The following is a 115,343-nucleotide window of genomic DNA, read 5'->3' on the forward strand; positions in this document are numbered from 1 at the left end:
CCAAAAAATCAGGTAACAATAATTTTAATAGCTCGTCGGGAATATGCATCCTCAAAGTTAATCTCTTATTTGTTCCTCCACAACTTTTAGCACTGATCCGAATAAACCCGTAAACCCTAATGACAATCCCCTATAATAATCCGCTGTAAAAATGAAACAGAGAATTAGTGAAATAATAGTGAGCATAGCCCATACAATTCTAAATACAGTATAGGACTTTTCATCATTTTTTGTTTTCCTATATTCTGCTGCAACTGTTTTCTGAGCATCTTTTTTAAACTTTTGGTTTATTTCTTCTGCATATCTGATTCTGTTCATTACAAGGTATGTACCATAGCAGGTATTCAATACTAATAATAAGAAAATTGGGATCATCATTCCACGCAAAAGTGTATTTTCACTCCTGAGTACCAAAATAAATAACAGAACGAGTAATACTGAAAATGAAAGCATCCATTTTCCCTGCTCAGCATCTCCGTTTGCCCAGGATTGCAGTTGAATAAAATCCATGATTTAGGTTTTAGAATATTGTACTTCTGTGGTTGTTTCACCAAATTTTTGTTTGAAAGAATAGTAGAAATGTGACAGGTTTTCGAAACCGAGGTCTAAGTAAAAATCTATAGGCTTTTTCTGTTTATATTTGATTAAATAATAAGCTTCTTCCAAGCGTTTTTCCTTCAGCCATTGTTGTGGAGGGCGGTTAAAAACTTTGGCAAAATCACGTTTAAACCCTGAAATACTACGTCCCGTTAGCTTGGCAAATGATCCTACACTAATATTGAACATAAAATTATTATTCATAAATTTCTCGAGGTCAACAAGATGTGGTTTTGCAAAATCGAACAAAACATATTTAAGGTCAGGATTACTATCCAGCAAAAGTTCAATCGCTTCCCTGATCTTTAATTCTGCCAGTCTAGGTGTTGCCTCTTTGGTTTTGTTGATATAGGGAGCCAACGAAATAAAATAGCTGTGTAAGAACTCATTGGGTTCAAAAAAAAACTTCTGCTTTCCCTCATAACATTCTTTAATCTTAATTTTATTCTCAAAAGCATAATGCTGGAGTGTCTTACTATCTAATGTAATAGCAATAAACTTATAGTTCCCAGATTTTGAAGGATATTTAATCGTTCGGATCAGCTGGTTTCGCTTTACCAGTATTACCGTATTTTCCTTAATAATTGTAGTATCATTATCGTAAAAAGCATGAGTCTCGCCAGCCAGTTGAAATCCTAAAAAATGATCAGGATAATATTCTTCAGTTCCTCTTTGCATTTCAAACATACAAGAGTACACCAGCTTATCAAATATTATTTCGTACACAGGTTCCATCATTTGAATTGTAAAAAATTAAATACTTCATTTATCAACTCCTGCAGCAGCAATTTCTTTGTCCTGCTCTGCTGTTCCGCCTGAGCAACCAACAGCACCTATAATATTACCGTCCTTATTCTTTAAAACTACCCCTCCTGGAATGGTAAGGAGTCCTCCATTGGAATTAATCATCCCATAGGCGTGCATCTCAGCACCAGAGATAATAGCCCCCATGACCTCGCTATCAACGCCAAACATAGCTGCAGTTCTGGCTTTTTTTAGAGCAAAGTCGATAACTCCATATAAACTATCCAATCTTGCGAAAGCAACCAGGTGTCCACCTGTATCTATAACTGCTATACTAACTGCTATTCCTAAATGTTTAGCTTTTTCTATAGAGGCATTCAAAATTTGAGTTGCCTCATTATATGTAATGTTCATTTTATATATTTTTAAAGTTTAAATGAAAGAAGCATGAACAAGAATATGTTCATGCTTTCCTAAAATCAATTAGCTTTTTGCAGTCCAGGCTTCTGCCTGCAGCTGCTTAACAAAATCCTCAGTTTCCTTAGGATGTACATTTCTGAAATTGGAATTATCGTCCAAAGCTACATTTACAATGCAGTCAGCCATTGATTGTGGATCTAGCTGTTGCTTTAAAGATTCAGCAGCTCCGTCAAATGCAGATGATGGGGTAAAGTTAGTTTCGGGGTTATACCATCTGAAGATCGAATCTACGCCACGATCATTAAAACCTGTACCGAAAACCCCAGGGTTGCAGGTTGCAATTTTGATATTAAAATCTGCCAGTTCTGTTCTCAGCCCCTCAGCAATAGCACCCATAGCATGTTTTGATGAGCAATAAGCTGCAACATATGGAACCGTCCATAATTCTCCCATAGAAGTTGTAAATACAATCTTTGCAGCCTTCTTCTGCCCTACCCATTTCTTAATGAACCCCTGAGCAAGCTCCAGCCCCCCAAAAACATTCACATCAAACATAGAACGGATAAGTTCCAAAGGCTGTTCAGCAATTGGTCCTCCTTCCATAATTCCTGCATTACTGATCAGAATATCAACATCGTACTTATCTACAATGTAATTGATATCACGCGAATTGGAGACATCCAACTTATCAGCGATCAATTCAACACCCAGTTCCTTTGCTTCACGAATCAGATCACTCATCTGGGGATATACCTGTGCCGTGGCAATTACTTTATACCCTTTTCGGGCTAGATCAAATGCAGCGATTTTTCCAAAACCACTTGCAGCTCCTGTAATTAAAATTGTTTTGCTCATTTAATGTTTGTTTAAATTCTATAACAAAGTTGCTTAAATTACGCAAAGCCAATATTGCCTCACAGCTCTATTTTATATTGCTCAAAAGTTCAATATTATTTTATGGAGGTATTTACTATTTAAAAAGTATAAAGTTGGGTTAAAAGATATTATTGCTCCACAATGGTAAGTGAGTTATAGGCCCCACTATCTGAAATATCGAATTGGCTGATTGTACCATCAAATGCTACGGTAATCCATGTAAATGGTCTTAATTTATCTCCTTTATTCAAATAAACACTTACCGTGCACGCTGATCCCACTGGTACTGCATTTGGAGCAGCTCCGGTATCGGAAGCATACCCATTATTTGTTTTGACTCTTTGAGTGATGGTCCCTGCCGGATTTCTGACCTCCCAAATTGCTTCTGTCTGATTATTCCCTCCTGTATTGACCTGGCTCGATTGTAATGCAAAAGTAAAAGTGGCAAAGTATATTCCAGTTCGAGGAGCGATAAACTCACCGGTAGATGGACTAAAGTTACTGGTGGGAACACCAGAGTCAGAATCTAATTTTTCTGTCCAATTGGTTAAATATGATGATCTCCTTTGCACAATACCGGATTTAGGTCCAATCTCTGCAGGTGTACCACTCTCAAACACATACGTATCCTGAGTAGTTTTACTGGCCATTACAATAATTCGTGGTTTACCTTTTGGAAAAAAACTAACCCAATTCGTTCCATCTGAAAACTCTAAATATCCTTTCACTCCAATAGCTGGACTTCCAACATATCTCAATGCACCAGCACCAGCCTGCACAGCCGTTTTGTTGGTATTTCCCACTGCTACAGCACCATTATTTCCACTACGCAAATCTATGGCAACTTTTGGACTGGCAACCAATACACCAAGTTTACCGGTATTGTCAACAATAACCTTCCCTGCATCGGTTTTAATTTCAACAGGATTGGTGGGATTTTCTATACCCATCCCTATTTGTGCATTGCTATGCCCTGCCCAGAAAAGCAGCAGTGCCGATACTCTGATTAAATTCTTTATATTATTTTGTTGCATCATTATTTGTTTTTATAGTTCGCTAATACTTAGGTTATTTAGCTTCCCATCGTTTAAGGTATTTCTTCCGGAACTTATATTATGCTTTACACTGAATTTAATGGTATTACCAGTTTTAAGATTAAAAATTGCATTACAGTTTCCACTTATATAATTACTTACAGCTCCGGCCTGAAATGCAGGATAAGAATTGACCGTTTTGAATATTTGAATATTTTCCACATTCCGATTACTTTCTATTGCTGTTTCTATGTAAGTGTTTTTTGGAATGTTACCACTAGCTAAAGTAATATTGAAAGACACCAGATAGAACCCATCACGAGGGGCTGTAAAAGTACCCGTAGAAGGATCAAAATCGCCATTCGGAGTGGTTCCCAGATCTACTGTCTCGCTCCAGCCGGATATATAGGTTGTACTATTACCTCCTATACTTTGGGCAGAACTTTTATTGGCATTAACAAGTGCTTTGGTTGGCGGGGCAAGAGGTAGGGCAATCCATTGTTCACCATCAGAATATTCCAAAAAACCACCTGTATTATAGCGTATAGCCCCTGCACCAGCTTCTGCGGGTGTTTGTGTGCCGGTTCCGAGACCAATAAGCCCCTTATTGTCTGTTGAACGGAGATCCACTTTGGTTATGGGATTTAAAACACCAATGCCCAGATTACCATTGGCATCTACAACCACATCATTGGAAATCTTTGCAGCATCAGGAGTTGTTCCGTTGTCTTTTGCCGCATCTATTTGTAAAGGCTGTGAAGGACTAGAGGTAAAAAAACCTACCTGTGCAGCTGTCTTAGACGAGTAAAAAAATAGAATACAGGCAAATACCTGACATATAATATTGATTTTATTCTTCATAGTAATCTATCTTTTAATGTTCTATAATGGTTAAGTTATTGAATCCGTCATCCGGATTAGTTGGATCAGAAGGATTTGTGGTCACTCGCAACCCTATGGATCCACTTGAGATCAGATTGTGCCAGAGTCTTGTTACAACCTTTGTTCCGGCAGTTAATGTAAGTGTAACTGTACTTGAGCCTCCCGCCTGTGTAGATCGGGTAGAATTGGCGTCATCCGAAGTCCCTGTCATGGATTGTCCGAAGGTTTTGTAAACACTCGCCAGCACTGTGTTGGTTGTCGTATTATAAAATTGGGATTCTACTCTGGTCCCGTCATTAATTACAGCTCCATTGAAATTAAAGGTTAGCAAAAAGGTATAGGTTCCATTACGGGGAGCTGTGAAAACACCCGATGTTCCATCAAAACTGCTGCTCATATCACGTACCACATTCCAATTACTGATATTGGTAGCTGTATTTTGTGTTATTGACTGGCTGCTCACTTTACGGGCAACAATCACCACTTTTTGAGGGGCTATATATGCTTTGTGCCATACAGAACCGTCTGATACTTCAATTTTTGCTCCTACAGGAACATTCGCTATATCATATCTTACGGCTCCGGCTCCGGCATCAGCTGCAGTCATGGTAGTAGTATTTAAGCCTAGAGAATTTTCCGCTCCCTGAGACCTCATATCAAGTTTTACCAGAGGAGTTAAAACGCCGACTCCTATAAAACCTGTTGTTTTGCTTACTACAACATCATTGGATATCTGTACTGCAGATAATGTTTCACTGGTTGAATTGTCTTTAGCTCCATCTACATGTAAAGCTCCTTGAGGATTAGATGTACCTATCCCAATTTGTGCATACACAAGATCAGTACATGGATAAATTATTCCTAAGACAAACACTAGAAAGCGTATTTTCTTTTTCATTTGTATGTTTTTTATGAATTGAATTTTTTAGAAATGCAGATGGCTAACTGAAGTAATCCAGGAGTTTTTTACCCCAGCACTTTACTTTTCCATTTGGTTATAGTATTCCTGCTTAACTTAAAATGTTTGGCAAGTTGAGAATTATTTAATTGATATTTTTTCTGGTAATCCAATATATGAGATATTGCTGAGACATCATAAGAACGGTGTCTTTGATTGAATTGGGTATTATCACTGGAATTAGTATTAAAAAGAACTTTGTTGATCTGTATAACGTCCAGTACTGATAAATTTTCTTTAGATAAAAAAATTCTACACATCTCTTCTTTTTCAGGATACTGTATATTGATAATATCACTGTATATTTTTTTATAATCAGGAGTGTTTTTCATAATTTTTTTCACATAATTCCGCCGTCAAAAATACTGTATTTACAAGATATAAAGCGACTTATGGTTATAGATATAATTCGATAAACTGGATATATGCTCTGTACAAAAGCTATTTAGTGATATTTTTTGTCTGTTGATATTTGTTTTGCCATTTATACAGTGTAGATTTGGGAATTCTGTACTCTTCTATAATTTGTACTTTTGTTTTACTCCCATTTTCTATCTGTTCCAGAATAAAATCTACCAATTCACGGGTATAAATGTTTTTTCTGTATCGGGGAAGCCTGCTTTTTGTATTTTCATTGCGGGTATAATCAGCATTGGCTGGTGGGGCATAAAGGATTAAATATTGAGAATAGAGTCGAAAGAAATCATACTCCAGCAATATGCTAAACTTCAAGATTATTTCAGTATTTAAATTCTTCTGCAAAAGCATTGAATTCAATTCAGCTTCGGTACATTTTAAAAAAATTACAGATTCTAAATACCTCCATTTTACATTCTTCGATACGTACATTTATCAAAGAGCCAATATGTATATTTTTTAGATCAACATTCATAGATTAGGCTCATTTTACGGTTATTTTTTTTCATCACTTGTATTTTTTATTATGTTTTTATCAATCGTTTGAACTTAATTTTATTCGGAATTTTATTCAATAAAAAGCCTGTATTCGATTCATAAACCACTTTTTCTTTGCATAAAATTTGTTTTTAGTTTACTATCAAAGTCATCTTTTTACTTAAGATGAACATTCCTAAAATTGGAATCATCCCCTACTATTGCATAGAATCAATAATTATTGATGGTATATTTTTATTGATGTTATGAAGAATATAATGCGTGTTTGAATGCAGACATTCCTCCCATGATTACAATTGTTTTGTTGACAAATTTGCTTCAAATACACAAAACCAATATTGCCGTAAGGTTTTATTTTATATTACTGAAAGGTTCATGGGCAATTAAATAACTTTATCTATTAATCCAATAACATTTCTATGCATCTCTTCTTTATTTAGAATCAAGCATAAATAGATTTTGGTTTTGTTTATATTTTCTTTTTCGTACTTTGGTATTGTTTTACTTATCCAGAAAATAATCAATGGAAACCATAGAGGAATTTTATCATCATAAATTTAATACATATCCAGAAAATATATACGAAACGATAGGTCAGTTCAATGCATTCCGTATTGAAGAACGAATGAAAAATAATGAAGAGCTTCCTCCACATATTCGTAGAAATTTCTTTAAAATTATGCTTTTTTCAGGGGAGAACATATTCAAATATGGCCATCAAACAATCAAAGTAAGTGGTAACACGCTATTATTTTTTCACCCGGATATCCCTTATTCCTACTTGCCTTTATCTTCTGACACAAAAGGGTATTTTTGTATTTTCAGAAATGAATTTTTCCAGAGCACTCATAAATTACAACTGGATCAGCTCCCTCTTTTTAATACTTCTCTCCCTCCTGTTTTTACATTATCTAACATTCAATACGAGGAGGCAAAATATATTTTCATTAAAATATTTAAGGAAGCACAGGGTGATTATATTTACAAATATGATCTGATCCGTAATTATGTCAGTGAATTGTATTATCTGGCTATGAAATGGACACTTCCCGGAAATACTATTTCCCAATTCGGAAATGCCGGAAAACGAATTACTACTATTTTCTCCGAACTATTGGAACAACAGTTTCCCATTCAGTATAAAACAGATACTTTAGCGCTGCGCCATCCTAAAAATTATGCAGAAAAATTGTCTGTTCATGTTAATTACCTGAATCGATGTATTAAAAAAACAACAGGCAAAACGACCGGAGAACATATTTTTGAAAGAATAGCTACAGAAGCAAAAATTCTACTCCGAGATACAGACTGGACCATTTCGGAAATAAGCGAAGTGCTTGGTTTTGATGATCCTGCTCATTTTAATAAATTCTTCAAAAAACAAACCGGAACCAATCCTACGTCATTTCGATTGGTTTGATTTTTACAAATATCAGTATTATTTCTACCATCATCTCATCATTTGTACATTCTAATTTTGCATTGATAAAAATAGTACAAAAATGGAAAATTCTAAGATATGGTATATCACCGGTGCGTCAAAGGGTATGGGTCAGGCATTGACGGAGCAACTGCTACTTCAGGGGCAAAAAGTTGCCGCTACATCTAGGCAGGCTTCAGCGTTCTCAGAAATCATCAGAAAAAATGAAAATTTTCTTCCGTTGCAGGTAGATCTTACGGATGAAAAATCAATTGCAGATTCACTCCAACAAACACAAAACAAATTTGGAAGGATTGATGTCATTGTAAATAACGCTGGATATGGAATTGGCGGAGCATTGGAAGAACTGTCTGAGCAGGAGATTCAGGACAACTTCAATGTCAATTTCTTTGCTGTTACTAAAGTTATTCAGCAAGCTCTTCCTTATTTACGAAATCAGTGTTCGGGGCATATTATCAATATTTCATCAATAGCAGGGTTTGCACCAGGAACCGGATGGAGTATTTATGCCGCTTCTAAATTTGCAGTAAATGGCTTATCGGAAGCTCTTGCCAATGATTTAAAGCCTCTGGGTATCCATGTCACATCTGTTTTACCAGGTTGGTTTCGCACGAGTTTTGCTCATCCTGAGTCTATTGAGTTTTGCAGCAAGCAGATTGATGATTATCAATTCATAAGAGAAGCTCATCAAAAATTTAGTGCATTAGATGGCAAACAGCAAGGTAATCCTGATAAGATTGCTGATGCTTTCATCACCCTAACAAATATACCAAATGCCCCTGTACATCTTTTCTTAGGAAGTGATGCTTATCAAAGAGCCAATGATAAAATCGCCCAACTATCAGAGGAAATAGAGCAATGGAAAAATCTCTCGGAATCAACGGATTTTTAGTCTGTTTTATGTTTTAGCCTGAAAAAGCTCACCATAGAAATGATGAGCTTTTCGTTTATGGATTGCAGTTTATTTTAATTCTTCTGAAGATCTTTCTTTTTTACCAGCATAAAGTTATCGTTTGCTTCATTTTTTTCAATGTTATACCCCTCAGTTAATTCGAGAACCCAGCCGTCGCCTGATATCTTTTCACCCTCTATCCTGACAGGATTAGATATTGAAATCTTATCCCAGTTTGGGCTCATTAATGCACCATTTTCAACAGTCAGAATCCCCCATTTATCTGTAACTCTGATAGTAGGATATACGGTTCCTTTATCTTCAATAGGAATTATATTTTTTGGATCGAAAGAAACGTTCATCTTTTCGAATTTTATTTCAAAATGAGGACTTTCTATCAATTTGGATTTATATTCAGCAATAAGCTTTTTCTTTTTTTCTTCCCTCTTTGTCTCTTCTTCGGTAATTATTCTTCCGTTGTAATGATCGGATATTTTTGTCACCGTATTATTTGAACGATCCGGAATAGTAATATTGAATGCCTTAATAAAATAATCTGTCAAATCCGTTTTTCCCGTCATCTTTTTATTCCAGTTTTTATCTTTATTATAGAGTAAGTATCCATAAACAGGCACTGTGTAGTAAGCAAATGATCGCACAAATGTTGCATTCTTAAAAAAATCATTAATTCCATCAACTAAAAAAGCTTCGGACTGTGTTTTATTTCTTCCACCTATGATTACTCCTGTAAATTCTGCCATTCCTTCATTGAGTTCCAAGAGATTTTCACTGACGTTAGAACCATTATAAAGGTTATGTCTGTATTTCCTGAAAGTAAGTGCATTCGTAAGATGTCCCTGTAATTCTTTTTCTGAAACAGATTTCAAGGCTTTTTTCAAGGCTTCAAGTTCTAACCGGAGATAAACTCTACCTTCTTTCTGATCCAGGTGATTGTTTTCAGCATTGCTTAATTCAAAACCCAATGATGGCTGTATACGATGAAAAGACTCATGGGCAAGCAAACCAACTCTGTTATATTTATTTTGAGGGAGAGGAAGCATAATCATTGCCCATCGTTTTCCATTCCAGTCTACTGCAGTATTCGCAATATTAATTTTATCTGGTAAAACTCCCGTATAAACATTTCCAGCTGCTTTTAAAATACCATTTTCATCAGCCTCATTGGCAAAAATTGCTCTTGTCTTTGGGTTAATTAAAAGTATTGGGCCATAGAGATCTTTATTCCAAAGTTCTATATTCTTTTTAGACTCGGTTTTAAGTTCATTATAAAAGTTTGAAATACTATCTAAAGAAATCATATTTTTTTGCCCCGTTAGATATTGTCCCAATAGAGAAAACAGTATGATGAAAGTAAAAGTCTGCTTCATGGTTAAGTTTTTCAGTTTCACAGACTACCACCTATTACAGTTATTGTAAGTGTCTGTACCACAAATATAATAAATTACAATTCTTATTTTAATCTGATGATTTTAAGAATATAAAAAAGCCTTAGAAATCAATCTAAGGCTCTTCATTATTTTTAAACATCTTTTTTCATTTTCACTTGGATTTTAGATGCTTCCATTTTCTTCTTTTTTGATTGCTCCCGTTTCGTCTTTCTGTATTCCCAGGGAGCAATAGCATGAACATCCTGCCAAAGACCCATCTTTTTCTGTTGAGCCTTTTCCTGTAGTCTCCCTAAAGAATCATCTTTAGAATAAGAGAAGTACCACCACCCCATTCCTGCTTTTATCAACTCTTTTGAAAGGTATTTATCCTGATCGTAATATACCTTGGCAATAGAGCGCCCATAACGGTCTGTACTGGTTTCAGTAAACTTAATTGTTTTCCCAAACACCTGGCTGGATGTGAATTGCTTGGCATTTTTCCCGAAAGCCTGTCCATTTTCCGGACAATCAACATCTGCCAATCTGAGTTTTTTTTGTTTATTCCCTTTTAAAAGGACGGTAATGGTATCTCCATCTGAGATTTTAATTACTTTTCCGCTTGTCTGTGAAAACAGGATTGCAGGGAAAAGCAAGCTCATCAACATTAATCGTTTCATGCGGCAAATATAGGGATTAAGGAGAAATAAAATAAAGGAAGCTGGAGGATGGAAGCAATGAAGTTCAAAGCACATACCAGTGAAAACTACTCTCTTATTTCAATTTTGAATTGAGCTTTTTCTAATAAATAAACAAGTGTTTCAAAATAATATTTACTTGTATTTTGAATGATAATATCAGTATTATCAAAAATTATTGCTGTATTGATCTCATTGTTTTTAACTATATCAATTAAAAAATCACCTAAAGAATCTAAATTACTCCCGAAATAACCTCTCTTACCAATTAATTGCTCTCCTAAATAATAATACAAATCTTCATCACTTTCAATTAATCTACCGTCAATGTATACTTCATTGATATTTTTAACTTCAAAAATATTATGGTTCCAAAGATAACAAGCTGTAAGATAAGCTCCTTTTATTTCTAAATTTTTAATCTTAATCCAATCAATCTCAATACTATTATTCCAATTATAGAAAATATCAACAATAAATTGATTATAACTATCGCTTAAAGCACTTTTATGATTTGACATAATAACTTCCAAAAATATCTCTTCAATATTATCACGTTCTTCAAGTAAATAAATATAATCTGTAGTGAATGTTATTTCGTACAAACAAAAGGTAATGTTATTTCTACTTTCAACATAAATACTTAATTTCCCATCATCTTCAATTTGGTCTAAAATGTCTTGTCTATAAGCTTTATCAATCTTTAAAAGTAATTTATCTTGAATTATATTTTCATTCCTTTTTAAATTGATATAATTGATTCCACAATATTTACTATTTAGCTCTATTGTCATTTATTTTTTATTTATTTCGTAAACTTTCTTAAATACCTATCTGTGGTTCATCAATATCAATCAATTCATAGAAGAGATGTTTTTTTAAAAACCGGATGTCCACAATTGATTATTTAAAGTAAATCGACCCAATATAAAATCATCAGGATAATTTTCAAATCCTCGTTTCTGTTTTAACTCGTCAATAATTTCATCAGCTTTGTCTTCATCTAAAAATACACCAATAACTCTCTCATCATCTAAAAAAGTATGAATAGTATAAATATGACTAACCTGAAAAACATATTGTAAGTTCAACTCTTTTATTGATTTGCTGCCCTTACTAATCACATCTTCTTTCGTTAAATAATCCCGCCCAATTTCTCCCACAACACTATTGAATCCATTTTGCCAATGAATCGTATTTAATTGATATTTCCGGACAATAACTCCCTCAGGATAAGTGCTAAATCCAGGTAAAGTCAACGCATTTTCTTTTGCTTTTTCAAGCAATCCTATATCATCAAAATACCCTAGAAATTTAGAAGCCGTGTGAGTTTCATCTGTCTAAATATGCTCCAGTGCATATACAAAGTAATTCATAGTGTTATTTTGCGAACAAGATACCATTTAAAAACATAATGGTTTAAACAAAACATGGGACAACTTCATAAATATCTAAGCCAATACAAAAGCAAGATTTTTATATTCTTTCCTAAAAGCTTTATCAAGATATTCCCACTCTCTGGAATTGATTGATCGTTTAAGATTTTGATAATTTTTAAGTCTGATAATTGTATCTGCTTCAACCCTATTGACGATTGTCCCCAATCGATCTTCAAAAGTATAGGAATCATGCCCGAGATAGCCTTTAGATCCTAATAATACGTCTCCCATTAAATTAAATAAGTCTATATCTGATTTTACCAGATCCAAATCCACTTCATAAAACGTATTATTAAGCTTGTCAGTTCCCGAATTCCAGATTCTGCAAGAAGAACAATATGCATCTTTTTTATCCTGATCTAAGCTTAAAAAATCTATTTCCTGATTTTTTGACCAGGCTGAAAGAATATCTATAACATGTTGGTTGTAATCATTTCCATCATACCGCATAATAGGTATTCCTCTAGCTGTAATATGATTTTCCGTTGCAGTTGCATCCTCTATTCTAAAATGAAAATCATATAAAAGCTCCTCATTTCCATATTGATCAGTGACTTCAATAGAAAAGTAAACAATATCCATATAAAAATCGTCCCAATCTATATCTTTGCTTACATACGAAATATCATTTAAAACAAATATCTTTTCAAAACTATGATTAAAAGATTCCATTTTAATCTGTAAAGCTTTACAGATCATCAAATCATTATATTTCACACTTACAGTCATCATATCACTTATTATCAATATTTTAATTTTGAAATACAACTTTTAATCTGTTCTTTATAAACTTCTATATCAACTCCCTGAATGGATGGAAAATTATGCGATTTGGCATCAAAATAATAGGCTACTTTTTCCAGAAATTCATCTTCATTTTCTTCTAAGTACCGGGTAGCCTCTTCTATCGATTCCTGGTTTATATAGTCTTCCGGACCTTTAACATAAAAGCCTTCATTGACTTCATCATTTTGAAGTGCTTTTTCAAGAGCGGGAAGATATATTTTATAAAAATCATGGGATCTCATATTTTTAATTTTTAAAGATGGGGATGACAAAATTCGGTCATGAGCTATGGAAAAAATAAAAAAATAAAAAAAAGTCCAGTTATTCTAAATCCATGGTTATTAATCAAGTAAAGTTAACAAAAAAGTTTCTCCAAAATTTAATTAAAAATTATCCTTTAATTTATTTTTTTATTTCAAAAAGTATTGTACCTTTGCAACCGCAAAAACGAAGTAAAATTCGTTATTGATGACCTTTCATCGGGGCGTAGCGTAGTCCGGTCATCGCGCCTGGTTTGGGACCAGGAGGTCGCAGGTTCGAATCCTGCCGCCCCGACTTTTTTCAAGATTTTAAGGGTGCGTAGCTCAGCTGGATAGAGCATCTGCCTTCTAAGCAGACGGTCAAAGGTTCGAATCCTTTCGCGCTCACTTCATGGTCATCAGGACTTTTAAAGTTCTGATGACTTTTTTTTTGCCCCTCTAATCCCCTCTTACTGAGCTTGATAAGATTTAGAAATGCATTTGAAATTGGTGTTCGAAAGTTCCTGCCGTCAAACTCCAATTTATTGTAGTAAATTGAACCGGCAATCTTCCTTTTATCTTCTACAGCCGCTTCTCTGTATCGGTGGGCTATATTTGAGATCCCTTCTAATGCCAAAGCTAATTTACCCGGAATGTCATGATCCTTACCTGCTTTTGTGAGCCCTCTTAAAGTTTCTTCCAGCTCATCAATTTTAGTCTTACACTCAGTTTTCACAGCAGCATAATCATCCTCATCAAGTTTCTCTGTTAAAAAGAGATCCCGTGCTTTGCTAAGCTTTTTGTTGTGAGCCTCAATTTCATCAACTAAATACTTTTTTTCTTCATCCACATTAGCACAGTACTTCTTATAATTTTTTAAAAGAAGTACTTTTAGCACATTCCTGTACTCAGGCAAAATTTCATACTCACGAAGTTCATCAATAAACTTGTCATTTATCTCCTCAGAGTTATGCCTAAATCCACATTTAGAGTTGCAATGGTAATAACTGTAATGTTTTTTTCTTCCCTTGGAGCGGCTTGCAGTGAGTGTATTCCCACAACGTGGACAAATGAGAATTCCTCTTAATGGAAAATGATCGGTCCGTAATACCCTATTCTCTCCAATATCAGGTTTGGCTTTCCAACTTTTCCCCTCTAGCACGCGTTGCACTCTCTCAAATAATTCATCGGTTATCAATGCCACGTGCCTGCCCTTTACATAGTGCGCTGCTTCATTTTCGAATTCGGAGATATAAACCTTACCTGTATAAACAGGATTACGCAAAGCAACCATAAAAGCGTTTCTGGTTAGGTCTTTCCCCTCTCTTTTATTCATTAGAACTCGAATATGCTCTGATGGCAGTTCTCCTTTTGCAATCTCCTCGAACGCCCAGATGATATTTTCAGCTTCGGGGTGTTTTACCCCAATATATTTTGTACCATCCTCGGTACACCTATTCACATAACCATATGGCGGAATGCCCATAATACGTCCCTCTTTTCTGGCACGCCGCATACCGTAAAAAACATTTAATGCTCTTCTATCGTTTTCCACTTCTGGAGTAGACAAATAAATTGCCAGTACGATTTTATTTTCGGGTATTTTAAGTTCAAGAGGCTGTTCAATTGCTTGCGGCTCAACATTCAGCCCTTCGAGAATACTTATCATACTATAAGCATCACCTGCATTGCGACTAAATCTATCCCATTTTGTAAATAACACCAAGCGAGGTTCCCTATCCTTTGTCCGTCTCTTTTTAAGGTTTTTTAAATATTTAGACCATTCAGGGCGTTCGAAATTTTTTGCCGAATGATCTTCAAAAATGATGTTGTCAACAACAATTCCATACTTTGCGCAATATATTTTTAGTCTTTCGGCTTGGTCTCTCTGGGAATATCCCTTATCTGCCTGCTCGTCTGTCGATACACGGATATATAAATCAGCAATTTTACTGTTTAAGGTTTTTTTCATGTACAAACAGTTTTAAGGTTATAAACTACTGAGCCAACATGAATCATTACTTCTGTAAATAATAATTCGTTAAGGCGCTCTATAACGCCATGTTTTTGCAAATAAATTTGCTGAAAACTAACAGGGGTCTTCTCTTCATAAAGAGGATCTCTGACAAACATATCAGCTGTCCTCATGGTGACACCTTTTTTCATTGGAAAAATTTTTATGAATAATTTTATGTGGTTAACAAGCTGCAACAATTAACTGAATGTTAATAGATTACCAGCAAAAACAATATAACAAAGTTACAAAAAAAAGGTTATTCCGGCGAGAAGTATTCTTTGATTGTGATCCGGGTTAGGGCATATAAAATCTCTAGCATTTCCCTCGCCTCCTTTTCGCTAACTTCTTTTCCTGTCAAACGAATCGTCTCCAGGAAATCCTCAATAGGAATTTCATCCAGCTCTATAAAAGTGGATAATTTCAACATTTCAGAATTGATCGTTTTTAGCTTTTTTGAAGATGTTAACTTTGCCATATAACAACAATTGCCTCATCTCGCACAAAGTTGCGTAGATGGAGCTCTAAGGTAGCATATGGTGCGGATCTACGTTGGAAGAAGGTACGGAGGTGTAACGAAAGTCCTAAAGTTTCCTATAATAAGGTAATTTTAAACTGAAATCATCAATCCACAGATCTGGAAATTTATATACCACAACTAACTACGATCACTCGTTTTCTCCTGCAAAATCATTTATTTCCATTGCTAAACAATCAAAGTTATTGTCAATCATAATAGTTAATGTTACAGGCATTTGAACTACCTGCCATGCTCTTAACACATGATCATTCCAATCGAAATCTAAGATACGGAAATCTTTATTATTTGAACTGTAATAGTCGTGCTTATCAATAAAGACTTCAATACCCAAATGCATATCTGCTTTAACATCTAATATATATTCCGTACCTGCAAGCTTTTTAACCGATAAATTCTCATAATCATAGAAAACTTCTGTAATTTCTTCAATAGTTGGCGCATCCTCAAAGTTTGAAGTATCAAAAGTCCAATTTCCCAACTGGGCGCCGATTAGGATCTCCTCCAAAAATTCGTCAATTTTAGTTCCCATTTTTAACTCCCAAAATTCCTTATCTCTAAGCCTCGCCTCAACTTGGCTAGCATGCTCCAAGTAAATTTTGGTAAATACTTCATTAAAAACGTGAAGATTCTCGTACACACCAATTGAATCTGCTGGTAAACTTTCGTTTTCCAATTCATAAGCTAAATCATCATGAAGTTTAATATTGTCAAACAGAAAGTCTTTATGGTTAGCAGTAATGAATCCAACTTCTGGAGATAAAACAATGTCTGCGTTTTCCTTTGGAACTAAGGACTTGACATTTTCCCATATAAGGCAATCACGGTATCCCTTTTCGTTGGCATTAAATGGCTTTTTAGTTTGCATAGCTTTACGGGCCAGAAATCTATGAGAAGTTTCTGGATAGTCCAGTATAACAATATTGTTTTCCTCAATTATTCTCCTTAACCGCGCTTCATAAGCTTCACATGTTGCCAGCACTATTTCTTTAGTTAAAGGACTTGCGATTTTTGTTTTTCCAAGTTTATTAAATTTATCGATTTCCGAACTTACATCGCTACCTGCTTTTTCCAATCGCTGTTTGTACTTATTCAATACTTCATCAATTACCAAATCTGGTATAAACAATTCAATTTCTCCATTTTTGGAGCTCGACAATAAAATAATGAAGCTTGGACTAGCCATTGCGTAATCAGCAATTATTATGTTAGCGTCTAAAATTACCTTCAATTTTCTTTGTTTTAAGATTTCATAAAGCTAAAGTAAAGCATTTATTCCATATCAATAAGATGAATTCTATGAATCGCACAATCTTTTTATTCTGAACAAAAGAACTGGAATGCTCTTATAAAATGGGGAAACCCGACAATTACTGCCAATCTCTCATGTTAATATTTTTATTGCTTAATCCAAATTTATCAAATTTATATCTGATAAATCTTGAATACTTGTCTTCATGGGTAGACAATACAATCTGTTGGTCAGCGAAATTGTATTTTAATAATTCAACAAGTGAATGTGCATTGATCTCATCTAAGGTTTGTAACGGATCATCAATAAAAATCATTCCCAATTGTGATTGATTAAATACTTTGTTTAAGACCAGCATAAGAGAGATTACGGTTGCCGAGAGTTGTCCTGAACTTAGTGTGAAAGCCACCTCCTGATCTTTATAACATGGCGTGATATATAGCTGCTTATCTTTCTTTTCCATTTCAAAATCTATATTTAACCCAGAACCAAGACTGTGATTCTGCAGAATCTTACCTGTATAAATATGAAATGGAATTTTTATCTTTTCTACGATGCTATTTGTATATTTATTGATTTGAGCGTCCATATTTTGCGACAATTTATTCAGTCTTGACCACGCAACATCCAACTTCTCTATTTTATTTTTTCTAACGGTAATATTATGGCTTATAGCATTATAAAAACGCCATTGCACATAATTTCGTTTATCCGCAATACTTTCCTCAGACATCTCATCCAATTCTTTAAAGCTACCATCTAGGTAATATGAAAAATCATTTCTTATTGCAACTTGATCCAATGTCTCGTCAATAATTGGCCTGCTGTTATTGATCAATTGAAGAAGAGTCTCTTTAGACAATACAATATTTTCAATAGTTCTGTGATTAATTATACCTAAAATCTGCTCTTTAACTTGATTTTCAAACAAGCCAACAAAAGTTTCGAATTCATCCCGTTTTCCAACATAATCTAGAAGCTGTGCAAAAAAATCATCATCAACAAGGCCATTTTTTTCCTGTGCTAATCTTTGGACCTCTGCGATTAGATATAGTGTTACCTTACTTAATATCGATTCGTTAAAATCTTTCTTTGTACCCTCAAATCTGGCATTATTTTCTAAATAACCGGCGAATATTTTTGATTCAGTCTCCTCTATATGTTTTATCAATTCCAAGGAAGTTTGCCAGTCGAAACCGCAGGTAGGGCATTCGCTGTCTTTAATAGGAATCACTTCTCTATACTGAATATTTATTTGCAGGAGCTGTTCGCGCTTTTCCTTCAGATCGGATAGAATTCTATTGTCAGTACTAAGATTTTCTTCCATTGATAGAATAGTTTTTAGTGAGCTACTATAACTTGGAAAATATTCGCTTAAACCAATCTTACTAGAAAGAAAAGCGGTTACCGTCTCTACACTTAGATTTTTAAAATCAAACTTCTCTATAAAAGCTAGTATGGCTGTATTACTTTTAATAATTTTATCAATTTCTATCCTTCTTTCATGCTCCTCTTTCAATAGATTGAAATTTTTCACTGACCAGTAATAACGCAAAAATATATCACTGGCATTGGTATTAATGAAAGAGTTAATACTATGATTTACAAGAACTTTCTTAACTTCTTCTCGGTTAATAATAAGGTACTCTAGTTTATTTAACTCCAAAAGATATTGTTGTTGAACGTCTGGGTCGGTATTTTTGATGTCTTCCCGATCCCACTCTAACTCTTTATTTTGTAGTAGCCTGCTATAAAAAACATTTGACACGGTATTGGTAACTGCTGATAAGTTATTTTTTTCCAACAGGATGATTTCGTCTGCATATACCTTAGTTTTCTTCCTTATCTGATCTTTTGAATCATTGACTTTTGCTAAAAGTAAACGCTCCTCTTCCCCACCTAATAAAGACTCCAATGTACTATATCTGTTCTTTGGATCTTTCTTCAAAAAATATGTGTTCTCATCTTGCTCCACGTAATTCAGCAAGTTGAACAATGATTCAACATTATCAAATTGAAGCAGCTCCTCAACTTCTTGTATCCCCGAATCTCTTTGATTATCATTAATATATAATTTTGAAAGAGTAAAAATTTTTCCAAAATTATTGTCTGCAGAGGAGCTGCTGCTCGCCGCTGGAAATATGCGCTTTATTTTTATATGGTTTCCATCATCATCACTTAAGACAGCTGAAATGATTATTTCTTGTTCATTGTATTTGTGGATTGGGCTATCCCTGAATTTATACCTTTTATCTACAAAGGAAGTTTTTGATTTTCTAGGGTTACCGGCAAATAGAATTTCAATAGCTTCAAAACAGGTTGTTTTTCCATAACCGTTGGGACCATCATAGACTACTAGATGCTTCCCATCAAAGTTAAAATCGGCCTCTGTAATACACTTAAAATTCTTAATGTAAAGATTGGATATTTTAAATTTATTCATCGTTGTCTATTTGAAATTGTGCTACAAAAGATTCGATATCCATGTTTACCTCATAATTATCGGAAACGATCGCCAGTAGACTTTTGTCCTGATCTGATAATCCTTCTTCGAACAAGTTTGAAATTGTTGTCAGTCCAAAACTTCCGCTTTGATAATTTAGGAATGGAAGTTTGATAAAAAGATTCATAAGAAGCTGATACCAGCTTTCCTGCTTATCATTGATAAAAGTACTATTCTCCAATGCCATATTATTTAATCTCTCTGGCAAGTTATCATAAACTGTTCGAGCAGTTTCAGAAGTTAACTTCTCAAAATCAGAATTTAGGTAAGGCAAAATATATTTTTTTGCGATCTTGTAATTCTCCTCAATTTTGTGGATATTCTTTAATATGTTTTCATCTTCGAGCGTATTCAGTTCTACTACAATAATACTTGATAGATTAAAATCTATGATGCTTCCGAACGTTTTTACTTGCTCGTACTCTTTAACAGTGTCTAAATACGCATTAATTCCATAATCCAAATTATGTATATCTTGCTCTACATCAAGGTGATGCAATAGCGCAGCATACGCACCACATATTAAAATATAGAAATCATCTCTGTTCTCAAAATAAAATAAAGTAGGATTTAATTTATTGTCCGTTATTTCTAATGTTCGCAGCCCACTTGCGATTGCTATTTGTTTGATTAGATCTTTCATGATTTTAGGTCATTTATAGTCTCAGAAAGTTTTTTTAATCCGTAATTCTTGATGGGATTTGTAATATCGATTGTAGAATCTGAAAAGTTATCGGGAACATCAGTTATATTCCTAATAAGATCCTTTACTTTACTTTGATCATAGGTTATTTGTTCCGTAATAATATAGTCAACATCACTTAGGTTGTTCTCCTGTATGTTTTTAAAATAGCCCTGAAGTTGAATTTTATCAAAACTTGTCGGTGGATCACTGATATTGGAGCTTATCAGTGATAATTGGTATTTCTCATCATTATGATCAAACACAAGATCTTTATAACTGGGCGGGAAATCAATACCTTCAATAGCTTTTGTAATTATACTATGTATAATGCCAGCATCCATATATAATGCGAAATCCTCTCGCAAATTACGATCGCTAATAGCTTTATGAGCATTAATTCGCTCTTTAATTAGTTTTTTTACCCTATCAAATCCTAAAAGGTCTAAACTTTCACAGCACTCTTGTAACTTATCATGCCACAGAGCCTCATTCGGGTTAGCAAGATCATAAATTGCGACAGGTTCCGATAGTGTTTTTAAAAATGCCTTTACAATGGTAATCCAAAAAAGATCACTATTGAACGCAATATCTGATTTTTCAATCCACTTCTTGATTTCGCTAAGCGGAATGGACTTCACCTGCTTTGTACGATGACGTTCCTTTATGAGATTAACAATATTATGGAGACAGAAATTCCTTTTTAAAGCAATATCTTCATGAGAAACAGTATCTGCTGGAAAAAGTTTGTTTATTTCTGCGTCAATCTTATCTGAGATATTCTCTAACTTATAAACTCCGTGAATTACGGAAAATTTATCAAATTCAATAGCTTGATAACGTTTATTGAAAGAAGAATGGTCTTGCGTGTAATCAGTAATTTCCTTGTCTGTAATTAAAGAGCAATGTATCGGTCTTTTCCTTTTACTTAAGCTGTAGTATTCAATCTTTCCCTGCCCTTTAGTACCTTTTAGTACGGTTTTCGAATAGTGGTACTTATTTAATAGCTCCGCGATAACATCTTTATATTTACCTAATTTATCAGCACCTTTACTTAGGTATGCCTTAACTTGAAAAACCTCTAACACATCGGTTTTGATGGAAAAATCTTCATCTTGCTCTAATCTTAAACAGTAATGTTCAGGAATGTCTGCCCCGCAAGTATTGATTATTTCAATTGCTTTGCATAAAGCAACTTCTCCTTGAAAAATATATCCTGACCAACTTGGTGTAGCATCCGTACTCATTGTTCCAATTTAAAAGAATTTTATTTATTTGCTAAACATTTCTATGACCATAACCACCATATCTAAGGAAGTTAGCAAAAAAAAAATTCTGAAGAAGTACCTGAATTATTTAATAGAGCTAACCTGCATTTCAGGTTTCATTTATCTCATGGCTATTGCAATCTACGTTTTTTTAAAAAAGGTTACAACTAAATTTTTTCGTCATTCAAACTTAGTTCAACAAAGCGACAAAACATGTCGCTTCCTTTATTTTATTCTTACTAGCATTTACACTAAATATATTACATAGCTTAAATTTACAAAGGTCAGTTGATATTTCTTTACGGGTTCCCGTATGCACAGTTCGTTGATTCAGCAGTTTAAATTCCCATAAAAATTACGATCAACTGTATAAGTATGGTTAACCGGATCTCTTTCGCACTTTCCAATATACGTCTCTTCCTCATGGTCATATAGGTAGACCTTGCCTGTACAGCCCCTTTTGACGCAACTAACCGACCTTTTATAAAAAGTAAAATTCCACATCGAATTTCGATGGATCGATCTATGTATTGCTTCATTAAAGATTATCTCCCCTCCTACCGGCAATTTTCCACTACAGATTAAGTACAAAATTTTGTGGGGGAATTTCGTTTTCTTTATCCCTTTTCCAAATAAAATAAGATATAGGACTAAAAAGACAAAAAGTCCCATCATTGCTATTCCCCAAACCTGTTCATTGAAATGCAAAAAGTAAAAGAGCACTCCAACGACAACGCAGATAATTATCAGCAGAGTGTACCAATGAATAGAATCTTTTATCGCTTCCCGAAAGGTGAAAGATTCGCTTTCGTCTTCATTTTCCGCAAAATAGATCGAATTATCTCGCGAAATATCTACATCCCTATTTAGTATTTTTTCAATCTGCTTCTTAGGGAAATCAAAAATTTCTCTTGCAATTGTATAATGTGTTAAAACCTCCACGGAAATAGTAGGATAAATACCTCTTAGTCTGTTAACAACCTCAGCATAGGCTGTAGGCAAGGCCCTATTAGTAACATAGGTAAATTTTCTAACATCGTGGTTTTTAGTGACGCAGTTAAAAAAATCAAAAGTTATCTTTCTTTTAAAATCACTTCGTGAAGAAATTGCAAAATAATGCTTGGAGTCATAAATATAACCATCTTTACCACCATCACCTTTTCTTCCATTTTCAGTTGTCCGCTCAAATCGTGATCCGTATTTGGCATCCAAATATCTCTCCATATACTCTTGAAATTGCGCGCCTCCTTTTCCTTCCAAAAGGAGTTCCATAAGATCTAATTGCATAATATTATTTTTTTAGAATATATGGGTTCTAGTATAATTTTCAAAATCAGAAAATGAATATTAAAAAGTGCAAATCAATGCAACTCCACATCAGTGCTTTCTCCGCAGAAAAAATTGAGAGCAATCATAAAAAGATAAGGTGTAATTACTTAAATGCTTGTAGTAACTTGCCAATATGGATAGATAAAAATTAATTTTTATTATAAAATCAGTAAATTTATATAACAACTAAGTGTAGTATAATGCGATGGGTAATTTGTTTGAAAACAATAAGTTTGAGATCCAAGTCGGAGGTCTGAAAATTGCTGTAATTGAACATACAGTAAAGGAGCAGCAGGTTTATCATCTTGTTTTTGACGATAATAGAGCGCCATTAGTAATTACCTCAGCGAAAACATGGAATGGCGAAGTATGGACAAGTATCCCACAAGGAAGACAAACAGAAGCGGAACTTTTCGGTAAGGAAATTAGTAAACATTTAAAAAATAAATAGTATGTGTTATTATAATAGACAACGTGTATCAAGAGACGAATTTATTCGACTCATGGATCTAGAAAAAGCTGTTATGAACTACGATTTTCTAGATCAAGAAATTCACGAGGGATTTAATTATGGAAACATTGCGGTTTTGCGTCCCACGGAAGACAAATGCAACTTTGACATCGTCCAGATGGAATGGGGTTTTATTCCTTCGTATGTAAAAAATAGAGAAAATGTAAAAAAGATGCGCTTTGGTTACAAGGATGATAAGGGTAAATGGCATCAACCTTATACAACTTTAAATGCAAAAAGTGAAGAACTTTTACTGACAGATGAAACTACAGGTCGAGAAAAAATGTTTCGGAAAGCAGCATTGGAAAGAAGATGCTTAATTTTATCAAGTGAATTTTACGAGTGGAGGCACCTTTACCGTCTTAACAAGAAAACCAATCAACCCCTCAAAACAGCAGATAAATATCCATACCATATCGGGCTTAAGGGAAAAGAATACTTTTTTATTGCAGCTATCTGGCAAAATTGGACTGACAAGGACACAGGAGAAACAGTGGATACGGTAGCTTTGGTAACCACAGAAGCGAATCCTCTAATGAGACAGATTCATAATTCTAAAAATCGTATGCCTACTATGCTGCCAGATGAACTTGCGTGGGAATGGACGATGCAGGATCTCAGTGAGGAACGAATTACGGAGCTTGCAACTTATCAGATCAGCGCCTCTGATATGGAAGCTTATACAATAGAAAAAGAATTTAAAACAACTGGAACTCCTACTAAAGCATTTGTTTATGCAGAAGTACCAGAACTTACCTATGAAGTTTAATATGCCTTAAAATTCCAATGCTATTTACCTGTTGTTAAACTGCTCTTTTAAAAAGTTCTTTCCCAATAGCAAGACGCACTTACTTTGCCACATTTTCGGCAACAACTTCAAATAGACCTGGGTAACTCTTTACAATGCCTTTTGCATCAACTTGAATAATCGAAGAAAAATCTGAATCACAGTTTTCGTACAGATATTGATCTTTGGATATACGTGAATACCGCTGCTTAACTGCTTTTAGGTCATTCGCTAAAATGTCAATATAAAGCACATCAATAACATGTTGTTCACCAATAGCCATATGCAGATTATTAATAGGAAGGCTATTTGTCAAGGGAGTTACAGAAATATCTATATAGTGCAAACCACGAAATTCAGATCTGAGCTGGTCGTTAATCAACCACTCTTCCCCCTGTTCTTTTCCAAGAACTACAGCTGTGACGCCATCAATTTCGGATGTTATCTCAAACTCCTGTACACACCACTCCGCATTTATTTTTAAGACATAACTCACGTTGTAAATCTTGCCCTGATGATTTCCAACGATGATTGACTCAACAGCAAGCATGTCCGCCTGTTTCTCAATCTTGCAATGTTCCCACGATTTATAAAACAAACCGCGCCATACTATTAAATTCATGCTCAAACTGTTAAATTAAACTTATTTTCCTATATGCTTTGCGAACTTTTCAAGCCGGCACAATTACCAAGGATTATGGGATCGAAAACATTTTCTCGCAATCGTCGCCATCGCTTGTTTAGTGCCAGGCAGAGAGGCCGAACGGTAAAACCACCCGGCCTCATGAGTAGATCAACATGTGTAATATAGCAAAGAACAAGAGTAAATTAAAAAAGTTTTCTTGATAGGGATAATCACATTTTGCTACTATTTATTCAAATATTTCCCACGTTGCGCCGCAACACCGGCGCAATACTATAATACAATGACCAAAATAATAGTAGCGATGCCATATGTTATTGTTATCTTTGTTTCTCTTAAAATAGCACTTCTTCCTACGTGGGGGTGAGCAAAAAAAGCCTATAATATTGATCCTAATATGGAATTACATCTGGTAGGCAATCCTACTTCACAAATTATTTAACTATCTATAAGCCTCTTACTGCCGTACAAACAAATATACTCATGCAAAAAAAAATATTAATTACAGGTGGTTCCGGTAAAATCGGCAGTCACTTTATTCAAGCTTTTTTCGATCAATATCAATTGCGCATTTTTGATCTTCATCCGCCCAGAATTCAAAATGAGTCGGTCGAATTTTTTCAGGGAAATCTTACTGATAAAGAATACCTCATTGAGGTTTGTAAGGATGTAGACATTGTTATTCACCTCGGTGGAATAGCCAATCCAGATGCACCTTTTAACGATTTACTGGATGCCAATATTATCGGCACAAAAAATGTTATAGATGCAGCTATTTTGGGGGGCTGTACAAAAATCATTTATGCAAGCAGCGCACAAACAATAGAAGGCTACCCAAAAGATGTTCAAATCAATAGTGACATGGCTGTAAAGCCCGGTAACCTTTATGGTGTTTCCAAATGTTTTGGTGAAGCACTTCTCTCCTACTATTGCTATAGCAGCGATTTAAGTGCAATCTGCCTTCGAATTGCTGCGTACGAATTCCCCGGGGACTTTACAGAAATGAATGCACGGGACATGAGCGCATATCTACATCCTGATGATCTCAATCAACTGCTGCATCTTTGCATTGAATCAAAAGACATAAAATTTGAAATTGTAAATGCTATTTCAAACAATACATATAAGAGACTTGATATACAGAAGACTATAAAACTTTTAAATTATGATCCAAAGCATAACTCTTTTGACCTTTTCAAACTCAAAAAATAATTAGCCCAATTATCGAAAAATATTACGGATGCATTCTGGTCGTTCAGATCGTAAAAATCTAGTCAATTAATAACAAAAATGGATACCAATGGTATCCATTTTGCGTCTTAAGATATTTCAATCATCCTTGGTGGTTTCTGCTTTGCATCTTCCCGCTTAGGAATGGTTAACATAAGCAGACCATTTTCATATCTCGCATTGATATTGTCCTGGTCCACTACATCCTTCGGCAGCTCGAAGCTTCGTTGGAAGGACTGATAACTGAATTCCCTTCGTGTAAAGTTATCTTCTTTTGTTTCATTGCTGTCTTCTTTCATGGATGAAATGGTGAGCAAGTTACCGTCCAGCTTGATCTGAAAATCATCCTTGTTCATTCCGGGTGCAGCGACCTGCACTTCGTAAGCATCACCGTTTTCTTTTATGTTCACCGAAGGTACCGTTGTGCTGGTTGATGAGTAGTTGTTATTACCCCAGTTAAAAAGTTCACGGCCAAATAAATCATCAAAGATGCTTGAAAAGCCTAAATTATTGTTTCCGTTTCTTCGCATTAGAGTATTCATAATAATCTTCTTTAAAAAAAGTTTAACAATCAATTATAACACTTCAGCTGGCCAGCTGTGCTTAAAAATCTACAAAAAAAATACCAATGGACATAATGTGAAATTTTTTCAGGATTTCTGCCAAAATTGCAGGACTGCTCTTAAAGGCAGGACACGAAACTTCGTAATGCAAAAACTATAACCATATAAAGATTTTAGACCTCTTGGAAAGCAACTCCGGCATATCTTTGCTGATAGATCAGGCTGTTGAAAGATGAACCTATTTTGACCTGTCTTAAAACCTCGTTTTGAAATTCCACTTCCTCTTCCAATAACTTATTCCAATACGCAGGTCGCTCCGAAAAATTCTCACAATAGTCTAACGTGTCAATTATTCCAACAAATAGTTTAACGAGATTTGTGGAGAACTTCATATCAGAAGTGGCACCAGCAAATGCATCCAAAATAAATAGTGCAATTGGTTTCGGCTCTTCGTAACTGTCAGCATAGACGTCTACATTAGCAATACTCTTTTCAATAGCTTGCCGGTAGTTTTGTACGTTTCCGTTTTTGATATCAGCAATTAATTGCTTTTTCTTTATTCTCATCTGAATATACTGGTATAGAACAGCCTCAAAGTTTGGCAACTGGAAGTAAAATCCTAAAATGGCGATTGTTAGACTTTTCCTTTGCTCAGCGGATGAACTGAGTAGTCCATCAATTAACCGATTGGTGTGCTGGTCAATCTGTTTTACTATATCCATAATCCCTTGTTCCTATCTAATCTATTCAAATATATTTTACTAAAGTAAACTATTCTTTCAAATTTACCTATCCTAAGGGTCACTCTTATTGTGCTATTTTTTGTTTCAGTTATTACTTTATAATAAGAGCGGTGTACCAAGAATTCTATTCAAATATAAAGCGCAGTAGTACAGAGATATCGGCGTCCCAAATAACGGTTCTTTGTATCCCTATAAAAAACACCCGAAGCCTAAGAGCATCGGGTGTTGTAGCCATAACATCATTTTCAGTACTTTTGAGCTATTTGAAAAAAAAGGACACTATTAATTTCGATTTTACAACCATTATTCTATCCGTAAACGCTCTTCTTCCAAATCTAATTTAAGAAGATAAAGCCTGGTAACTTCTTCGTCAATCAGCGGATTTTCCCTATTTTCTTTTCTGAGCCATTCACGCTGTTTTTCCATTGTGGCAAAATAGATCTCCTTTCCTTCTGGAGAAAGTGTAAAGATGGATTCTTCATCTTCTCCCTCTTCTCTCTCCCATCGGATTATCATATTTTTGATGTACAGATTTTCATCGTGCCCGCCTTTGAAATTTTTCCTTAAATAGGACAAGGCTACATCTTTCATTCCTTTTTGCAAGACGATGCTGGCTTCTTTTTCTGACATATGATAAGGCGTCTCTACCGGTATTTTTAACCATTTGATCAACGCCGGAAGCGTAAGGCCCTGAACTATTAAGGTTGCCAAAATGACCACGAAGGTGATAAAAAGGACGAGATCCCGATGTGGAAATGGTTGCCCGTTTTCGAGCGCTACAGGAATGGACAATGCTGCGGCCAATGAAACCACGCCACGCATCCCCGTCCAGCCGAAAAGGATCGGGGATTTTCGTTCTGGATTAGGGTCTGCAACGTTAATAAAGTTTCGAACAATTAAAAGGGTTAAGACTATGAGGTAAGAAGCTATAAAACGAACAACGATTAAGATGGCTGTAACGATCAATCCGTATCCGATTGCCTCTGAAATTTTCACCCCCTCATTTTTCAATCCAGCTGTAATTTCCGGTAAGTCAAGCCCGATAATCAGAAATACGATACCATTTATCAGGAAAGTGAAGCTTTCCCAGACATTAAATCCTTTTAAGCGTGATTCCGGTGTTTTCAGCCATTGGTGCCTCCTTACCGATAAAAATAGACCTCCGCTCACCACCGATAATACACCTGAGGAATGGACTTCCTCCGCTGCAATATACATCATGTAAGGCGCTGCCAGACTTAAGATGACATCCATGTTGACATCTGTAGGGAAAATTTTATGAACCTTCAAAAAGATAAAACCTAAAACCAATCCGATACCAACACCACCAAATACCATCCAGCCAAAGCTTATTGCTGCATCCTGCCATATAAACTGTCCGGTGGCTACGGCTACTAATGCAAAACGAAAGATAATCAAGGATGAGGCATCATTTAAAAGGCTTTCACCTTCCAGCACTGTAGTATAGTTTTTGGGTATCTTCACATACTTAAGGATGGCTCCTGCACTAACCGCATCCGGTGGCGAAACAATACCGCCCAATACAAATCCTAAGGCCAATGAAAAGCCGGGAATATAGGAATTGGCTACAAAGGCGACAATAATTGCAGTAAGAAAAACAACGATGAAAGCAAAGCTTGCAGTGACACCTCGCATTTTCCACAACTCTTTCCAGGATATCTGGAAAGCACCTTCATATAAAAGTGGTGGAAGAAAAATAATAAAAATCAGTTCGGGTTCAATTTTAATCGGAGGTATTCCTGGTATAAGGCTGATCAGAAGTCCCGCAACAACCAACAGGATCGGGTATGCAATCTTCATCATCTTTGCAAGCATAATGGCAAAAATAATGACCATAACTAGCCCTAAATAAAATACAAAGCTCTCTATCATAAACGTATTTATTACATTAAAATATTATTCTGTGCAGCTAATGGTTGTGGTAGATCTTTGTCATCCAGCATATCTTTTAGATCAATTTCAAGCATACGGCTGATCTGCGTGATGGGTACATCATTCGGATTCCCCTCGAATGGGTTTACAGAACTCTCACCGATGGTATCCAATATGTGAAATGCCCACGCAATCAGTGCTGTAAATGGGATATTAAACCAAATGGTGCAGCCCTCCAGAAAGGTACCTTTTCCTAAACCCTCATATTCCTTGAGCAACCCAAATGGAAGAAGCAAAATAAATATGTACATCAGAAAGGTCATGACTGTTTCGAAGTTTCTGGGATATGGAAAGTTCTTTATTCTTTCTGCTTTGCCCTGATCGTCTACTAAACGGCTAATGCCATTTTGAAGTTCCAGCCACTCAATATGGCTCAAAAGACCTTCTTTTTTAAGCTTTCCAAGACTTTCTGATTGCAATGCAATTAATTGTGTTGACTTATTTTTCTTTGACAAAATGTACTTAAGTTCCTCGTCATTCAAATATTGCTTCAGTTCTTCTTCAACATTACCTTCCCATTCAGGGATAATAAAATTTCCCTCAGAAAAATCCTGGTTGCTCCTATTTTTGGTGTTCTCCCAGGGACGGAATTCACGCAGCTGAAAACGCAAAGTAGTGAGCCAGGCAAAGTGCCGATAAAACATCAGTTTCACCATCCTGTCTTCCTTTCCGCCAAGGGTATCGCGTAAGGTAAAAGCAAAGCTTCGGCTATCGTTGATGATCGCCCCGTAAATCTGGCGGGCTTCCCATAACCGCCCATAACTCGCATTATTCTTGAAGCCGACACTAAACGCCAATGCCGTACCCAATAAGGCCACTGGTTGCCAGGGCAGCGAAAGGAAGTGCCATCCCAATGCATAGAGTACTGTCGGCACTGCCGCAATGAAAAACATCCACAATGTTTTGCGCAATGTCCATTTAAAAAAAACTAAAGCGGTGTATCTTCTACCTGTATACATAGTTTATTATATTATTTATCCCGGAAACGGCACTGCAATTTAAATTCTGTTTGCAGTATCATTCATTTATTCGATTACGACAATAGCGACAAGAAACTTTTTCTGCTCTTATCTTCAAGATTTATCACATCAAAGCGCTTGGTGGATGAGAAAGAACCTACATCCGAATCGCTGTTGATCATCACACCGCCCATTAACAGCACATATTTACAGTTATAAGTTGTAGCTTTCACCAGTTCCTGGATTCTTGCGTCAATCGCTTCATAAATAACTTCTGTCGCTTCATGTATTGGCTTTTCTGCATCTAATATTCTATGTTTCTGCTTTAAAAGTATCTGTTCAATCGTATTCATCTGATAGTCAAGATCAGTTACGTTTCCTTCTACAAGGGTTCCTTCAGACAACTTTTTTAAGGCTCCTTTCGCAGCACCACAACATCCGGAGGTATTGTGCTGACCGTAACGGAGAATTTCTCCTATTTTGCTTTCTTTGGAAATTCCGATATGCGGCCCATAATAAATAAGTACCGCTCCATCATCGGGAACATGGCTGGCAAAAGCGCCCATGCCTGTGAGCCCGGTAAAAGGAAATCCATCCAAGCCACCCATTTTAAAAGGGCCTAAAAATTCTTGTGTGGCCCGAGCCGGATACTGGATGCTATTGACATCGTCGCTACAGATACTGTCGGCCAGCATGACCTTTGATGGAGGCATATTCAGTTCATCCTCGATAAAATCTATTGTTTTGTTGAGAACATCTATTGTTGTCAGGGCATTTGGGTAGAATTGTCTTATCAATTCCAATTTTTCTTTTTTTAACATCATATTTTTTTGCTAATTGGTTTATTTTGGCGTTTAGATGAAGAAAACATATTTAATTAGAGCTACGAAGGTTGCAAGCTCCATTAAGCATGGTACTATCAAGGATTTGTCGCCCAAACAGTGGCATCAGTAATAAACCCTACATCATGCATGGTCAGCATGGATAGGGCAACGTGTGCAATTTCGGATGCTGACAGTTTTTTACCGTTTTTATCTGAACCATATCCTGACTTTTCGCCGAAATCTGTAACAACCTCGCTCGGGTTGATCTGCATCACTCGCACGTTATGCTTTCTAAGTTCTGCTCTCCAACACTCGGTCATTCCTTTTAACGCAAATTTACTGGCTACATACGCCGAACCATTGGCAAAGCCATATTGACTTGCCGTCGAACCAATATTGATAATGTTTCCTTTATCCTGGCGGGTGAAAATCTTAGCAGCCTCCCTTCCTACCAAAAATGCTCCTTTTACGTTGATGTCCCAGACCCTGGTAAAATCTTCTATCGTAGTAGAAACCAATTCGCTGAAATAACCAATTCCTGCGTTGTTGATTAACACATCCAATCCGTTCCATTTTTCCTCTATAAACTTGAAAAGATTTTCGACATCTTTTTCCTTCGAAACGTCTGCTATAAATCCTAAAATATCTAGCTCTTTAGCAGCCTCTATGACTGTTTTCTCCGTGCGGCCGCATATAAGGACCTCTGCTCCCAATTCCTTAAACAGCCTGGCCATTTCATAGCCCATTCCAGTGGCTCCACCGGTTATTAAAATTCTTGCATTTTTAATTTCCATATGATTTTTTTTTAAAAAACAGATAATTGCCTGTATCAAATCGATAATTTCATTATTCCTCAATTTGTCTTACTTCTGTGGTCGTTACACCATATTTCTTTTTGAATGCATCGTAAAAATGGGAACGGTTTTCAAAGCCCAGGTCCAAGTAAAAATCAGTCGGTTTCTGTTTTAGATATTTAATTAAATAATATGCTTCTTCCAATCTCCGCTGTAAAAGCCATTGTTTAGGTGAAGCGTTGAATATTTTTGAGAAATCCCGCTTAAAACCGGACAAACTTCTTCCGGTAAGCGTGGCAAATGATTCCAGGGGAACATTGAACATAAAATTTTGCTTCATATACTCCTCCAGATCAATTTTGTGCGGGGCCGAAAAGTCAAACAGAATCTCTTTAAAGTCCGTATTACATTGCAATAACAATTCGATTGCTTCTCTTATTTTTAAATCCGCGAGTCTTGGCGTCGCTTCTTTTTTCTTGTTAACATACGGCGCGAGCGAACTGAAATAACTTTTGAGAAAATCATCAGCCTCAAAAAATAACCGCTGGCCGCCAGCATACTTACCCGCTACTTCAATTTTATTTTCAAGTGCGTATTTCTGTAAGACCTCCTGGTCCAAGGTAATGGAAACAAATTTATACTGTCCATCCTTGGCAGGATACTTTGTCCATCGGATCAGCTGGTTCCTTTTGATCAGAACAATTGAATTTTCAGGAATGACAACAGTTCCTCCGGGATAAACAGCATGTGTTTCTCCAGATAGTTGAAGCCCTAAAAGATGTTCCGGCATAAATTCCTCTGAACCCCTATGTTTGCTGAACTGACAGGAATAAACCAATCTGTCAAATATTGTCTCTTTTGTACCCTCCATATTTCTACTTATTTATTCATGAAAACTAATCATTCCTCTACTTTTTGCGGGCTATTTAAATTCTTGTCAAGCAAACCCGTTTTACTTACCGCGTACCAATTAATATAATTGTAAATGTGAGGAATTTAACTTACAAATATTACTGGAGAAGTTTTGATCATACGAGGAATGAAGTTTCAATTTATCAATAAATATTCAAATGTTAATGAGTGCTAAATTCTCGGCCCAAATAAATACCCTTGAAGATCAGCCTAATATGGCAAACGGCATCGATCTACCACCTGCTTGAATAAACCGTATTCTGTTGAAGTCACTTAAAATTAGCCCACATTTTCAGCGATGCGTTTTAGCTTCTCAAGCTTACCTGCGTATGGGGGATAATTCAATGAATCATCTACTAGCTTGTTTCTATTGGCGATCATGATAGGTTTGAAATGCGTAAAAGCCTTAAAACTTGCATGGCCAACATAATTACCCATTCCACTGTTTCCCACACCTCCAAATGGTAGATATCTTGACGCTGCATGTATCATACAATCATTGATCGTAACTCCCCCAGCGCTGGTATGTGCAAGCACGAGGTCTTGACGCTTCTTATCATTACTGAATAGATACAATGCCAGTGGTTTTTCCTTTGTTTTCTGGAGCGCCACTAATTCGTCAATAGATTCGAAGGTTAGAACAGGCATAATAGGCCCGAAAATTTCTTCCTGCATAATAGGAGTTTCTTCTGTCACTTGGTCCAAAATGGTTGGTGAAATGTACCGGGTAGAAGCATCTGACTGTCCACCAAAAATCAGTGTTCCACTGGTGTTCATCAATCCGAGCAGCCTTTCGTAGTTTCTCTGATTGATGATAAAACCATAATCTTCGCTTTGCGAAGCATCTTCACCATAAAATTCTACCATGTATTTTTTGCTCAGTTCGATAAACTTGTCTTTGATGCTGGAATGAACATATACATGATCAACCGTAACACAGATTTGCCCTGTATTGAACAACTTTGTCCTAACCACACTCTTAGCAGCATGTTCCAGATCGGCTGTTTCGTCTATAATAGCTGGACTTTTCCCGCCTAATTCCAATATGGTTGGCGTTAAATTCTTTGAAGCTGCTGCTTGAATAATTTTACCGACCCTTGGGCTTCCTGTAAAAAATATAAGGTCGAACCGTTCCTCCAATACACGGTTAACCAGCTCCACATCTCCCAAAATACATTTGACATAATCTGGAGAAAATGTAGTTTCCACAATTTCATTAATTACTTCGCCGCAGGCCGGAGAATCGGAAGAAGGTTTAACTACAGCTGTATTTCCGGCTGCAATAGCTCCAAGCAATGGGCCGAAAATTTGCCAGTTTGCAAAATTCCAGGCGCTTAAAATAAAAACTGTTCCCAATGGTTCAGGTTTGATGATACTGTCATTTCCTGTAAAGACCGCCGGTGTATTGACATGCTCATCTTTTGCCCAGTCTTTCAGGTTCTTAATAGTGTTATTGAGTTCATCTAACACCCAGTTCAACTCGATCAAATAGGTTTCCATATCATTTCGGCCCATATCTTTCTTTACGGCTTCGAGGATCTTTGGTTCGTATTTTATAAAACTATCCCTCAGCTTTTCAAGTTGCTCTAATCTAAAATCTATTTCCAGTGTTTTTCCAGATAAGAAAAAGGCCCTCTGGTTATCCAATAAGTTCTTTATTTGTGCTTGATCCATTTTTATTGTTTTTAGTTTTTGGATGAATACTCATTTCTTCTACAAAGATCTTCTTTAATAAGGCAGTCGGTGTTCGTGAAACGACCAAATTCATGTTGGCTAATAGCTCAGATTTAGTCTGGGATATTATGTTACAAAGTAAAAACTACCAATGTTGTTAAGTCAATATCAGAAAACAGTAAAGACGGTATTGGCACATCACAAAAAATTTGACCCTGTTTAAAGAGTAATACGGTTAAGAACAAGAATTGTCCCGAGAAAAAAAACAAAATAGTAATGAACAACAAAAAAGAAACATTTTGCAATAAAATCGTATATACATTCCAAGTTGCATAAAGCCAGCCGACATCGTTACTTACAAAGTATCTATATGTCATTGCTGTCTTTTCACCGTTTCAATACTATCATACCCTAGAAAAATCTATAGGTTGCCTTAAGCGTGCGGTCTTGAAAATAATAAATCCTATCTGCTTCATTGGACTTTCGCTGTATGGAAGTCAGAAAGCCTTTGTTATCATAGCTCATGACCAGTTCGCTTACTTTTTCCCCGCTCCAGATATCTTCCATCAGTACCAGGTTCCTGTTCTTGTCATAAGTATACTTCTCGGTTTTGGCTTCAGAGCTCGAAGGTGCATGCCTGAGCTGTAGCAATAGGCCATCCTTGTACTGGTATAGCTCATCTGGGAATTTGTTTGCATCACAGCCATTATGTAAAAACAGCACTGCCGGAAATCCATCCAACGTGTAATAGGTCTTCTTTTGATAACAGGTATCTGAATTGCCGCTTTTTTTTCGAAAATTGAAATATTCTGTACGCTCCTCGGCCTCATACTTATTTTCGGTATAATAACGATATTGCCAGGACGAATATTCATTTTCAGCTGTCATCCTTTTCCAGAGGCTCGCCTCGGGCAAAGCTCCCTTTAGAATCAACTTGTCTACTCCGGGAATTGGCTCCCCCTGCCAGTCGCTATTCTGCAACCTGTTTGGCATTTTGGAATTTAATGTAAAGATCTGGATGCTGTCAACCCTGTTTTTCTGGTCGTATCGATAGCTGCTGACTTGCACAATCCCGTCCCGGTAATCTATTCTTGCTTTTTTATCAATTAATCCCTCTGCTCTGTAGTAATATCTTGTATAAAATGCAGTGTCGGTTTCTTTGCGGTCATAACGTATGCTTGTCATGCTCTCGATAGATCCATCAGGCGTAAAACTGTAGCTATATTTCACCCCGATAGTATCGCCAGTTTGAAGAAGAATATTTTTTATGCGATGGCTTTTGATAAAAGTGGGGTTAAATGGAAAAACCGTTTTTGTGAAATAATCATCGTCTTCAAATGGTGCCACATTGAAAAAGGAACTTACTTGCGCCCGGCAGAAAAGCATGGCCCCGCAAACCATCATCAGCGTCAAAATGGAATTGAATGTTACTTTTTGGTGCGTCATACTTTTGTTATTGTGAAGTGTTCAACCTGATAATTGGTTTGACAATAATAGTAAAAATTGCTGTTACCTGATAATAATCTATTTTGAAAGAGCTATTACTTCTAGCCCACAGTAAAACACCCGATGATTGGGGGTCATCGGGTGTTTAGCCATATTATTAACCTATTTTATGAAAAGTATGCTCGACCGAGCAAAAAACATTGATACCTAAAATTAAATACTTTTTTTAAAATGTCAAATGATCGGATATTTGTATGTAAAAAAGATTAGTAAAAAGCAAAAATAAGCAAAACGGTTAAAACCGTTGCTATGCAGGGTTTTATAAAACAGTAGTCTTAGTTCGGAACTCGGTGTCTGATAGGTTTTGGTCATGAAAATACAAAGTTAGGTTACTAATTCATTACCGATTTATAAAGTAACCTTTCGGTATAACTGATTATATTTCAGTGTTTTGCCCTATTTTTCATATTCCCTTGTAACTCAATACAATTTAATTTTAAACATTAAACATTTGAGTTATGGAGCAGACAAAAAAATCTACGTTCAAATTACTTTTCTACCTGAAAAAGAACGAGCCGAAAAAGAATGGTAATGCTCCTATTATGGCACGCATTACCATTGATGGGACACCTAAGACTTTGGGAACTAAGTTAGAAATCAACCTCAATAATTGGGATTTAAAGTACGGAAGAGTTGAAGGCAAGAGTGCAAAAGCACTAGGTATTAATCAAAAATTGGATAATATACGGGCACGTATCGATACCCTTTATGAAGATATGCTGAAACACGAGGGTTTTGTAACGGCACAAAAGCTGAAGCTTGCATTTCTCGGTGTTGGTGTCATGGAAGATTCCTTGCTGAAAGTATTTAAAAAGAACAATGATGATTTTGGGAAAATGGTAGTACAAGGAGAACGCTCCGAAAGTACCTACTACAAGTACAAAATTGTCTATAACCACGTTGCTGAATTTATCAAAAGCAGGTATCATCGTGATGACATGGCGTTCAGGGAATTGACGTGTGATTTTATCAGAGAGTTTGATTTCTTCCTTAGAATAGACAAAAAGTGCACACACAATACTGTTTGGGTATATACTATGCCACTCTATCGTGTTGCGGAAATAGCTGTCAAAAACGGTCTTATCAGGAAAAATCCTTTTGAAGATTATGAAATATCGATGAAGGAAAATGACCGTAGCTATTTACTTAAGGAAAACGTTGAATCCCTGTTATTACACAATCCTTCAAAACAAAATTATGAAATTGTTAAGGATCTTTTTGTATTCAGCTGTTTTACAGGACTATCTTATATAGATATTAAACAACTTAAAAGTACTAACATACAATCCTTTTTTGATGGTCACGATTGGATTATAAGCCGAAGACAAAAATCCGATGTTGCCTCTAATGTTAGGCTTATGGAAATACCCAAACGTATTATTGAAAAATATAAAGGTACTACCCGAAATGATTTTATTTTTCCTGTTCCTACAAACAAAATTTGTAACAGCCATATAGATAAACTAATTCAAGAATTAGAGATTGTTACAGAACAAAAAGTAACCTTTCACACAGCAAGGCACACATTTGGAACAATGTTTTTAACAGAGGGTGTACCACTTGAAAGCCTCAGCAAAATGATGGGACATAAAAATATTTCTACCACTCAAATCTATGCCAAGATTACCAGTCAGAAAATCAGCAAGGATATGGATCTGGTATCGCATAAATTTGCAGGAATGGAAGCCGCATTTTCTGAAATGGAGATACCGTAGCACCGTTTCAGATGGTAATGATGGGAGCCGCTACCAAAGGAACGGAAATGATTGCCGGAGCCATGACACATGCGGCATTCAATCTTGGAAATGCCCTAGGAGCTTTTTTGGGTGGCTTTCCTATAGATGCAGGATATGATTTTAATTACTCATCCTTGGTAGGCGTATTGATGACTTTAATTGGAGTGGCACTAAATGTTTGGTACATAAAAAGACATAAAAGAAAAGAGAAAGTAAAAGCAATCGGATTTAACAACTAAACAAATAATATTCAAAAGATAAATCAATTATGAAAGCAATAGTGTTGAACAGTTTTGGAGAAGCGGATAAGGCATTTAAAACAATAGAATTGCCTACACCGAAAATCAATGATGAGGAAGTCCTTATAAAAGTGAAAGCCACATCCATAAATCCCATTGACTATAAAATAAGAGGCGGACATTTACCGCATTTGGCTCCTTCCTTTCCGGCAATTCTCCATGGGGACGTATCGGGAATAGTGGAAAAAACAGGGGCCAACGTTACGGCGTTTCAGGTTGGGGATTATGTTTACGGCTGCATCGGCGGAGTAATCGGCATTGACGGGGCTTTGGCTGAATATACAAAAGCTGATTACAGATTGCTGTCCAAAATTCCAAAAAACCTGGACTTTGCAGCAGCGGCAGCTATCCCTTTGGTAGGTATTACAGCCTATGAAGCCATTTTTCAGAGAGCTAACATACAGCCTGGTCAAAAAGTCCTGATTTATGGAGGTGTAGGCGGAGTAGGACATTTGGGCCTTCAATTTGCCAAAGCGTTGAAAGCGGAAGTTTATGCTACTGTTTCCAACGAACAGGAAGCAGCAATTGCTAAGGAATTAGGAGCGAATTATACGATTGATTACAAGAAAGAAACCGTTGAGGATTTTGTAAATAAACACACAGATGGCAAAGGGTTTGATGTTGTCTTTGACACCATTGGAAATCAGCATTTGAAGAACAGCTTTGAAGCTGCCAAAAGAAAAGGAACAATAGTAACAACCGTATCACTGGATACCATTGATATATCACTTATTCACGAAAAGGCGCTGACATTCCATACGGTATATATGATTATCCCTATTCTTTATAACGATGAAGCAGGAAAACGGGAACACGGACAAATCTTAAGGCACATTACTGAACTGGTGGAGCAGGGAGAAGTTAAGCCATTGATTTATGGTGTTAAATTCACATTTGAGCAGATTGCCGAAGCCCACCAACGTGCTGAAAATGGAGGTTTAATTGGTAAGATTGTTATGATAAATAGTTCGGATAATAATTAATGTAGATGTTCTACATGAAAAAAACTTTTGAAATAAGAATGAAAAGGTATATCGCTGAAACTCTCGGTACTTTTTGTTTGATATTTTCCGGAACAGGAGCCATCATCATTAATCAACACACAGGAGGCACTTTAGGTCATATAGGCATCTGTATTGTTTTCGGCTTAATTGTTACGGCTATGATTTATACGTTTGGCTCCGTATCAGGAACTCATATCAATCCCGCAGTTACAATCTGTTTCTGGGTAGCAGGGCTGTTTCCTGCCAAAGAAATATTGCCATACATCATCAGTCAGGTTATCGGTGCTTTTACAGCTTCAGCTTTGTTGATGTTGATGTTTCCTGAAAATGAGGGATTGGGAGGAACCTATCCCTCTGGTTCTAATGGACAATCATTTGTATTGGAAGTCGTGTTGATGTTCATGCTGATGCTCACGATTTTATTCACAACACAAGGTTCCAAGGAAGTACAACAGTTGGCGGGGTGGGCTATCGGTGGAGTAGTTTTGTTGGGGGCGTTGTTTGCCGGACAGATTTCTGGTGCGTCTATGAATCCGGTGCGGAGCCTTTCTCCAGCATTTTTTTCAGGCAATATGTCATCACTTTGGGTTTATTTAACGGCTCCGACAATAGGAGCTTTGTTAGCTACATTTACCTGGAGAGCGATGAAAGAAGTGAAATGAATTGAGAAATACCGAGCAAGCTGTTCCGCAACTTATAAAATAAAGCATACTGGTTAATTCCCTGAACAAACGACATTTCTAAAAAATAGTTCGAAAATACTTGGCTATTCTTCCATTCAACACACCGGATGATGTCTAAGTCATACGGATTTAGGTTTTCCTGTTAGTAGCCCAAACGCCAATACTTCAAAATAATTGAAATGGAAAATTTTTACAATGAAACACTATATAAGCTGGAAGCAGAAACTAAGGAATTGGAAATTGAAGCGGATTACTCCATAGAACGGATTGAAGCCGTAATAGAAATCATTCTAAAACGTCTATCTGAAATTAAAGAACATGTTTTAAAAAAAGGGTTTAAGAATATTAGTGAGGAAATTCATTTTTTTAAATATCAGAAACCATCCATTGTTTCCAAGCTCATCTACTATAATGCTATTTATAAAATTGAGGCAAAAAAACCTTATGGCGCAAAACCTATTAAGAAATATCTGAATGATGAACTGAGAAAGCTCAAAAAGTATTTTGACAACAACCTTGAATTTTATAAATACTACCGAACCAATAATTCTTTTATTGACGAAAAACTCTTTGTAAGGAGCAAATACGATATTAAGCTAAGCTTAGACACGTTTTATTTTGAGGCAGATCATAGTTTTTCCACTTCGCACGATTACAAAGTAGCAAAGATTATGGCGAACGACCTGATACAAGTCTATCTTGAAGACCAGCTTCACAACACGGTATACCGAAATAAATCAACAGAGCAGCCAAAACTAAATTGGACAGGGAGCAAAACAGCATTAATAGAATTGATTTACGCCCTACATTCGCAAGGTGTGCTTGACAATGGAAATGCAGATATTAAAATTATTGCAAAAACAATTGAACGTGCTTTTAATGTTGATTTAGGCGACTTTTATCACACATTTATGGAAATTAAATCCCGAAAAATAAACCGTACCAAATTCCTTGACAGCCTTAGAGAAAGGCTGCTTAAAAAAATGGATGAAGAGGACGAAATTTAGTAGTCTTCTATCTTAACAGCTATTTATTGCTAGACATTAGGCAGAAATTGAAGCGTATGAAAAACGACCTTGGTTTACAACATTTGTTCAAAAAGAATAGTCGTTTATATCAAAAGGAGTGTAATATTTTGGCAATCAATTGCAAGTATTTTAGATTAACAACTATCAACTTGATTTATCCAATAAATATTGAGACAGACTTTCTGACAAGACACTTCCGCTTCAATCCTTTAAATTCTAACTATTATAAAACATCGATATCTTTTTAAACATGTTCAACTGATCTAGTAAAATTTATTTTGTACATTTACCTATCTATAGATAGATAGGTTTAAATTGATACTCTTTATTCTGATAACAGTTTAAATCCTATATATAGAGTTACAGTATTAATGATAAAATAACCGTATCAATATGAATACTAAAGAATTAATTGTAGGCACGGCCAACAAGCAACTTATTGAACGGGGTTATAATGCTTTTAGCTACAAAGCCATTTCGGAGGAAATCGGGATCAAGACCTCTTCTATACATTATTATTTTCCTACAAAGACGGATCTGGGGATATCGATCGTCCAGAGCCACTCAAAAGCCCTGGCGGATACAATTGAGAAAACCAAAGACAAAAATGCCCTTGAGAAGCTCAATAAACTTTTTCTCTATTATAAAAGGCTGGTGCAGGACGACAAGGTTTGTATCGTCAGCGCCTTAACTTCCGATATCAATACGTTAGAAGAACCATTGAGAATAGAGCTTATAAAATTTTCCAATGAAGTTATAGCCTGGACGGCTTCTATTCTGGAAGAGGGACATTCGCAAAATACTATTAAGGTAATGACCGATGTTCCTTTAAAGGCAAAGATGATCATTGCAAATCTAATGGCATTGATACAAATAACCAGAATCGAAAAAAGTAAAGAGTCGTTCGATCAGATGACAGGCTTGATACTGGCAGAGCTTACTATCAATTAAAAAGTCCAAGATGAAAAAGAAAATCATAGCATATGGATCTCGTGTTTTTCCGGAGACAATGGCATTTTACGCTTATAAGATCCTCACCAATCCACAGCTAAAAAAAATACGGTTGCATGAATCGCATGTACTGGATAAAGCCGAGAAGCAACATATCAGGTTTGGGAGATTCGACATACAGTTATACAAATGGGGCAATCCGGCAAATGAGCTTATTTTGTTAGTCCACGGATGGGAAGGGCATTCAGGAAATTTCGCAGATATTATTACAAGGTTGGTGCATGAGGGGTATTATGTTCTGGCTTTTGACGGGCCATCTCACGGCTATAGTACAAAAGGACAGACCAATCTGCTGGAGTTCAGTGACCTGATTATCCAAATTATAGAAACATATAGCCCAAAAAAAATCATCAGCCATTCATTCGGGGCCGTAGTAACAACGTATGCACTGAGCAGAAGACAGCATTTAGACATCGACAAATATGTGATGATCACTACTCCCGACTCTTTTCTGGAAAGGATAAAATACATTTCATTTCAAGTAGGCATCGCTGAAAAGGCACAAAAGGCATTGATCCGCAAACTGGAACGTGAGTTAAAAACAAAAATTCAAACAATTGCAGTGAGTGAGTTTGTCAAAAATATATCTATAAAAAATGTCCTGATCCTGCATGACAGGAACGACAAGATAATCCCTCTTAAGCAAGCAGAATTAGTGAATGAAAACTGCAAGAGTTCACAACTGGAAATAATTGAAAACACAGGCCACTATAAGATTTTAACAGAAGTCTTTGTAATGGACAAGATCGTCAAATTCCTAAAAACGTCCGATAATGATCAGTAAAGAAAATTTTGAAACAGTTTGTGAAGATGGAGTAAAGCTGAATGGCATCCTAATCATTCCTGAAACACCTAAAGCTGTAATACAATTTAACTGTGGTACGGGAACAAAAAAAGAGGTGTATCTGGCATTTCTCAACTATCTGGCAGAAAGTGGTTATTTGTGCTGTTTGTGGGATTACAGGGGAAGTGGAAATTCGTCAACGGAAAATTTGGGCGAATGTGACTTTACCTTTTCCGATTACGGCACAAAGGATATGCCTGCAATCAAAAAGTATCTAAACGAAAAATTTCCCGATCTTCCATTTCTAATTGTCGCCCATAGTGCCGGAGGACAGCAGGTTGGCTTTATGGACGATCTCGATGACATTAAGGGAGTGATCAATTTTGCGGTATCTTCAGGCTACTATCCCAATATGCCCTTTAAATATCGAATCAAGGCATATCTGTATTTTTATATTTTTACCCCACTCAGTGTGCTGATTGCAGGTTATGTAAAAGCAAAGCAGTTTGGGCTTATGGAAAACCTTCCTAAAAAAGTAGTTTATGAATGGCGGGACTGGCTGGAAAAAGAAAACTACTTCTTCGACAAAAATTTTTATGGAAAGACAGTTCCCATCGGACATTTCAAAAACTTCAAATTTCCAATCCATACCTATTGGACGACTGATGATACAATCTCCAATGAAAAAAATACAAAGCTATTCTGGAATAATATCCGAAGCGAAAAGGAGATTTCATATACAAGGCTTACACCCAAGGAATTTGGACTAAAAAAGATTGATCATTTCGGCTTCTTTAGAAAAATAATGAAAGACAAGCTTTGGTATGATGTAGTAACCCGATTGAACAAGCTGATCAAATAGTGCCACTTCATAAATCTACCTACAACAAAAGTAGATTTAGATACATTCATCTGTTGACCTTTTTTGAATTTTGCAATATCAAATTAGTATAAAGATGAACATATTGCAGATTACCTCCAGTATAAAAGAAAAAAACTCGCACAGCACGCGATTGGCAGGTTTGATTATCGACAAATTAAAGGGAAACACAAAAGCAACTGTGATTACCAGAAATCTTCGTGAAACTGCATTACCACATTTCTCTGAAATTCACTTAAAAGCATTTGCAAACCATCAGGAAACCGATACGGTAGAAAAGGAAAAAATAATTCAATTATCCGATGAACTCATTCAGGAAATTCTGGATGCAAATGTAATTGTTATCGGTATTTCGATGTACAACCTTACCATTCCAACGATGCTCAAATCATGGATCGATTTTATTGCACGCATTGGAAAAACATTCCGCTACAGTCCCGAAGGCTCAGTAGGCCTTATCGAAAATAAGAAAGTATATCTCGCTATTGCTACAGGCGATATCTATACTGTAGAAAATCAGCTTCACAATGATTTTACCGGGAACCTTATGCGGGCCCAGCTTGCATTTTTTGGAATTACAGATGTGGAAGAGTTCCGTGTAGAAGGATTAGCTATTCCAGGTATAAAAGAAACAGTTTTTGACAGGGTTGTTGAAAGTCTTGAAGAGAAATTTCGTTTGCCGGAAAATGTGTAAACCTATTGTCTGTATAAGAAGCATACCAACAAAATCTTCCAAAAAACCCATTTTAAAAACGATGAGTATCAAAATAAAAAACTTCACCCTCCAAATTGCTTTGTTGGCAATAAGCTGTCTGGGGCTAGCCTTTAGTATGGCTCCAAAAAATGACATTACGAACAAAAATGATAAAACAATGAGCCTTAAAGAACTTCACAACGCTTTTGTAAAAGATGAGAGCACAGCATTAAAAAAATATGGGGAAAAGATAGTGGAAATTCAAGGATATGTGACCTATGTCGGTCCGGATATCTATGGACTTCCTTCCATCGAACTCTCTGATAAAAAAGCAGGAAAAACCCTTGCACTCTGTGTACTTCCTACGCTCGACTATTTAAAACTGCGAAAATATTCGAAAGGAGAAGAACTGCTTATACAGGGAAAGGTACGTGCTTTTTGGGAAAAAGGAAGTCAGGTGGTGATCAAGGAAAGTAAAGTGCTGGAGAAAAAATAGATTGCTTTCAGGACATTAGACTATGAGATTTTTTTATTGCTTCAAAAATTAGAATAACCTCAGATTGAGATACAACAAAAGTAGATTGAGATACATTATTTTCTTATGGATTGCAGAAATTTACTATAGTATCCCTATCTGAAGGGATACCATTTACCGGGAGGTCATCTCTCATTACTTGAAACATATCTGCTCGGGGTTTATCAATCAGTAAAACATACATAAATTCAATATTATGAAAGCACTCGTATATCATGGAGACCACAATATTTCATTGGAAGAAAAGCCGAAACCCACTATTATTAAATCAACAGATGCTATTGTAAAAATTCTGAAAACGACTATTTGTGGTACTGATCTGGGGATTTACAAAGGGAAAAACCTATACATGAAAGAAGGAATAATCCTTGGGCACGAAGGGGTTGGTATCATTGAAGAAATTGGTGAAGGCGTTTCTCAGTTTAAAGTTGGAGATAAGGTAATCATATCGTGCATTACTTCCTGCGGATCCTGTGAGTATTGCAAGAAACAGCTGTATTCCCACTGTAAGGATGGGGGTTGGATTTTGGGACATATGATCGACGGAGTACAGGCAGAGTATGCCAGAATTCCGTATGCAGACAATAGCCTTTATAAAATCCCTGCTTCAATAGATGATGAAATAGCCGTGATGCTTAGTGATATTCTTCCAACAGGCCATGAAATTGGCGTGCAATATGGAAATGTCAAACCGGGAGATGCTATTGCTATTGTGGGTGCAGGTCCTGTAGGGATGTCTGTTTTGCTAACTTCTCAGTTTTATTCTCCAGCAACCATTATCATGATAGATCTCGATGAAAACAGGCTGGAACTTGCCAAACAGATTGGTGCAACGCATACCATCAATTCCGCTACTCAGAATGTTTTAGAAGAAATAAAAAAAATTGTAGGGGATGAAGGTGTAGATGTAGCTATAGAGGCTGTGGGTATTCCACAGACTTGGGATATTTGCCAGCAAATCGTGAAACCCGGAGGCAATATCGCAAATGTGGGCGTGCATGGAAAGAAAGTTGATTTTCAAATCCAGGATCTCTGGATTAAAAACCTTACCATCACAACTGGACTGGTGAACACAAATACGACATCTATGCTCATCAAGACTGTCTCGACCAATAAACTTCCCCTTAATAAGTTAATCACCCATCGTTTTGGGTTAAACGAAATTGAGAGAGCTTATGAAGTATTTCTTAATGCCTCTACAGAGAATGCCATGAAAGTCATCGTGGAGGTTTAATCTTATCTAATACAAGAAAACAAAGCAGATTATGCACATGCGCGATCTGCTTTTTCTATACGTGAACAATCCATATAAATGGATACAACAAAAGTTGATTGGGCTACACCTGTTACTTGATAATGAGGGAACTTTGCAACTACAAATTGCACAACGACTTAATTAATAACAATTAAAAAAAATAAAAATGGCAAGTAAGATTTTAAAAATATTATGCATCCTATGTGGTATAATGATGATCAATTCTGGTCTCAACATTTTCTTTCATTATATGCCCATGCCCCAGATGTCAAAAGAATTGATGTCAGTATTTGGTTCATTGATGAATGTTAAATGGATTATGCCTTTGGTTGCTATAACGGAAATTGTAGGCGGGCTTCTTCTTATTCTACCTAAAACAAGGGCGTTGGGAGCAATTCTATTGTTGCCGGTAATGCTCGGCATCACTGTACACCACTTGGCTTATGATGTGTCCGGAGGGATAATTGGATACATCCTTTTTTCAATAATTATCTGGACAATAGTAGAAAACAAGCATAAATATGCGCCAATGGTAAGCCAGGATAATTAAAAATCCGACCGCATATTTAGATTATCTATTCGAAAATTAGTAATCAAAATATTAACTGATAAAATAAACGGTAACAGAATATATCAATAGCTGAAGGTGTAAAATCACCTTCCGGATATTCCGGCACTTTGTACAATAAACAATGAAAAAATGAAAATAATTATAACTGGTTCATTGGGACCGATAAGCAAGCCACTTGCAACAAAATTAATTGCCGATGGCCACCATGTGACTGTAATCAGCAGTAACAGAGATAAGCAAAATGAAATAGAAACTTTGGGTGCAAAATCTGCTATCGGAAGCATAGATGATGTTGGTTTTTTGACCGAAACTTTTAGAGGAGTTGATGTAGCATACCTTATGGAGCCTACAGTCAATATGTTTGACCCAACAGTTGATATGCTTAAACACTACGAGAAAATCTGTGAGAAATATGCACAAGCTGTTTTACATTCAGATTTAAAGAGAATTGTTCATTTAAGCAGTATCGGGGGACATTCCAGCACAGGAAACGGCATGTTGGCCTTCCACTATTATGCAGAACAGGTACTGAAAAAACTACCACAGGAGGTGGCAATCACTACATTACGGCCGGTTTCGTTTTACTCAAACATTATGGCATTCATCCCAACGATCAAAGCTCAAAAAGCTATAATTACCAGCTACCACGCAATTGAACCTGAGCCTTGGGCTTCACCTTTGGATATTGCTGATGCGGCGGCGGAAGAATTAGTGTCAGTATCTGGCGGGCGAAAAGTAAGATACATCGTAAGTGATGAAGTAAGCAGTGAAAAGCTGATAAAAATGCTCGGCGAGGCAATTGGAGAGGAAATCCAATGGATTACTGTTCCGCATGAAGCTTTGGAAGAATCCTATAAAGGATTTGGCATGAGCCCGCAAGCGGCGAATGGCTTTGCAAGATTGAACGAAGCCAAGAATAGCGGAATTTTGTATGAAGACCTTGTAAAACATAAACAGGAAATTACTTTTGGTAAAGTAAAAATTGAAGACTTTGCAAAGGATTTTGCAAAAGCATATCAAAACTCTTAAAACAATAAAATATGGAATATTTGAATATACCGGAAAACAGCATTACCAAAACGGGGATTTCCCAATTGGGATTAGGTACAATGCGCATGCCTGCTAACAAAGATGAAGGAATCAGAGCTATACATACGGCACTGGATGCCGGTATCAACTTTATCAATACAGGCGATTTCTATGATGCGGGGCTAAGTGAAATACTTGTTGGAGAAGCCTTACAAGGCCGTAAAAGAGATGATGCTTTTGTTTCGGTAAAATTTGGCGGGATGCTGAAAGCAGACGGCGGAATGTACGGAATAGATTCACGTCCGGAATTAATCGAAACCTACCTTACTTATTCGCTTAAAAGATTAGGTTTGGATTACATTGATCTTTATCAGCCTTGTCGCATCAATCCGCACGTTCCTGTTGAAGATACCATCGGAGCGATTTCCAGGTTGGTGGAAAAAGGATTTGTGCGTACCATAGGAATTTCAGAAGTGGATGCAACTACGTTGAGAAGCGCAAATGCAACGCATCCGATCAGTCTGGTAGAAGTTACCTATTCTTTAATGGGTAGAAAAATTGAGGATGAGCTTCTGCCAACGGCAAGAGAATTAGGGATCGGTGTCGTAGGTTTTGGCGTTTTATTATCCGGAATGATTGGTGGTTCAAATCCAAACTCAAAATTAGATCACATCAAGCATATGGTTTCGGGTAGCACATTGGAGAATTTTAACCAAAATCTTTCCCTATCAGATGCGCTGGAAGAAATTGCGAAAGAAAAAGGGGCTACATTATCGCAACTTGCTATCGCCTGGGTAATGTCACAAGGAAAAGATATTATGGCGCTTGTTGGTTCCAGAACACCAGAACAGGTACAGAATGCCTTGAAAGCAGTTGATCTTACCTTAATTAAGGAAGATTTGGAGCGTATTGAAAAAATAATCCCTAAAGAAAATGCAAAAAGCGATTATATGCCAGCAATGAATTTAGCCGAAAACGGTTTGTTTAAGTGGTAACACATATTCTGAAAGAAGTTTGTATCATATTTTTCAAATAATAAAAAACAATGGATTTAAACGCAATAATTACAAAGACAACTGTGTCTGCTACCGAAAACTGGTATGACTATCCGGAAAATCCGGAAGATAAGATCAGTGGAGAACCGCAGGTAAAGATCAACCTTATCAGAGCTGTTGGTGCAAAAACACCCGTGCATAAGGCAATGCTCCTGAGTATAGAGCCTTCTACTTTTAAGTACAGGTTTGAGGGTGATGAGTCCTGGTATGTTATAAAAGGCTCCGTAACCATTCTATTGGAGGATGGACAGCAGGTAGAAATGAAAGCTGGTGATGTTATCTCCATAAAGGGAGGACGTAACTCTACTTGGACTGTACACGAGAAATTTGAAAAATTCGTTGTTGTTACAGACAGTACAAAGTAATATACAGATAGATCTTCCGATAAGTAAAATAGTCCAGCTTTCAATAAAAGTTGGACTATTTTGTTAAACAGATAATTTTCAGTATTTTAAATATCATGTCTAGCTCATATTCGACTACAATAAAAGTTGATTGGGCTACTCTCAAAGCTTAGTTTATTTCTAAATTTGTACTATAAATTAATGATTAGGTTATGGAAATAAAGCACCCAATACGGTTGAAAACAATATCTGAATTTCATAAATTCTGGGGTCTGCCAAAACCGGAAAACCCATTACTTAGTGTAATAGACTACAGACATATCAACCATTCTCTTTCAAAGCCCGAACAGCCGGTGATATTGGATTTTTACTCTATCACCGTCAAACGTGATCTAGGCGTGAAGATAATTTATGGACAGCAGTCTTTTGATTTTGACGAAGGCATCATGTTTTTTATGGCCCCAAATCAGGTTTTCAGAATTGAAAAAGAAGAGAGAAATGTTACCGATCATTCGGGCTGGATACTTCTTGTGCATCCGGATTTCCTATGGAATACCTCTCTTGCAAAAGGCATCAAGAAATATGATTTTTTTCAATATGCTATGCACGAAGCTTTATTTCTTTCGGAAAAGGAAGAAGATATCGTAGCAAATGTTATCAAAAATGTTCAGCAGGAATACCATTCCAATATTGATGGATTTAGCCAGAACATTATCATTTCCCAATTGGAGACGCTTTTGAATTATTCGGAAAGATTTTACCAACGGCAATTTATTACCCGCAAAATCAGCAACCACAAAATTTTGGAAAAACTCGAAGATGTATTGACAATTTATTTCAATAATGGCTATCTCGCTGAAAAAGGACTGCCATCCGTGAAATTCGTTGCCGAGCAGGTAAATGTATCTCCAAGTTACCTCAGCGGTTTGTTGAAGCATCTTACGGGGAAAAGCACACAACAGCACATTCAGGAGAAGGTCATCGAGAAGGCAAAAGAAAGATTGTCCACCACTGAACTATCGGTTGCCGAAATCGCCTATGAACTTGGGTTCGAACATCCCCAGTCGTTCAATAAGCTTTTTAAGATAAAGACCAAATTATCTCCATTGGAATTCAGGGCATCCTTTAACTAGGAAATCAATTAAAATTTTAACATAGCTAAACTGCTGTATACACAGCGGACAGGAAACCTATTGCTTATAGGTAGATAAAAATATACATACATGAATATTGCAAAAAACACAATAATTACCAATCTCATTTTCATGGTTCTTATATCGGTCAGTATCCGTTCATACGGACAAAATGCTGAAGTCCCTTCGTTTCATAATCCCCCCATCAACGTAGAGCCAATGGTGGGAAGCAGGGGACTCTCCTTTCAGATGATCATTGACAAAAAAATAAAAAGTCTGCCACAAGTTGGTTTTTTCAGCGTAACAGATTTAAACACAGATTGGGGTGAAAGAAACCTGAATGATGTTATGACACAGGCGAACCTGACATTGGACCTGGTTAAAGGGCTAAGATTGAATGCCGGTTTCCACTATACACCGGTAACGGGTATACGTCCATCAGCTGGACTGATCTATTCTTTCGTAAATGACAAGTGGCTGATTATAGCATCACCAAGGATAGACCTGCAACAAAACCCCAATATTGAAGGAATAGTTCTCACAGAATTTAAACCAAAAATCAATGAAAACTGGAGCATTTACACCCGTGTTCAGGGATTGTACTCGCATATGACGGAAATATCTGATCACGGGCGGAGCTATATAAGAGCTCGGGCAGGTTTAAGCTACAAGGAAATTGCCTTTGGCGTTGGAGCCAACATAGAATATTATGGACCATTAAAACATAATGAGAACAACATAGGAGTCTTCACAAAAATAATGCTCTTCTAATAAATAAATTAACAACAATCTTAAAACAAAAAAAATGAAAACAGACAATTTAAAAACAAATCAATTAACTGAAGAAGGTTTCAACTGGTTGAAAAATGCATATCAGGTAATTGATGGACTGCAGGAAGCACCTAACAGAGTTTTGTATGCAGAAGATAGCGAGGTGGTATTTGGTAACCGTCCGGCAGTTGTGGGCAGAGAAAATGTCATCAATATGTTCAAGCATTTCTGGTCTACGATAAATACTTATGAGCACTCATTGTTAGCTGTCTATGGTAACGATGATTCTTTCGCTGTTGAAAGTGTCGTGACTTACACCCGTATCGATAGCAAAATTGTACATATCCCAGCTGTTACAATCATTGAAAAGAATTTAGACAAGGAAATCAAATCGATGAGAATTTACTTGGATATATCTCCTCTTCATCAAGATTAATTTTATTGAAAGAAAATTATGAGCAATCAAACATGGGAAGCCGATAAGGCACATTCCGAAGCCGGATTTACAATTTCACATTTAGGCATTGCGGAGATGAGCGGATTCTTCAAGGATTTTGAAATCAAGATCGAAACAAAAACAGAAGATTTTAGTGATGCGACTATTGAAGCTACAATTTTGACAGATTCTTTGGATACCCGAATACACGATAGGGACCATCATTTAAAAGGAGCAGATTTTTTCAATGTCGAGCAATTTCCTAAAGCAACCATAATAAGTAAGAAAATCATCAATATTGGTCACGGTAATTATTCGCTTGAAGCTGATGTGACGATTAAAAATATCACCAAAACGATATCGATGGATCTTTTTTACCACGGTAAAGCTGAAAATCCTATGTCTCAAAAGACAACGGCAGGATTTAGTCTTTCAGGAAGCGTTAACCGTAAAGATTTTAGCATTGGACCAGAAATACCTAATTTACTGCTAAGTGAAATGGTGGCGATTCAATTCAATGGCGAATTTATAGTATAATAAATAAGTTATCTGACATTATTTATACCACGGCAATGATTTGCTATTTAAACAATAAGCAAGTTATAAAGACTTGCTTATTGTTAAGTATGATAGGATCAATTAAAATTGAGTATTACCACTCAATTTTAAATATTGATACGAAACAAAAGCATTATCATGAGAAAACTATACAATGAAATAATAGAAAAGCTTGATAGTAAGATACAAGACTGCACAGTTGAGCATAATGGCTCAATTTTATTTTTTGAGGTAATAATTGAATTAATCTTAAAAGAGCTATCAGAAGTAAAAGATATAGTATTAAAAAAAGGTTTTAACAATTTAGAAGAGGAAATTCACTTTTTTAAAAAGTTGAAGCCTTTACTTCTTTCTAAACTTATATATTACAATGCTATTTACAAAATAGAAGCAAAGAAGCCTTATGGAGGGGATAAAATTGTAAAGAAATATCTTAAAACAGAGTTATCTAAGCTCAAAAAATATTTTGACAACAATCTTGAATTCTATAAGTATTACAGAACTAACAGTACTTATCTTGACCATAAATATTTTGTCCGGGGGAAATATGACATTAAGTTGAGTTTAGACACCTACTATTTTGAGTCGGATCATAATTTTACTACATCTCATGATTACAAAGTAGCCAAGATTTTAGCTAACGACTTACTTCAATTATACCTAGAGGAACAGCTATTTAAAACCCCTCAAATAAAAAAGTCAATCAACAACTCATTTTTAAAATGGACAGGTAGCAAAACGGCTATGATAGAGTTGATTTACGCCTTATACTCACACGGATTAATTGATAACGGAAATGCAGACATCAAGCATATTGCAAAGACATTTGAAAACTCTTTTGATATTGATTTAGGCGACTTTTACCATACATTTATGGAACTTAAAGCCCGAAAAGTAAACCGAACTAAATTCCTGGATAGTTTGCGTGATGCTTTGATTAGAAAGATGGATGAGGAGGATGAAATGTAAGATAAAATGAGAAATTTAAAGCAATTATATTCAGATAAATTGATTATTGTATATCCTTAAAGCGATATAGAGCTCATAAAGAATGACCCGAACTTACAGCATCTAGTACAACAAGGGTAACCCCTGCTTAAAAGCAAACTACTGGAACTCATCTACCAACATTTTTTCTATGAGTTCTATTTCTTTCATAAACAAGGACTGTTTTCGTTTACCAAAATATAGTGTATTTTCAACGGGTATATAGCCGTCCCAAATTTTCAGGATATTATGATTGTCCATAGCTTCCTTACACAAGAAATCAGGTAAAACAGATAAAGGGAACGGTTGTAACAACCTTGTCACTGGACATGATTGATGTACCGTCAATTCATGAAAAGGCATTGGCATTTCATACGGTGTATATGATTATTCCCATTCTTTACAATGATGAAGCGGGAAAGTAGGAACACGGTCAAATCTTAAAACACATTACCGAACTGGTGGAACAGGGAAAAGTAAGACCGTTGATTGATGAGTATAAATTCTCATTTGAACAGATTGCCAAAGCCCACCAATATGCAGAATCAGGGAATCCTATGGGAAAAGTTGTATTAACGCAACAATAGTAAAGCAGAATTGATTATTAACATCAATTCTGCTTTATATTACAAATCTAATATACAATCTGGAAGCGGAGTTAAGGAATTGGAGATTGAATATATTTATCTTTTCTTTTGATAAAAAACATAATAGATTGGGTTACTCAATTTTAAACCTTAAAACATAGTACGGTGGCTTGCTGTCATCCTTCCCATTATTCCACCAAGGTTTGTTTTGTAATTGGTTTGATGTGAAGTACAGATAACCCTTTGGGTGTATTGCAATACCATCTGGCCACGAAATTAAAAAATCGTCTTGTACTAAAATGGAATAACCTTTTGGCGTAGAAATACCGATGGCATTGTTTTCTACATCGGTTACATAAATCTGTCCCTTGTTGTCTATTTTAAATCCATCCGATTTTGGCTTTGTTGCATAAAATTCTATTTGTTGGGATAATTGGCTGTCATTCAAATTTTCTTCGGCTAAACTTTCCGTAGAAATTCGATAAATTTTTTCGCCACCCAAAGCTCCAAAATACACCCATTTCATTTCCGCATCAATGGCAATGGGATTGAGTGGATAACGTGGATTTACAATTTTCCCATCGGGATAAGAATGGCTCAATGGACGTCCATTTATCAATAGGTCTTCATCAGTAGGTTGAAAAGATTGGTCATTTTCCAAAACCCTGCGACTATACCCTGTTTTCAAATCTATGATCACAAAAGCAGGAACAGAAGGGTAAATCAATCCGCCCAAACTCATATCTGCAATGATGGCGGTCTGATGCTTTTCGTCTATTACAAAATCCTGCAAAAAAGATGATGGATGCAAAACGGGATCTGGCAAAGTAAAAACCTTATGCAGTTGTTTTGTATTGATATTCCAGCCAATTAGTTTAGGTGCTTGTTTTGGATTGCTGTTGTTATCGCCAATATCCAATACCCACAAAATTTCTTTTGAAACCTGTATACCGATAGTTCTGCTAATCCCTCTTATGGAATATTGTTGCGGTTTTGTAATCCAAACACTATCCGGAAAGTTTTGCAGATTTCCGTTAGATAAAATTTCTTTTACAACAAACTTTGAAACAGTTGGGTCACTCATTGTAATAAAAACTCTGCCTTTTTCGGACACGGCAATATTGCCTGGACGTTCGGTTGCAAACGATGCTACAATTTCTATTTTGTTTTGAGTTTGTGCAAAAACTGAATTACTTATGAATAGTAAAACGATTATTAGAAAACCAAGCTGTGTATTATTTTTCAAAATCATTTATTTTTATTTGGGCAGCTATTTCCGTCCTCCGTTCCCGCTTTTTTGCTTGTCGTTCCTCCTCGCAAAAAGAGCTCCACTCAGGTCGGGCTGCGAATAACATTGGGCAATAAATAACAAATTATTTTTTCAATAATTTTAAAATCGCTTCGCCAACAGCGTGTGCCGATTGTGGATTTTGCCCCGTAACTACTCGTTGGTCAACCGTTACGTGTTCTTGCCAAAGCCCCGATTTTTCAAAGATTGCACCATGTTCTATCAGTTTTGTTTCTAACATAAAAGGAACTACGCTTTCTAATTTTACGGCCGTTTCTTCTTCGTTGGTAAATGCGTTAATTTTTTTACCATCTACCAAATATTTACCATTGTTCAATTTTATATTTACTAAGCCAGCCGGGCCGTGGCAAACCGCACTTACAATGCCATTGTTTTCATAAATTTCTTGGGCGATTTTTGCAAGGTCTTTGTTGTCTGCCAAATCCCACATTGCACCGTGTCCGCCTGCATAAAAAATGGCAGCGTATTCCTTTGGTTTTACTTCGTTTGGTTTCATTGTGTTTTCAATTTTGGTGCGGTATTTTTTGTCTTCCCAAAACTTTTTGTTTACCGTATCTTCCAAATTAAAACCATCCACTGGCGCTTTTCCACCTTGCGGACTTACAAAATCTATTTCGTAACCTGCGTTGTGCAACACTTCCCAAGGGTGAGCCACTTCTTATAAATAATAGCCGGTTTCGTCCTATTTAATGCGGAGAAAAATGCATGCCTAAATGCATCTCCTTTTCCGTTTTTCAAATCATTTGGAAAATACTGTGCCGCCTTAACTTCGGCATCCTTTGCATTCATTAAATAAGATAATCGATCGTGCATCGGCATTTTATCATATATAGCAATTTCCTCAGGGGTCATACGGCCTTTGTAACTAGCTTCCAATTTTGCTAGCAGTTCAGCTTCTGCAGTTGTAAGTGCATTTATATCCTTAGGAATTCCACCACCTCCAGTTCCACCGCCAGTGGGAAGAGGATCATCAGTACATACCGGTGGTGTCGATGTTGGTCTTTGCCAAACAACATTCACCTCGCCCTCAACATATCCAGTTACGGTACCACCATCTTCTTCTGGCTGACATAAAGGATCATTTCCCGGCAGTCCCTCTGCTTTCAATTTAACATTACGGTTTTGGCCTGACCAAGTATTACCTGCATTAAAGGTAGCAAAGTAACCTTGTCCCCCCAGATACCTTGCGACCATATAATTTTTGTCAAAGTAACCCTCTGAAATAATTCTTCCTGTAAAACCTCCTGGAAGATCTTTTCCATATTCCGGCAGAAAAATGACCTTCACAAATTCCCATTCTCCCGTAGGTCTTTTTGTTGCCTTAACGATCAGATTTTCTGACAAATTTATGGGGATTGAATCATTGGTGTAAATTCTTACATCATCCAATAACTTTACCTTCATAATTGCAGTATCTGCCGTTCTGTACACGATGTTGTCCCATAATATCTTCGTTCTGAAATTTTCATTAAAACTTTTTTCTTCTGATGTATAGCCGCTCTTGCTAAACTGTTTGTCAAAAGCCGCCTTTAGGGACAGTTTTGTACTTTCACCTTCGCCAAAAGTATTGACTTGGTCTTTTTTACAGCTCTGGAACCCACACATGAGGATAAACAAAGCCACAAGGCAATAGTTTTTTTTCATCGTCTTTAAATAGTTTTTCTTTATTGAATTATTTACATCTATATATATGACGGTTGAAAAATCAAATTGTCCCTTGATTATTGAAATATTTTCACGAGATAAGGAAAATTATAATTGCGCACCGTTTTTAAAGGATAAAAACGAAACTAAGGTTTTGTTTTTTAGCGATGAACAGTTCCCTGAAATAACGCAGCCTATCTGTCCATGCCTATTAGATATGAACTATGCCCCAAGATATTATTACAAGAATTCAATTGTTCCGTCATTGCTTCTGTGATCGAAAGAACCTATGTTTTACTTTAAAAAAATACCACTAAAAGATAATCATTTGACAGATCAAGTATAGAACTGCAACCCTTACATCATCTGATGTGGCAGGCAGTTCTTCACGATGGGCATGCCCAATCTGTTCGCCTATCTAGCCCCGCCTGAACAGCTACGTCGTGCTATTCACTGTATCTTTTGCCTACAAAAGGATGCCGTTTCTATTACTCACGCAGATATCTCTTAAAGTTCCTTTTTTCTAAACTGCCAAATTCTTTTCCCCACAACCGGCAAAGCACATTTACTGCCTTGTCTAAAGCCTTGCTGTAAAAGAGCTTTCTGTACCCTCAGTATAGAAAATTCAAAGCTGTCCCCTGCTTTCTCCTTCGCTAAACCACCTTTCAATTCCCTATGATAATAGATCTTCTTAGCCGTTGCTGTTTTTTGATCTATAAAATTTGGGAAATCACTTTTTGTCAAAAGAACAGTCGAAAAAGACATTCAAAGGTACATAGGGCATCCCGCCCACTTGCCGCAAAAGTGTTCGGCATAAACACATCCCCCCGCTAAACCCATCATTTATTCCGCTTCCTTTTGCCTACAGCAATTGCCCGATGTCCTGATTGACTTTCTTTTTTTTCCTGTTTTTTCTTTTGAAAAAAATGATTCGGGGCCGAGCCTCGGCAGGACTGAAAGACGGACAAACGCAACAGGATTGTACAACAACTAAAACAAAAAATTATGAACATCACAGGAAGGCTGACAGCAGATGCAAAAGTCAGTACAACACCAAAAGGTAAAGAGGTCGTGAACTTCTCCATCGCTGTCAATGACAGCTTCAAAAAGGACGGACAGCGGGTAGAACATACCGCATATTTTGACTGCGCCTACTGGCGCACAGCAAAAGCAGTAACGTGGCTTCAAAAGGGGCTACTAGTCGAACTAACCGGACAGATCAGCGTAAGGGCGTGGAAATCAAAAGACGGTACAGCGAAGGCAGGTCTGAATTTCCATACTGTCACCATCAAGCCATTGGCGAGAAGCGCAAAGAATGATGATTCTGTGCAGGACAGTACTGAAAGCAACAACGAAAGTACTGCCACAGGGAAGGACGATGACGACCTCCCCTTCTAATCAATGCAATTGACAAAAATTCACATTCATTTTAACCCACTAAAAATAGAAATCATGGGACATAATCTTAATTTCAACAACAGGACGGGCAAATATTCATTTTTCAGTGTAAAGGAAAAAGCATGGCACGGACTAGGACAGATTGTTCAGGACTACCCCACAAGTGCAGGAGCGATCAAACACGCAGGGCTCGATTACGAGGTCGAAAAAAGCCCTCTTTTTACAAAAGGTTCAGGCATCGTGCAGATTTCAGACGGCATTGTGATACAGGACACAGAAATTGAAGTGCCCAACTATTTCGCCAATATCCGTACAGATAACAATACCGTACTGGGCGTTGTGGGCAAGGACTACCATATCGTACAGAATAAAGATGCTTTTACATTTTTCGATTCCATTGTAGGTGGTGGAAGTGGCATCCTGTACGAAACAGCAGGTGCGCTCGGTCAAGGTGAACGTATTTTTATTACTGCAAAGCTCCCGAACTATATCCGTATCGGCAACTCGGATGATGTGATCGAAAAATATATCTTCCTGACTACCTCGCATGACGGAAGCGGAAGCATTACCGCTGCCTTTACCCCTATCCGCATTGTTTGCCAAAATACGCTCAATGCATCACTCCGAAATATGAGCAATGTAGTTAGAATTAAGCACACAGCAGGAGCTAAACAACGCCTGAACGATGCACATAAAGTTATGGGACTGGCAAACACCATGACCATGCAACTGGACGGCATTTTCAACAATTGGACGAAGATCAGAGTAAAAGACAGCGAAATCCGTAAACTCATACAGCTTGCCCTTTGCCCAAATAAGGAAACTTTTGACCTGTTGAAAAAAGGTGCGGATGATGAACTGTCAACCATGTTCAAAAACACTGTTGACGATGCATTCGCATACGCCATGATCAACGATACCCAACAGATGGAGACAACAAAAGGGACATTGTTCGGGGCATACAATGCTGTTACTGGCTATTTTCAAAACGTGCGTAACTACAAGGATTCAGAAGCCAAATTACAGAGTATTGTTCTGGGCGGTACTGCACAGGCAAAAGCGCAGAAAGCATTCGACCTATGCACCTCCTTTGAGAAAATCGGTGCAGATGTATTTGAATTGAAGTAATCCATTAACCAAAGGTGGCAGCCTGTACAGGACTGCCACCCTTTAAACACAAAACCATGAAAGCACTCCACGAAATGAACAATACCCAAAGAGCCTACGAAATCGCTAGACTGTTTCCGCAGGATCTTAAAGCACTGACCCTATTCATAAAGTCTGAAATAGCACATTTCAAGGAAAAAGAGGAAGCAACACGCCAAGCATGGCCGGAGCAATGTAGCGCAACAGCAGATTATTGGTTTGATCTGATCCAAAGTGCCGAGGACATTATCGCAAAATTCAGCGTAACACTGTTCCGTAATCCAAGGGTCTTTGCCGACCAGTTTTTCTATGCGCACAATGCCGTATTTTCAATACACTGCTTTGTCAGATATGCAAGTTCGGGTAAAGCCCCATACCTCCTGAGAACTGCCATAGCGCTCTATTTCGGAGAAGAAGAAATTGTCACAATAGATTTTAACACTGACAAATTGTAAACGAAAAAATAATTCAAGATGAAACCATTAGATAAAATGTCAAACCTCGATAGAGCCTACCTGCTCGCACAGCTATTTCCTGATGATCTCAAGCAATTAACTGAATTCATCAAAACGGAAGTAGAGCGATTTACCGAAAAGAAAGAATGCGTCTATTCACAATGGACAGAGGGACTGATAACCGCAGAATTTTGGTACAGATTGGTAGATAACTGTAAACGTACATTTGCCAACAATGGTACAAGACTGTACAGAAATCCACGGACGTTCAGGGATCAGTTATTTGACAGTTATGATGCCCTGTTTAGCATAAACGCCCTGATTCATTTTACAGAGGAGACCGCATGCAGTAAAAAGCTGAAATATGCAATTTACTCTCTGTTTGGAGATAGTAGGCTTGTCATGATCGACTTAAATTCTGAGTCATGAAACAAACAGCAAAAATAACAGACTTTCTGTTTCTAAAGGTCTACAGTGAGGTTGGACGGTACAATTTTGAAATTGCCATCATCAACCTGTCTGCCGACTGGATTGCCAAGACCAAAGAAACAATGGAACTGGTAGAAATGCTAGGGATAAACCCCATTGCGGGGTATATCGCACGAAAAGAACATACCGTCCAATTTCTGATTCATAAAACCACTAGCGCTCCATTTTATGAAAAGTGGTTCGGTGAAAACGAACTGACTTTTGTCGAAGCTGATCCACAGGAAATCGAACAATTATGCGATGAAAAAGGCTGTACAAAAAGCGATGTATTACTCGTCCATTCCAATGGAATGGCTCGCTATCAAGCGTTTGAGGATATGCATTTCAGGACATCCGAGTTCGACCTGAAACTGATTCAGGAAATATTAACCTTTCAAAATTAATTATTATGACACGTTCAAATCTTCATATCACTTTAAGCAACGGCGAAGAAATAGTTTGCGTTGCCGACAGCTCGAGCGCACCAGAACAAGGCTATATCGTAGAGGAAATTTTTTCGCAATTACTAGCACTCAGCAATAGCAAAAGGGAGCTTTCATTAATCAAAAAGCACTGCACAATGGACGAAAGACGGGCAAATGCATCGTATAGATACTACATCAACCTTATCACTAAAACAGTTACAATGTTCGAGGAAAATTTTAACTACCGTACAGAGCGATTTAGAAAAGGTAAAGATTTAACTGCACGCTATACAAGCTACTTAGAAATACTTAATGTACAGGATCATGAAAAATAACATTGATACAGAATATCAGGCTTTGTGCATCATTTCAGAAATGATAAAAAAATTCGGTTTACTTCATGTTCTGAACATTTCAGAAAAGGACACGATCACCCTGCAAACCGTAAGGGACGATCTCGAAAAAATCATTCAGGCTAATGGCTACCGAATGAATTATGACAAAAATATAAAGAACACCATCATTAAATTATAAGCAATGGACATTCTAGCAAAATACAAGTTTGCAGATTGGTTGTATAACCGATTTGTAGAACACTACAGAAAATCAGAAATCGCAGAAGCTTTTATGTATCTCGATGTTTTGACACAGTACAAAAATTTCACACTGGAAATACGAAAACTTTCAGACCAACGCAGACATATCAAAGAACTGCATTCAAAAATTACAAAAGCACTAAAGGCAGGAACTGCACAGAAGCTTTTACTTGCAGGTGATGAGGGAATAGCTGAATTTAACAGGGAAATGAAGGAATTTGAAGACCACTTAAGAAAAATCGGTCTTTCGGAAGAATATATAACTGAACGTGTTATCGATAAAAAAATGAATTATGGAACCAACTAATTTTTTCACACAACTTGCACAACTGGACATCAACGGACAGATTGTGCTTACAATAGCTAAAGGGGCAGAAAATAACCTGATTGTTTCGACATTGGTTCGTCCCCTATCTCCTGTTGATGCAAATAAAAATCTCATCATTCCCTATAATCTGTCAGCAACAGCGGAGGATCTTGATAACTGCTATTTCGAGCGAATAACAACACCACTCACAAAAGCAGGGGAAATTATTGACAATATGGATGAATACATGAAATCACTGGAAAATATCACTGCCAAATCTCAAAGGGAGAAAGCCAAAACGGGAAAGCCACAGGGTGGAACGGACAAACGGGTTCAAAAATATGAAGAGGCAATGAAAAAGGCGGGTGATCTCGAAAAACAGGGAAAATATAGCGATGCATGGTCAGCACTTCCCAAAGCATCCGAATACCCTGAACATGCTGAATTCATCAAAAATAGACAGTCCTATTATGAACAGCAGATCTGGCCTGATTTGTTCGGAAATAATAACGCACACAGCAACAATGAAGCTGATGAACAGGACGAAAATTCAGATGTAGAAAATGTTTAACTAAAATTTGATAACAATGGTACTAGCAACACAACTAAAAAGGGTTTTTATACTCGTTGATAAGGGAAATGAAATCCCACTTTCTGACCCTGAACCAAAATGGGCAGAGCAGGATGTTTTATTCTTCTATTCCAATATGTACCCCATTCTGACCACTGCAAAAATTTCTGCTCCTGTTATTCAGGATGACGAAGTGGTTTACAGGTTTGAAACAGTGATAGGGACAAAAGGCTAACTAAAAATTTTAATACAATGAGTCATGCAAAAACAATATGCCGACACGGTAAAACTACCGAGAAAAGAACAACAACGTCAGCTACATCGAGCGTTGGGGGAATACGACCACTGGCTAAAACGCAGAAAGGATGCAGGCGAGATCCGCAAGGACAAACGTCAGTCACTCCCCCCTGCCATGTTGCCAATGCCTTTTTAAGAATGAAGTTCTTATCAAGATTGCAGGAAACAGAAGTCGTACAAGGCTGTGACAAAACTAAATTAGAAAGGGAATTTTATGATTCCCTTTCCATAGTCACCGAGAAATATGGTATTACTGTACAGGACAGCAAAGCAATGCCTTTCCCCTATAATATTTCTGCTGCGCTAGCTGATCTAAGAGCGAAGCTAAAAAAGACCATCTTAGATTGGAAGGAAATCAGATTGATTCATCATCGCAATAGGACATTCTTCGCCCATGAAGATCGCTTCAATACTGGTATGACCTTATACTATATACCAGTGATTCCGCTTCATACCATATTGGAAGAAAATCAAAGCTCACAAACTGGCATACTATTATTGTCTATTTATTCCTATCTCTATAAGGTTTTAGGTATTCCTTACTACAGAAACGATGATTGCTACCTCAATTCGACCTATGAATCGTACGAGGAAATGATATCGGAAGACGAAGACCAAGACGAGGATATCTCCGCTGAACTTAAAAATGCAAAAACAGTTGGCGATATAATGAAAACTAAAATCTTTGATGCTGAGAATCTCACTGCTTTTGAAACTCGGTTAAAAACCTTTAAAGCAAAAAGCGACTTCGATAAAAAGACACTAAAGATTGCGAAAGAGGTTTACAAGATTTATACAAAATACCCGACAGAACGCCTTGATCGTAAATATTACCCTTTACGGTTCAGGGAAGAGGAAGCACAAGACAGTTATTATGTAACAATGGATAATTATGTCTCTTTCTGTGCATCCATCAAGGGAAATCTGTTTGAATGCATGTGTCAGTTCATTAATGAAGATTTACAGGAATATGGCGACATAGACGAACCTACACGTTTTTTGCCATTTGATGAACAGGTGATAAAGGGAAACAATTTTGATTTTGAGAAACAGGTCTTTGATAGTCTTGATGATCTCATAGCTCTATGGCAAAATTCTAACTTCTAAAAAAACATCATGAAAGATATTACAAGCAATTTCGCGACCTACTATTATCCAAAATCTGCACTGATATTTTATAAGGCTGATGGGGATTCAAGTAAATCTTATGTTGAGCATTACGACATAAATAAAGAGGGGAATCCGATTAATGCGCATCCCCTAACGGTCAGAGAAGCAAAAAGACTGGCTGAATCACTTCATACTGATGATGAAAAGGACAGATTATTAAAATCGGACGGAATCTTGGATAGCACAATTCTGTCCTTTGATGCCAAACTTGGTAAGATCATTTGGTTCACAAAAGCGCAATACCGTCAGCTCCATTTCAGTAAAGGACTAGGGATACCATCGGGCAATGCTCATACACCCGCCCTACTCTGGATGGCTGACAGGGAATCACTGTCAATTTTTGCATTAGCATCAAGCAGAAGACCAACACCCAATACAGAGCTTTATCATGCGCCTTTCTTTAATGTTTACCAAAAGGGGAACGTTTGTATGGGTTCAGTCGATATCGAAGTGAGTGAAACATCTTCCATTAAGGAACTGACAAAATTATGGGAAGCCTATTTTTTCAACAGTTACTTTTCACACTTAATGTCTGAACACAACCCAATCAACGGCAACTGCGTCATGCTGTGGGAAAGTCTGGTCAATACAAATAAATTGTTCCCTAATGAGATTCTTCTTAAAAACAGTCAAAAACTTAAAGATATATTGCTATGAAAACGGTAAAAACAAATGTTCATTTTCTTCATAATGAATTATTACGTCCAACAAACTCGATCCTTGTCAATGTCATTGGCGCAGGTGGAACTGGCTCTAAATTGATGACTTCCTTAATGGAGATTAATCATAGCCTACTAGAGCTCGGACACAGTGGATTGGACGTACATCTGTGGGACGATGATCTCATAACACCTGCTAACATTGGTCGCCAACGCTTTGCAGAATCTGAAAAAGGTCTGTACAAATCCGTAGCGATTATCAACCGTATTAATCGTTGGGCAGGCTTTAACTGGAAAGCAGAAAGTCAAAAATTTGAACGTGACAAGCTGGGTAATATTCCTGAAAATGCAGGGGCGTCAATTTACATATCCTGTACAGATAACGTCAGTTCAAGATTTGAAATAGCACATATCATACGTACACTAAAAAAACAATATTCTTATCATAGGGACGCCCCAAAGTATTGGCTGGATTTTGGGAACAGCAAATTTTCAGGGCAGGTGCTGTTATCAACAATTGGAAAAATAGAACAGCCAAGATCGAAAATATTTACAACAGTAGCTGAACTTCCTTTTGTTACCGATGAATTTACTGACTTGCTCAAAGAATCCGAAAAAACAGATGATACACCGAGTTGCTCGCTTGCGGAATCACTCGAAAAACAAGATCTTTTCATCAATGCAACATTAGCGCAAATGGGCGCTTCCCTCCTATGGAACCTTTTAAAGTCCGGTATGACTGAACATCGGGGGCTGTTCCTAAATCTTGAAAATTTTAGAACTCAACCTATATCTGTCGGCAGTTAAAATCTGCCGGCGGCCAAAAGCTTACGGCTTTTGGCGCTAAATCGGCTACAACGGCTGTCCCCATGCAGCTATTCCCTGCTTCGACAGCCGTTGCGGGTTGTTTGTGGGATACACAGTATCCCAAGAAGCTTCGCAGATAGATTTTTTTGACCCTTAATTTTTTTTAAAAGTATCTTCACAGCAAATTTTTACATCAACAAAATAGAAGAATTTCAATGATGTATTATTCTTCTTACCAAAAATCAATCTTCATCCAACAAAGAAAAGTTCCTTCCTGGCCTTTTCCGATCCCGCTCATAGTCTTCCCATTCTTCCTGAGAATATTTTTTCCCATCCACGATCTTGTATACATTGCCTTGAAAACTGTCAAAATCTGTATTGACCTCGTAGGTAATTTCCTCAAATAGATCTTGCTCGCCTTTTATGTTCAAATTGAAACTGATTCGTTTCACAACATCAGCTACGGTATCTTTAATAACCGTAATTTTTGAATCTATTGAGAAATCTCGGGATACATGGTAATCTTTGGCCTTAGCCCTAAATCCCTGATCCATGAGCAAGGCATCCAGATTTTTCTCATTCAATGTTACCCAGCCTTCAAGGTGTATCTCCTTTTCGTCACTCGCTTTACACTCAAACACTGTTTCCAATGGAAGGTCCAACGGCATTGCCAAATAATCTAGCCCCTTATACTGCTCGCCGACACGACAACGACCATCTGAGTCTATGAAAAAGGGCAAATAAACACCATTGGAAAAGGTATCATACTCCATACCTAAAGGTGTATTGAAGTACAATTTTTCGACCAGTAGCAACAAGACTCTATTAGATGGATTTCGGTGTTTATCCCGAAAACGGTTCCATTTAGGTTTAAAAATATTTTTATTTGTGATCGCTGCAACACCCAAACGCCGACCATACTTCCAGACAACAGGACTAAACAGCAACGGATCGTTCGTGTTGCTACTTTGATACTTTATATTGGTAAACTTAAAGCTCGGTTCTTCAGTATTCACTTCATCTTTCTCCAAAATGAACACGCCGCTTGAATCTATATTAAAAAGTGATTTCCCTTTGTAAGAACTCCTTTTTTGAAATGAAAACCTATATTCAACAGGACGCAATAGTTCAGACATGATATTATCAATGGATGGCAACCACCCAATTTATTATAGTTTATACTGTATAGTTATCTGGGTTGGCGCTTTCCAAATATCCTTGCTCAGCATCCTTTTTCATGGATGCAACAATACCTTCGGGAACCATATAAAAAGTAAGCATTTTTTCCTCTATCTCCTTCATTTTTTCATTGTCATTTAAAGCATAATATAACTTGAACAATATCTCATCTTCAGAAAGGAACTGATACGGGTCTTTAACGTAATTACTTCTAAATGCAACATATTCATTGACTTTCTCAGCGGCTTGTTCGTACTTGTTAGTCCGTATCAGCGCTGAATAAAGTCTGTTGTATGCAAATGATAGCCACTGAGCAAATATTTTTCTTTGATCTTCTGCTGTATATTCATTTCGATTCGTATCAAAATTAGCAAGGAGGTATTCTGCTTCCTTTATAACATCTTCATATCGTTCCAGCTTATAATATAATAAGACAAGTCTCAGATACCCCATCTTAAATGGCGTCTCTTTTGAAATAGATTCCTTATAATATTTTTCAGCCAGTTCATTGTCACCCTTCTTTTCGGCGATAAGACCTTTCAGCTCAAAAGCTTCTGGATAATCATGATCGATTTCTAAAGCCTTCGCACAAAATTCCTCCGCCACATCAATTGAATCGGCATCAAAATATGCACTGGCTAAAAGGGCAAGGTATTTCTTCTCCTTTGGAAACTCATTATTTAAAATATGTAAATTGGCGATAGCTTTCTCTGTTTCGCCAAACATCTTTTGATTGCTTATTTTCTGCAATAATTTCTCTACTTCCTGTTCATTCATTATTCTAAATTTATAATTGTAAACAATACTAACCTCTAAAAGTATTACCCGGCGGCAGTTTGCCATGCGTAGCCATATAGGTATCAATCAACGACACTTCTTCGGCATTGGCCGTGGCATAGTTCACATTTTGCAAATACCACTCAAAAGGTAATAATTTCCCAGAAGATAGACTGTTTAAGATATATTCATCTTTATCTCCATGATATAATTGGAAAATTACTAAATATCGTGCATATACAGATTTAAAAGATGTTAATCCATATTTCCAGATTGCACCACTCAACATAAATTGATTCACAAATCCCGCTCCAAAGGTGTAATTTCGCATAAGACCGGGAGTTCCGACATGGAGATCATAAACATTGTAAATATCTTTTTCTCTTCTTCTTGTCCTTGGTTTGGTCTGCGGTACTGTAAGCGGTGGCGCAATCGGCACTGTAATAGGCGCTTCAATTGGTATATCTGCAGGAGGAAGAACAGGTTTGGGCAGCTCTTCATCCACTGTTGGTGGTGGTGCGGTAACGGGAGGTGCAGTCACAAATTCCCAAACTACCTTGGCAGCATCAGCAATGGCATTGCCTACCGTTGAGAAAAAGTCACATATATCATCCCAGAAATACCATATTGCAGCAATAGCAACAACAGCCAAAATTATCCATCCAATAGGATTCCACGACATCGAAGTTCCCGCAGTGGTTGCACTCGCAAAAATTCCAGAGGCACCACCCGCAATTGCTAGTTCCATAATTACTATTTTTTAAATTTATAACTGTCCTGAATTCTTACAGCTGATAACACCGCCATATGGACAGATACATTTTGACACATCGGATAATGGTTTTTTATCCAAAACCTTGATCTTTGGTACTGTCTTGATCCACGTGAGCGGAACACCTGATAGTTCAAGGTTCAGCCTGCAAATTCCTTTCAGGCCACATAGTCCAAAATTGGGAATATTCAGTCCCGCAATATTGTCCTTGTCGGTTGCAAACTTCCCATCACGGAGCTTGATTTTTGGATTAGACGTTACTATCAATGTCGAACTCAACAGTCCTTTGTCGCAATCCAGTATAGCTTGATCTTTAATGTATTCCATGTCATGTAAGCTTTACCTCTATTCCACCTTTTACATTTATATGCTGATCATTACTAATTGTAATGTCCCCTCCTTTGGAAGTTATGTCGATAGTTCCTGCACCGCCACCCTTCTCAGACGGGGTGGCATTCATCGCAAGTTTATTGCTGCCGGTTACTGATATATCTTTGCCGGAAAGTGTAATGGTACCATCGTCTTTCATGGTAAATGAGCTGTTGCCAATTGTGATGGTCAGGCTCTTTTTTCCTTTAAAGCTTATATTTCCTTGTTCATCCATATCGAAAACAGAGGTTGCAGGACTATTTTCCTTAGCCCCTACATTAATCGAGCTTTTAGTTCCGGCGTTGATAACATGATTTAAATTTGCATCTGTAGTTGCATTTCCAGTTCCGTCAAAATGCATTTTTGCCCCACCTTTGTCTTTCAGGTTCATGGAACCTGCACCATTGTCATATTTTAATTCCGCTCCACTGCGCCCACTAAAGGACATCACATTATTGCCTGATCCGCCACCAGCGCCGATCCCCCCATGAAACAATCCACCCATTACAAAGGGACGGTCAGGATGCTGATATACAAAATTGACCATAACTTGATCTCCTACTTCGGGAACCGACATAAAGCCTCTGTTTGTTTTCACATCATCACTGCTCCCAGCATCTGGTGACATTACCCGGATAAACTCGGACCTATCTTTACCCTGTTGCCAGTCAAATTGAACCTGAACTCTTCCCTGATTTAATGGATCGGTATTTGAAACTACCTTTCCAAACTGCGGTTCAGCTTTTGGGACAACAAATTCAGGTCGCGGAATGTAACCCGAATCGGCTGCAATAGCCTCAAACCGCCCGTTATAATATCCTCTTGCGTCAACTTCATGAACCACTTCCGTCAATAAAAGTCTGGTGAAATAGGAGGTCTCATTACTATCTGTTGTTCGCATCTCCAAATCAGCAGTACATCCCGGGTATAAAAAAGGAACTGTCGAAATACCGGTGGTCACAAATACCTCGGCAGCTTTGCTTCCCGCAGTACCTTTCTCTGAAGCTTCAATATCCAAAAATGAATTTGCCTTTATTGGAGCAATTCGTAGTGATGGGGTTTTAAATGTATGTTCCGAAATTTCATAAGCTCTCCGGGCAATATCCGATGTATGCTTAATAGCCGCATTTCCACCTGTTAATCTCTCATTCTTTCGACTATTGTAACCGTAGAACGACGGCTTAACATGCTGTGCCTTCATCCGGATCTTTACATCGCTTAAATTCCTGCCGTAAACCAGTTTCACGGGATTTTCTGAGGGTGGCAGTTTTCCAAAATGCAACACTTCACCATCATAGTAGAATTGTTCGCCGTAAGCTTCGGCGATTCGGGCTAAATAATTATAATGGGTTTCTTCATATTGCGAGCTATAAGCCACATTACCGTAGGTGGAATCTACTCTGAAATCAAACTTGCTTGAATCAAGACCTTCACTTATTACCTGTGAAGCTATGCTATTCAGACTTATGTCCTGTGAACCTCCAAAACTTTGTATATGTGGAGCAGCATCCAACAGAACTGTTGGACTTGAACCGATAAGAACAATATTTCCGAGGTTTCCGTTTTCCTGGCTAAATCCAACTTCCGTCACTACCCCTACAAAATTTCTTTCAGGGCTTTCCTCTACGTCCTTATATTTGAATACGACAGTAATCCTTTTACCAAGAAAGTTTTGCGCCTTTTCTAAATTATGGTTTTCAACCTCCCCCAAAGTATCGTGTGCAAGGATCAGCTCAAAAGTGTGATGTTTGACGGCGCTTTGTACAAGCTTAAAATGCTTAAAAAAACGAATTGGTTTACCCTCAATAACTATTTCAAGCTTAACCAGTCTATTAATTCCGTTGACTTCATTTTCTGAAATCCCCGCAACGTTAAATATTTTCGAGGTTGGCTGGTTATTCCATAACCGATCTTCGGTGACGGATTTATTATTGGAAACAACAGGTTTATCAAACATATTGCCTGTTGTATTAGCTGCCTGAAAAGAAGATTCGATTGAAGTAGCTTTTTCTATCCTCTTCCTATCATGGCTTGTAGAATCTAAATGATCCATATCTTTTTGAAACATGCATAATTATTTTTTCATTTATGTTATTGCTTGGATATTCACCAATAAATGGTGATACTAATTTATCAGGAGAACAGTCAATGGTAGCCAATATATGCTTAAGCCAAAAAAGTTGGTGACTGCTTCTGGGTGTGGTCGGTCAAATTTCTGTGGAATTGAAATTTTTCTTTCATATGCAGAAGAGCACAGCTTTGGTGTTTTTCATAGTGTTTTTTTTCATGAAATAGGTGATTTTAGTTTTGCAATATAACTCCTTAGAAATTCACAGCAAAATGAATTAGGTATTATTTTAAAAATTGTAGTAATTCTACTAATCAGTATTTTATCCAATTATTTTCCAGAAAACAAATATCAGACCCACAAGAAGAGTGTCCCTATAAATTGAAAATTGGTAGCTGATGAAAGACTGCTGTCTAAGTTCTTAAATAACGGTCTCTATGGTGAGATTCTGCTCCTTACTGGTATCTTTTAATCGTCTCTTGATGAAATCAGCAGGGCCAATTCCATTGATTTCTTTGAAAAGTTTAGAAAAGTGATTTCGTGAAGCCATACCGCATTCATCAGCAAGCGTTTCAATCTTATATTTCCGGTATTCCGGATCATTGTAGAGTTTGTCCGTTATATATCTGATCCGTAGCACGATGAGGTATTTCGTAAAATTCATTCCTTTATATTCGTTTACGATCTGAGATAAATAGTAATGATTTGTATCAAATTTATCCGCCAACTTATGTTGCGTCAGGCCATGCTCTTTAAATCCCTCCTTATGCTCAAAATCTTCTAGTTTATGCAAAATTTCTTCCACAACCTTTGGGTCTATTTCAAGTTTACTATCGTCCTGCTTTTCTTGTACCGATATAACCACATTTGCAGTATCCCGGGCGATGATCTTTTGCTCCAAAATGGCGTATTTGCGGCGGATTCTTTTTGCCCGCCTCTTATAATATAACATTGTCGCAGCAAAACTGACAGCAACAGTGCCCAATCCCCATTTGGCAAGATTGTCCTCAGCGGATTTATTTTCAAGCCGCTTCTTATCTTCATTTAATAAACGTGTGTCATATTCTTTGCTCATCTTTCGTAACAAATAGTTGAAATCCCGGTATAGAACATTGTCGACCTTTAAAAGCTGATTTGTATAGTACAATTGTTTCTCTACATCATTCGACGCTTTGTACTGGTCAATTAGAAGCTCATAGGTATCCCGTACTTCGGGAACAATAAAACCATGTTTCTGAAAAATAGAATCTACTTTTTCAAAATTTCTCACAGCATGCGTTTTACCCCCAAGACCCAGGTACGATTTCCCTATAAACGAATAGTTTACAGTCAACCACGAAAAATCATTAATCTTGGAAAGTGCTACGGAGGATGCTGAAAGAGATGCAAGCGCTGCTGAAAATTCTTTTTTACGGAACTCAGAAATTCCTTTTTCTTTCAAAAAATAACCAGATTCCTGCCGATGCTCCCGGTTAGCACCGATTTCGGTAAGTCCAACGCTGACAATTGAATCGGCCAGTGCATATTTCCCCATGTTCCGATAACAGATAGCCATCTGGTGGAGACTATTAAAGTATCCTCTTCGTGCATCATATAGAATGTTCGGATGTTGATTTTTGTTAAGTTCTGATGCAAAATAGTTACGTGTCTTTATAAAAAGTACTAATGCCTCATCGTAGTACCCGATATAGCTTTTTACAACGCCGATAAGATAATTCAACCGGTTCTTATAATATGGATCTGTATCCTTATCCGCATACTGAACTGCGACAAGGAACTCATTCAGTGCCAATTGGTATTTTTTAAAGTGAAAATAATAGACAACGCCCTTTTCAAGATAGGCTGAACTTACTAATGCATCTTTGCGTGATAATTTGGCGGCTATTATGGTACTATCTGCAAACTTGAGTTTTACGTTACGATCACTGGAGAATTCAACGCCGTCCGCGTAACCCTGATATAACTTACCATAATCTTTATCTTTTTTTGCCTCAGCAATATATTGACGTATGAACGGAAGTGCCCTGACATCATTCTCCGAAAACACTTCATAGTTTCTCCTGATATAGTAATATTTACTGTACCCTTCTTTCTGGGCACAGAGCAATTCACAGTGTAATAAGCATAAAAGGATTATGATATGAAAAGTGGAGAATTTCATAGGTCAAGTTTATATAAAATTACTAAAATTCGCCAAATCATGAATTATGTAGAACGGAAAACTCCAACATACCACAAAAACAATCTAAAATATTGATTTACAATGCAGTAACAATGCTCAAATTGAACAATTTGCGCATTCAAATTGTTCAATGAGTGCACTAAACAGTTTTTCCGTGCGCTAATGCCCTCTACCTTCGTTCTCGAATTCGAAATAACCGGCCGGGATAATTCTTAAAATTTTTTATAAAATGAAGATCATTATCTCAACAATATTAATCATCACAGGAACTGCACTTTTGCACTCCTGTAGAGAATCCGAAATAGAACCGTTAGAACTAGGAAAACTGAATACTGTAAACTCAAAAACAGAAATGTCGAAAGTTAGCGATACAATTCAGGTAGGAGTTTTTGCCACTGACCCTGATCCTGAACTTGATGAATCGATAAAAGACCCACCGATCAGACATGGTGGCCAATGGCGGACTTCGAAATAATATTCGAGTAGACCCTCCTTTTCAATGTAAAACCAAAATACACAATGCCATGCGAACGAAAAACTTGATAGCCGAAATTATTATATTCTTACTAATACTCTTGTGGGCTTATACATTTGCAAGTAAGGTTCTTGATTTTGATACTTTTAATAGGCAGATCAAAGGTGCTTATCTCCTATCATCTCTTGGATCACCTTTGCCTTACATTTTACAGCTGCTGCATTTGTCACTTGTGGTACTGTTGCTAAAGAAGTCCTGGAGAAAGATAGGACTTATTACCTCACTATCAGTCCTCGTGATATACACAGGTTATCTCATTTACATTTTAAAGTTTGCACCAAGCATACCATGTTCATGTATCTCGCTGTATAGGGGGTTGCTTTGGGATGATCAACTGTTGATTAATCTCGCAGTACTGGTACTAAATATCATTGGTCTGATCATGTTTTCGTTTAAAAGGCCACCACACAGTAGTCATATTCAGACCACACACTAAATTTAAAACTAATAACTAAACAGGGGAAGCCGAAAACCTGAAACCCAGAGTAGGCAAAAAACTAAAGTTTAGCTTTTTGATTTATAAAAGCACCAAAACATCATGAAATCACTTAGAATTACCTTAGGAGTTGCAGCAATTGCACTAGGTACGTTTACTGCTTTTTCATTTGCTCCGGCAAAAGTTGACTCAAAAGTAACAACAGGTATTCGTTACGTAAACCCAAATGGATCAATGGGAGATGCTTATGACCCTTCCAATCATCCATGTGAAGGTGAAGGAGATCTTTGTGCTCAGGAATACACTCTTGAAACACAACAGCCAACTGAAGAGAACAAAATTTTTGGCGTTAGAAGACCATAGGAAATGAGAATTGTAATATTAAAAAGGTATCCTTACGGGATACCTTTCTAAATTTATGCTGCTGAACCATATATGAGAAAGTATAGGTATTTCTTAGGCACTTTTTTAATGGATCAATTTATTAAATTACTATAAAAGCTTATTAAGATAAGCTGTAAAACCTTCAAAATCAGTCGCCGGATTTGGTGGCACTCCTATAATATTGCCATTCTTATCCAAAACAATTAGTCTCGGATAAAATGTAACCTTTGCAAATTTTATGATATCGTGATTCATTCGCTGCTCTTCAGTATATAGCTGTAAAGAATTTTTACTTGAGAATATTCCTATTCCCTTTTTCCAAGGTTCATTTTTATCAATACCAATAGAGATAAACTGGATATCTTTGCCTTTAAAATACTCTTCAGCTTTTTCGATGGATGGAGCTATCCCTTTGCATGCAAAGCAGCCGTTAAACCAAAAATCGAGTAAAATAATTTTACCTTTAAAATCTGCCAATTGATGTCTTCGTCCTGTTGTATCAGGAAGGTTGAAATTGTAGAAAGCATCACCCCTTTTAAGGTTTTTTTGAACATCTTCAAAAGTATCCAAAACCTCTTGGAAGTGCGGATTATTCTTATTTACATGTTTAACATAAAAATTAAGCACATCCTGTGAAACAGGAGAATCCCATTTTGCACGAAAAAAGTCTCTAGTAAAATAAGAAAGAAGGAAATCACGTACATATGGTTCCTCATCAAATTCGTTTACAATAAGCTTATTATAATCCAATGGCTTAGTAAAACGAACAATATGCGATTCTCCCTGAATTTTATCACGATTAGATAATAGCATATAACTGGGTAGTATAAATCTTCCACCATAATAATTAATCACTTCCTTATTCAGAAAAGGTTCGATCCTGTTTTTTCTTTTGATATATTTTTCAAAGAGGATGGCAACAGAGTCAGAATAATATTTGACAGAATGCGCTAATACCTGATCTAAGGTCCCGTCAACTAATTGCGCCTTTATTAACTTCATATCCCGAGGATCTTTAAGTTTATTCAAGCTGCACATCGAATCAATAATATTTAAGTATATATCCGCGTTTTTATACTTCTCAGTTATACTTGTTCTATCCCAGAATAAAAGATGTATACCTGTTGCCAGGAGCTTGTGATTAATGGCTTTTAACAAATTGAGCTTATCTGATCCCTTTCCATCAATATTCATATTATCAAGACCAAGTTTCTTTACATCCGGTATGGTAAATGTAAGATTATCACCGGGATTTACCAGAACCCCGAAACTGCCGGGGATAAAAATAATTCTGTTATTAATGTAAACAGTGGCTTTCCCTGTCCTCTTTAGATCAAAATCGAATTTAAATTTGCCGTTGTTTGTCTCAATATGAAATTCCTGCATTTTTGTTTCAGCAAATTGTCCATCAAAAATGAGCAAGTCAATGTTAATTATTGTATCTTTTGCATTTTCAATTAATCCGCTAATTCTGGTTTTTGTTTGAGCAAAGGAGTTTTGCGTTGTAATGATATACATTACAATCAGTACTAATATTTTTTTCATGATTTTCTGTCTTTTTAAAAGTTAGTTCTGTTCTATACCACTGTAATTAATGATATACTGAGGGATGGGAAAGATATAACGTCGATCTTTCGGTGGTAAAGTGTATGTCTTGTCTCCCACAGTACGCATTAAGGTTTTGGCGTAACGGGGGTCTTTATTTAAACGTTTAAGATCTTGAAAGCGTAGTCCTCTCTTTAAAAGCTCCTTTCTGCGTTCCTTCAAAATGATGTCAAGCGCCTCTACTTTGGTACTTGCTGTTAACGGTATGAATGTATTTGTTTTAAATCTTGTAGCAAGAAGTTTATTGAGAATCTCCATTGCTTGATCTTTATCCCCAATTCTGGCTTCACACTCCGCTGCTATTAGCAAGACTTCATCTATAGCCGTACCTGCTAGATTATTTGAAACCAAATGACCACGCCAGATAACTTTATCATCCTGAATTTGGAAGTAAAGTGTCTTTCTTAGATCATTTTCAGCATACTGATTATATAATTGATCTGGTATGGACGCAGAAGTACTTGATGTGCCGTAAGGATTTGATAACTTCGTCTCTATATGAATCTCCTTACTTTTTAGAAACAGTGGCCTCGAATCTTCTGGATTGAAGTTATTGTAGTCATCTAATGTTGATTTAACAGCTAATGAATTTCGTGTTGATTCAAGTGCCTTTTGATAATTATCCATATATAGATATGTCCTAGCTAGTAATGCGAATGCGCCAGCATTTGTAATATGAAGGCCAGAAATTGCATTTTTGGGCAATAAAATTGCTGCTGCGCTAAGGTCTGCGATAATTTGCTGGTAAGTCTGCTTTAAATTACTTCTGAAAATTGGTTCATTAATATCTTCGTCTAATTTTAAAGGAATTCCCAAGTCCTTATCAGCAGTATTGGCATCATAATATTTACAGAAAGTCATGGTAAGATTAAAAAAAGCACGTGATCTGTGATATAAGGCAGTACCTTTTATCCTGTCATACTGTCCTGTATTACTTTCGGTCCTTGTGATTTTGCTCAGACCTTTTAATGTGACATTGCAATTCTGGATCTGTTTGTAGGCATAGTCCCATTCTTCCCCATAGTCCCCTCCACCTAATTTTGGGAATTCATCTACTGTCCAAGTTAACAGCTTTCGGTTAAAATCAGAAAAAAGAGAATTGTATTGAGCCAAAGTAACCTCAAAGTCATCACAGGACGCTTCCATACTTCCACGCTGATCATAAGAAAACATACCTGAATTCATTAACAAGTCCATGTCATTTAGGGTCGTCGGAACTATTAATTTTATATCTTGTTTCTCTTCTAACCATTCCTTTGAGCAGCTAGCTAAAAATATTAATGTGAATATTATTAAAGACATTATTATCGTTTTCATAGGATCATTTTTTATAGGTTACCACTTATCCCAAACGCAATTGTCCGAATGGGTTTTGCCATAGGAAAATCTGGATCAAGGTTGACTTTATTTGCTTTCCAAATCATACAAACGTTATTTATATAGCCAAAGATGCGTACGTTTTTAATGTGCAAACATCTTAATATGTCTGGATGTAAATTATACGAAAGATTTACATCCTGCAGCCTTATATGATCACCCTTACTTACCAAAACTTCAGAATTGAGATAATACTGATCTGCCACAAGAACGGCCGGATAGCTTACCACGGGAACATTCGTCTTTAGCTCATCCCCGGGCGCCTGCCATCTGTTATAGTAGTCACCATGCCCATAATAGCTACTGTACAATGCAGAATAATTTATTGAATTCCTTCTAAAATAATATCCGAAACGGTAGGTTATATTGAAAGACAAATCAATGCCTTTGTAGCTGAAAGAATTACGCAGAGCACCGAAGTAAGGCGCCAACGCATTACCATTATAAATTAGATTATTTGCAGGGTCAACGGCTAACTGCTGTCTAATCTTGGTATATTCTGCCGATGGCTGCCCTTCTAAATATCCCCTAGCCTGTCCTGTCTGTGGGTCAAGTCCAGCCCAGGGATAGCTATAAATTCCAAATAAAGACCGTCCCTCGACAGGACTATATGCAGTGGCAACTCTGCCAACACTATAATCTGTTAGAAAGTTAGTGATCGTTGTTGGTCTTTTATATTTAGTGACAACATCTTTAGCATAAGAAAAAATAGCAGTTGTCTTCCAACTGAAATTTTTATTTTGAAGATTGATTGAAGTAAGTTCTACATCAATACCCCTTCCATCCATATTGGCAAGATTCCCCCTAAAGGAGGAAAAGCCTGTTGTTGGATCTATGTCTCCGTTTCCAATCAGATCATTTCCTCTCCGTTTAAAAAATTCAACATTTCCCGAAAGCCTATTATTTTGGGTCGCGAAATCAATGCCTATATTGAACATTCTATTCCTCTCCCAACGGAGTTCATTATTTGGGGGGCTGACTAGATCCGCAGAAGGTAAACTATTGTCGATATTCCTTGTTAAACGAGCTGTGGTATAAGCTGTGGTACTCCTATCTATGTTTCCACTGTAACCAAAAGTTGACCGTAAACTTAATTCCCGAAGCCAGTCTAGATTGTAAAAGCTTTCTTTATTTAGATTCCATTTAAAACCGGTTGACCATAAAGGAACTGATTTTTGGTTGGTCTTTACTCCAAAGAGATTGGATTGATCAATCCTTGCGCTTGCAGAAACCACGTAGCGCAAATCATAATTATAAGCACCATTCAAATAATATGACCGCATTCTATCAATAGTTCCCGAGTAATCATCATAATTTGGAATAAGTGAGGAACTACCTTTACCGTATTGATTAAATCGTGTTAGATAGTCGACTAAGACACTTGAACCGACGTGAGGATCAAAACCATATTGTCTGGAAGATATACTGTTAGCTTTTGTTTCTCTAACCTCAAATCCTCCGATAGCATTTACCTGATGTTTCCCCCACTTTTGGTCGAAATTCAATTGAAAACGCCCATTTAATGCGCTTAGTTCACCATTCGAAATGTCCAATCTACCGCCCATTGGAATATTGCGGGCCATAACACCATTATTAATGGTAGTGAATCTATTTATCTGATCCCGCATTTCATAGCTGTCCTGACTATGGAAATTTCTACGTCTGCCTTGTTGGTTTTCATATTGAAAGCGGGCCTCAGCTGATAACGTAGGCATAATCGTATACTTTATTGCTGTATTTAAACGTATCTCCGATTGTTTGAGCTTATTATCTTGTAGTTCTAATTCCTCTAATGGAACGAAATCCCAATTTAACAATCCTTCTGAAAGTGCCTTTTGCTTTAATACCGTGCTATGATCTTTAATAACAACAGTTGGATTACCACTATCATCAACAAGTCTAGCATATGGATACATTAATTCATTTCCCATGTTATTTAACATTGATAGAACATTGGAAGCAGATTGGTTATTTTGATTATAACTTAATCCTGCTGTGATCTCCAATTTTTCCATTGGACGGAAAACCTGATTACTGTTAACACTCACACGGCTAAAACCACTTCCTTTTTCTGAATTTTGGTTTTTATCAAAACCTGCTGAAAAATAATAAGAGTATTTATTTGTACCGCCGTTTAAATTTAATGCATATTGTTGCTTTAAATTTTGCTGATATAGGTATTTACTCATATCCCTTCGCAGGTCGCCACTACGCAGAGCATCAATTTGTGCATTTGCTTGTTGTTCTGTGAGTAGTCCATTTTTTTGATCGTTGAGGATACTTACAACAGGTGAATACGGGCTGTTGCTTGCTGTATTACTAATGATGGTATTGTAAAAACCCTTTTCAAATAGCATTTTTTCGATGTCAATGAAATCGGTTGGTTTGATCTGTGGAATATAGTTCAGGTCTGGCTTCTGCCCTATCGTAACATTTGATGTAAAGCCGATGTTCATGGGCTGGTCTGATCGTCCCTTTTTAGTCTTAATGACAATCACACCATTACCGGCACGTACGCCCCAGATCGAGGCGGCGGCAGCATCTTTCAAAATATCAATATCCTCAATATCGTTTGGATTGATATTATTAATATCACCCTCATAAGGAAAATTGTCAACAACAATCAATGGCTGATCGTTACCAAAGATCGTTGCCTGCCCCCTGATGGTTAACTTTGGACTTCCTGAACGCTCATCAAAAAGTATAGAAGGTGCTATACCTTTCAATCTGCTGATCACATCGGTTGACACTTGTCTGTTAAAGGTCGCATTATCAACCTTGGAAAAAGACCCCGTTGCTCTTTCCTTCGGTATAGATTGATAGCCACTGGCAACAACAGATACCTCATCGATTACATTGCTATTGGTGGTCAACGTAACACGATCAATATATTTCGCGGATACTGTCATTGTCGAATAGCCTAAAAAGGAGATCTGTATCTCTGATTCGGCATAATTCGAAGGCAATTCAAAAGTACCGTCGTTATCGGAGTTCGTCACATAATTGCTGCCTTTGATGGTTATGGTAGCTCCTGCCAGCGGATTTCCCTTTTCATCGACGATCTTTCCCTTGATGGTCTCCTTTTTTTTTGAATTGGGAGTATTTGTTGTTTTCCGCTCGCTTAGAATGATAATGCCATCTGCAATTTCGTATGCGATTGGTTGGTTCGCAAACAAGGTTCGCAGGGTCTCCTCTATTGAGGCATTTTTCAGGTTAACAGTAATTGGTCCCACTTTTTTTAGTAGTTCCTCTTTGTAGGCAAAATCATATTTTGTCGCTTTCCGAATTTCTGAAATTGCTTTTGACAGGGGTGCTTTCTGCAAGGAAAGGCTGATCTGCTGTGCCTTGATCGCAGTACCGCTGGCAAGTAACATAAAGAACAAGGTGCTCTTTATGCCTATGCGCAGAAGTTTTCTCCTGTGGGAAAACCCATCCACCCACGGCGGAATGTTTTCCTTGTTGGAAAAATCATGTTTTTTCATAGATTTGTGTAGGGTTTGAATTTTGTTAGTTTGTCCAAAACTTTAATAAAGACCCGTTGGCCGGAGTGTTCGCGCACTCCGGCTTTATTAGGCCAACATATGAAACTATAAATCGTTATTTCTTAATCTCAATCCTCCTTCCTTTCGATAGATTAATTTGTAAATCGCTAATCTTTTCGAGTGCATATAGCACACTCGATAGTTTCTTTTCCCGTGAAATGGTTCCGTTGATTTTGATATTCGGCATATTGCTGTAATCTACTTCAACGTCATACCACCGCTCAACCTGTCTGAGCACCTCCTGCAAAGGCGCTCCCTTAAACTGAAACTCATTGGCAGTCCAAGCTGTAAAAGGTTCGGTATCTACGGAATTCACGTCGAAACCGTCATGTACAAGCCTGGCCTGCTGTCCGGGGTTAAGTATAACAGTTTCCTTATTCCGACTGCTTAACAATTCAACTTTTCCGCTGATTAATGTTGTTTTGACAGTAGGTTCATTGGAATAACTGTTGATATTGAATTTTGTTCCGAGCACCTTAACTTGTTGACCGTTGGAAGCAACGATAAATGGTTTTGCTTTATCGTGCGCGACCTCAAAATAGCCTTCTCCCTGTAGCTCCACAGATCTGTTATTGGCTGTGAACTTCGTAGGATATCGTAGCGAAGACTCCGCATTTAACCATACTTTGGTACCGTCAGGAAGGGTTACTTTATACTGTCCCTTGCGTGGCGTTGTGAGTGTTGCAAACTGCACTTTATTTGATATTGCTGTACCATCCATATAGGATGTTCCCTGCTCATCGATCTTTATCGCTTTTTTATTACCCGTCAGATTGATCACCTGACCATCCTCAAACGTAAGTGTTGCCTTATCTGTTCCGGGCAGAACATCTTCTGTTATTGTAGCTGTCGCTACTTCTGTTGGAAATATCTTGTCCGACTGGTAATATTTATACAACCATAAGGAAATGGAAATGGTAAAAAGTACAGCGGCGGCTGTAAGCCAGTACCGCCATAAGGATGTTGGGCGATTCTTAGCTATCAATGTATGCAGCTTTTGAAGTTCCTCGGTAGTTGTGGAATTAGCAGCATCACGCTTCAACAGCTCCATGGCCACATGTTCCTGATCTTTCAATTGCTCAAAAAACAACTTATTTGCACTGCTCTGGTTGAGCCAGACCTCGACAGTCTTCTCCTCTAGGACAGTAAGGTCTTCTCCCCTAACAATCTTTGCCAAAAGGGGTACAATCTTTAACTCGTCGAGAATTCTTTGCTCTTCCATTGGTTCCATTTTACATAGAAACCCAAAAGGAATGTCCGTTGTCTCAAAAAAATAAAAAAATTATGAATAAATCATTAAAAGTGCGATTCCCGCACCTGAGAGGGATTTTTTTAATAAGGATATTGCTCTCGATTTCTGCGTATTGATCGTGCTTACAGGAATACCCAGTTCTTCGGAAATCTCCTTTGCTGTTTCACCGTTCACGATCTTACTCATGATAAGTCTGTACTGCTCTGGAAGCAGATCAATTGCATGATACAGTTCTGTATACACCTCTGTTTGGATGATAATATCCAAAACATTCCTTTCAAACTCGTCAAAATTCTTAGTATATAGATCAAAGCGCTTCTGATGCACTTTTTCTTTATCAATGACCTTGATACAGCTATTTCTTACAGATATATACAGAAACGCTTTTATATTTGACAATGTCTCAAATCCTTCCCGTCTATCATATAGTTTTAGAAAAATGTCCAGTACAATATCCTTGGAAATCTCCATTCCGATATTTAAAAGAAGCCTATTTGCAAAAAATACCAATGAGGAATGATACAAGGTGAAAATCTTGTCAAATGCAAGTCTATCACCGCTTTGGAACTTTGTTAGCAGTGCCTTTTCATCGATCGTGAATCTGGATGTCATAATAAGGCCATTGATAGAAAAGTAAAGTTAAGGAATTTTAAATTCTTTAAAGAATTCTTTTTGTGAAGCGATATTCATCAATAACCGAACCTGTAGAGAAGAAAACCAGATATACTACTCTTTATGCTTTGGGTAAAGGATCTGGTGTTACGGTATACCCTTGTTTTCTTAGTTCACTTATGAGTCCACAATCCCCAAATAAATGCATCAGTCCAACGGCGATAAAAGCGTTATCATTGTCTAGTATAGCGCTGATCTTTGGTAACCAGGTTTTATTTCTGTTGATTACCATTGCATCGTTCCCGGCACACTGCACACCGAATTGATAATCAAAATTCATATCGCCTAAATAGGTCTGGGAAATGCGGCAAAGCCGATTCTTATTTTTCTTTCCTCTTAGGTTTTCAATGCGGGCACTAACCGCTTCTTTTGCATTCTGCCAATTAAAATCTCGTTGCGCATTGATGGCATTGAACTGGTCTGAATTCGTTTCCAATCCTTCGGTCTTCATACCGCCATTTTTAGCCAGTGAAAGAAGGTAATCATCTAAATGCTTCCAAGTATCAGTTGGCTTTGCTGTTTCACATACATCCAGAACATACAGCTGCTCTAATTTTACAGCGAGTTCGGCAGGCGACAGTTTGCTGACCGGAACTGTCCAGTCCGAAGAAACAGATTCTAAGAACTGTACATCTTTTTTATCCAGGTTATTCCGATATGAAAAATCATCCGGACGTTGGTTCATGACGTCAATAATTGTTTTCTTCTTATCTTCTACCGATTCAAAAACTGCAATTTTAGATCGCAATAATAATTCCTTGATCTTTGGTCTTTCATCGATAAAAGAATTTCCAACTTGGTGCATGGTTCCAAGTAAATAGGAAACTTTGCCAGTACCTTCCTTTTCAACTTTCCAGAGTATAGTTTTTTGAGCGCATAGGTAGTGGATATTAAAAAAGAGTATTAAGAACAATAGGAATCTTGATTTCATGATGATTTATTTTGGATAGTTAAATTTAAAGAAAAAACAATAATCTAAAAGAAAGTATATGGTCATAAAAAAGCTGGTATTCTTTCCCAGCTTTTTGGTTTTTAGAATGTAAAACCTACAGATACGCTTGCACCGTACGTTACAGCCCCGGTCTGTGGGTTATAATTCGTATTACCGCTCACGGAAACTGTCGTCTTTTTTCTGCTGTTACTTGCTCTAGCAGCTTCTTCTGGAACTGGGTCCATCGTAATCGGCTGACGCCCGATAACATTTGATGCCAACTGCCATCCGAGATAATAGTTAAAATCTTCGGGCAATGCCTCGTAATAGGCAGCTTGTTCTTCGGTTAGCTTGAAATTCTCAAAAATCCAAGCTCTAGCATCCCTGGAGAGGGTTACGGCCTGATTAATGAGTTCCTTGTCATCTAAGCTGTAAAGCTCTTTCTCCTTAGCATTAACTCCCTCTGGAGTAAGTGGAAATTGTGCCATGTCTTTAAAGTTTTGAATTAGTTACCGTTTTTATTAATCTCTATAATTACAAATTGTACTGTAAATTTATAGAGACCGTTAACTATAACCTATAGGTAAATTACCTATTTTTATCAAGAGCATGGAGGTCGATTATTTGGTGGTGTATACTATATAAAATAGCAGACATCATCGTTTCAAAGCCATATTTCTGCTGGATATTCTGCTTATGGGCATTGATTGTCTTGGTACTTATAAATAGCTTTTCAGCAATTTCTTTCGCTTTTAAGCCCATTGCCGTCAACTCAATTATTTCAAGTTCTCTGGCAGTAAATATAATTTCTTTGCCGGGATCGAATTTAAAGCTTGGATTCTTTTGGATCTCCTTTATGATGGACGTAAGATCTTTCTCAAAATAGAATCCATTGTCGCGCATTTTCAGGATTGCATTTTCGAGCTCATTAGGTGGCGTGTTCTTCGTAAAATACCCCTGTACTCCCATCGTCATGGCTCTTTTTATCGTTTCCATTTCATCCATCTGGGTAAGTATTAAGATTTTGATTTCAGGATATAATTCCTTCACTTGAATACAGATTTCAAAGCCGTCCATCTCCGGCATCTGTAAATCAAGCAGGAGAATATCGGCCGAAGTGCTTTCGAGTTTTTTTAACAGTTCAATACCGTTGCCCGCCTCTATGACGACCGTCATCTGATCAAAGGTGCCGATCAATAAACGCAGGCTTTTTCTGAATAAGGTATGATCATCTGCTATCGCTATCCGTAACATAATAGTGTATTTTAATTCTATTGCCAGATGTAGAGGGAGCCTGTATCAGTGTTCCCCTAATCTGCGAAATCCGGGATTTAATATTCTTTAGACCCATTCCTCTTGGCTGCTGTAAGCTTTTGAAAAATTCAAATATTTTCCCGTTATCAACCAGCTCAAAAACAATTTGTCCTTTGTTCTTAGTGATTGCAAAGTGTATATGGCTTGCTTCACCGTGCTTGATAACATTTGCTACAAGCTCCTGGACAATCCGATATAATTCATACGCATCAGCGGCCGGGATTTCTATCGGTATATGATCGTACTGCTCAGAAAAAGAAATACGGTTCCATCTCCTGATCCTATCAAAATAACTTTGCAAAGTAGGAACCAACCCCTGTGACTCCAGCATCGGTGGCATTAAGTTGTAGCTTATGCCTTGGATATTCTGAATGGTAGTACAGAGGATTGTTTCTATCTCTTTGAACAGGGCCATTCGCTCATTATCATCTTCCCTATTTTGTAAAATAGTGATGTAATTGTGTATGGCGTGCAAATCTCCGCTGATACCGTCATGTAGGTCGGAGGCTATTCTTTTTCGTTCCTTTTTCTCCGACTCTAAGGAGATCCGTAGCAGGTTATCAGATTCTTTTCTCTTGATCTTTGCCACCTTGTTATGATGAAGCAGTACAAAAAGCACGACCGTGAGCACAGAAAGCAACATGACCCCCGTACCAAACCAGAAGAAGAACTTAAATCCTATTTCATTTTCCATACCCCTAAAATTAATAGAATTCTCAAAATCAGTGTAGCAACGATATTCACCCACCAATAGCCGTATTGCCCTAACTCAAACACGAATTTACTTGACAGAAACAGGAACAGTGTACTTGCATAATAAATCGAAAAAGCAAGGACAAAACAGAATGTCGGGTTTTGCCAGAATTTCCTTTTCGGAGCTTCCATCAAGCTTTTAAAATAAGCTATGGAGCAAAGAAAAACGAAAAGCGAAGTGGTACAGCTGTTTATAGCCAATGCGATAGCCTTGTTCGTGCTATCCCAATAAAAAAGCGATATGCAATATATTACAGCCCAAACAACCATAGATATCCGGAGATTTTTTTTCTGTCTACCTTCGAATAATTTAAAGAAGTAGAAATAAAGGGCTGCAAATTCCAGAAGCGCATAGATCTGAAACCAATAATTTGTATTAATTTTTAAGACTACCGTTCCTATAAATTCATAAAGGGTAGCAAGAGCGGTCAGCCATACAAATGGAACAATACCGTGCCTGGTTGAAAATTGTCTTTTTTCAACAAATAAGATCAGTAACGGTATCACTCCAATGAAGAGGGTGACAAAAAATAAAATCTGCGGCAATATTACCGTTTTATCAAAGGACTATCTTTTGGACAATCTGGTGGACAAGGTGACAATCTTTCCACGATGGGTCCGTCGGTCATATCCTCCCCATCTTTATTGACCCCCACCAATACCAGATTTGTTTGACCTGTGTCACTATCGTATCCATTGTAGATCCGTACTGCTATACAATTTTCCTGCTGTAGAATAGCCTTGATTTTTTCTGCACCTACAGAAAAGGACTTAAGTTGAAGTGGGTTCTGCTCCTGAAAAGAATTTGTGAATTTGATGGCTTCATCTAATGAAATCACTTCCCCTGTATTGATATCTAGCTTCATAATTCATTATTGTTAGTAAGACACTAATTATTAATAGCAATTTACGATTTTTAACTAATTCAAAAAATAAGTTTTATAAAATTGTTTCGTGAAACAATAATTGACAATATTTTTTTTACAATAGCTGTTGTCAATTCAACTTTAAACGAGGAAGTCCGATCTCATGTTCCTGGGGATATGGCGCCCGAAAAGTCATACTGACATCTTCTTTTATTTTCTCCTGTGTTTCAAACCGTTTTTCTTCATCGTGCGCATATCTCGGATCAGCAATGAAGGGCATCTTTGCCATTTTGGTGATAGTGATTGTTGGAAAATGGAAATCGACCTCCACTACGCCCAGAAGTAAATAGCAACCTCCGCCCTGAAAAGGAAACTTTTCAAGGCAATCGGGAAAATGCGCTGTGTCAAAGTAATCCCCATTAACATCTACCCATGTGCCGAAATACATTGTACCTTTCTTCGTAGGTACATGTTTTCGGGAAATCAAATAGGCAAGCATTTTTACTTGCTTTTTATGGTATTGAACAAGTTCATTTGCCATGACCGATCCCCTATATTTCGTCTGCAACAGATCAAAGGGTGTGCAAGACACCGGAAAACTCAATATCTCTATCTCGTCGAACGCATCTTCAAATACATTTCGTTTTAATTCGGGAAACTTGAATTCTTTCACAGGTTCCTCAAATAAGGTTTCAAACCTTCGCTCCGGTTTAAATTCTCCAAGCAATACTCTTGCCTTTAATAATAATTCGTTCTTCGGAACGCCACTAAAACGAAACGCTCCTATAAAAATCAAGGTCTGCAAAGTCTCTATGCCAATTAGAATCCGTTTGATAAAGTCCTCTAACGATTTGTATTCGCCATTCCGCCTCCTTTCTTCTGGAATCAATAGCCCAAGTCTCGATTCGACTTTTTCAAGATGCATAAAGCCCAAATAAATCTCATCGCCATAGATGGTTGCTTGGTGCTCACCCCTATTTACACATGGATTTAATATCTTCCCCCCAGACATCCTTGCTTCGTGGACATATACTTCCGTACGGTAAAAACCTCCCATATTATTAATAACAGACACCATGAACTCTAGCGGGTAATAGACTTTTAAGTATAGACTTTGGTAACTCTCTACTGCGTATGACGCTGAGTGTGCCTTACAAAAAGAATAACCTGCAAAAGATTCTATCTGTCGGTAGATCTCTGCACTTAAATTCTCTGGATGCCCTTGTTGCTTGCAAGATGCAAAAAAATCATCTTTTACTTTTTGCAGTGCACTTAAAGACCTTCCTTTTCCTGACATTGCTCTTCTTAAGATATCGCCATCGGCAGCGGAAACACCCCCGTAATGAAGCGCGATCTTGATTACATCCTCTTGATAGACCATAATTCCGTATGTTTCTCCAAGCTGCTCTTCAAAAACTTTATGGAAGTATTCAAACTTGTCTGGATTGTTATGACGAAAAATATACTCCCGCATCATACCAGATTGAGCAACACCAGGTCTAATAATTGATGAAGCTGCGACAAGCACTTTATAATTATCACATTTCAATCGTCGTAAAAGGCCCCTCATTGCAGGGGACTCGATATAAAAGCAGCCTATGGTTTTCCCCTGACTTAAAAATTCATTGCACTTTTGTTCATCCTTGGATAGACTGGTATTTTTGATGTCGATCTTTATTCCCTTTTTCTCTTCGACCAGCCTAACCGTATCGTTGATCGTCCCAAGTCCCCTTTGGGACAAAATATCAAACTTTTCAAAACCTATCTCTTCAGCAACATGCATATCCCATTGTACAATGGGAAAGCCCTTAGGTGGCATTTCGAGCGCGGTAAAATTTGTCAACGGTTCTTCAGATATAATAATTCCACAGGAATGCATGCTCCGTTGATTTGGAAATTTTTCCAATAGCTTTCCATATTTCTGTACTTGCTGAACGACTTCATCGCGAAATACTCTTTCCGGATTTTTACTCAGCTCATCAAGCTCTTCCTTGGGCAGTCCGAAAGCTTTTCCTACTTCGCGAATGATTGAACGATATTTGAATTCGACATTGGTGCCGCAAAACGCGACATATTCTTTGCCATAGCGATTGAAAATATAATCAAGTATAATATCTCTGTCCTGCCAGCTCCAATCTATATCAAAGTCCGGTGGGCTTTTCCGGTTTAAATTAAGAAATCTTTCAAAATACAAATCTAGCTCAATCGGACATATATCGGTAATTCCCAGACAAAATGCAACAATACTATTTGCTCCACTTCCCCGACCGACGTGCATAAATCCCATACTATTACTGTATCGGATTATATCCCAGGTTATCAAAAAATAGCCGCTGAAATTTAATTCATCAATGACCTTCAATTCCTTTTCAACGCGTAATTTAGCTTGTTCATGGTTCTTGCCATACCGTTTTTCTAATCCTGCAAAGGCTAATCGTGTTAAAAGCCTGAAGTCATCTTTCTTGGAGCCCGTATAAAACTTCTTGTTACGTGGCGTAACGAATGCAAATTCAACGCTGCATTCCGTAAGAATTTTTTGGGTATTCTCGATGATTTGAGGATAATTCTGATAAGTTTCTGATATTGCCTGTCCAGACTTAAAATATTCTGTCCTGTAGCAAACTTCATTTTCTGGTAATTTGGAAAGCAACATATTATTGTCAATGGCCCGCAAAATCCGATGCAGGTTAAATTCCTTCTTAGTACTAAAGGTAACCGGACGTAATATGACCATTTTTGAAATTAGCTTTTGATATTCTTTACGGATCAACATATTCAGGTCTTCCTCCCGAACACCGATATACTCATTGTTATTAAGCTGCTTAGGAATATTACTGAAAGGATAGATGATAAAACAGTTTTGAAAATCTGGTCGTTCTGGTAGGTCAATACCATCACAATTATAGTTTGTTAAAACGCGGTTTACCTCCCCTAGTCCAGCAAACTCTTTTGCAATGGTAATGTAGAGCAATTTACTGCCTTTGCGTACCTCAACACCAACAATTGGTTTGATACCTTTTTCTTCGCACTTTTTCTTGAATTCATATATACCCGTGACCGTATTAATATCCGTTAAAACAAGTTCCTTAACCCCCAATGCAGATGCTTGGCATACAAGATCGTTAATGGACAAGGTTCCAAAACGTAGGCTGTGATAGGAATGGCAGTTTAGATACATAGTGAAGAAAATTACCGTGAAAAATTAAAACCCACGGCTCTACCGACCGCATCTTTTCCGAAACGATTTTTGATGTTATCCATCGTCTGGTAAAGGCTGATGAGTTCGGCGTTGTCTTCAAACAAGTTCATTTGATAACTACCGTGGACCAAGTCTGTGAAACGCAGGCCAACCAAGCGAAGACGCATCCGTCTTGTGTAAACTTTATCAAAAAGTTCAAGCGCAACTCTTGCCAGCGTGTGATCGGATGAGGTATAACTTACACGGCTTTGTTTAGTTTCGGTATCAAAGTTTGAATACCTGATCTTGATCACCACAGTCGATGTCAGCCATTTCTCCTGACGGAGCTGGTGGGCCAACTGTTCAGCCATCCCTGAGATAATACTTTTTACCTCATAAACATCCATCGTATCACTGCTAAAAGTTCTTTCTTTGGAAATTGACTTTCTCTCTGAATACGGTATGACAGGCGTTTCATCAATTCCATTTGCTTTTTTCCATAAGTCGGTTCCATTTTTGCCAATCATCTGTTGGAGTACCTCTACGGGCATTTCTGATAAAGTGCCTATGGTTCTAATTCCAACTCTGGAAAATAACTGGAAAGTAGCATTTCCAACCATTGGCATTTTTCGAATAGACAATGGATTTAAAAAGGAATGGACACCCACTGACGGGATTTCCCTGTGACCATGCGGTTTCGATTCTCCAGTACCAATTTTACTTACAGTCTTATTGATGGATAACGCATAACTAATTGGCAAACCTGTCTCCTTCTCAATTTTGGTACTGAGTTCATTTGTCCATTTATAGGCACCAAAGAATCTATCCATACCAGTAAGGTCTAAGTAAAATTCATCTATTGAAGCTTTTTCCATTACAGGAGCACTTTCTTCAATCACTTCTGTGACGGTATGGGACATTTTGCTGTATAGTTCCATATCTCCTTTGACCACCTTAGCTTGCGGGCAGAGACGTAATGCCATTTTCAGCGGCATAGCCGAACGGACACCAAATTTCCTCGCTTCATAGGAACATGACGAAACGACCCCTCTATCTCCACCTCCAATAATGAGCGGAAGCCCGTTCAACTCTGAGTTGACCAGTCTCTCACAGGATACAAAAAATGTATCCAAATCCATATGTACGATAGCACGCTCCATAACGATCAAATTTCTTTTACAAAATTGCTACTATTTTTAGCAAAATACACTAAATTTGTTGCTATAAATCATAGCAAATGTTATTACTCGCTGAAAATCTGCGCTTTCTAAGGAATGAATTACAAGTTTCGCAACAAAAGGTAGCTGATGCGCTCGTTATTACGCGGGGGCGTTATAGTAAATATGAAGATGGAAAAACCGAGCCACCAATTGATATTCTAATCAAGATATCACGTTTCTATAAAATAAGTGTAGATCTTCTGATTACCCTTGACCTAAGGAAACACAAGCTACAGGAAATTCTTAATTTACCTGATAATAGAATCTTACTTCCCATCAAAACAGATTCAACTGGGGAAAACCAAATTGAAATAGTACCATACAAAGCATCAATGGGCTATTTGGTAGGATACACTGATCCTGAATATATTGAAACTTTAAAAACCATGTCCCTTCCATTTTTACATAATGGAAAGTACAGGGCGTTTCCTGTCGAAGGTGATTCAATGCCACCATACGCGGATGGTACATATATAATTGGTAAATACATTGAAAGCCTGTCCGATATGAAAATTGGAAAAACTTACCTATTGATCACTCGTAATGGATTTGTATTTAAACGGCTCGAAAGTATCAATGAAACTTCAATAACAGTCAAATCTGATAATACTTTTTATGATAGTTATTATATTCCTTTTACCGACCTATGGGAAGCTTGGCAATATGCTGGTAGCTTCTCAAGTCAGGAACAGGAAATTACTGATTTTGCCGATCAAGATGTCAAGGAATTACTTTTAGGCCTAATGAACGAGATTAAAGAGCTGAAAAATGTAATCAAACCTTAGATTCCCCCAAGCAATGTAATTGTTTTAAAGTAAAAAAGTCAGTACTATAGAATAGTTAAAAACTTAATATACAAAGCCTTAAGGTAATATACTGATTTTCCAAATTACAATATTTGTTCCCTTGCAAGGTTACTACGCTTATTGTGGAACAGTTACATACATGCTTGAAGATGAAAAAACTACATCTTCTTCACCTTTCTTTTCTGATAATATCGTTGTAATCCCCGCAATTAGTTGATCTTTATTTTTAACAGGGATAAAACAGGGATAATAATTATTCTCTTTTTTACATTCAACTGTCTTTTTTATAGGGTCTGTAGTACCATCTGATGTCATATAATCAAATTCAACTTTTATTTTTTCGTTAGTAAAGGTTGGAAAATAAAATCTAAACTTATACATAGTCCTATTTTTCATTTTCTACCAAAAATTCTTCTAACCTATTCCAAACCCTCTTGTCTTATCAATTGGGCTTCTTCATTATAAACTCGAACGATTAATGGAAAAATAACTGTTCTATCTTCTAATCGCAGTTCTTGTAAATCATCGTCAAAATAAAATGGCAAGGTAAAATATAATGAATTCATTTTAGTTTCAGATATAGTAAAATCAAATGATATAACATCACCTCTGCGGGATAGTAATGGTTGGTTCTGTCTATTATTACATTTCCGGAGGCATCTTTATAATACGCCAGTCTAATTTTCCAACCTGATCTTACCTAAAAAATAGCACGGATAGTAAGCCGTGCTATAAAATTCATAAACATTTGTTATGATAAATAATCTTTTCTTATTTTCTCTAAAATTTGTAGGAGCAAGAGCTTTACAACAGAATAAAATAATAACTATATTACTGACTTTCTATTAATGTCAAATATGTCAATGTCTTTCTCTTGAAATATATTTTCCAATGCAGATGCTCCATTTTTCATTCTGAATTCTAGTTCCTTATCAGAAATTGGAGTACCTAAAAGCCAATGTACAGTCTTTGTTTCAAGGTGCAATGGCTGCAACTTATCCCACAGAAATGGTGATACAAACATAATGTGTTTCATTTCTGACTCTTCATAATACATGTCAACAATTCGCATAAAGACTGATCCTGGTTGACAATCCCACCTTTTCTTAGTAATATAAAATCCTGCTGTGGATAAAATATTTGCTAACATATCAAACTCTTTATATCCGGCAATAAGAAGCTCAATAGGAATATCTTGAAAATTACCATCTTTCATTTCAATTCTATTGGGGTGGTCAGACACACCTATTGTGCCGAAAATTTTTATGTTGGGATAAATCGGATCATCACATGTAAAAATATCAATAAAACTTATAGTAGCCTCATCCCAATGACGGTCAACCTTTTCATTAATTCCCACTATAGTTGTTATATACTTAGTCAGATTTTCATTTTTCATAGAAATTTTCTCAAATACGAAATTTAGTTTCGATAAATATAAAATATTTTGCTAAGTCTACAACGAAGATTGCAATTCGCTCTATTTCTGACATGCTAATTTTAAGTTGCTTTTAAATTGAGAATTATTCCTCCTCATTCTTTTGTATTTCAATACTTCCTTCTTTCATTAAAAATCTGTATCCAAAAGGCAAAGCTAAATATTTCAAAATATCGGGACGAGCAAAAGCAACATGATAAAAATGCACCATTTTTAATGACTTAATATCGTCATTATAATCATCTGTGATAAGGTACCACCCACTCTCATCCTGAGATGAGTCATATCTAATTCCTTCTATATCTTTTCCTTCGTAAACACCATCAGATATAATAACAGACTGATTGAAATTTGGAAAAAGAGGAGTAAGATTTTGTTGACAACATATTTCCCCTTGTTGCCTAACAACTGAAATTGCAGTATCACAACCTTTATTAAAACCACTACCATCAGGGTTTACTTCATATAGATCATAGAAGTTTTCTTCAACTAGTCTAAATTGTAAAAGCCATGAATAATAGCCAATATTTTGGTTTTCAGAAATAATAGGTTTATTATCTACAATATAATCTATCATGTATTTAATAACGTCTATATAGTTTTCCGGCTCGTTATTACCAATAATGACTCTAATTTCTTTTGTTATATAAGAATCTAATTCTTTGGTTTCAACATAAAGATTATCTACAATATTGATTTGAATTCCTTTGTATGCTATCATATATTTATTCTATTTACTTATTTTCGGTAATATACCCTGCCTTTTCATTCCTGAAATTATTCCCCCTTGACTAGCACTACAATATTTGCAATGCGGGAAAAAAGTTTGTGGCCAGCCATTTGGAACCAAAGCATTTGCAGGTTGGTGATCTAAAATAAAATTTCCCGATTTAGTACCTGGATTTTTTTGACCACAAGTATGACAACCAAGGCTGTAACCTTGTTCCTTAATTGCTTTTCTTTCTGTTGCCGTGAACTTTCTGCTGTGCCCATTTACAGCAGGATAACCTTCTCCAGCAAAAGGCCCTGTGTTTAAAGTTCCATTTTTCTCTACTGCCGCCTTAGAAATAGCTTTAGCCTCGGCTTTAACTTCGTCAATTGCCTTTATTGCCGTGGATTTTGTACCCCGAGATGTTAATACACCTTCAGGCCCTCCTACTGCTGCAAGTGCTATAGTAGCTAAATCAAAAGCACCATTGACAGCTTTCTCTTTAAAGGATTCTTTTGGAACACCTGTGCGCAAAGTTAACCCGCCGTCTTCCTCAACAACATATTTACTTTTTACAGCATCATTGGTAAGAACGTTAATGGTTCGTGCAACGCTATTTGCAACCGCAGCTCTTACACTACTAGCCCCTCCCATAATAAACTCAGCAAACTCCATTGGGTCATTACCAGGAAGGCTCACTTCATTTACTTTCTTAGGTTCTAATCCCTCTAGCTCTCTAGCATCAACCACCCTGTTTCCACTAAAAGCAAAGGTTGACCACGTGTTATAATCTTCTGCAAGCGGGTCAATGTTAAAAAACCTGCCCATCGCAGCATCATAATTCCTCCATCTATAAGAACTCCACCCTGTTTCCATCTGTTTTTCTTGTCCTTGGCTGGAATAGGTGTAATTTGGTGTAATTGAATTACTTGTACCTAACTCTCCGCCAAATTCTAATCCGAAAGGATAGTAATGGTTGGTTCTGTCTATTTTTACATTTCCGGAAGCATCTTTATAATACGCTAATCTGATGTTTCCTACCTGATCTGTATAGTTGTAAATATACTTATTTTGAATAAAATCATAGTACCCTTCTGAAGTAGGTAGAAAATTGAGCTCATTATCAGTATATTGAAACCCGTCCAGGTAATCAGTACTACTCTGAGTTTCTACATTGGTTCTTCCGGAGCCGTACCTATAAACCTTTCTTAGCTTACTCCCAGCCGCACTATAAAGGTATCTGGTATTGACATTATAAGTATTGTGAAAGTCGTGGGAAATGTACTGCTTATCAAATTTTATGTAGTTGGGAAGATTAAGGTAATTGTAGTCAATCTGCAACATCCCTTTATCCACATGGCTGATCATATTGCCATTACCATCATAAGGGATTTGATTTCCAGAAACTTCGGGGTAGCCACCATAATTTCCAGAAGTATCATTTACTGTAATAAGCCTGTTCCCTGTATAGGTATAGGTGAGGTTATCCATCACTACAGCTCCTACATTTGACAACAACCTGTTTCTTTTTAAAGTTTGGATATTTCCGTTGACATCATAGGTCAGGGTTTCATTATAATAATTATTCGGTGGAACCGTGGCAGTAGGTTCTGAGTAAATTCCATTCTTTAGCCTATCCAATCCGTCATACTGATAATTGTATCTTCTGAATTTTCCATCATCCGCGCTTGCCCAGTCGATCTCTGAAATATTTCCATTATATTTTCCTGCAGAAACGTTGGCATAAGAAGGATTATGATATTTGATTTCATAGGCGAAGAGTTTTCCATTTAAGCTGGCAGGATCATTGACCTTGGTAAGCCATCCCCTGATATTGTAAGAAAGATCTACAGACTGCAAAGGTGTTCCTGTAGTATTTCCTGTCTTTTTATTAACAAGCTGCCCGATCTCATTGTAAGTATTTTCTGCCAGTAATTCTTCCGGATTGGTATTCACCTGGTGATATTGTTTCAGAATCCTCTTTTGATTATCGTAAACAAATCTTTCCTTGATTTTCACCTCCGTGTCAGAAGGACTTTTAAGATGCCAGGTGTAGCTCTCTTCCACCATACCCGAAAAATCAACCTTAAAATCTTTTTTGGTATACCCGCCAAGATGGTTCCAGCTCTTTTCCCCAACTTTCCTACCTTTTGTATCGTAATAAAAGTAAGTTTTGGTCCAGTTGTCATCTTCAATGTTTTTTACATAAGAGGCAGTGGGCATATTGAGAGTGGATACCCCACCATTAGCAGTACCATCGTCACTAATTACAAATTGATCAAGAATTTTAGATGGCGGAAATTCTTTTGTATCCCGTGGGTAGCTATCATAATAATTGACTGTTAATACCGTAGATATTGCACCTGCAAAATAATTATCCGTATAATACACCATTATCCCATTCTTATTAAATCCGGAAGTAGTTGGTGTTTCAGTAACAATTACATTATTAATCAGATATTGGTACACAATCCTTTCTTCTGCCCCCGTAATTAAGCCTGTGTAGGCCAGCCTGCCCAACTTATCGTATTTTGTGAGCATCCATTTACTTTGGGCACGTAAGTTAACATCCTGTGAAAGAATAGGCCTATCAGCATTATCATAGACCGTATATTCCCAGCCTTTTCCGGGTAGCTTTTTTTCAACCTCTCTGTCCTGTCCGTCATAACGATACTGATAACATAAGTCATCCAAAATTGACTGGCTGATCACATTATTATTTTGTTCAATTTGTTTGATTGCTAATGACGGAATTACAAATGCCTTCTGATTATATTCGTTATAAACATAGTAAGTATCAATATTCTGTGTTCCATCATTCTTTCTGATAAGTAATGTCTGTCCACGCGCATTTTCAAACTGAGTGACAGGATTTCCATCTTCATCAGTTACCGTATTTTTATAAAGTGTGCCTGCATTATGAAAACCACTGCCAGCAGCAACAGGTATAGAATTAACAGTAGTTGAAATGCCATTTGCCGTACTTATAGAGGTACTTGTTACAAATTGCTTTACTTCATTCCCGGTATTACTTTCATATTTGTATTTTGTGGAATGTCCTGATCCCAATTTCCAAACATCACCTGCCTGTCCCTGTTGTAGAACCCTGTCCAGAGGGGAACTTTCTATTTCTTTTTCAGCATAGGCATTGCTTACTCCATAATAAGAATTAGCTGTATTTTCATTCGTTACTCCTGAATGGATGGATGAATTTTGTGTAGCTATTGGAACAGGAAGTATATCTTTGGTTTGCCTGCCGAAAACATCATAAGTAATTGGTGTAACGAGGTCTTTTCCAGTTGTCGTGGCTTTTACATTGATGACCTGCTTAGCTCTTCCTAATCCATCAAAGTACGTAATCGTTTCTGATTTTTGTGTACAATCACCATTGAGACAGGTTTTTGATTGGATATAGTTTTCCGTTTGCGTTTGTGCATTGGTTACTGATAGGGTTGATATAGACAATAAACCTGTTATTGCCAATAGTTTTCTAATAAATTGCTTTTTCATTGGTGTTACGGTTTATAGTTAAACGTGAATTGCTTAACGGTTCTCATGATGTAATTTCCCGAAGCGTCTTTTTCCCTGACCTTTACTTCTTTGAGCCTATTGGTAGTATCGTAAATATATTGCTCTCTGATTCCGGATGGAGGGATAATATGCGTTACACCCACCAACGGATCATAGGTGTATTTTGTGACCGAACCGATCGGCTTAAAATTTTCAAGCGCTATAAGCAAGGCCGCTTCTTTTGTAGGATCTGTGGCATCTTCATTCGATTTGGCTACAATATCAGAGATAAGGCTTGCAACCTGGCTATAGGTCGCTCCAACGATCTCTGCAATTGGTTCAGTCTTATTATATCCCCAGACAATACTAACTGGAATACCATCCTTTTTCGTGTATTGCAGAATATTCCCCTGTTCATCATATTTATCAAAGCTGACCTCTTTAGAACTTGCATTGTTTAGATTATCATAACTTAAAATAGAAACAGGAAGTACCAGGTTTCCAGTGGCAACGTGTGGTAAAACCGTTGGATAAATGGTCTCTGTTCTGGAAAGGGTTTTTGTTACATTATTTACTGTTTGCACCGTTTTCGTTTCCAAAGGAATACCGATCATATTTTTACTGATCATCAGTGGGTTTCCTTTTTCATGAGCATAACTATAATTTGTTTCCTGGGTAGAACCATCCGTAAATACAGTTTTTGAAGAGGTTAGCTGATAATGGTTCGGGTTGCCATAGCTGCTGAAGCTGGTAGTAGTCACCACAGAATTATCCGGCAGATATTCTGTAGTTTTTACTTCTGTAGGATTGTAAAACCCATAATAGTTGTCATAAAACCCATATGATATATTGAGGAGCTGGTCCTGTGCAGGATCTGGAAAATAGGCAAAGTTTTCTTTAAAGACATAGTTTTTAAGGCTTTTTAGCTGGCTGTACTCATACTTATAAGCTTTTGTAAGCTGCTTCTTAAAAGCCGAATTTTCATATTGATAGCTATTTTCCTCCAGCAATAAATAAGATTTTTCTTCTCCATAATTGGTATCCGCCGTGTTATAAATCTCGGGTGGCCTTCCAATATTATAGCCTGTATTGGGAACATAACTAAACTTTTTCTCTACCGCACTTTTATTTTCTATAACCTCTGTGATATCGGTATAGGTGACCTTGTTTTTTCTATGGTTAAAATTAGGCAGCAGATTATCCTGGCTAGCTGTATAAATATTGACTATCTCTACGGATGGAAATGTACCGGACAGACATGACCTTGAAGTTTGGCGGATAGCAGCTCCTATATAGGTCAGGTTATAATCTGCAACTGACGTTTTGGGGTCTGTAATCTTTGAGAGTGGATTATAATAAAATTTCCGGGTATAGCTATGGCCTTCTACATCAGATTCTTTGATGGAGGAAACCCTACTTCCTCCGAAATATGTTGGTTCATACGTGGTAACATTATGGGCATTATAGTAAATTCTAGCAGCTCCGGATGAGGCTGCGACTCCCTTAACGTTGTATTCCACTGTATAGGTATGCCCGGCTACCGTACCTATAGGAGAAGAACCTGGCGCGTCAGAATCGAATTCTTTAGTAGCATTGCCGGCAACTGTACGCACATTATTTCCTGTTGTTACATCCGTAATAGTTAAAGTATGCTTGACCAACTTAGGCTCCGGCTCGTAACATCCTTGTACCGGATCAGGGCCAGCCACTGCAAAATAATGAATATCCTTTCCATTGGAAACAAAAGTAAAGGTCCCTGTGGGAAAATGATGGGACGCATCACAGGGATTATATCGGGCTTCCACACCACCTAACTCCATGATTTCTTTGGTGGTGGCTCCAGCGCTTGAATTGGGATCATAAAAAATTTCGGAAATTCCTTTGGTTGGATGGGTGATTTGTTTTAAATTCCCTGTTGAGGCCCATGATGGCAGCACTTCCCTGTTAGCAGAAAGCATTGTTAAAGGCATATAAGCTCCCATCAATTTAAAAATACCAAAGTTATTGGTAGGTCCGGGAACAGGGAAAGGGGAAACATTACTGGCATTATTGGGATAACCATAGTAATCAACATTCAGACTAAATCTTGCCGGAAGTTTTTCCAGATTATAATAGCTGAAATCTGTACTGGTGTTTTTAGTAACGTTTTTTAATGATTTTAAAAAATGTCTGTTTCTGGTAGTGGTTTCGTTAGAAGGTAGATTATAATACGTAGCGGCAGTTAGTGCCTGGACATCCTGATATTCCAGGTTATATTTTTCCACCAGTAAATTCCCGTTTTTTATTTCAATGGAAGTCAGAAGGTTATTTTCAGCATTGCTGGTAAATAAATCATTTCGCGCTTTTCCATAAATGAAAGAAACATTCTTATTATCTTCTGAAATAAGAGTAAGTCTCGGTTTGTAGGATTGCTGGCTTACTTTGTTTTTAACAATATCACTGTAAGTATATTGAACCCCCGTTGGATCACTCGGGCATTTTTGAAGTAGATTAAACCCTGCATTCAATGAGGAATAATAATTGAGATTTTCTGTGATATAAGTAAAATTAGTTTCCTTTTTGTCGGGGCTGATTATTTTGTATAAATACCAGCCTGTAATGGCACTCCGGTCAGGTCCGGCGCTTTGAGTGGTGGACCTTTCAATATTCTCTACCGACCCTCCAAAATAATATTCTGTCCCGGTTTTATCGGTCAATTTAAAACGGAATAGTTTTCCGTATCCAAATACAGGGGCATTCAGATCAAAAATTTCAATTTTCACCTTATCTTTTGACTCTGTAAAAACCTGTAAATTACTGTTAATATAAAAACTACCGGATAATCCATTGGCCACTGAAAAATTAAACCAGTCATATTCGGTATCTATTGCATTTCCTGTTCTTGCAGCTTCTTTTATGGCAAGTAAATCAGCGGTTTCACTAATCGTTTCAGGTTTCCAGTTGGTATTATTTTCGTCTGTTTCATCTTTTACCACTCTTGAAATAACGCCCGGAGCGGTCAGTATCCAGGACATTCCAGTGCTAGTCCCAATATCATCTGCTCTAACGCCACTGGAGTAGCTTAAAGATATTGGGGTACGGAGTTGGCTATAAATAGGAATCTGATGGGTAAAATCACCGTTGGAAGATTGTTCAAAGCTGATCCTGCTACTGGCAAATGTTTCCTGGGATGGAGCTACTATTTTGGGTAATCCGTAATTGTTATTGGGCTCGGATGACGCCTGCCCACTGTATAATTGAAATGCCAGAAGCATACAAATGGGCACATTTATTTTTTTCATGATTTTTAGTTTTTTATTTTTTAATCAATTTAGCATTCGCCGTTTTATTCGTATCCGTTTTTATGGTCACCAGATAAGCACCCTGAACAAGCGCTTGTGTACTCAATTTGGTAACATTATTTTTAGTTTTTATATTCTGAAGCTGTCTTCCACTCATGTCGTACAGCATAATGTCAGCTTCCTTAAAATCAAAGCCTATTTCTACATAAGCATAGTCTGAAACAGGATTCGGATAGATCTTTATATCATGCTTTTCGATCAGCTGATCCACCTGTTTGTCTCCCAGCTTTACAATCTTCCAGTTCTCTTTTCCTAATTCCTCAGCACTGGTTCCGGCCAGAACAATTGAGCCGTCTCTGTTAAGTTTCAGATCTGAAAGTCTCTCCTCTCTTTTTCTGGAGTCTCCATTTACATGTTTTCTCCACTGTTCATTTCCGTTGCCGTCAAGATAGAGCATCCAGAAGGTTTCATCATCTTTCTCTATTCTTCCTTCCGCCTGAGTATAACCACCCAGCAATATTCCTTTGGTGGCATCCTGATTCTTGGCTCTCAGCTCTTGACTCTGTATCACATTCATCCCCATTAAAATATCCCTGTTCTTGAAATTGTAGGATTTCTGCCATTGTTCATCTCCTCTTTCGTTCAAAGAAATAAGCCAAAGGTCTGTACCTTCTTCTATGCCCACTGATTTATTTCCGGATCTTTCGGATCTGGATTCTCCTCCGATAATAAAACCGGTTGAAGTTAAAGCCAGGGTTCTGATATGGTCATCTCCTTCTCCTCCAAAGTTCTTTTCCCATTCTACTTTTCCGTTTTTATCCAGTTTGACGATCCAGTAGTCGCCTTCACCGAAATTGCTGCTGGCTTTTGGCATTTGGCTAATGGCTGTTGAGGCAGCAGGTCTTTCAGTCGAAGGTTTAGTTTCAGAATTCCCAATTCCGGAACCCGAACCCCGAACCTCGGAACTCCTCGAATAGATTCCCAATAATGCTCCGCCGTCTTTTGTTGGGATCATTTTCTCTACTTCGTCTAATCCTCTTCCCCCTAGAATAAGCTGAGAAAGCTCTTTTCCCTCTTTATCCAGTCTGGTGACCCAGACATCTTTGGAACCATACCCTTTGGATGAGTTTTGCATATTTCCGGCTACAAAAAATCCTAAGTCAGTGGTTTGAACGACTGCTTTGGCTTCTTCATCTGAAGATGTCCCCAAGGTTTTCTGCCACAGTTCATCGCCAAATTCATTCAGCCTGATCAGCCAGATATCCGATCCGCCTTTGGAATCGTCTTTTTTATCAAGCCCTTTGCTTGAATACGTGGTGCCTGAAACCAAAAATCCTCCATCCTGCGTAGTAACCGTTGCTGATAAATAATCATGGTTTTGTCCGGCGATATATTTCTCCCAAACCTGTTCGCCCTGTTGGTTGAGTTTTATCAGATGGAAATCATAACCATTGTTCTGTTTACCGTCTTGTAGCTTACTGCTCTGAATGGAGCTTCCCGTGATCAGGTACTGCTGATCGATAGTAGTGGTGACCTGGCTTAAAAAATCCTGTGTATTGGATTTAATATCTTTTTGCCAGACTACTGTTTCCTGGGCGTTAGTGCCTGCAATTGAGCACAACACGAGCACACACACGTAAGTTTTTCTCATAAGTGTTTATGTTTTATTATTATAGGCTAAATTTAAACAAAATGATATTTCACAGCACTGGGGTTTTTCCCATATTTTATTTCGTGTTTTTACGGATAATCAACTTTTTCTTGATATTTTAATCCTGCAATCAAGAGTCCGTAAAAACACTATTTTTCATATGGGGATTTTACGGATGCTGAAAGCAAATGAATGAAAATCCACGAAATATCACCAGGGTTGTCTAAATGGTCTGTAAGTCTATCATCAAAAATTCATCAGTTTTCTTTACTCTTTGAATTATCATTGGTACTTAAAGTGTTTTGTTTTCGTGCAGCGAATTTATAGCGAGATGGCGTCAGAACCTGTCGTATTATAATTCAATATTTTCTGAATTTTGCACAAGCACGCTATTGGGAAATACAAAAGCCATGAAACTAGGCACACTATTGTAAAAAAGCAGTGCGGAGAGCCCACAAGCAAATAGATGGCCTAGACCATTCGTAAGTATATACTGTCGGTTAGATACAAATATTTTCAAACGGCAAATATTGCTTGTTAGAATTTACTAAATCACAAAAACACCTAAATAGCGATTAAAGTTCAGTAATCACATATTTCTATGTAATAATTTTAACAAATAAATACAGTTTCACTATATTTATCTAATAAGTTAATAAAATATACTTAATTTTGTGTACTACGATTTTTCTCCAATCTAACATGTCCTTCCTTCCTAAACATATAATAGATGCTGAAACTATGTATAAAATTATCTATAATACATATCAGCAACGCGTATTTAGCTATGTCGCTGGAAGAATCACAGATAGAAATGATATCCTTGACATTTCTCAAAATGTATTTGTTCATCTTTGGCAGTACAGAAAATCGCTAGGCGGCAGTAACACAGAAAATATTATTTTTAAAACATGCAATCAGGAAATCTTCAACTTTCTTGCAGCAAAAACCAAACAACCGATCAATGTCGCATATTATGATAAAGCAGATGATTCTTTAGACCTTTTGCACGATAAAATTGAAAAAGAAGAACTACTCAAAACAGTTGAAGAAAACATTGAATTACTACCAAATCCTAGGAGACAGATTTTTACTATGCACAAACTAAATGGAGTCAGTCAAGAACAAATTGCAGATCAATTAAACTTGTCTAAAAAGTCGGTCAAGAAACAGATTGCTAAAGCAATGATTTTCCTGAAAAAACAGCAAAACAATTCTTAAAAATTATTAATTAAAGTTAAATTTAGTTAATGTTTCAGTTTAAGGGGGGGCTAATCCACACATTTCATGGTAAATGTAATAAAGCTCTCAATTATGGACAAAGACCATCATCAAATTGAACCGTTATCAAATCAGGAATCTGAGGAGATGTGGAAAAATGTGATAGCTCGCATTAGAGTACAAGAAGCGAAGAAAAGAAAAAAGAAACATGCTTTATATTCAATGATCATGACAACCGCTGCGATCTTAATCATTGGCGGTATCTTCATTTATGAATCCTACTTTAAACCGGATGTCTATCATGCAAAAGATGACATCACTGAGGTAGTCTTAAAAGACGGTTCGCAGGTCACACTCCTCAAGGGAGCCAAATTAACAGTTGACAAATCCTTCCCTTCTGATACAAGGGATGTATTTCTTGAAGGAAATGCAGTTTTTGAGGTCAGCAAATCAAAGAAACACCCATTTATCGTACACGCAGGTTCCTATGAAGCTAAAGTGCTAGGCACTGTCTTTAAAGTGACGCAAACAGGAACTACCTTTAATGTGGATCTTTACGAGGGCAAAGTACAGGTGAGCAACTCAGCAAAACCCAAAGAGTCTTATGTTATACATCCCAAGGAAACATTTTCAAATATGGGTTCAAACCGAGTTGCTATAGTAGCACCTACAATTAATACGGGTAACAAAAACAAAAATATTACTGCAACCCTCGCCTTTACTGACTTTTATTTACAGGATGTTCTAAAGATTGTTGAAAAGAAATATGCAATTAAAATCAAATTTCCTATAGATAAAGCTTCATCAAAAATATCAATTTTGAGTCAGGAAGCGACAGCAGATGAACTCATTGAAAGGATTTCGGTACAACTAAACCTAACTATAAAAAAAGCCAATGATAATACTTTTGAATTGGAGGAGTAACCTCCGGTCTATGATTACTGCGGACATGATCCCAGACATTTAACGTATGATAAGTTGGAAAAAAGCAGACCGACGGTTGCGCCCGTCGGTCCTGTATCCAACTAATAAAACTAACGGAATTATTAATTTTTAAATACATGCAAAAATATGAAAATTTTATGCAGTGCCGCTGTATTTCTCTTATTCGGCTGGCAAGGGCTACAAGCCCAACAGAATCTCTCGCAAATGCGGGTAAATTTTGAAATCGGTAAAACTCCTGCACCACAAGCAGTTGAAAAGTTTCTTACCGAAAATGGCATACAGTATAATTACTCGTCAGATGACTTGAAAAATTATACTGTCCAACCTTTCAAGTGTAAAAACGAGGCAGTAATGGATTGTTTGAAAAAGCTGCTAAAAGACATACCGGTCGAGCCATTAATATATAACAATAGCATCATTATCCGTCCAAAAAAGAACAAGGCACTATCGGCTAATATTGGAGCACCTACGCCTGCTATTATACAAGCTGACACCATACGAGAATCATCTGATATCCATACCATCGACGAGGTAGTGCTGAATGCTGGTTACTATAAAGTTTCTAAAAAAGAGCAAACTGGGAGCATTGCAACAATCAGTTCTAAAGAAATCCAGAACCAGCCAGTGAATAACGTTTTATCCACTGCACAAGGAAGAATGGCTGGAGTAAGTATTACACAAAATGGTGGTACTCCTGGTGGAGGCTATCAAGTTCAAATCCGTGGAAGAAATAGCTTAAGAACAGTTGCCAATAGTGGCATTGATGGTAGCCTACCCCTGTATGTTGTCGACGGAGTACCGATCGGAGGTGAAGTTTCGTCACGCTATGGCGCAACTTCTTTACCATTCGCTTCAATCAACCCCTTAAACAGCATTAACCCCCAGGATATTGAGTCGCTGGAAATCCTTAAAGACGCCGACGCAACCGCAATATATGGTTCCCGTGGCGCGAATGGCGTTATTTTAATAACTACAAAAAAAGGAAAATCTGGAAAACCACGATTAAATTTCACGACATCTTACGGCATTAGTAAAGCAATATCGAACCTAAAATTAATGGATACGGAACAGTACCTGAATATGAGGCGTCAAGCATTTAAAAATAACGGTGTTACTGCCTATCCAGCTACTGCTTATGATATTAATGGAACGTGGGATCAAAACAGAAATACGGATTGGCAGAAAGAACTTTTCGGTAAAACTGCAACATTTTCAAATAACCTTTTGTCGGTTACTGGTGGAAGTGAAACCACAACTTTTTTATTGAGTTTCGGGCATAATGAACAAACGACAGTATTCTCTGATAAGTTCAATTACAAAACCAATACTATTTCGGGTAACATATCGAATCGATCGACGGATAAAAAATTCCAGCTAAACCTAAGCAATCTCTTTTCAAATCAGAAGAACAATTTTGTCAATGGTGATGTTACAAGGCAGGCTTTTATCTTACCTGCAAATGCCCCCGCATTATATACTGCTGATGGAAGTCTAAATTGGGAGAAGAATACATTTACTAATCCTGCTGCAGCATACAATGGAACATATTCCTACGACAATCTCCAATACCTTACGAATCTAAATACACAATATGAACTAATTCCCAATTTAATACTGAAGCTTAATACCGGCATTAATTACCAAGCATTTGAAGAATGGGCATTAAGTCCAAACACAATTAACAATCCCGCATATATCTCTGGCCAATCAAGTGCTTATTCCAGTGCCTCCAAAAGTAATAACAATCGTTTTTCCTATATCATTGAACCGCAAATAAACTGGAAGTACAACAAAGGAATTCACAAGTTGGATATACTTCTTGGAGCATCATATCAACATGAAAAAAATGGGACTAGCTCAATGCAAGGCTCTGGCTTTGAATCTAACGTATTTATAAAAAATATTGCAGCCGCGAAATACAAAACCATCAATGATCAGATTACAACAAACTACAAGTACGCTGCATTATTTGGTAGAATTAACTATCAGCTAGCAGACAAATATATTTTAAATATTACGGGAAGACGTGACGGTAGCAGTAGATTTGGACCCAACAATAAATTCGCAAACTTTGCGGCACTCGGAGCTGCATGGATTTTTTCTAAAGAGAATATGCTCAAAGATAGCAAGTGGCTTAGCTTTGGAAAGCTAAGAGCAAGCTATGGTACAACTGGAAGCGACAATATTGGCGATTACCAATATTACGATACCTACAGTGTAACCAATTCACAATATGATAACATTACAGGTCTAATACCATCACGACTGTATAATGGCGACTTCAGTTGGGAAAAGACAAGAAAGATGGAAATTGCTTTAGAGCTGGGCTTTTTCAATAACCGGATTAACATAAATACAGCATGGTACAACAACAGATCATCAAACCAACTCATAGGTTACCAGCTTCCCAATCTAACCGGGTTTTCCTCTGTGCTGGCAAACTTAGATGCAACAATACAAAACACCGGGCTGGAAATTGAATTCAACGCAAAACCATTATCATCCAACACATTTCGTTGGGATACATCATTTAATATCAGTTTCCCAAAAAATAAACTGATCTCTTTCCCGGGTCTGGAAGGTTCTACTTACGCTAACCAGTTCGTTATAGGGCAACCTACTTCAACAATAAAATTGTATAATCTGGAGGGCATAAACCCCGAAACAGGTCAATATATTTTTACAGATTACAACGGCGATGGAAAAATTACGGCCGACGATAAACAGGCTATCGAAAATATTGCAATGAAGTATTTTGGTGGCTGGAATAATACCTTTAAATACAAAAATTGGAATTTATCATTTCTCTTTCAATATGTAAACCAGTCAAAAAGAAATTATAATGCAAATATGCCCTCTCCCGGGCTCATGAATAATTTACCTGTCGAAGCTTTAAACGTCTGGTCACCGAATAATCCAGCTGGCATTTACATGCCTTATAGATCTTCATCAAATCCTATGCATTCCCAATTCCAGAGTAGTACGGCATCTGTGTCGGATGGTTCTTTTATACGGTTGAAAAATGTGGAAATTGGTTTTACTATTCCACTTAGGGAAAGCATCTTCCGCGAAGTCAGAATATTCTTTCAGGGACAAAATCTGATAACGTGGACTAAATATTTTGGTGTTGACCCCGAATCAGGTTCAGGGTCATTTCTTCCGCCATTAAAAACTTACACCTTCGGCGTAACATGTAACCTTTAAAACAATAGAAATGAAAACAATAAAACATATCATCATTATCCTAATTCTTGCAATCGTGCAATATTTATTAGTTTCCTGTGAGAAACTAATCGAAGTAGATTTACCCGAAAATCAAATCGGTTCTCAGCAGGTTTTTGAAGACGTCGGTACAGCGAACTCTGCTTTAGCCGGACTTTACGCAGGTTTATGGGATAATTCGCCGTTGGCAGGTGACCAATCGGGGAGCCTCCTGTCAATTTATACGGATGAAATGGACTTTTTTGCACTAAACTCCAATCCCGGAATGGCAGAAATTTTCCAAAATCAACAAATTGACAGTAACAGCTCCATTGCTAACTATTGGACGAATGCCTACCAAAAAATTTATCAGGCAAATGCAATCATCGAGGGCTCGGAAAAATCTTCTTCATTACCTACAATGGAGAAAAACAGGATAAAAGGAGAAGCTTTGCTTGTTCGATCTGTCCTATACTTTTATCTTAATCAGCTATTTGGTGATATCCCTTACGTAATATCAACAGATTATCAGATCAATAAAAACATTTCCAAAACTAATGGGTTAGAAATGCTTAATAAACTTGAAAATGATCTGACAACTACGGTTTCTTTGCTTACGGATCAATATAGAAGTCCCGAGAGAATTATTCCCAATCGAAAAGTTGCACAGTTGGTATTAGCTAAAATATTGGTTTTAGAGAAAAAATACGCTGATGCTGAAATTCTTCTGAAACAGATTAATTCAAGCTCTCTTTATCAATTTCAACCTGATATCTCGAAGGTTTTTAAGAAAAACAATAGTGGTGTGCTCTGGCAGCTTAAACCCCTTAATCAAGGTCAGGCAACGAAAGAAAGCGTACTTTATTTCTTTTCAAATACTGCTCCTCCTTCTTATGCGCTATCTAGCTCTTTAATTAATTCATTTTTACCAACTGACTTACGTAGACAACAATGGATTGCCTCAGTTTCTGCAAGCGGGCAAACTTGGTACCGGGTAGAAAAGTATAAAAACAAAACTGATAATCCTGATGAATATTCCGTGGTATTCAGATTAGAAGAAGTGCTTCTCTTGTTGGCGGAAACTCTTGCGAGTCAGGGAAAAATTGATGAGGCTCTACCTTACTTAAATGCTACCAGACTGCGAGCTGCGTTAAGTCCAATTTCACAGCCTATCAATCAACAGAATATCTTGAATGAGATTCTAATGGAAAATAAAAGAGAATTTTTTACTGAAATGGGACATCGTTTCTTTGATCTAAAAAAAGCCCAAAAATTAGATACGTTAGTGCCAACTAAACCCAATTGGAAAAATTTCCACCAAAAATGGCCTTTACCGCAAAAGGAACTGCTTCTAAATTCAAATTTAAAACCACAAAATTCAGGCTATTAAATGAAAACGCTTGTAAAAATACTATTAATACTGGCATCCACTTTCTATGGATGCCAGCAATTAACAGAACCTCCCAAAAAAAACGCAGATAATTCTGTTAATTATACAATACGAAATTTACTGACATCTAAAGATGGAAGATGGATGACAGTAAAGCAACAACACCCAAAAAACACGGATACCCTATTGGTTTTTGACGCCAATAAGCCTGAAATTCCTATTGCAAAATTTGCGAAAATGACTGACAGGCAATTATTCATTAAAAATAACAAACTCCTTGTTTCAGGAAACGGAAAGGCTATTTTAATAGATCTACTCAATTTAAAGCAAATCGATTATCAAAAGATAAAGACGATAGATTATTTGCCAATACTTGATCGCTATCTGATTCTTGACCAAGAAAATACGCTCACGGTCTACAATAGCATTGGAAAGATTCTAGCAAAAATTAAAAATGTGAAAGGAAATATTCTTACAGATTCTGCTAAAACGATGCTTTTTGTAACATCAAAGAACGACAAAAATGAAGTTTTAGATTTAAGTACTGAATTTCCAAAAATCGTATACAGTTCCGCTAAAGAAATAACTCGGATAGACCTTTCGAAATCCGCCAAAATGCTGATGATTACCGAGCGTGACAACGATTTACTAAAACCAATATTCATAAATACTAGGTCTGGCGATATTCAACCTTTGAAGAATATCGAATTTCAAGATTCAGAATCAATCGAGTTTACAGAAGTGAAAAATGAGAAAGCTTATTTGATACAGTTCAAAACCAAAGTACCAATGCGTAAAATGCCTCAGATATGGTATGGAAATGATGGAAATCTACAGCAAATGGAAGATGGTTTTTCCACAAAATTCAAATTTATATATTGGCGACCAACTGACGGGTCGGTTACTGAACTTCCTAGTAAAAATGCTAATCGAATTTATACTTCATTCAACAACGAGCGTTACTTATTAGCATTTGACCCTATAAGCTGTCACAATTATGAGACCGAACAAAGGTTAATAGATGTTTATTTATATGACCTGCAAGAAAATAAATACAGACAAATATTCAGCAAAGTTTCACGGATAATATATTCCCCTGATGGACATTATTTGTTAGCACTGTCAGAAAAGGATAAAACTGAGAAGCAATGGGCGCTTGTAGATATAAACATGAATACCCATCATAACATCATTTCGAGGGCACTGCTCCAAAATCCTGTTTTTAGCGCAGACAATATGTATATATTCTTCGAAGGTAATGCTGAGGTTTGGCGTTATTCGATTAAAAACAGTTTATTAAAGCAATTTAAGTTACCTGTTGATAATCCTTCCTTTGAGAAAACGAGCAAATTTTCTAACCGTGGCGCATACACGTTTTTTAACATTCCTATTGAGTCAAACTTTATAGATGATGCTCAGTCACTTATAATCCGTACAAAAGATAAGGACAACAAAACCACATTTTTTGCATTACAAAAAAATTCGCTCAGAAAAATTCTTTCAACAAACCCAGATAGAATAAAAGAAATCCTGATCGATACACAATTAAAAAATGCCTTTAGCATTGAGGAGAATTATAATACACCACCAAAGATCATCGCCACAAAATTATCCAATGGAAGTGGAAGAATAATTTTCACATCCAATAAAGATGATAAGATTACAAAGAATCTTAGACAGGAAATTATATCGTTCACCGACCCATTTGGAAACAAACTAAAAGGAACACTCTTTTACCCGATGGACTTTGATGAAACAAAGACATATCCAATGATTGTTCGTATCTATCAGATGCAGTACATGCAAGCGAATGAATACCTAGTATCAGGAATGTCAAGCCCTATCTATGATAAAAAAGCTTTGATAGAAAAAGGATACTTTGTCTACGAACCTGATATTTCCCCAACACCAATTGGGTCAGGAGAAGTGGCTTTAAACTGCGTTAATCTTGCACTTGACGCAATAAAAGAAAAAAAATACATTGACAAATATAATATCGGATTAACAGGACATTCATTTGGTGGTTATGAAACCAACTATATAGCCACGCAATCAAAGAGATTTGCAACCTATATTTCGAGTGCAGGAATAAGCGATTTAATTGAGTCGTATTTCTCTTACAATTATAATTTTCATTTTCCCGATTATGCAAGGAAAGAAAATAATCAGCATAATTTTCCGGCCTTTTCTGAAAACAAAGAGGTTTATCTCGCCAACACCCCTGTGCTTTTCGCGGAACAGGTGAGCGCACCAATATTACTATGGTCGGGATTAGAAGATCAAAATATACCTCCAAAACAGATACAGGAATTCTATATAGCCCTTAAACGAAATAAAAAAGATGTTATCGCTCTTTTTTATCCTAATGTTGGTCATGTAATGTTCAATGGTACACCGGAAGCCGAAGATCTAAAAATTCGAATTCAGGAATGGTGGGATTACTTTTTAAAAGGCAAAACAAATGTGGAATGGATAAATAAACAAATAAAACCAATCTGCAAAAATGAGAGTTTTGTAAACTGAAAAGGATGCCAAAAAATTGGCATCCTTTCAACTTTTAGTTTTGCGGAACTTTAAAAAGTGGATTTCCACACATTGTTCCTGAAGAAGGCTGTTGACGGAGCGTAATGGACGCATTCTCTGACCATGTACATGCTTCATCACTAGCCACTGTACTACAATCTTCATGTGTATTCACACATAGATTTTGGTTGTTATCAAAAACATAACCATCAACGATTGCTTTTGCTGCTTTGTCAGCCTTGCCTGCATAGGCTGCTCCCGCACCCATCAATAAGATGGCAACTGGAATTAAGATCTTTCTCATAATTCATCTATTAAAGTTATTGCCTACTCTTTACGATCAGGTTTTCGGCTTCCCCTGTTATATTCTTGTCATATAGCGGTTTTCTGAAATAAAATCGTTGTAATTTATTGCCTATGATCACGTAGAGGTACTTTTCTGTGACAAGCATATCAGAAACACTCTTGCCATTATCATTGTATAGGTAAAAACTTCCGACATACTCCTGTCTATCCATTCGATAAATATCAACCACCTTAGCATTTTTCCATGCTTTTCTGGATTCATACCTTCCCATTAAATCAGAAATGATAAACACAAAATTCTTATTCGCAGCCGACTTACTATTGACACGTAGAGGTGGGCTGCTCAACTTATGTTGTCCGTCACTTAAACTCGCAGTGCTAATCTTTGCAATGGTCGTTGTATCTATTGTATTCAGCCTATTAAGAACTTCCAAATTTTTATTTAGAACAATAAATTGATTCCGATAGGAATAGGTATAGACGAGGTTCCCCACATCTCCTCCCCCGATCAATTTTCCGTCTACATCGAAAAACCCATCTACCTGCTTCTGTAAAACAGTAGGGTAAAAATTGACTTTCGGTTTTCCCAAAAGTTCAAAGCTTGCTAGCACAAGATCCTTGGTTTGGCTACTTTGAGTCCTTATTGCAAATTTGCCTGAATCTAAAACAGCCAACTGCGTAAAATAGGCGTCGCCGAAACTTACTGTTTGCGCTTTAGGATCACCTAGTTTACCCCTGTATATCACAGGTACTGTTCCGTCGTAGAAGTAATAAAATGGACTTTTTACTTGCACTTCAATCTTCTTAAAAGAGTGGTCAAGATTATCAGGTAAAATCTTCATTTTATATGTTTTTGCTAATCCCGTATCAACTGTCGTTAAAAGTTGAGGAAGATTCCTGCTGCCCAAGTAAATATGATCGCTGTCTGCGCCAGCAAAATAATAATCTGCATTATCTAATTTTAACGAACCGTCCTCTATTATAGGGTACTGCAAGAAACGTCTAACAAAACTATTTTGCGTCCTCATAATATGTTCGGAGGTTCCAAAAATAGCAATGACCAGGAGCATGTTACCCAACATTACCCAACTTACATATTTAAACTCCTTCTTAGTATCAACATGATGCTCCTTCGCACTAACATAGAGCGCTATAATCGCAAGCAATAAAAAAACAATATTGAAGAGTAAATGCTCTCCCCATCCCATTTTTTCTAAAATACCGCCACAGGAACATGGAATGAAATCACTGAATAACAATATGAGATGAATGTAAAAGGTAAAGGCAGTCATTAGACCTATTGATCCAAATAAACCCTGCCTGTTCCTTTTGGGAATAAGGAGCAGCATAGCTACCAGCACTTCGACGATGAGTACACCGTAAGAAACAAACCCAGTGAAGGCGCCTAAAAATGGTGACTGCGCAAGCTGTACTTGAAAAGCTTCAAAATCGATGGCCTTACTGAAAGCCGCATAAATAAAAAGAAATGCTAGCAAATAACTAACAATTTGAACGAAGTGTTTTCTTATATATTCTACAACTATCATAATCAGCAGCATTGATTATGACAAATTTCGCTAACAAAGGAAAATAAAATATAGACAATATCCAGAACTATATTCCAATTTCAAACAAGTTTATACCAATAAATGAAAGAAGTATACCAAATATTAAAAATCAACCTACAAATTAGCTAATCGGGGTATACTGGTAAGACTAAGTTTATGCCGATCAAATGCTTTGTACATATTCGCATAATCAAGAAAATTATTCTTGAATGCGACTTCTTTAAGGCTCAAATCAGTGAAAACTATATCCCCTACTGCGGCCATCATGTTCTTTTTTAGCCTAAAACTATAAAAGGCATCGCCAAGGCATATTTTACAATCTCGCTGGAAATGACTGTAATTGTAACCTTTACTTTCAACGAAGTCCTTAACTGTCAGCTTAGCGTCAGTAGAATAAGAATCCAATATATCCTTAATATACAGCACATTTGCAGGAACATTCCTCAGTAAGTCCTTTGGCAGACACAGATCTATTGCATGTAAATATCCGTTTCTACTATCTTCGGCGCGGGCTATCCCCACCACCAAATGCATATTTACATGATCTGTGTAGCGCAGATGAATTGGCAGGACATCATTGTTAAATGGTCTTTTTTGATTTATTTTATGCATAATTTGCGCGACAGTTGGCTGGTGCCCCTTTATATATAAGTTATCATAGTGACCTATATACTCTTCTTTTAGCACTTCCTCAGGAAGAACTTCAAGCTTTTTTAAAAAGTAGAAATAGTAATCTGCCACAGCCTTTAACCTTATAGATAGCTCTTGTAAATCAGAAAAGAAAACTGCTGATTTCACAAAATTCAAATTGCAAAAAATAGAAATATTTTGCTCTGCCATCGCGTCCAATAGTGAAACGATATAAAAGTTCATTTCAAGCCCAATTAATTATCAAAATAAGACCGGAAAGGAGAAGGCTGACAAATAAATAGTTTCTGTATAGTGTAATTTTCGGTCTATAGTTATAAATCTAACATTTTTTAATCCAATAAAGAAATAATAATCAATATATTATAGATAAAACCTTCTATCTTATTTCAATCATTAATTAACATAAAAGGACAGCCACATGGCTGTCCTTCATATATTCCTGCAGGTAGTGTAGGGATTTCCAATCCCAAAGCTAATAAAACATTATAAATTTACAATTATCTTACCGGACCGATAATAATCGGACCAAGCTTCTTATTGTTAAACTGGAAAGAAAGCTGTTTTTCATTTCCAAAACTGTCAGCGATCCAGACATCAAAATTTTGAGCCACAAAAGATTCAGAGGTATAGTAAAGTCTGAATTCCTTTTGCGCCAATGGATATAAATCATTTGGAAGATAAGGTTTATGATCAAAATACCGCAATATCCCTTGGCCGTCATTCTGAAAATAACGTAAATAATACGTGTTCTCAGCATAATCACCATTAGAGATAATAGCTATTCTAATTTCTGCAGTTTCACCAATTGCTATATCTTTTGGTACTGGCATTACCTTTACCTCAAAAGGAAAATTCTCCTGAATATCCAAACTTTCTTTTTCACATCCTGATAAAAACAAGATTCCTACTATTGCCATTAAACCCAGTACAATCGTACCAAATGACATTTGACTAATGTGCACTATATTTTTCATATCATTTTATTTTAAAAGTTAATGCGCAATCCAATCCCTGAAGACGGCCTGAATTGCTCCAAGTCGGTTCCCCAAAGTACTCTGAGACGACCCTGCAAAAGCAAAACAACAGTATCCGACAGATAAGTCTCAAGAGATAATCTTCCTCCAGTACCGAAGATGAAACCGCCTTTATTTAATAACAGCGCACCATCTGACAACAGGCTATCGCCCCTATTCACGACTTCATATCCTGCAATACCTGTCAATCCCCCATTAAGTGTGATGAACTTCTTTTTATCTGAAAGCAACTGCACACTATATCCAACCTCACCCAGGTAATTTTCCAAAGGAAGCTTCCACTGTTTATAATCTGTCGTTCGTCGCTGAAATTCTGCACTCCAAATCCAGTAGTTTCCACGTCTGGCGTAGCTATTTAATGTTAAGTTGACATAGTAATTCGATCCAACCTCTTTACTTGACAACATACCTGCACTTACTTCTAAGGCTTTTTGTTTGTACACCATACGTTGCGAATATCCTTTAATACTTATCAGTATAAGTATTAAAACAATGCTGTATTTCTTCATAAGAGATTATTTACTGATTAACCTTGATTTTCATTTCCGAAACAGGTTTTGCATTGACCAGATCCGAGTTTTCTATTTCCAAGACCTGATTTCTACCGCCGTTCTTCTCATAAACTGCAATCCTTAAAATCTGGTCATCAGTCATGGTAAATTGATCAACAAGCACAACATTTGCTGCTGATGATTCATCTGAAACCACCTCCATCATCGGATACTCACGTAATGGTGTAAGTTGCTTTTCCTGCGAAACTGTCCGCTTTCCAACCTGTTTATCCACAATCTTGAAAGTGCAATAATCAATTAGGTAAGGCACATTCGATTTATTTTTAACCTCCGTGTGAAAATAAAATTTACCATTGTGGACATAGATTCCTTTCAGAATAAATTGAATCCCGTAAGATTTAGATCCAACATGTCTGATATACCTCTTATCTTGCTGATAAATGGTCTTCAATACCGCTTCAGTTAATGATGGTGGATTGAAACCCAGTTCCTCAAACTGGACATTTTTTTCATCATTTCGCTCACCATCCTGCTGCATTTTTTTGAGATCATAATTCAATGT

Annotated in this window: 116 protein-coding genes, 2 tRNA genes and 1 pseudogene (1 of these 119 running past the window's edge); 50 read left to right on the plus strand and 69 right to left on the minus strand. The window is 37.0% G+C overall.

What is annotated here, in order from left to right; all coding sequences use genetic code 11:
* Window positions 1-57: 57 nt before the first annotated feature.
* The 9 genes from DRF65_RS10815 to DRF65_RS29150 all read right to left on the minus strand — a co-directional run bounded on the left by DRF65_RS10815 (window position 58) and on the right by DRF65_RS29150 (window position 6,243).
* Window positions 58-510: a hypothetical protein gene (locus DRF65_RS10815; protein ID WP_115970775.1), complete on the minus strand. Its 453-nt coding sequence runs from the start codon at window positions 508-510 to the stop codon at window positions 58-60.
* A 3-nt stretch (window positions 511-513) separates the two neighbouring features.
* Window positions 514-1,332: a helix-turn-helix domain-containing protein gene (locus tag DRF65_RS10820; RefSeq protein ID WP_115970776.1), complete on the minus strand. Its 819-nt coding sequence runs from the start codon at window positions 1,330-1,332 to the stop codon at window positions 514-516.
* A 27-nt stretch (window positions 1,333-1,359) separates the two neighbouring features.
* Window positions 1,360-1,755 carry a GlcG/HbpS family heme-binding protein gene (locus DRF65_RS10825; RefSeq protein WP_115970777.1) on the minus strand — a complete coding sequence of 132 codons (396 nt, stop codon included), beginning with the start codon at window positions 1,753-1,755 and terminating at the stop codon, window positions 1,360-1,362.
* 69 nt (window positions 1,756-1,824) lie between these two features.
* Window positions 1,825-2,616: an SDR family oxidoreductase gene (locus tag DRF65_RS10830; RefSeq protein ID WP_115970778.1), complete on the minus strand. Its 792-nt coding sequence runs from the start codon at window positions 2,614-2,616 to the stop codon at window positions 1,825-1,827.
* 149 nt (window positions 2,617-2,765) lie between these two features.
* The gene (locus DRF65_RS10835) at window positions 2,766-3,674 is read right to left on the minus strand and encodes a hypothetical protein (RefSeq protein WP_228438634.1); all 909 of its coding nucleotides are present in this window, start codon (window positions 3,672-3,674) and stop codon (window positions 2,766-2,768) included.
* A 9-nt stretch (window positions 3,675-3,683) separates the two neighbouring features.
* The gene (locus DRF65_RS10840; protein ID WP_115970780.1) at window positions 3,684-4,532 is read right to left on the minus strand and encodes a complement C1q domain-containing protein; all 849 of its coding nucleotides are present in this window, start codon (window positions 4,530-4,532) and stop codon (window positions 3,684-3,686) included.
* Window positions 4,533-4,545: 13 nt separating this feature from the next.
* A complete protein-coding gene (locus DRF65_RS10845; protein ID WP_228438636.1) occupies window positions 4,546-5,451 on the minus strand; it encodes a hypothetical protein in 906 nt (301 codons plus the stop codon).
* 68 nt (window positions 5,452-5,519) lie between these two features.
* Window positions 5,520-5,843, minus strand: a complete 324-nt coding sequence (locus tag DRF65_RS10850) for a helix-turn-helix domain-containing protein (RefSeq protein WP_115970781.1) — start codon at window positions 5,841-5,843, stop codon at window positions 5,520-5,522.
* 109 nt (window positions 5,844-5,952) lie between these two features.
* On the minus strand, window positions 5,953-6,243 hold the full coding sequence (locus DRF65_RS29150; RefSeq protein ID WP_317126186.1) for a hypothetical protein: 291 nt from the start codon (window positions 6,241-6,243) through the stop codon (window positions 5,953-5,955).
* Between the two features lie 706 nt (window positions 6,244-6,949).
* Here DRF65_RS29150 and DRF65_RS10860 point away from each other — a divergent pair.
* The gene (locus DRF65_RS10860; protein ID WP_115970782.1) at window positions 6,950-7,846 is read left to right on the plus strand and encodes an AraC family transcriptional regulator; all 897 of its coding nucleotides are present in this window, start codon (window positions 6,950-6,952) and stop codon (window positions 7,844-7,846) included.
* Between the two features lie 82 nt (window positions 7,847-7,928).
* The gene (locus DRF65_RS10865; RefSeq protein WP_115970783.1) at window positions 7,929-8,759 is read left to right on the plus strand and encodes an SDR family NAD(P)-dependent oxidoreductase; all 831 of its coding nucleotides are present in this window, start codon (window positions 7,929-7,931) and stop codon (window positions 8,757-8,759) included.
* A 74-nt stretch (window positions 8,760-8,833) separates the two neighbouring features.
* On the opposite strand, the gene DRF65_RS10870 is transcribed toward DRF65_RS10865, so the two are convergent.
* The 6 genes from DRF65_RS10870 to DRF65_RS10895 form a co-directional block, all read right to left on the minus strand.
* Complete coding sequence (locus tag DRF65_RS10870; RefSeq protein WP_115970784.1) at window positions 8,834-10,147, minus strand: hypothetical protein; 1,314 nt, start codon at window positions 10,145-10,147, stop codon at window positions 8,834-8,836.
* Window positions 10,148-10,299: 152 nt separating this feature from the next.
* Window positions 10,300-10,824, minus strand: a complete 525-nt coding sequence (locus DRF65_RS10875; RefSeq protein WP_115970785.1) for a thermonuclease family protein — start codon at window positions 10,822-10,824, stop codon at window positions 10,300-10,302.
* An 86-nt stretch (window positions 10,825-10,910) separates the two neighbouring features.
* Window positions 10,911-11,636: a barstar family protein gene (locus DRF65_RS10880; RefSeq protein ID WP_115970786.1), complete on the minus strand. Its 726-nt coding sequence runs from the start codon at window positions 11,634-11,636 to the stop codon at window positions 10,911-10,913.
* A gap of 84 nt (window positions 11,637-11,720) precedes the next feature.
* Window positions 11,721-12,128, minus strand: a complete 408-nt coding sequence (locus DRF65_RS10885) for a hypothetical protein (RefSeq protein ID WP_115970787.1) — start codon at window positions 12,126-12,128, stop codon at window positions 11,721-11,723.
* 165 nt (window positions 12,129-12,293) lie between these two features.
* Complete coding sequence (locus DRF65_RS10890) at window positions 12,294-13,013, minus strand: hypothetical protein (RefSeq protein WP_115970788.1); 720 nt, start codon at window positions 13,011-13,013, stop codon at window positions 12,294-12,296.
* An 11-nt stretch (window positions 13,014-13,024) separates the two neighbouring features.
* Window positions 13,025-13,309, minus strand: coding sequence for a hypothetical protein (locus DRF65_RS10895; RefSeq protein WP_115970789.1), 285 nt, complete (start codon window positions 13,307-13,309; stop codon window positions 13,025-13,027).
* 238 nt (window positions 13,310-13,547) lie between these two features.
* Between DRF65_RS10895 and DRF65_RS10900 the strand changes: the two genes are divergently transcribed.
* Together DRF65_RS10900 and DRF65_RS10905 are read left to right on the plus strand one after the other, a co-directional pair.
* A tRNA-Pro gene (locus tag DRF65_RS10900) sits at window positions 13,548-13,622 on the plus strand.
* 18 nt (window positions 13,623-13,640) lie between these two features.
* Window positions 13,641-13,714, plus strand: a tRNA-Arg gene (locus DRF65_RS10905).
* A 580-nt stretch (window positions 13,715-14,294) separates the two neighbouring features.
* Here DRF65_RS10905 and DRF65_RS29245 read toward each other — a convergent pair.
* From DRF65_RS29245 to DRF65_RS10950, 8 genes and pseudogenes are all read right to left on the minus strand, one after another.
* Window positions 14,295-15,278 (minus strand): annotated as a pseudogene (locus DRF65_RS29245) (recombinase family protein); the annotation flags it as partial.
* Window positions 15,275-15,472, minus strand: a complete 198-nt coding sequence (locus DRF65_RS10920) for a hypothetical protein (RefSeq protein WP_115970790.1) — start codon at window positions 15,470-15,472, stop codon at window positions 15,275-15,277. The gene DRF65_RS10920 and the pseudogene DRF65_RS29245, both read right to left, overlap by 4 nt.
* Before the next feature lie 107 nt (window positions 15,473-15,579).
* Window positions 15,580-15,798, minus strand: a complete 219-nt coding sequence (locus DRF65_RS10925) for a hypothetical protein (RefSeq protein WP_115970791.1) — start codon at window positions 15,796-15,798, stop codon at window positions 15,580-15,582.
* 190 nt (window positions 15,799-15,988) lie between these two features.
* Entirely contained in the window at window positions 15,989-17,089 is a 1,101-nt protein-coding gene (locus tag DRF65_RS10930; protein WP_123947320.1) for a PIN domain-containing protein, read from the minus strand.
* 139 nt (window positions 17,090-17,228) lie between these two features.
* Window positions 17,229-19,553, minus strand: a complete 2,325-nt coding sequence (locus tag DRF65_RS10935) for an AAA family ATPase (RefSeq protein ID WP_115970793.1) — start codon at window positions 19,551-19,553, stop codon at window positions 17,229-17,231.
* Complete coding sequence (locus tag DRF65_RS10940; RefSeq protein WP_115970794.1) at window positions 19,546-20,256, minus strand: ABC-three component system middle component 1; 711 nt, start codon at window positions 20,254-20,256, stop codon at window positions 19,546-19,548. The genes DRF65_RS10935 and DRF65_RS10940 overlap by 8 nt, the downstream gene beginning before the upstream one ends.
* Complete coding sequence (locus tag DRF65_RS10945) at window positions 20,253-21,542, minus strand: hypothetical protein (RefSeq protein ID WP_115970795.1); 1,290 nt, start codon at window positions 21,540-21,542, stop codon at window positions 20,253-20,255. The genes DRF65_RS10940 and DRF65_RS10945 overlap by 4 nt, the downstream gene beginning before the upstream one ends.
* 351 nt (window positions 21,543-21,893) lie before the next feature.
* Complete coding sequence (locus DRF65_RS10950) at window positions 21,894-22,850, minus strand: sulfite exporter TauE/SafE family protein (RefSeq protein ID WP_115970796.1); 957 nt, start codon at window positions 22,848-22,850, stop codon at window positions 21,894-21,896.
* Between the two features lie 247 nt (window positions 22,851-23,097).
* On the opposite strand from DRF65_RS10950, the gene DRF65_RS10955 reads away from it, so the two are divergent.
* On the plus strand, window positions 23,098-23,343 hold the full coding sequence (locus DRF65_RS10955) for a hypothetical protein (protein WP_115970797.1): 246 nt from the start codon (window positions 23,098-23,100) through the stop codon (window positions 23,341-23,343).
* A 52-nt stretch (window positions 23,344-23,395) separates the two neighbouring features.
* Window positions 23,396-24,172 (plus strand): SOS response-associated peptidase, encoded by a 777-nt coding sequence (locus DRF65_RS10960; RefSeq protein WP_165852206.1) that lies wholly within the window; start codon window positions 23,396-23,398, stop codon window positions 24,170-24,172.
* Window positions 24,173-24,251: 79 nt separating this feature from the next.
* On the opposite strand, the gene DRF65_RS10965 is transcribed toward DRF65_RS10960, so the two are convergent.
* Window positions 24,252-24,812 carry a putative glycolipid-binding domain-containing protein gene (locus DRF65_RS10965; RefSeq protein WP_115970799.1) on the minus strand — a complete coding sequence of 187 codons (561 nt, stop codon included), beginning with the start codon at window positions 24,810-24,812 and terminating at the stop codon, window positions 24,252-24,254.
* 504 nt (window positions 24,813-25,316) lie between these two features.
* On the opposite strand from DRF65_RS10965, the gene DRF65_RS10970 reads away from it, so the two are divergent.
* The gene (locus DRF65_RS10970; protein WP_115970800.1) at window positions 25,317-26,045 is read left to right on the plus strand and encodes an NAD-dependent epimerase/dehydratase family protein; all 729 of its coding nucleotides are present in this window, start codon (window positions 25,317-25,319) and stop codon (window positions 26,043-26,045) included.
* Window positions 26,046-26,152: 107 nt separating this feature from the next.
* On the opposite strand, the gene DRF65_RS10975 is transcribed toward DRF65_RS10970, so the two are convergent.
* From DRF65_RS10975 to DRF65_RS11015, 9 genes are all read right to left on the minus strand, one after another.
* Window positions 26,153-26,605, minus strand: a complete 453-nt coding sequence (locus DRF65_RS10975; RefSeq protein WP_115970801.1) for an Hsp20/alpha crystallin family protein — start codon at window positions 26,603-26,605, stop codon at window positions 26,153-26,155.
* A gap of 194 nt (window positions 26,606-26,799) precedes the next feature.
* Window positions 26,800-27,348, minus strand: coding sequence for a hypothetical protein (locus DRF65_RS10980; RefSeq protein ID WP_115970802.1), 549 nt, complete (start codon window positions 27,346-27,348; stop codon window positions 26,800-26,802).
* Between the two features lie 324 nt (window positions 27,349-27,672).
* Complete coding sequence (locus DRF65_RS10985) at window positions 27,673-29,262, minus strand: Na+/H+ antiporter (RefSeq protein WP_115970803.1); 1,590 nt, start codon at window positions 29,260-29,262, stop codon at window positions 27,673-27,675.
* An 11-nt stretch (window positions 29,263-29,273) separates the two neighbouring features.
* Entirely contained in the window at window positions 29,274-30,281 is a 1,008-nt protein-coding gene (locus tag DRF65_RS10990) for a bestrophin family protein (protein ID WP_115970804.1), read from the minus strand.
* Window positions 30,282-30,355: 74 nt separating this feature from the next.
* Window positions 30,356-31,105, minus strand: coding sequence for a hypothetical protein (locus DRF65_RS10995; protein ID WP_228438638.1), 750 nt, complete (start codon window positions 31,103-31,105; stop codon window positions 30,356-30,358).
* A 95-nt stretch (window positions 31,106-31,200) separates the two neighbouring features.
* Entirely contained in the window at window positions 31,201-31,938 is a 738-nt protein-coding gene (locus DRF65_RS11000) for an SDR family oxidoreductase (RefSeq protein WP_228438640.1), read from the minus strand.
* A gap of 13 nt (window positions 31,939-31,951) precedes the next feature.
* Window positions 31,952-32,770, minus strand: a complete 819-nt coding sequence (locus tag DRF65_RS11005; protein ID WP_115970807.1) for a helix-turn-helix domain-containing protein — start codon at window positions 32,768-32,770, stop codon at window positions 31,952-31,954.
* A 320-nt stretch (window positions 32,771-33,090) separates the two neighbouring features.
* Complete coding sequence (locus tag DRF65_RS11010) at window positions 33,091-34,485, minus strand: aldehyde dehydrogenase family protein (RefSeq protein WP_115970808.1); 1,395 nt, start codon at window positions 34,483-34,485, stop codon at window positions 33,091-33,093.
* A 411-nt stretch (window positions 34,486-34,896) separates the two neighbouring features.
* Window positions 34,897-35,889, minus strand: coding sequence for a hypothetical protein (locus DRF65_RS11015; RefSeq protein ID WP_123947321.1), 993 nt, complete (start codon window positions 35,887-35,889; stop codon window positions 34,897-34,899).
* A gap of 560 nt (window positions 35,890-36,449) precedes the next feature.
* Between DRF65_RS11015 and DRF65_RS11020 the strand changes: the two genes are divergently transcribed.
* The 21 genes from DRF65_RS11020 to DRF65_RS11125 all read left to right on the plus strand — a co-directional run bounded on the left by DRF65_RS11020 (window position 36,450) and on the right by DRF65_RS11125 (window position 53,371).
* The gene (locus DRF65_RS11020; protein WP_115970810.1) at window positions 36,450-37,706 is read left to right on the plus strand and encodes a site-specific integrase; all 1,257 of its coding nucleotides are present in this window, start codon (window positions 36,450-36,452) and stop codon (window positions 37,704-37,706) included.
* Between the two features lie 17 nt (window positions 37,707-37,723).
* Entirely contained in the window at window positions 37,724-37,966 is a 243-nt protein-coding gene (locus tag DRF65_RS11025; RefSeq protein ID WP_165852207.1) for a hypothetical protein, read from the plus strand.
* Between the two features lie 29 nt (window positions 37,967-37,995).
* A complete protein-coding gene (locus DRF65_RS11030) occupies window positions 37,996-39,009 on the plus strand; it encodes a zinc-binding dehydrogenase (protein WP_115970812.1) in 1,014 nt (337 codons plus the stop codon).
* A gap of 5 nt (window positions 39,010-39,014) precedes the next feature.
* The gene (locus DRF65_RS11035; protein ID WP_228438642.1) at window positions 39,015-39,692 is read left to right on the plus strand and encodes an MIP/aquaporin family protein; all 678 of its coding nucleotides are present in this window, start codon (window positions 39,015-39,017) and stop codon (window positions 39,690-39,692) included.
* Window positions 39,693-39,892: 200 nt separating this feature from the next.
* Window positions 39,893-40,720: an RteC domain-containing protein gene (locus DRF65_RS11040; protein ID WP_115970813.1), complete on the plus strand. Its 828-nt coding sequence runs from the start codon at window positions 39,893-39,895 to the stop codon at window positions 40,718-40,720.
* A 414-nt stretch (window positions 40,721-41,134) separates the two neighbouring features.
* A complete protein-coding gene (locus DRF65_RS11045) occupies window positions 41,135-41,692 on the plus strand; it encodes a TetR/AcrR family transcriptional regulator (protein ID WP_115970814.1) in 558 nt (185 codons plus the stop codon).
* 10 nt (window positions 41,693-41,702) lie between these two features.
* Entirely contained in the window at window positions 41,703-42,536 is an 834-nt protein-coding gene (locus DRF65_RS11050) for an alpha/beta hydrolase (protein WP_115970815.1), read from the plus strand.
* Window positions 42,526-43,398, plus strand: coding sequence for an alpha/beta hydrolase family protein (locus DRF65_RS11055; RefSeq protein ID WP_115970816.1), 873 nt, complete (start codon window positions 42,526-42,528; stop codon window positions 43,396-43,398). The genes DRF65_RS11050 and DRF65_RS11055 overlap by 11 nt, the downstream gene beginning before the upstream one ends.
* A 94-nt stretch (window positions 43,399-43,492) precedes the next feature.
* Window positions 43,493-44,110 (plus strand): FMN-dependent NADH-azoreductase, encoded by a 618-nt coding sequence (locus tag DRF65_RS11060; protein WP_115970817.1) that lies wholly within the window; start codon window positions 43,493-43,495, stop codon window positions 44,108-44,110.
* A gap of 61 nt (window positions 44,111-44,171) precedes the next feature.
* The gene (locus DRF65_RS11065) at window positions 44,172-44,606 is read left to right on the plus strand and encodes an OB-fold protein (RefSeq protein WP_165852208.1); all 435 of its coding nucleotides are present in this window, start codon (window positions 44,172-44,174) and stop codon (window positions 44,604-44,606) included.
* A gap of 235 nt (window positions 44,607-44,841) precedes the next feature.
* The gene (locus DRF65_RS11070; RefSeq protein WP_115970819.1) at window positions 44,842-45,879 is read left to right on the plus strand and encodes a zinc-dependent alcohol dehydrogenase family protein; all 1,038 of its coding nucleotides are present in this window, start codon (window positions 44,842-44,844) and stop codon (window positions 45,877-45,879) included.
* Between the two features lie 187 nt (window positions 45,880-46,066).
* Window positions 46,067-46,450: a DoxX family protein gene (locus tag DRF65_RS11075; RefSeq protein WP_115970820.1), complete on the plus strand. Its 384-nt coding sequence runs from the start codon at window positions 46,067-46,069 to the stop codon at window positions 46,448-46,450.
* A 150-nt stretch (window positions 46,451-46,600) separates the two neighbouring features.
* Window positions 46,601-47,500, plus strand: a complete 900-nt coding sequence (locus DRF65_RS11080; protein WP_115970821.1) for an NmrA family NAD(P)-binding protein — start codon at window positions 46,601-46,603, stop codon at window positions 47,498-47,500.
* A gap of 11 nt (window positions 47,501-47,511) precedes the next feature.
* The gene (locus tag DRF65_RS11085; protein WP_115970822.1) at window positions 47,512-48,495 is read left to right on the plus strand and encodes an aldo/keto reductase; all 984 of its coding nucleotides are present in this window, start codon (window positions 47,512-47,514) and stop codon (window positions 48,493-48,495) included.
* A gap of 50 nt (window positions 48,496-48,545) precedes the next feature.
* On the plus strand, window positions 48,546-48,920 hold the full coding sequence (locus tag DRF65_RS11090; RefSeq protein ID WP_115970823.1) for a cupin domain-containing protein: 375 nt from the start codon (window positions 48,546-48,548) through the stop codon (window positions 48,918-48,920).
* Between the two features lie 191 nt (window positions 48,921-49,111).
* Window positions 49,112-50,032 (plus strand): helix-turn-helix domain-containing protein, encoded by a 921-nt coding sequence (locus DRF65_RS11095; protein ID WP_115970824.1) that lies wholly within the window; start codon window positions 49,112-49,114, stop codon window positions 50,030-50,032.
* Between the two features lie 132 nt (window positions 50,033-50,164).
* A complete protein-coding gene (locus DRF65_RS28735) occupies window positions 50,165-50,803 on the plus strand; it encodes a hypothetical protein (RefSeq protein WP_185148462.1) in 639 nt (212 codons plus the stop codon).
* A gap of 34 nt (window positions 50,804-50,837) precedes the next feature.
* Window positions 50,838-51,239, plus strand: coding sequence for a nuclear transport factor 2 family protein (locus tag DRF65_RS11105; protein WP_115970825.1), 402 nt, complete (start codon window positions 50,838-50,840; stop codon window positions 51,237-51,239).
* 18 nt (window positions 51,240-51,257) lie between these two features.
* The gene (locus DRF65_RS11110) at window positions 51,258-51,776 is read left to right on the plus strand and encodes a YceI family protein (RefSeq protein ID WP_115970826.1); all 519 of its coding nucleotides are present in this window, start codon (window positions 51,258-51,260) and stop codon (window positions 51,774-51,776) included.
* Window positions 51,777-51,935: 159 nt separating this feature from the next.
* On the plus strand, window positions 51,936-52,766 hold the full coding sequence (locus tag DRF65_RS11115) for an RteC domain-containing protein (RefSeq protein WP_115970827.1): 831 nt from the start codon (window positions 51,936-51,938) through the stop codon (window positions 52,764-52,766).
* A 455-nt stretch (window positions 52,767-53,221) separates the two neighbouring features.
* Window positions 53,222-53,371 carry a zinc-binding dehydrogenase gene (locus DRF65_RS11125; protein WP_115970829.1) on the plus strand — a complete coding sequence of 50 codons (150 nt, stop codon included), beginning with the start codon at window positions 53,222-53,224 and terminating at the stop codon, window positions 53,369-53,371.
* Window positions 53,372-53,504: 133 nt separating this feature from the next.
* On the opposite strand, the gene DRF65_RS11130 is transcribed toward DRF65_RS11125, so the two are convergent.
* The 4 genes from DRF65_RS11130 to DRF65_RS11145 all read right to left on the minus strand — a co-directional run bounded on the left by DRF65_RS11130 (window position 53,505) and on the right by DRF65_RS11145 (window position 57,089).
* A complete protein-coding gene (locus DRF65_RS11130) occupies window positions 53,505-54,617 on the minus strand; it encodes an L-dopachrome tautomerase-related protein (protein WP_165852210.1) in 1,113 nt (370 codons plus the stop codon).
* Between the two features lie 127 nt (window positions 54,618-54,744).
* Complete coding sequence (locus tag DRF65_RS11135; protein WP_115970831.1) at window positions 54,745-55,335, minus strand: type 1 glutamine amidotransferase domain-containing protein; 591 nt, start codon at window positions 55,333-55,335, stop codon at window positions 54,745-54,747.
* A complete protein-coding gene (locus DRF65_RS11140) occupies window positions 55,290-56,285 on the minus strand; it encodes a hypothetical protein (RefSeq protein WP_115970832.1) in 996 nt (331 codons plus the stop codon). The genes DRF65_RS11135 and DRF65_RS11140 overlap by 46 nt, the downstream gene beginning before the upstream one ends.
* Before the next feature lie 546 nt (window positions 56,286-56,831).
* Window positions 56,832-57,089 (minus strand): hypothetical protein, encoded by a 258-nt coding sequence (locus tag DRF65_RS11145; RefSeq protein ID WP_115970833.1) that lies wholly within the window; start codon window positions 57,087-57,089, stop codon window positions 56,832-56,834.
* A 240-nt stretch (window positions 57,090-57,329) separates the two neighbouring features.
* Here DRF65_RS11145 and DRF65_RS11150 point away from each other — a divergent pair, with 240 nt between their 5' ends.
* The 13 genes from DRF65_RS11150 to DRF65_RS11210 are packed head-to-tail and all read left to right on the plus strand — an operon-like array spanning window position 57,330 to window position 64,623.
* Entirely contained in the window at window positions 57,330-57,722 is a 393-nt protein-coding gene (locus DRF65_RS11150) for a single-stranded DNA-binding protein (protein ID WP_115970834.1), read from the plus strand.
* 54 nt (window positions 57,723-57,776) lie between these two features.
* Window positions 57,777-58,850, plus strand: a complete 1,074-nt coding sequence (locus DRF65_RS11155) for a DUF932 domain-containing protein (protein ID WP_115970835.1) — start codon at window positions 57,777-57,779, stop codon at window positions 58,848-58,850.
* A 56-nt stretch (window positions 58,851-58,906) separates the two neighbouring features.
* Window positions 58,907-59,323, plus strand: coding sequence for a hypothetical protein (locus DRF65_RS11160; protein WP_123947323.1), 417 nt, complete (start codon window positions 58,907-58,909; stop codon window positions 59,321-59,323).
* Window positions 59,324-59,341: 18 nt separating this feature from the next.
* Window positions 59,342-59,752 carry a hypothetical protein gene (locus DRF65_RS11165; protein WP_115970837.1) on the plus strand — a complete coding sequence of 137 codons (411 nt, stop codon included), beginning with the start codon at window positions 59,342-59,344 and terminating at the stop codon, window positions 59,750-59,752.
* Window positions 59,749-60,195: a hypothetical protein gene (locus DRF65_RS11170; RefSeq protein WP_115970838.1), complete on the plus strand. Its 447-nt coding sequence runs from the start codon at window positions 59,749-59,751 to the stop codon at window positions 60,193-60,195. The genes DRF65_RS11165 and DRF65_RS11170 overlap by 4 nt, the downstream gene beginning before the upstream one ends.
* A gap of 5 nt (window positions 60,196-60,200) precedes the next feature.
* Window positions 60,201-60,551 (plus strand): penicillin-binding protein, encoded by a 351-nt coding sequence (locus DRF65_RS11175; protein ID WP_115970839.1) that lies wholly within the window; start codon window positions 60,201-60,203, stop codon window positions 60,549-60,551.
* Entirely contained in the window at window positions 60,541-60,750 is a 210-nt protein-coding gene (locus DRF65_RS11180; RefSeq protein ID WP_115970840.1) for a hypothetical protein, read from the plus strand. Before DRF65_RS11175 ends, DRF65_RS11180 begins: the two co-directional genes overlap by 11 nt.
* 3 nt (window positions 60,751-60,753) lie before the next feature.
* Window positions 60,754-61,119 carry a hypothetical protein gene (locus DRF65_RS11185; protein WP_115970841.1) on the plus strand — a complete coding sequence of 122 codons (366 nt, stop codon included), beginning with the start codon at window positions 60,754-60,756 and terminating at the stop codon, window positions 61,117-61,119.
* Complete coding sequence (locus DRF65_RS11190) at window positions 61,106-61,690, plus strand: prtrc system protein e (RefSeq protein ID WP_115970842.1); 585 nt, start codon at window positions 61,106-61,108, stop codon at window positions 61,688-61,690. Before DRF65_RS11185 ends, DRF65_RS11190 begins: the two co-directional genes overlap by 14 nt.
* A 16-nt stretch (window positions 61,691-61,706) precedes the next feature.
* Window positions 61,707-61,925, plus strand: a complete 219-nt coding sequence (locus tag DRF65_RS11195; RefSeq protein WP_115970843.1) for a PRTRC system protein C — start codon at window positions 61,707-61,709, stop codon at window positions 61,923-61,925.
* Window positions 61,926-61,942: 17 nt separating this feature from the next.
* On the plus strand, window positions 61,943-63,094 hold the full coding sequence (locus tag DRF65_RS11200) for a hypothetical protein (RefSeq protein WP_123947324.1): 1,152 nt from the start codon (window positions 61,943-61,945) through the stop codon (window positions 63,092-63,094).
* 9 nt (window positions 63,095-63,103) lie between these two features.
* Window positions 63,104-63,814 carry a PRTRC system protein B gene (locus tag DRF65_RS11205; protein WP_115970845.1) on the plus strand — a complete coding sequence of 237 codons (711 nt, stop codon included), beginning with the start codon at window positions 63,104-63,106 and terminating at the stop codon, window positions 63,812-63,814.
* Window positions 63,811-64,623: a PRTRC system ThiF family protein gene (locus DRF65_RS11210; protein ID WP_115970846.1), complete on the plus strand. Its 813-nt coding sequence runs from the start codon at window positions 63,811-63,813 to the stop codon at window positions 64,621-64,623. Before DRF65_RS11205 ends, DRF65_RS11210 begins: the two co-directional genes overlap by 4 nt.
* A 242-nt stretch (window positions 64,624-64,865) precedes the next feature.
* Here DRF65_RS11210 and DRF65_RS11215 read toward each other — a convergent pair whose 3' ends face one another.
* From DRF65_RS11215 to DRF65_RS11240, 6 genes are all read right to left on the minus strand, one after another.
* Window positions 64,866-65,759 (minus strand): hypothetical protein, encoded by an 894-nt coding sequence (locus tag DRF65_RS11215; protein WP_115970847.1) that lies wholly within the window; start codon window positions 65,757-65,759, stop codon window positions 64,866-64,868.
* A 40-nt stretch (window positions 65,760-65,799) separates the two neighbouring features.
* A complete protein-coding gene (locus DRF65_RS11220) occupies window positions 65,800-66,579 on the minus strand; it encodes a tetratricopeptide repeat protein (RefSeq protein ID WP_165852211.1) in 780 nt (259 codons plus the stop codon).
* A gap of 28 nt (window positions 66,580-66,607) precedes the next feature.
* Window positions 66,608-67,327: a hypothetical protein gene (locus DRF65_RS11225; RefSeq protein ID WP_115970849.1), complete on the minus strand. Its 720-nt coding sequence runs from the start codon at window positions 67,325-67,327 to the stop codon at window positions 66,608-66,610.
* An 18-nt stretch (window positions 67,328-67,345) separates the two neighbouring features.
* The gene (locus DRF65_RS11230; protein ID WP_115970850.1) at window positions 67,346-67,678 is read right to left on the minus strand and encodes a DUF4280 domain-containing protein; all 333 of its coding nucleotides are present in this window, start codon (window positions 67,676-67,678) and stop codon (window positions 67,346-67,348) included.
* Window position 67,679: 1 nt separating this feature from the next.
* Window positions 67,680-69,773 (minus strand): type VI secretion system Vgr family protein, encoded by a 2,094-nt coding sequence (locus DRF65_RS11235; protein WP_228438643.1) that lies wholly within the window; start codon window positions 69,771-69,773, stop codon window positions 67,680-67,682.
* A 436-nt stretch (window positions 69,774-70,209) separates the two neighbouring features.
* Window positions 70,210-71,895: a helix-turn-helix domain-containing protein gene (locus DRF65_RS11240; protein ID WP_165852213.1), complete on the minus strand. Its 1,686-nt coding sequence runs from the start codon at window positions 71,893-71,895 to the stop codon at window positions 70,210-70,212.
* 304 nt (window positions 71,896-72,199) lie between these two features.
* On the opposite strand from DRF65_RS11240, the gene DRF65_RS11245 reads away from it, so the two are divergent.
* From DRF65_RS11245 to DRF65_RS11255, 3 genes are all read left to right on the plus strand, one after another.
* The gene (locus tag DRF65_RS11245; RefSeq protein ID WP_115970853.1) at window positions 72,200-72,445 is read left to right on the plus strand and encodes a hypothetical protein; all 246 of its coding nucleotides are present in this window, start codon (window positions 72,200-72,202) and stop codon (window positions 72,443-72,445) included.
* Window positions 72,446-72,494: 49 nt separating this feature from the next.
* Window positions 72,495-72,941, plus strand: a complete 447-nt coding sequence (locus DRF65_RS29250; RefSeq protein ID WP_115970854.1) for a MauE/DoxX family redox-associated membrane protein — start codon at window positions 72,495-72,497, stop codon at window positions 72,939-72,941.
* 102 nt (window positions 72,942-73,043) lie between these two features.
* Window positions 73,044-73,304 (plus strand): hypothetical protein, encoded by a 261-nt coding sequence (locus tag DRF65_RS11255; RefSeq protein WP_115970855.1) that lies wholly within the window; start codon window positions 73,044-73,046, stop codon window positions 73,302-73,304.
* 129 nt (window positions 73,305-73,433) lie between these two features.
* On the opposite strand, the gene DRF65_RS11260 is transcribed toward DRF65_RS11255, so the two are convergent.
* The 13 genes from DRF65_RS11260 to dinB all read right to left on the minus strand — a co-directional run bounded on the left by DRF65_RS11260 (window position 73,434) and on the right by dinB (window position 89,975).
* Window positions 73,434-74,870, minus strand: coding sequence for a peroxiredoxin family protein (locus DRF65_RS11260; protein WP_115970856.1), 1,437 nt, complete (start codon window positions 74,868-74,870; stop codon window positions 73,434-73,436).
* Between the two features lie 21 nt (window positions 74,871-74,891).
* Window positions 74,892-76,247, minus strand: a complete 1,356-nt coding sequence (locus DRF65_RS11265; protein WP_115970857.1) for a RagB/SusD family nutrient uptake outer membrane protein — start codon at window positions 76,245-76,247, stop codon at window positions 74,892-74,894.
* 11 nt (window positions 76,248-76,258) lie between these two features.
* Window positions 76,259-79,789, minus strand: a complete 3,531-nt coding sequence (locus DRF65_RS11270) for a SusC/RagA family TonB-linked outer membrane protein (RefSeq protein ID WP_115970858.1) — start codon at window positions 79,787-79,789, stop codon at window positions 76,259-76,261.
* Window positions 79,790-79,904: 115 nt separating this feature from the next.
* Window positions 79,905-81,026, minus strand: coding sequence for a FecR family protein (locus DRF65_RS11275; protein ID WP_165852214.1), 1,122 nt, complete (start codon window positions 81,024-81,026; stop codon window positions 79,905-79,907).
* Between the two features lie 105 nt (window positions 81,027-81,131).
* Window positions 81,132-81,713: an RNA polymerase sigma factor gene (locus DRF65_RS11280; protein ID WP_115970860.1), complete on the minus strand. Its 582-nt coding sequence runs from the start codon at window positions 81,711-81,713 to the stop codon at window positions 81,132-81,134.
* 121 nt (window positions 81,714-81,834) lie between these two features.
* Window positions 81,835-82,704: a TraB/GumN family protein gene (locus DRF65_RS11285; RefSeq protein ID WP_115970861.1), complete on the minus strand. Its 870-nt coding sequence runs from the start codon at window positions 82,702-82,704 to the stop codon at window positions 81,835-81,837.
* 101 nt (window positions 82,705-82,805) lie between these two features.
* Complete coding sequence (locus DRF65_RS11290) at window positions 82,806-83,192, minus strand: hypothetical protein (RefSeq protein WP_115970862.1); 387 nt, start codon at window positions 83,190-83,192, stop codon at window positions 82,806-82,808.
* A 100-nt stretch (window positions 83,193-83,292) separates the two neighbouring features.
* Window positions 83,293-83,958, minus strand: a complete 666-nt coding sequence (locus DRF65_RS11295) for a response regulator transcription factor (protein WP_115970863.1) — start codon at window positions 83,956-83,958, stop codon at window positions 83,293-83,295.
* Window positions 83,933-84,712 (minus strand): sensor histidine kinase, encoded by a 780-nt coding sequence (locus DRF65_RS11300; RefSeq protein ID WP_115970864.1) that lies wholly within the window; start codon window positions 84,710-84,712, stop codon window positions 83,933-83,935. The genes DRF65_RS11295 and DRF65_RS11300 overlap by 26 nt, the downstream gene beginning before the upstream one ends.
* A complete protein-coding gene (locus DRF65_RS11305) occupies window positions 84,697-85,317 on the minus strand; it encodes a hypothetical protein (protein WP_115970865.1) in 621 nt (206 codons plus the stop codon). The genes DRF65_RS11300 and DRF65_RS11305 overlap by 16 nt, the downstream gene beginning before the upstream one ends.
* Window positions 85,318-85,319: 2 nt before the next feature.
* A complete protein-coding gene (locus DRF65_RS11310) occupies window positions 85,320-85,637 on the minus strand; it encodes a hypothetical protein (RefSeq protein WP_115970866.1) in 318 nt (105 codons plus the stop codon).
* A 130-nt stretch (window positions 85,638-85,767) separates the two neighbouring features.
* Window positions 85,768-88,815, minus strand: coding sequence for a DNA polymerase III subunit alpha (locus DRF65_RS11315; RefSeq protein ID WP_115970867.1), 3,048 nt, complete (start codon window positions 88,813-88,815; stop codon window positions 85,768-85,770).
* A gap of 11 nt (window positions 88,816-88,826) precedes the next feature.
* Window positions 88,827-89,975, minus strand: coding sequence for a DNA polymerase IV (dinB, locus tag DRF65_RS11320; RefSeq protein WP_115970868.1), 1,149 nt, complete (start codon window positions 89,973-89,975; stop codon window positions 88,827-88,829).
* A 77-nt stretch (window positions 89,976-90,052) separates the two neighbouring features.
* Between dinB and DRF65_RS11325 the strand changes: the two genes are divergently transcribed.
* A complete protein-coding gene (locus DRF65_RS11325) occupies window positions 90,053-90,820 on the plus strand; it encodes an XRE family transcriptional regulator (RefSeq protein ID WP_115970869.1) in 768 nt (255 codons plus the stop codon).
* Between the two features lie 138 nt (window positions 90,821-90,958).
* Here DRF65_RS11325 and DRF65_RS11330 read toward each other — a convergent pair whose 3' ends face one another.
* The 7 genes from DRF65_RS11330 to DRF65_RS11360 form a co-directional block, all read right to left on the minus strand.
* On the minus strand, window positions 90,959-91,222 hold the full coding sequence (locus DRF65_RS11330) for a hypothetical protein (RefSeq protein WP_123947326.1): 264 nt from the start codon (window positions 91,220-91,222) through the stop codon (window positions 90,959-90,961).
* 38 nt (window positions 91,223-91,260) lie between these two features.
* The gene (locus tag DRF65_RS29255; protein ID WP_394337817.1) at window positions 91,261-91,440 is read right to left on the minus strand and encodes a suppressor of fused domain protein; all 180 of its coding nucleotides are present in this window, start codon (window positions 91,438-91,440) and stop codon (window positions 91,261-91,263) included.
* Window positions 91,441-91,667: 227 nt separating this feature from the next.
* Window positions 91,668-92,240 (minus strand): suppressor of fused domain protein, encoded by a 573-nt coding sequence (locus DRF65_RS11340; RefSeq protein WP_115970872.1) that lies wholly within the window; start codon window positions 92,238-92,240, stop codon window positions 91,668-91,670.
* 124 nt (window positions 92,241-92,364) lie between these two features.
* Entirely contained in the window at window positions 92,365-93,000 is a 636-nt protein-coding gene (locus DRF65_RS11345; protein ID WP_115970873.1) for an immunity protein Imm33 domain-containing protein, read from the minus strand.
* A 9-nt stretch (window positions 93,001-93,009) separates the two neighbouring features.
* Entirely contained in the window at window positions 93,010-96,498 is a 3,489-nt protein-coding gene (locus DRF65_RS11350) for a DUF6443 domain-containing protein (RefSeq protein WP_115970874.1), read from the minus strand.
* A 5-nt stretch (window positions 96,499-96,503) separates the two neighbouring features.
* Window positions 96,504-99,779, minus strand: coding sequence for an RHS repeat domain-containing protein (locus tag DRF65_RS11355; protein ID WP_115970875.1), 3,276 nt, complete (start codon window positions 99,777-99,779; stop codon window positions 96,504-96,506).
* 13 nt (window positions 99,780-99,792) lie between these two features.
* On the minus strand, window positions 99,793-101,430 hold the full coding sequence (locus tag DRF65_RS11360) for a T9SS type A sorting domain-containing protein (RefSeq protein WP_115970876.1): 1,638 nt from the start codon (window positions 101,428-101,430) through the stop codon (window positions 99,793-99,795).
* A gap of 741 nt (window positions 101,431-102,171) precedes the next feature.
* Here DRF65_RS11360 and DRF65_RS11365 point away from each other — a divergent pair.
* The 5 genes from DRF65_RS11365 to DRF65_RS11385 all read left to right on the plus strand — a co-directional run bounded on the left by DRF65_RS11365 (window position 102,172) and on the right by DRF65_RS11385 (window position 110,710).
* A complete protein-coding gene (locus DRF65_RS11365) occupies window positions 102,172-102,651 on the plus strand; it encodes a sigma-70 family RNA polymerase sigma factor (RefSeq protein ID WP_165852215.1) in 480 nt (159 codons plus the stop codon).
* 93 nt (window positions 102,652-102,744) lie between these two features.
* Window positions 102,745-103,575 (plus strand): FecR family protein, encoded by an 831-nt coding sequence (locus DRF65_RS11370; RefSeq protein ID WP_165852216.1) that lies wholly within the window; start codon window positions 102,745-102,747, stop codon window positions 103,573-103,575.
* 147 nt (window positions 103,576-103,722) lie between these two features.
* A complete protein-coding gene (locus tag DRF65_RS11375) occupies window positions 103,723-106,800 on the plus strand; it encodes a SusC/RagA family TonB-linked outer membrane protein (RefSeq protein WP_228438645.1) in 3,078 nt (1,025 codons plus the stop codon).
* A gap of 10 nt (window positions 106,801-106,810) precedes the next feature.
* Window positions 106,811-108,187, plus strand: coding sequence for a RagB/SusD family nutrient uptake outer membrane protein (locus tag DRF65_RS11380; protein WP_115970879.1), 1,377 nt, complete (start codon window positions 106,811-106,813; stop codon window positions 108,185-108,187).
* Window positions 108,188-110,710 carry a S9 family peptidase gene (locus DRF65_RS11385; RefSeq protein WP_115970880.1) on the plus strand — a complete coding sequence of 841 codons (2,523 nt, stop codon included), beginning with the start codon at window positions 108,188-108,190 and terminating at the stop codon, window positions 110,708-110,710.
* Window positions 110,711-110,744: 34 nt separating this feature from the next.
* On the opposite strand, the gene DRF65_RS11390 is transcribed toward DRF65_RS11385, so the two are convergent.
* From DRF65_RS11390 to traN, 6 genes are all read right to left on the minus strand, one after another.
* Window positions 110,745-111,014, minus strand: a complete 270-nt coding sequence (locus tag DRF65_RS11390; RefSeq protein ID WP_123947327.1) for a hypothetical protein — start codon at window positions 111,012-111,014, stop codon at window positions 110,745-110,747.
* 16 nt (window positions 111,015-111,030) lie between these two features.
* Window positions 111,031-112,563, minus strand: coding sequence for a DoxX family protein (locus DRF65_RS11395; protein WP_115970960.1), 1,533 nt, complete (start codon window positions 112,561-112,563; stop codon window positions 111,031-111,033).
* A gap of 135 nt (window positions 112,564-112,698) precedes the next feature.
* The gene (locus DRF65_RS11400; protein ID WP_115970882.1) at window positions 112,699-113,457 is read right to left on the minus strand and encodes a helix-turn-helix domain-containing protein; all 759 of its coding nucleotides are present in this window, start codon (window positions 113,455-113,457) and stop codon (window positions 112,699-112,701) included.
* A 275-nt stretch (window positions 113,458-113,732) separates the two neighbouring features.
* Window positions 113,733-114,209, minus strand: a complete 477-nt coding sequence (locus tag DRF65_RS11405) for a DUF3872 domain-containing protein (protein WP_115970883.1) — start codon at window positions 114,207-114,209, stop codon at window positions 113,733-113,735.
* 11 nt (window positions 114,210-114,220) lie between these two features.
* On the minus strand, window positions 114,221-114,778 hold the full coding sequence (locus DRF65_RS11410; protein ID WP_115970884.1) for a conjugal transfer protein TraO: 558 nt from the start codon (window positions 114,776-114,778) through the stop codon (window positions 114,221-114,223).
* A gap of 10 nt (window positions 114,779-114,788) precedes the next feature.
* Window positions 114,789-115,343, minus strand: partial view of a conjugative transposon protein TraN gene (gene traN, locus DRF65_RS11415; protein ID WP_115970885.1) — the 3' portion only. 333 nt of this gene lie beyond the right edge of the window; 555 of the gene's 888 nt are visible here — the last part of the coding sequence; its start codon lies beyond the right edge, outside the window; it ends in the stop codon at window positions 114,789-114,791.

It is taken from the genome of Chryseobacterium pennae, assembly GCF_003385515.1.
Taxonomy (GTDB): Bacteria; Bacteroidota; Bacteroidia; order Flavobacteriales; family Weeksellaceae; genus Chryseobacterium; species Chryseobacterium pennae.

Coding starts and splice junctions, on each gene's coding strand:
- DRF65_RS10815 (WP_115970775.1), bottom strand. CDS start 510: ATGGATTTTATTCAACTGCAATCCTGGGCAAACGGAGATGCTGAGCAG.
- DRF65_RS10820 (WP_115970776.1), bottom strand. CDS start 1,332: ATGGAACCTGTGTACGAAATAATATTTGATAAGCTGGTGTACTCTTGT.
- DRF65_RS10825 (WP_115970777.1), bottom strand. CDS start 1,755: ATGAACATTACATATAATGAGGCAACTCAAATTTTGAATGCCTCTATA.
- DRF65_RS10830 (WP_115970778.1), bottom strand. CDS start 2,616: ATGAGCAAAACAATTTTAATTACAGGAGCTGCAAGTGGTTTTGGAAAA.
- DRF65_RS10835 (WP_228438634.1), bottom strand. CDS start 3,674: ATGATGCAACAAAATAATATAAAGAATTTAATCAGAGTATCGGCACTG.
- DRF65_RS10840 (WP_115970780.1), bottom strand. CDS start 4,532: ATGAAGAATAAAATCAATATTATATGTCAGGTATTTGCCTGTATTCTA.
- DRF65_RS10845 (WP_228438636.1), bottom strand. CDS start 5,451: ATGAAAAAGAAAATACGCTTTCTAGTGTTTGTCTTAGGAATAATTTAT.
- DRF65_RS10850 (WP_115970781.1), bottom strand. CDS start 5,843: ATGAAAAACACTCCTGATTATAAAAAAATATACAGTGATATTATCAAT.
- DRF65_RS10860 (WP_115970782.1), top strand. CDS start 6,950: ATGGAAACCATAGAGGAATTTTATCATCATAAATTTAATACATATCCA.
- DRF65_RS10865 (WP_115970783.1), top strand. CDS start 7,929: ATGGAAAATTCTAAGATATGGTATATCACCGGTGCGTCAAAGGGTATG.
- DRF65_RS10870 (WP_115970784.1), bottom strand. CDS start 10,147: ATGAAGCAGACTTTTACTTTCATCATACTGTTTTCTCTATTGGGACAA.
- DRF65_RS10875 (WP_115970785.1), bottom strand. CDS start 10,824: ATGAAACGATTAATGTTGATGAGCTTGCTTTTCCCTGCAATCCTGTTT.
- DRF65_RS10880 (WP_115970786.1), bottom strand. CDS start 11,636: ATGACAATAGAGCTAAATAGTAAATATTGTGGAATCAATTATATCAAT.
- DRF65_RS10890 (WP_115970788.1), bottom strand. CDS start 13,013: ATGATGACTGTAAGTGTGAAATATAATGATTTGATGATCTGTAAAGCT.
- DRF65_RS10895 (WP_115970789.1), bottom strand. CDS start 13,309: ATGAGATCCCATGATTTTTATAAAATATATCTTCCCGCTCTTGAAAAA.
- DRF65_RS10920 (WP_115970790.1), bottom strand. CDS start 15,472: ATGAAAAAAGGTGTCACCATGAGGACAGCTGATATGTTTGTCAGAGAT.
- DRF65_RS10925 (WP_115970791.1), bottom strand. CDS start 15,798: ATGGCAAAGTTAACATCTTCAAAAAAGCTAAAAACGATCAATTCTGAA.
- DRF65_RS10935 (WP_115970793.1), bottom strand. CDS start 19,553: ATGAATAAATTTAAAATATCCAATCTTTACATTAAGAATTTTAAGTGT.
- DRF65_RS10940 (WP_115970794.1), bottom strand. CDS start 20,256: ATGAAAGATCTAATCAAACAAATAGCAATCGCAAGTGGGCTGCGAACA.
- DRF65_RS10945 (WP_115970795.1), bottom strand. CDS start 21,542: ATGAGTACGGATGCTACACCAAGTTGGTCAGGATATATTTTTCAAGGA.
- DRF65_RS10950 (WP_115970796.1), bottom strand. CDS start 22,850: ATGCAATTAGATCTTATGGAACTCCTTTTGGAAGGAAAAGGAGGCGCG.
- DRF65_RS10955 (WP_115970797.1), top strand. CDS start 23,098: ATGGGTAATTTGTTTGAAAACAATAAGTTTGAGATCCAAGTCGGAGGT.
- DRF65_RS10960 (WP_165852206.1), top strand. CDS start 23,396: ATGGATCTAGAAAAAGCTGTTATGAACTACGATTTTCTAGATCAAGAA.
- DRF65_RS10965 (WP_115970799.1), bottom strand. CDS start 24,812: ATGAATTTAATAGTATGGCGCGGTTTGTTTTATAAATCGTGGGAACAT.
- DRF65_RS10970 (WP_115970800.1), top strand. CDS start 25,317: ATGCAAAAAAAAATATTAATTACAGGTGGTTCCGGTAAAATCGGCAGT.
- DRF65_RS10975 (WP_115970801.1), bottom strand. CDS start 26,605: ATGAATACTCTAATGCGAAGAAACGGAAACAATAATTTAGGCTTTTCA.
- DRF65_RS10980 (WP_115970802.1), bottom strand. CDS start 27,348: ATGGATATAGTAAAACAGATTGACCAGCACACCAATCGGTTAATTGAT.
- DRF65_RS10985 (WP_115970803.1), bottom strand. CDS start 29,262: ATGATAGAGAGCTTTGTATTTTATTTAGGGCTAGTTATGGTCATTATT.
- DRF65_RS10990 (WP_115970804.1), bottom strand. CDS start 30,281: ATGTATACAGGTAGAAGATACACCGCTTTAGTTTTTTTTAAATGGACA.
- DRF65_RS10995 (WP_228438638.1), bottom strand. CDS start 31,105: ATGATGTTAAAAAAAGAAAAATTGGAATTGATAAGACAATTCTACCCA.
- DRF65_RS11005 (WP_115970807.1), bottom strand. CDS start 32,770: ATGGAGGGTACAAAAGAGACAATATTTGACAGATTGGTTTATTCCTGT.
- DRF65_RS11010 (WP_115970808.1), bottom strand. CDS start 34,485: ATGGATCAAGCACAAATAAAGAACTTATTGGATAACCAGAGGGCCTTT.
- DRF65_RS11015 (WP_123947321.1), bottom strand. CDS start 35,889: ATGATGGTTTGCGGGGCCATGCTTTTCTGCCGGGCGCAAGTAAGTTCC.
- DRF65_RS11020 (WP_115970810.1), top strand. CDS start 36,450: ATGGAGCAGACAAAAAAATCTACGTTCAAATTACTTTTCTACCTGAAA.
- DRF65_RS11025 (WP_165852207.1), top strand. CDS start 37,724: ATGATGGGAGCCGCTACCAAAGGAACGGAAATGATTGCCGGAGCCATG.
- DRF65_RS11030 (WP_115970812.1), top strand. CDS start 37,996: ATGAAAGCAATAGTGTTGAACAGTTTTGGAGAAGCGGATAAGGCATTT.
- DRF65_RS11035 (WP_228438642.1), top strand. CDS start 39,015: ATGTTCTACATGAAAAAAACTTTTGAAATAAGAATGAAAAGGTATATC.
- DRF65_RS11040 (WP_115970813.1), top strand. CDS start 39,893: ATGGAAAATTTTTACAATGAAACACTATATAAGCTGGAAGCAGAAACT.
- DRF65_RS11045 (WP_115970814.1), top strand. CDS start 41,135: ATGAATACTAAAGAATTAATTGTAGGCACGGCCAACAAGCAACTTATT.
- DRF65_RS11050 (WP_115970815.1), top strand. CDS start 41,703: ATGAAAAAGAAAATCATAGCATATGGATCTCGTGTTTTTCCGGAGACA.
- DRF65_RS11055 (WP_115970816.1), top strand. CDS start 42,526: ATGATCAGTAAAGAAAATTTTGAAACAGTTTGTGAAGATGGAGTAAAG.
- DRF65_RS11060 (WP_115970817.1), top strand. CDS start 43,493: ATGAACATATTGCAGATTACCTCCAGTATAAAAGAAAAAAACTCGCAC.
- DRF65_RS11065 (WP_165852208.1), top strand. CDS start 44,172: ATGAGTATCAAAATAAAAAACTTCACCCTCCAAATTGCTTTGTTGGCA.
- DRF65_RS11070 (WP_115970819.1), top strand. CDS start 44,842: ATGAAAGCACTCGTATATCATGGAGACCACAATATTTCATTGGAAGAA.
- DRF65_RS11075 (WP_115970820.1), top strand. CDS start 46,067: ATGGCAAGTAAGATTTTAAAAATATTATGCATCCTATGTGGTATAATG.
- DRF65_RS11080 (WP_115970821.1), top strand. CDS start 46,601: ATGAAAATAATTATAACTGGTTCATTGGGACCGATAAGCAAGCCACTT.
- DRF65_RS11085 (WP_115970822.1), top strand. CDS start 47,512: ATGGAATATTTGAATATACCGGAAAACAGCATTACCAAAACGGGGATT.
- DRF65_RS11090 (WP_115970823.1), top strand. CDS start 48,546: ATGGATTTAAACGCAATAATTACAAAGACAACTGTGTCTGCTACCGAA.
- DRF65_RS11095 (WP_115970824.1), top strand. CDS start 49,112: ATGGAAATAAAGCACCCAATACGGTTGAAAACAATATCTGAATTTCAT.
- DRF65_RS28735 (WP_185148462.1), top strand. CDS start 50,165: ATGGTTCTTATATCGGTCAGTATCCGTTCATACGGACAAAATGCTGAA.
- DRF65_RS11105 (WP_115970825.1), top strand. CDS start 50,838: ATGAAAACAGACAATTTAAAAACAAATCAATTAACTGAAGAAGGTTTC.
- DRF65_RS11110 (WP_115970826.1), top strand. CDS start 51,258: ATGAGCAATCAAACATGGGAAGCCGATAAGGCACATTCCGAAGCCGGA.
- DRF65_RS11115 (WP_115970827.1), top strand. CDS start 51,936: ATGAGAAAACTATACAATGAAATAATAGAAAAGCTTGATAGTAAGATA.
- DRF65_RS11140 (WP_115970832.1), bottom strand. CDS start 56,285: ATGTGTGGGTTCCAGAGCTGTAAAAAAGACCAAGTCAATACTTTTGGC.
- DRF65_RS11145 (WP_115970833.1), bottom strand. CDS start 57,089: ATGTCTTTTTCGACTGTTCTTTTGACAAAAAGTGATTTCCCAAATTTT.
- DRF65_RS11150 (WP_115970834.1), top strand. CDS start 57,330: ATGAACATCACAGGAAGGCTGACAGCAGATGCAAAAGTCAGTACAACA.
- DRF65_RS11155 (WP_115970835.1), top strand. CDS start 57,777: ATGGGACATAATCTTAATTTCAACAACAGGACGGGCAAATATTCATTT.
- DRF65_RS11160 (WP_123947323.1), top strand. CDS start 58,907: ATGAAAGCACTCCACGAAATGAACAATACCCAAAGAGCCTACGAAATC.
- DRF65_RS11165 (WP_115970837.1), top strand. CDS start 59,342: ATGAAACCATTAGATAAAATGTCAAACCTCGATAGAGCCTACCTGCTC.
- DRF65_RS11170 (WP_115970838.1), top strand. CDS start 59,749: ATGAAACAAACAGCAAAAATAACAGACTTTCTGTTTCTAAAGGTCTAC.
- DRF65_RS11175 (WP_115970839.1), top strand. CDS start 60,201: ATGACACGTTCAAATCTTCATATCACTTTAAGCAACGGCGAAGAAATA.
- DRF65_RS11180 (WP_115970840.1), top strand. CDS start 60,541: ATGAAAAATAACATTGATACAGAATATCAGGCTTTGTGCATCATTTCA.
- DRF65_RS11185 (WP_115970841.1), top strand. CDS start 60,754: ATGGACATTCTAGCAAAATACAAGTTTGCAGATTGGTTGTATAACCGA.
- DRF65_RS11190 (WP_115970842.1), top strand. CDS start 61,106: ATGGAACCAACTAATTTTTTCACACAACTTGCACAACTGGACATCAAC.
- DRF65_RS11195 (WP_115970843.1), top strand. CDS start 61,707: ATGGTACTAGCAACACAACTAAAAAGGGTTTTTATACTCGTTGATAAG.
- DRF65_RS11200 (WP_123947324.1), top strand. CDS start 61,943: ATGAGTCATGCAAAAACAATATGCCGACACGGTAAAACTACCGAGAAA.
- DRF65_RS11205 (WP_115970845.1), top strand. CDS start 63,104: ATGAAAGATATTACAAGCAATTTCGCGACCTACTATTATCCAAAATCT.
- DRF65_RS11210 (WP_115970846.1), top strand. CDS start 63,811: ATGAAAACGGTAAAAACAAATGTTCATTTTCTTCATAATGAATTATTA.
- DRF65_RS11215 (WP_115970847.1), bottom strand. CDS start 65,759: ATGTCTGAACTATTGCGTCCTGTTGAATATAGGTTTTCATTTCAAAAA.
- DRF65_RS11220 (WP_165852211.1), bottom strand. CDS start 66,579: ATGAATGAACAGGAAGTAGAGAAATTATTGCAGAAAATAAGCAATCAA.
- DRF65_RS11225 (WP_115970849.1), bottom strand. CDS start 67,327: ATGGAACTAGCAATTGCGGGTGGTGCCTCTGGAATTTTTGCGAGTGCA.
- DRF65_RS11230 (WP_115970850.1), bottom strand. CDS start 67,678: ATGGAATACATTAAAGATCAAGCTATACTGGATTGCGACAAAGGACTG.
- DRF65_RS11235 (WP_228438643.1), bottom strand. CDS start 69,773: ATGGATCATTTAGATTCTACAAGCCATGATAGGAAGAGGATAGAAAAA.
- DRF65_RS11245 (WP_115970853.1), top strand. CDS start 72,200: ATGAAGATCATTATCTCAACAATATTAATCATCACAGGAACTGCACTT.
- DRF65_RS29250 (WP_115970854.1), top strand. CDS start 72,495: ATGCGAACGAAAAACTTGATAGCCGAAATTATTATATTCTTACTAATA.
- DRF65_RS11255 (WP_115970855.1), top strand. CDS start 73,044: ATGAAATCACTTAGAATTACCTTAGGAGTTGCAGCAATTGCACTAGGT.
- DRF65_RS11260 (WP_115970856.1), bottom strand. CDS start 74,870: ATGAAAAAAATATTAGTACTGATTGTAATGTATATCATTACAACGCAA.
- DRF65_RS11265 (WP_115970857.1), bottom strand. CDS start 76,247: ATGAAAACGATAATAATGTCTTTAATAATATTCACATTAATATTTTTA.
- DRF65_RS11270 (WP_115970858.1), bottom strand. CDS start 79,789: ATGAAAAAACATGATTTTTCCAACAAGGAAAACATTCCGCCGTGGGTG.
- DRF65_RS11280 (WP_115970860.1), bottom strand. CDS start 81,713: ATGACATCCAGATTCACGATCGATGAAAAGGCACTGCTAACAAAGTTC.
- DRF65_RS11285 (WP_115970861.1), bottom strand. CDS start 82,704: ATGAAATCAAGATTCCTATTGTTCTTAATACTCTTTTTTAATATCCAC.
- DRF65_RS11290 (WP_115970862.1), bottom strand. CDS start 83,192: ATGGCACAATTTCCACTTACTCCAGAGGGAGTTAATGCTAAGGAGAAA.
- DRF65_RS11295 (WP_115970863.1), bottom strand. CDS start 83,958: ATGTTACGGATAGCGATAGCAGATGATCATACCTTATTCAGAAAAAGC.
- DRF65_RS11300 (WP_115970864.1), bottom strand. CDS start 84,712: ATGGAAAATGAAATAGGATTTAAGTTCTTCTTCTGGTTTGGTACGGGG.
- DRF65_RS11310 (WP_115970866.1), bottom strand. CDS start 85,637: ATGAAGCTAGATATCAATACAGGGGAAGTGATTTCATTAGATGAAGCC.
- DRF65_RS11315 (WP_115970867.1), bottom strand. CDS start 88,815: ATGTATCTAAACTGCCATTCCTATCACAGCCTACGTTTTGGAACCTTG.
- dinB (WP_115970868.1), bottom strand. CDS start 89,975: ATGGAGCGTGCTATCGTACATATGGATTTGGATACATTTTTTGTATCC.
- DRF65_RS11325 (WP_115970869.1), top strand. CDS start 90,053: ATGTTATTACTCGCTGAAAATCTGCGCTTTCTAAGGAATGAATTACAA.
- DRF65_RS11330 (WP_123947326.1), bottom strand. CDS start 91,222: ATGTATAAGTTTAGATTTTATTTTCCAACCTTTACTAACGAAAAAATA.
- DRF65_RS11340 (WP_115970872.1), bottom strand. CDS start 92,240: ATGAAAAATGAAAATCTGACTAAGTATATAACAACTATAGTGGGAATT.
- DRF65_RS11345 (WP_115970873.1), bottom strand. CDS start 93,000: ATGATAGCATACAAAGGAATTCAAATCAATATTGTAGATAATCTTTAT.
- DRF65_RS11350 (WP_115970874.1), bottom strand. CDS start 96,498: ATGAAAAAGCAATTTATTAGAAAACTATTGGCAATAACAGGTTTATTG.
- DRF65_RS11355 (WP_115970875.1), bottom strand. CDS start 99,779: ATGAAAAAAATAAATGTGCCCATTTGTATGCTTCTGGCATTTCAATTA.
- DRF65_RS11360 (WP_115970876.1), bottom strand. CDS start 101,430: ATGAGAAAAACTTACGTGTGTGTGCTCGTGTTGTGCTCAATTGCAGGC.
- DRF65_RS11365 (WP_165852215.1), top strand. CDS start 102,172: ATGTATAAAATTATCTATAATACATATCAGCAACGCGTATTTAGCTAT.
- DRF65_RS11370 (WP_165852216.1), top strand. CDS start 102,745: ATGGACAAAGACCATCATCAAATTGAACCGTTATCAAATCAGGAATCT.
- DRF65_RS11375 (WP_228438645.1), top strand. CDS start 103,723: ATGAAAATTTTATGCAGTGCCGCTGTATTTCTCTTATTCGGCTGGCAA.
- DRF65_RS11380 (WP_115970879.1), top strand. CDS start 106,811: ATGAAAACAATAAAACATATCATCATTATCCTAATTCTTGCAATCGTG.
- DRF65_RS11385 (WP_115970880.1), top strand. CDS start 108,188: ATGAAAACGCTTGTAAAAATACTATTAATACTGGCATCCACTTTCTAT.
- DRF65_RS11390 (WP_123947327.1), bottom strand. CDS start 111,014: ATGAGAAAGATCTTAATTCCAGTTGCCATCTTATTGATGGGTGCGGGA.
- DRF65_RS11395 (WP_115970960.1), bottom strand. CDS start 112,563: ATGATAGTTGTAGAATATATAAGAAAACACTTCGTTCAAATTGTTAGT.
- DRF65_RS11400 (WP_115970882.1), bottom strand. CDS start 113,457: ATGAACTTTTATATCGTTTCACTATTGGACGCGATGGCAGAGCAAAAT.
- DRF65_RS11405 (WP_115970883.1), bottom strand. CDS start 114,209: ATGAAAAATATAGTGCACATTAGTCAAATGTCATTTGGTACGATTGTA.
- DRF65_RS11410 (WP_115970884.1), bottom strand. CDS start 114,778: ATGAAGAAATACAGCATTGTTTTAATACTTATACTGATAAGTATTAAA.